Genomic DNA, 86667 nt, shown 5'->3' with positions numbered 1-86667 from the left:
CGTCGACCTTCAACAGTGCCGCCGCCCGTGCCAGAGAGCCACCGCGCACCAACGCGAGAATCAAGGCGAGGTCCGGGTAGTCCAGCTGATAGTGCGTTGATGCATTGAACACTTGGGTAAACGCCACTATTGATTGCGTGAACGCCAATCTATAGTGGGCTCCAGGAATCAACAAGTCTTGGGAGACACCATGCAAACAAGCCCTCAACTGCGTATTGCACTGATCGGTGACTACGACCCAAAGGTCACTGCTCATCAGGCAATTCCCCTGGCGCTGAAAATGGCCGCACAACACGCTGAAGTCGATGTACACCTTGCGTGGCTGGCCACTGACCACATTGACGCAAACACCCGACTGGCTGACTTCGACGGCTTCTGGTGCGTGCCTGCCAGCCCTTACCGCAACATGGACGGCGCGCTGCGGGCGATCCGTTTTGCCCGAGAACAGCAGCGGCCCTTCCTCGGCACCTGCGGTGGTTTTCAACACGCGGTGCTGGAGTACGCGCGCAACGTGCTGGGTTGGACCGATGCCGAGCATGGCGAAACTTCGCCAGACGCCACGCGCGCCGTGCTCACGCCGCTGACCTGCTCGTTGGTCGAGGTCATCGACAGCATCCGGTTGCTTGAAGGCTCCCTGATCGCCAACGCCTACGCGACCACAGAGATTCGCGAAGGCTATCACTGCCGCTATGGGATCAATCCCGCGTTCGAAGAGCAGCTGCTGACACACCGCCTTAAAGCCACTGGCCGCGATTCGGCGGGTGATCTACGGGCCATCGAACTCAGCGACCACCCGTTCTTCGTCGCGACCCTGTTTCAACCCGAGCGCGCGGCACTAGCCGGCACCGTTGCGCCCTTGGTCAACGCCTTTATCCAGGCCTGCGCGAGGAACGCCAGATGATCGCCAACACACCTTCGCCGCCTTACTACGCGGTGATTTTCACGTCACTACGCACCGCCGCCGATCAGGGTTACGAACAAGCAGCACAGCACATGGTCGAACTTGCCCGCAACCAACCAGGGTTTCTCGGCATGGAGTCGGCCCGGGGTGAGGACGGACTCGGCATCACCGTTTCCTACTGGTCCAGCGAAGAAGCAATTCTCGCCTGGAAGCAACACGCCGAGCACAGTACAACCCGCGAACGCGGGCGCTCGACCTGGTATGAAGCGTTTCACACGCGGGTGTGCAAGGTCGAACGCGCCTATGCCTTCGAACGTCAGCCGCTCTGAACCAGACTGCGCAGCGCACTAATCTGCGGTAGATCCTCACGCCGCATATAAGCCCGCAGCGGTTCGGTGATGTTGATCCGGTCATCGATGTTCTGCTCCAGCAGCAAGCGGATCCGGTCGCGCTTGAGGGTCATGGTTTGACCGTCCTCAGGCGTCCAGACGAACTCGCTGGCAGGGATGATCGCGTCGTCTGCGACGTCCATGCCAAAGGCGTCTTCGCTGAAGCGGACGATGTATCGGGCGGTCTTGCGATTGAAACCGACGAAGCCTTTGAGCTGGTCGGCGGCCTGGCAGATCAGTCCGGACGTGATGCGCATGGTAAACCTCACGGGTGCGTCCCGAAGGACGGCTGAACGATGGTTTACACGCAGGGGCGGGATAGCGGATGTTTCGGGATTTCCCTCTGGTGGGGAAATTGCCGGGGTGGATCGTACTGCAAAGGGCTGCACAAAAGCGCGGAAAAAACGCCCCTCACACACGTTAATGTCGGTTTGGCGATAGCGCATCCGGCGCTCAATTGTTAAAAGTAGGTCTTTGCAATCGCTTCTTACGAAAGGACTTCGACAATGCCTGTTACCTATACCAAAAGCGCCCTGTTGCTGAGTCTGATGCTCGGTCTTGGCCAGGCACAGGCTACCAGCCAGCAGAGCCCGACCGCTCTGGCCACTGCCACCGGGATCCCGCACCCGGCAGTGATCGCCCACCGTGGCGCCTCGTTCGATGCGCCGGAATCTACTGCCGCCGCCTACAAACTGGCGCGCGACCTGGGCGCCGATTACCTGGAAATGGACCTGCAACGCAGCAAGGACGGCGTACTGTTCGCCTTGCATGACAACAACCTGCAACGCACCACCGACGTTGCCACCCGGTTTCCTGAACGCAAGGACAGCCCGGCCAACGCGTTCACTATCGCCGAACTTAAAACCCTGGATGCCGGCAGCTGGTTCAACACCGCTCACCCGGATCGCGCACGCGCCAGCTACGCAGGCCTGAAAATCCTGACCCTGGACGAAATCATCGATATCGCCCAAGGCAACCCGCTGCACAAGCCCGGCCTTTACATCGAAACCAAAGAGCCAAAGCAGTTTCCCGGCATCGAGCGCGACCTCAAGGACAAGCTTCAGGACCGTGGCTGGTTGAGCCCGGCCGGTTCCACGCTGGCCAAAAGCGAGCTGACCGTCGGCCAGGGCAAAGGCAAAGTGATCCTGCAAACCTTCGAGAAGAGCAGCCTCGAACTGCTGCAAAAAGAAATGCCGCAAGTGCCGAAGATTCTTCTGCTGTGGGTGGGCGAAGGCAGCATCGAGCCCAAGTCGAAGGTGACCTTCGCCGAATCCGGTGACAAGGATAAAGCCACCTACTACGCCAAACAGGAACCCAAGGACAAAGCCGAATTCGAGCAATGGGTCGACTACGCCAAGGCTCAGGGCGCTATCGGCACGGGGCCTTCGGCAGCGCTGACCAACGGCGGCGATCAAAGCTATTCGGACCTGGTGCAACCGTGGATGAACCAGTACACCCACGACAAAGGCATGCTGGTGCACGTCTACACCATCGACGATGCGGTGGACTACAAGAAGGTCATGGACGCCGGTGTCGATGGCATCTTCACCAACCGCGCCAGCGAACTGCTCAAGTATTACAAGCGCCCGGCAGCGGGCAGCGTTGCGCAGTTGCTTGAGGTCAATGGTTACTAAGTGGTGGCCCGCTATTGATCGCTCCCATGCAGGAGCAGGACCGCCCCACAGGGGAGAGGGAGCAGATCTCCAAGCCTTTCAAAACCCGAGTTCGACTCGGACTTTCAGGTCGATGTAACTCGAAAGAACACCTCGGTCAGTCCCCTCTCCCTCCGGGAGAGGGTTAGGGTGAGGGGTGGTTCTTGAGCCTGGCGACCAGCCCGAAGCATTTCACGGGTGAGAAAGCTCTGCCGTTTCATCAATGACTCGCCCGAATCTGCCGGCCCAATACAGTTAGGGATAACCGAATCATCGACGCGCAACACCCACACTTGAGATCAATCGTGTACCGACACGGTTAGCGTGCCGATACACATTTCAGTGGGCTAGGCGCCAAGACGCGCCGTCACCGCGTTCAATTGCCCCGACAACCCGTGCAGGTTGTTGCTCGCTGCTTCAGTGCGCTGCACGTTGTCCAGATTGGTACTGGCGATGCTGGTGATCTCGGTCAGGTTGCGCGAAATGTCTTCGGCCACCGAGGTCTGTTCTTCAGCGGCCGTGGCGATCTGGCGGTTCATGTCGCGAATCGCTTCCACCGACGCGGTAATGCGCTCGAGCATGGCCCCGGCCTGAGTGACCTGCTCAACGCTCTCCTCGCTGCGCGACTGGCCGCTTTCGATGGCCTGCGCCGCGTCAACCGCGCCGGTCTGCACGCTCTGGATGATCTGGTTGATTTCGATGATCGACGCCGCCGTGCGCTGGGCCAGGCTGCGCACTTCATCGGCCACTACGGCAAACCCACGTCCGGCTTCACCGGCCCGAGCGGCTTCGATGGCAGCATTCAATGCCAGCAAGTTGGTTTGTTCGGCGATACCGCGAATGACCTCCAGCACCTTGCCGATGCGCCCGCTGTCGGTTTCCAGTTGGCGAATGACCGTCGCGGTGTTGGCGATTTCGCCGCGCATCTGGGTGATCGTGTGAATCGTGCCCTGCATGACCTTCTCGCCCTGTTGTGCCGACTGATCGGCATCATCGGCGGCCCGTGCCGCGTCGGCCGCATGACGAGCGACTTGCTGGGCGGTGGCGGACATTTCGTTCATTGCCGTGGCGACTTGATCCGTGCGGTTGAACTGTTCGCTGGTGCCATGGGCCATCAAGGTCGCAATCGAGTTCAACTCACCGCTGGCGCTGTCCAGATCCGAGGCGCTGCGCTGCAAGCGGCTGAAGGTCTCAGCCAGAAAATCGCGCAGCGTATTGGCAGCCACCGCCAGCTTGCCCAGCTCATCCTGACGAGCACTCGCCACCCGTTCGGCAAAGCGCCCCTGGCTCAAGTTTGCGACGTATTCGATCAGCTTGCGGATCGGTTCCACCAGATTGCGGTTGACCAGCCACAGGCTGAGCAAGCCAATCAACAGACTTGAAGCCAGCATCACCAGGATGCCCAGCAACACCGTGCGATCGGCGCTGGCGCTAATCAGCGTCGATTGCTCCCGGCCCTGTTTACGCAACTCGTTGACCAGTTCGCTCATCTGCTCGCTCGTGGCGCGGTCCACGCCTTTGACCGCGTTATCACCTGCCGAAGGATCGGCACCAGCGGCCAGATAAGCCTCCCGCCCTTTTTGATAAGCACTACCGAGCACCCGGTGCGCATCACGCAGGCTTTCAAGGCGGGATTTAAGTGAGGCATCAATGCCCGGTTGACGGGTCAATTCACCGAGAATGTTCTGTACGTCGCCCTGACGGTCCTCGAACTGCTTCCAGTATTTGTCCAGCTCAGCCGGTTGCTTGCCGCGCAACAGGACGTTTTTCCATTCCTGAACCTGAGCCTTGAATTGCAAGTTGGCTTCGTCAATCAGTTGTGAGGTACGTAACGGGCCTTCGATGAGGTTGCGGTAGTCCTGCACCCCGCTGGAGAGTAAGTGAAAACAGGCCAGGGCAATCAGCAATATCGCGATCAGACTGCCGCTCAACAGTGCGAGGATTTGCGCTCTCAGGGATTTTTGCAAAAACATCGAGTGATACTCATGACAGGGATAAGGCTCGCACCGGCAGGGCATGCGAGATGTCCGGACCTCCCTGTCGACAACATGCGGGCCGGACACCAATGTGCCTGAGCCAACGTAGCCGTCATCGGCGCGCGCCGCGGTTTCTTGAAACCGACCCGACCGCCGGTAGAGGCTCTATTACACGGGTCACCAAACCGTCACAAAACCGTCAAACAGCGTTGCCATGATGCCGCTCATGTGAGCCTGTGAAACGTACGACAGGCGCCTCCCCTTCAGCGAGACTCCATGAACCACAGCATCGATCAACGCCACCGCGATTCTGACCTGTTCGGCCTGCTCTACGGTTTCAGTTTTCGCCCCGGCGAACGCGGCCGCGAGATCGATTCGGCCAAGGCGCTGCAGTTGCTGCAACAACCGGGCGCCGAGGACGAGTTCCTCTGGCTGCACCTGAACCTCGCCCACGCCGCGTGCGAGCGCTGGATGAAAGCGCATCTGGAGTTGCCGGAGGAATTTTTCGAAGCCTTGCATGAAGGCTCGCGCTCGACCCGTATCGAGCACGTCGATTCGGCGCTGCTGGCAGTGGTCAACGACGTGGTGTTCAACCTCAGCAGCATGGTGTCGTCAGATGTCTCGACCCTTTGGGTCTGTGCCCGCAGCCGCTTGATCATCAGCGCGCGCCTGCAACCCCTGCACTCGGTGGACAAGCTGCGCTCCTCGGTCAAGGCCGGCGAATGCTTTCGTTCGCCACTGGAACTGCTCGTGCATTTGCTCCGAGACCAGGGCGAAGTGCTGACGCAGATCGTGCGCAAGACCAGCCAAAGTGTCGACCAGATCGAGGATGAGTTGCTGTCATCGCGACTGTCCACCAACCGTGCCGAACTGGGCGCCAATCGCCGAGTGCTGGTGCGCTTGCAACGGCTGCTGGCACTGGAGCCGGGTTCGCTGCTGCGTCTGCTCAACCGTCCACCGCAATGGTTGCAAAAGGACGACGTCAAGGAGCTGCGCAAATCCACCGAGGAGTTCGCGCTGATCATCAACGACCTCACGGCGCTCGGTGAACGGATCAAGCTGTTGCAGGAAGAGATCGCCGCCAACCTCAACGAGCAGAGTAACCGCACACTGTTCACCCTGACTGTGGTCACGGTGCTGGCGCTGCCGATTAACATCATTGCCGGTTTCTTCGGCATGAACGTCGGCGGAATCCCCCTTGCCGGCGACCCGGAAGGGTTCTGGATTCTGGTGGCACTGGTCGCGACATTCACGGTACTGGCCGGGCGCTGGGCGTTTCGCAAACGGGCGGATTATTAAGATCAGCGGCGCGCTCACTCGACAGGCATTTCGTCGAAAAATCAGTGGATCAAGCACTATTTGGTTCAGCGCCCGCAGGATAGGGCTTCAGTTTGTTACCTTGTCCCTCCTCCTCCCTTCAAGTACCAGCAAGCTCGCTCCCACAGGAGGATTTGTCGTTCTTCAGGCTATCGGCTGGATCACCTGTCCCAGCCAGTCCATGAATGCCCGCACGCGCAATGGCAAATGCCGTTGTCGGGCATAGAGCAGCGAAACCTCCATCGACGGTGCGTTGAGCTGCGGCAAGACCGCCACCAGTTCACCGCTGAGCAGGTACGGGCGCATCCCCATCAGCGGCGCCTGGATCAATCCGAAACCACCCAGACACGCAGACTCGTATGCGTCGGTATTATTGACCGTCACACTGCCGCTCATCGGCATTCGACGCAGCGTGCCCTCCTCCTCGTACACAAAACCTTCCGAGCGCGAACCCAGTACGCCGACGTAATGAACCAGCCGATGCTGCGTCAGGTCTTCGAGCCGTTGCGGCACACCATAGCGCTGTAGATAGGCGGGGCTGGCGCAGTTGACCATGGCAAAGTCGCACAGGTGACGAGCGACCACCGATTGATCCGGTTGCGCGCCGACCCGCAACACGCAATCAAACCCTTCGCCAAGCAAATCGACCCGGCGGTCGGTGCTGCTGATTTCCAGTTCCAGATGAGGGTGCCGGGCCATGAATTCGGGCAGGCGCGGCATCACCACCTGACGGGCCAGGATGTTCGGCATATCGATGCGAATCCGCCCGGTCAGCGAGGCCTCGTCCTGGCGAAACAGCCCTTCGATTTCATCCATGTACGACAGCAAATCCTTGCTGCGCTCGTACAACACCAGCCCGTCCTGGGTCGCCTGAACCTTGCGCGTGGTGCGTTGCAGCAGGCGTGTACCGAGCAGGGCTTCCAGGGCCTGGACGTGTTCGGAAACAGTGGAACGGGGCAAGCCGAGGCTTTCGCCCGCGAGGGTGAAACTCGACATTTCGCTGACCCGGACGAAGGTGCGCAACAGTTCCAGCTTGTTCATGGGGCAAACTCTTTATTGTTCGGTAATTCCGACCAGTGATTCCGATTTAAGGCTGTTTATCACCTAAAGGCGGATAAATAAACTTTCTCCCATCATCACTTACTGCTCTGGAGAACGTCCCATGAACCGCAAAATTGCATTGATCACCGGCGCCAGCCGTGGCCTCGGCAAAAGCACCGCCCTGCACCTGGTGACTCAGGGCATCGACATTATCGGCACCTACAACAGCCGCGCCGATGAAGCCCAGGCACTGGTCGCGCATATCGAAAGCCTTGGTGGTCGCGCCGTCATGCTGCAACTCGATGTCGGCCGGAGTGAAAGTTTCGGCGCCTTCACCACAGAGGTCGGGAAGGTCCTGAAAAACCACTTCGAGCGCCAGCACTTCGACTTTCTGATCAACAACGCCGGGGTCGGCGTGCATGCGAACTTCGCCGACACCACCGTCGAGCAGTTCGATCTGCTGATGAACATTCATCTGAAGGGGCCGTTTTTCCTGACCCAGAACCTGCTGCCGCTGCTGAAAGACGGTGGCCGGATCATCAATATTTCCAGCGGCCTGACTCGCTTCAGCCTGCCGGGTTACGGGGCTTATGCGGCGATGAAAGGGGCGATGGAAGTGCTGACGCGCTACCAGGCCAAGGAACTTGGGGCGCGCAACATTGCGGTAAACATCCTGGCACCGGGTGCCATCGAAACCGACTTCGGCGGCGGTGCGGTACGCGATAACGCGGATATCAATCAACTGGTGGCCAGCAATACGGCACTGGGTCGCGCCGGCAAACCCGACGACATTGGTGCCGCCATTGCACTGCTGCTGACGCCGGGCAGTCAGTGGATCAATGGACAGCGGGTCGAAGCTTCGGGCGGGATGTTTTTGTAATCAGGATCAAAAGATCGTCCGAAGGCTCGGCTCGCGTTCGGACGATCTTTGCGTTTACCCCTCACAAGACTGGCGCATCAACAACCGCTCACGCACCCCGTCATACGCCCAGTGGTAGAGGTAGGTGTATGGCAAAAAGAACAGCAACACACCGATGTCCAGAATCAACGCCTGCAACAGGCTGACGTTCAGCCACCAGGCAATCAGCGGCACACTGACCGCTACCAGCCCCCCTTCGAACAGCAAGGCGTGCACGACGCGGGTTGCGGCGCTGGGGGTAAGCGCCAGGCGCTTGAGCAGACGGTCGAACAGACCGTTGAACAACACGTTCCAGGCCAAGGCGATCAGACCGATGGCAATGGTCACGGCGCCCATCTCGACCATCGGTTTGTCCATCAGCCACGCCAGCAACGGTGTACACAACATGACCGCCAGCAGCTCGAAAGCAATGGCCTGAAAAACACGTTCGATAAAGGATTTGTTGGTGCTCATCATCAAACTCCCTGGGTGAATGTGGTTGCCATCATCGACCACCACACCGATACTTCATAACCAGTAACCATCGATCAAGGCGATAGTTCATGGCCTCACATGAAGTGCTGCTGGCGTTCGTCCAGGCAGCGACCCAAGGCTCGTTTTCTGCAGCGGCGCGCAAACTCGGCAAGAGCCAGTCGACCATCAGCGCGGCCGTTGCCAGCCTGGAAATTGACCTGAACGTGACACTGTTCGATCGCAGCAGCCGCAAGCCTGGCCTGACCTCCGCCGGGCATGTCATGCTGCAACGCGCCGAAGACATTCTGGCCGCCACCAGCCGCCTGGAAATGACCGCCGCGCAACTGTCCCGAGGCGTTGAGGCGAAGCTGACGGTGGCGATTTCCGACACCTACCAGTCCGATCGTTTTGAAGCGGCATTGAGTGACTTCGATCAGCGCTACCCGGACCTCGAACTCGAATGCCTGATTGCCGAGTGCGACGATCTGATCGCTCTGGTGCAACGCGGGCGCGCGCATATTGCCTTCGCCGAAATGCAGTCCGACTACCCGGCCGACCTGAACAGTGCGACGGTCGACGAGCGCACGGAAATTGCCTTGTTCGTGTCGACCGAACATCCGCTGGCGGCGCTGCAAAACGTCGACAAGGAAACGTTGCAGCAACACCGCGAATTGCGCCTGGCGACCATCATCAATCCCTACGAAACCCGTGCCCAAGGCCGAGTCTGGTCGGCGCCCAGTTACCTGATGCTGCTGGAAATGGCCCAAGGCGGTTTTGGTTGGGCGCCCTTGCCGCGCTGGCTGGTCGGGCGTTTTGGTGCGGGCTCGTTGCAAGAACTCAAGGTCCGCGGCTGGCCAAAACCGGTGTCGGTCGACGCGCTCTGGTCACGGCTGCATCCGCCGGGGCCGGCGGGAAGCTGGTTGTTGGCGAAGATGCTGGAGTGAAACACGACGTTGAGCACCCCTCGTATCCTCATCCATATACGGATACGGATACGGATACGGATACGGATACGGATACGGATATGGTATGAGGTGCGACCATCATTTGAGCTCAGTCAACCGCCGCTCGATAAACCGTCGCTCAGGCTCTTGCCGAGTCAGTTCAAGGGCGCGCAAATAAGCCGCCCTCGCCTCTTCAACACGTCCCAGCTGCCGACAGAACTCGGCGCGCGCCGAATGAGCCAGGTGATAGTCGAGCAGTTCGCCACGGGCAAGAATCCCTTCAACGACCGTCAACCCGGCCAGCGGCCCGTCGCGCCGGGACAGTGCCGCCGCACGATTGAGTTCAATCACCGGCGAAGGCTGCACCCGCAGCAACACGTCATACAGCCCGACAATTTGCGGCCAGTCGGTTTGCTCCGCCGTTGCAGCTTCGGCATGCACCGCCGAGATCGCTGCTTGCAGACAATAAGGTCCAAAGCCACGCGTGCTCAACGCGCGTTCGATCAAGGCAGAGCCTTCGGCAATCATCTGGGTATTCCACAGCGAACGATCCTGCTCATCGAGCACGATCAATTCACCCGACGCCGAGGTTCTGGCCGGGCGTCGCGATTCATTGAGCAGCATCAGCGCCAACAGCCCCCTCACTTCGGCCTCCGGCAACAGCTCCATCAGCAAGCGCCCAAGCCGGATCGCTTCGCGGGTCAGGTCTTCGCGGGTCAGCTCGCTGCCGACCGATGCCGAATACCCTTCGTTGAATACCAGGTAAATCACCCGTAACACGCTGTCGAGGCGCTCGGGCAACTCGGCAACGGAAGGCACTTGATAGGGGATTTTTGCGTCGCGGATTTTGCTCTTGGCGCGCACGATGCGCTGAGCAATGGTGGACGGTGCAACAAGAAAGGCCCGGGCGATTTCCTCTGTGGTCAGGTCGCAGACTTCGCGCAACGTCAACGGCACCTGCGCATCCGCCGCCAGGGCCGGGTGGCAGCAGGTGAAGATCAGCCGCAAGCGATCGTCTTCCACATCTTCAGCACTCCAATCGGCCTCTTCGAATGCTTCCAGCTGTGCCACCAACGCCGCTTGGGAAGCGGCAAATCGCGCCCGACGGCGCAAACCGTCAATGGCCTTGAAACGCCCGGTCGACACCAGCCACGCGCGCGGATTATCGGGCACGCCGTCACGCTGCCAGCGTTCGACCGCGACAAAGAAGGCTTCATGCAAAGCCTCTTCGGCGAGGTCGAAATCCCCCAGCAAGCGAATCAACGTGGCGAGGATGCGCCGCGATTCATTGCGATAAACCGTCTCGACCAGCGCCTTGACCGACTCGCCCGGCATCAACCCGACAGACCTGTGGTCATCAACGATTCAACTCACGGACGGGGCGCACTTCAACGCTGCCGACCCGGGCCGCCGGGATGTTGCCGGCGACCTGAATGGCCTCGTTCAGGTCCTTTGCATCGATCAGGTAGAAGCCGGCCAGTTGCTCCTTGGTTTCGGCGAACGGACCGTCGGTGATCGACAACTTGCCGCCGCGCATACGCACCGTGGTGGCGGTCTGAACGGATTCCAGCGCCTCGGCGGCGAGCATCCGGCCGCTGCCCTGAACCGACTCGGCGTAGGCCACGCATTCAGCGTCCTGGGGGCTGTCGGGCGAGGTATGCAGGCGCTGTTCGTCGCTGTAGACCAGACATAGGTATTTCATAAGACTCTCCATCATCAGGCTGATCAACTATGGCTGCAGAGTGAGCATTTGGCGAAAATCCCGACGATCAGGATTACCGCTGGAACAGCGTCTGAATATCAGTGGGCTTTTTGTGTGAAGACACCCTTAGTCGTTTGGCGACAGGCCAAATCGACCGCTCAAATAAAATAAATGTCGAACAGGCAAACTGGCTAAAATCCGCAGTCCACCTTTGTCGGAATACGGACACCGCCAGTGACGACCCAACTCGTTCCCTACGAACAGCTGACACCCGCTCAATGCCAGCAACTGGAAGCCATTGAGATCCTTGACCGGCAGAAGCAATTCTCCGGCGATATCGACATGGCCTTGCACACCTTGTTGTCAGCACCGCGTGACGGCATCAAGGGCTTCGCCCTGCTCGTCGACGAGATTCCCGTAGCGTTCCTGCTGCTCAAGCGTCCGCCGTTCCTGCCGCACTGGGCTGACGAAGACACCGCAACCCTGCACGCGCTACAGGTCGATCACCGCCACCAGGGCAAGGGTTATGGCAGCGCCCTCCTGCAAGCCCTGCCACTCGCTGCGCGTCAGGCCTGGCCAGACATCAAGGGGCTGGAACTGTCGGTGGATGCACACAACGAATCGGCGCTCGGGCTCTACCTCAAGCAAGGCTGGGTCGACAGCGGCAACGCCTACAAAGGCCGGATCGGTTATGAGCGGCGCATGGCCCTGGCTTTCTGAACTCTCGATAACCCTTCATGGATGAAGTGAACAATGCTGACCACTATCGAGCAACTTGAAGCGATTGACGCAGCCTCGCAGGCTCGACAGCTGCTACGAGAGTAGTCGTACATCGCATTTCGACGTTGGGTGGCCGTTACAGATCCAGCGCCATTTCATGCCAGGCCATGCCGCCGTGGTCGGACGCGGATGCGTTGAGGTAGGCAAACCCAAACCCGGCATACAGCGGTATGTGCCGCTCCTTGCACATCAGGTTGATACGGACTTTGCCCAAATCGCGCATGCGGACAATGAACTCGCTCATCAAGCGCTTCGCCAGGCCCTGCCCCTGAAAGTCCGGGTGTACCACCACCGACATGATCACCACCTGCGGGCCATCCGGGTCATGGCCGATCATTTCCTTGAAAGCCTCATCCGCCATTTCTACCTGATACGCCGCCCCTGAATTGATAAACCCGGCGACGACACCCTCGACCTCGGCCACGATAAAACCTTGCGGCCAGGTGGCGATGCGCGTGGCGATTTTCTCGCGAGTGGCCGCTTCATCACCTTCATACGCCTGGGTTTCGATGGCAAAGCAGCGATCAAGATCAGCCGGCGTGACCTGGCGAATGACGGTTTCGAGGGAGTTCATGGCGTGACCCGGTCAGCGAAAAAGAGGGAGCGAATCATAAATTAATAAGGACGGCATATCGATCATCTGCACGCCCGTAAAGCCTTCGTATAACGGCTTTCTTTCGCACAAGGTTCGGGCTATTGCTTGTCCCTGTCCCTGACCTAAAGAGGGAAACTCGCCATGAGTAGCGTTCAGATCGGCCTTCTTATGCTGTTCACCATCAGTGCTTTTGGCTTTATCACGCTGTTGATCGACGTGCTGCGAGCGCGGCGAATCAGCACAGACAAATAGTGCAGATACCGAGTGGCGGCGGCGCTTGAGTGCGCCGCCTCTCAACCCGTTCAGGCCGTTTTGAGCGGCACCCAGATTTCCAGCACACCGGTATTGAGTTTCGGGTTGAAGTCGTCGCTGTAGCGTTCGAACTCCGGGGCATCGGCGGCCTCGTAACCCGACTTTGGCAACCAGGTTTTCCAGATGTACTGAAAGGTTTGCGGCAGGGTGTCCAGCGCACCATCGTGCTTGAACACCGCATAGTGCTGAGGCTGTATTTCGATCCAGCGGTAGAGTTCTGGCAAGTCATCGAGCTTGCTGATTTCGACACCCGCGATGTACTCAAAACCACCTTTACCGTCCGGGTTGCAGCAGACGCCATAGGTAACCTCCCCGATCTGCCCTGGAACGTTACCGATGTGCGGTACGAATTTCTCCCAGAGCTTGGGAATGCCTTCGGTGGTGTCCGCGCCAAACCGCCCACCAAGTCCTGCGACCAGCAGAAAATGCCCCGTTTCGAAGCGCGGCTCGGCGAGTTCGCCATTTTTTGGGTCATCCATGAATCAACTCCTGCAACTGAAGGTGGGTTCGGCTGCAAGTATAGAAGCCAAACCGGATTCCCCCAGTCAAAGGCCCGGAAGTTCTGCAACCGCCGCTGGGAGTATAAACTCCTGATAACCAGAAACGATCACGTAGACCGCGAAATAGCAGAAGATCGCTGCAGATGCGAGGTAAGAGTAGCGCAGCAGCTTGTCACCCAGGAGCTTGCCGCCCTGGGTCGCCGCCAGGCACAGGGCAACACACCACAGCAGCCCGGCGCAAAAGAACCCTGCCAGAAACAGTGCGGCATTGGTCAGGCTACCGCCCCCGGAACGGGCAATCAGCGTACCGCCGACGGCGGCGAACCAGAGAATCGCGCTAGGCGACGACATTGCCAGAAAAATCCCACGGAAAAACTCCCGCCGATGAGAACCGGCACTGACCTCACCTGCCTGCGCCAACACGGCGCTGTGATGAATCGCCGAGTAAATCATCTTCGCCGCGAAGTACAGCAGCAACGCCGAACCACCGACCCACAACACCCAGCGCACCGCCGAGTACTGCAACAGCACCGTCATGCCGGCCAGCGCCAGCACCGCGTATACGAGGTCGCCGACGCAGGTGCCGAGCCCCAGTGCAAAACCTTGAAAATACCCGCGTTGCATGGCCAGTGTGATCATCGCAATGTTGGCCACGCCGATGTCCAGGCACAGCGAAAGGCTCAGTAAAAAGCCGCTGGAAAACTCCATTTTTCATCTCGTTTAAAGGTGGTAGTCGAGTAAGTGCCAACGTCTGCAAGAAGCGTGCGCCCGCTGGCTGATAGCAAAAATTTGCGCGTGCGATCAACCGGCCCATGGAAAATAGTTGAACCTCGCCACTAGACAATCGGCCATCAGCGCCCTTATCTTCCGCCACAGGCCACCGCAGTGGCCAGCGTCGCTCGGACGGTTCCGGGCGCTTACGTTATTCGAGGCAACAATGGCCGAACACGGTTCGCCGCGCCGCTTTGCGCGCATAGATCGACTCCCCCCTTACGTATTCAACATCACTGCCGAGCTGAAGATGGCCGCCCGTCGTCGTGGCGAAGACATCATCGACTTGAGTATGGGTAATCCCGACGGCGCCACTCCGCCACACATCGTGGAGAAACTGGTGACCGTTGCCCAGCGCGAAGACACCCACGGCTACTCCACCTCCAAGGGTATTCCGCGTCTGCGCCGGGCGATTTCCAACTGGTACAAGGATCGTTACCAGGTCGACATCGATCCGGAAAACGAAGCCATCGTCACTATCGGTTCCAAGGAAGGCCTGGCGCACTTGATGCTCGCCACCCTCGACCAGGGCGACACCGTGCTGGTACCGAACCCGAGCTACCCGATCCACATCTACGGCGCAGTGATTGCCGGCGCGCAAGTGCGCTCGGTGCCGCTGATCCCCGGTGTGGACTTTTTCGCCGAGCTGGAACGGGCCATTCGCGGCTCGATCCCGAAGCCGAAAATGATGATTCTCGGTTTTCCGTCCAACCCGACCGCGCAGTGCGTCGAACTGGATTTTTTCGAGCGGGTAATCGCTCTCGCCAAACAATACGACGTGCTGGTGGTGCATGACCTCGCCTACGCCGACATTGTCTACGACGGCTGGAAAGCACCGTCGATCATGCAGGTACCGGGCGCCAAGGACATCGCGGTGGAGTTTTTCACCCTGTCCAAGAGCTACAACATGGCCGGCTGGCGGATCGGTTTCATGGTCGGCAACCCGGAACTGGTCAACGCCCTGGCACGGATCAAGAGCTACCACGACTACGGCACCTTCACTCCGCTGCAAGTGGCCGCCATCGCCGCGCTGGAAGGTGATCAGCAGTGTGTCAAAGACATCGCCGAGCAGTACCGGCAGCGTCGTAACGTGCTGGTCAAAGGTTTGCATGAACTGGGCTGGATGGTCGAAAACCCGAAAGCCTCGATGTACGTCTGGGCCAAGATTCCTGAAGCCTACGCACACCTGGGCTCGCTGGAGTTCGCCAAGAAACTGCTGGCCGAAGCCAAGGTCTGTGTGTCGCCGGGGGTTGGGTTTGGTGAATACGGTGACGACCATGTGCGCTTCGCGCTGATCGAAAACCAGGACCGGATTCGCCAGGCAGTACGCGGGATTCGCGGGATGTTCCGGGCGGATGGGCTGGTCGCCAAATCTAACGCCTGACACATAACAATGTGGGAGCGAGCCTGCTCGCGAAAGCGGTCTGACAGTCAACATCATCGTTGAATGTCAGGTCCTCTTCGCGAGCAGGCTCGCTCCCACATTTGTTTTTGCGGTGTACGTTAGACGAACAACGACAACAGCAGGATGAAGCCCAGGGCCACGACGGACAGGATGGTTTCCATCGCGGTCCAGGTCTTGAAGGTTTCGGCTACGGTCATGTTGAAGTACTGCTTGACCAGCCAGAAGCCTGCGTCGTTGACGTGCGACAGAATCAATGACCCTGCGCCGGTGGCCAGCACCAGCAATTCGCGGTTCACGCCCGGAATCATCCCCACCACGGGCACCACAATGCCCGCTCCGGTAATGGTCGCCACGGTCGCGGAACCGGTCGCCACGCGGATCACCGCCGCAACCAGCCAGGCCAGCAGGATCGGCGAAATTTGCGCGCTCACCGCCATGTGACCAATCACATCGCCCACACCGCTGGTCACCAGCATCTGTTTGAAGCCACCGCCGGCACCGATGATCAGAATGATCGCGGCGGTCGGCGCCAGGCTGGCGTCGAGCAGTTTCAGAATCTGCTTGGAGCCAATGCCCTGACGATGCCCGAAGGTGTACAGCGACAGCAGCAGCGCCAGCAGCAAGGCCGAGATCGGGTGACCGATCATGTCCATCCAGGTACGGAAGAAATGCCCGTCCGGCAACGCAATGTCGGCAAAGGTTTTCAGCAGCATCAGGAACACCGGCAACAGCACGGTAACCAGCGTGATGCTGAAACTTGGCAAGGTGCTGGAGTGAGGCTCGCGAGCCAGTTGATCCACCAGTTCCTGGTTAGGATGGCCAGGGATGTACTTGGAAATGAACGTGCCATAGATCGGGCCGGCAATAATAGCGGTCGGCAGGGCAACGATCAGACCGTAGAGAATGGTTTTACCGATGTCTGCACCGAACACCCCGATGGCCAGCAATGGACCCGGGTGCGGCGGAACCAGACCGTGCACGGCAGAAAGGCCGGCCAGCAACGGGATACCGATCTTGATGATTGAAATACCGGTGCGCCGGGCAACGATGAACACCAGCGGAATCAGCAGCACAAAGCCGATTTCGAAGAACAGCGGAATGCCGACCAGGAAGGCCGCAAACATCATGGCCCATTGCACGCGTTCTTTGCCGAACGCGCGAATCAGGGTCTGGGCGATCTGATCCGCCCCACCCGACTCGGCCATCATCTTGCCAAGCATGGTGCCCAGCGCGAGGATGATCCCGACAAATCCGAGTACCCCGCCGAAGCCGTCCTGGAACGCCTTGATGATGGTGCCAATCGGCATGCCCGAGGTCAGCCCGAGAAAAGCTGCGGCGATGATTAATGCAATGAAGGGATGTAGCTTGAACTTGGTGATCAGGACGATTAATCCAATCACGGTGATCACTGCATCAAGCAGCAAAAACGACTCGTGGGACATGCCAAACATGGGGGTATCTCCTGTTTGTTCTTGTTATTGAAGCGGGTTATTCAGAAGCCGTCAGGACAGCGCTATCTCTTGAGGCAACACTCAGCCGGCGAGTTTCAAACCATGACTGAGCCACCAGGCGTGGGCCTGCCGGGCGAGCTCATCGACACTATGCTTGGAGGCATCGAGCGCCAGGGTCAGTGGCTCGCCAATGGGGGATTCGAGGGTCGCGAACTGGCTGGCGATCAAGGTCGACGGCATGAAATGCCCCGGACGATGGGCCACACGATCGGCGGCGACTTCAGGGGTCAACTCAAGGAACACGAAACCCAGGCCCGGCAAGGCGCTGCGCAAGCGTTCACGGTAACTGTGCTTGAGCGCCGAGCAGGTCAGCACCGGGCGTGCGCCCGAGGCATCGACACGACGCAACTCCTCGCACAGGCTGTCGAGCCAGCCGGCCCGGTCGTCGTCGTTGAGGGGAATGCCCGCGCTCATCTTTTCGATATTGGCGGCAGGGTGAAAGGTATCGCCTTCAATGCCGGTTGCGCCGCTGAGCAGGCACAGGGCTTCGCTGACGCTGGACTTGCCGCAGCCGGCTACGCCCATGATGACCAGGGCGGTGATGGGTTGACTCATGTAACACCTCAGCGCGCAGACAGCGCTACCTTTGCTACGTGAAACTCTAGTGCAAAAGCAGGCATTGCCGACGCCTTCTTGTCATTTTTATGGGTTGCAGCACGTTCTTTCCCAACGCCAAAAAGCAGGGATCAGGCAAACCCTGCTCAAGCATTTGCAGCCGCATCGAGACAGCGCTACCTTAGTGCCTTGAATTTTGTTTGGCAAGCTGCCCGATGACCTCCACTAAAAACGATAAAAATACCCGCACCACCGGCCGCCCTACCCTCAACGAAGTTGCCCGTCTGGCAGGTGTGAGCCCGATCACCGCGTCCAGGGCCTTGCGCGGTATCAGCACCGTCGCCACCGAACTGGTGGAAAAGGTCCAGCAGGCCGCGCTCGAACTGAACTACGTGGTCAACCCTGCCGCCCGCGCCCTGGCCTCGGCCCAGAGCCATTCGGTGGTGGTGCTGGTGCCGTCGCTGTCGAACCTGCTGTTCATCGAAACCCTTGAAGCCATCCATCAGGTGCTGCGCCCCAAAGGCTTCGAAGTGCTGATCGGCAACTATCACTATTCCCGTGATGAAGAAGAAAACCTGCTGCGCAACTACATGGCCTATCAGCCAAGAGGGTTGCTGCTGACCGGTTTCGATCGCACCGAAAGTGCCCGCCGGATGATCGAGACCAGCAATATCCCCTGCGTCTACATGATGGACCTGGACCCGGGCGCCGGCCTGAACTGCGTCGGCTTCTCGCAATTGAGAGCCGGTGAAACCGCCGCACAACACTTGATCTCTCGCGGGCGTCGGCACCTGGCCTACATCGGCGCACAACTCGACCAACGCACCTTGCTGCGCGGCGAAGGCTTCCGGCGTGCATTACAGCAAGCAGGCCTGTACGACCCGGACCTTGAATTGCTGACACCACGTCCCTCTTCGGTGGGCCTTGGCGGCGAATTATTCCTGCAGATGATGGCCACTCACCCACAGGTCGACGCCATTTTCTTCGGCAACGACGACCTGGCCCAGGGCGCCCTGCTCGAAGCCATGCGCCACGGGATCAAGATCCCCGAACAAGTCGCCGTCCTCGGCTTCAACGACTTGCCAGCCTCGGCACACATGGTGCCGCGCCTGAGCAGCATCAGCACCCCGCGTGAAGCCATCGGCCGCCGTGCAGCCGAGCACATGCTGATCTTGATGGCCGGCAACTCAGTGGCCAACCCGGTGCTGGACATGGGTTTCGAGTTGAAGGTTCGCGAGAGCACATAGGTGTTGGTGCAGGCTGCGGTAGCGTCAAGGAACAAAGGTCGCAGCCTGGTAAATCCCCCCTGAAAACCTGCTCTCGGACATTCCCGCCAACACCCTGGGATGCGTCTTACAGATTTGCCGGAAATGCTTGCCATCGATTTTTTTGCGCTTGTCATAGCCTGTTTGGAGCTGCTTTTAATCGCCCCAAGGAGTCTTATGTCATGCACACGGACCCGCAAAAACAGCAAGGGTTACTCTCACGCTGGAGCGAAGCCCTGGCGACCGAGGCATTCACGTCTCGCCGGATAAACCTTGGCCATCTGGCCGATACGCTCGAACCCAGCACCCGCGCAAGCTTTCAGCGTTTGTTGCAAGCGCTGCTGCGCGAAGGCCTGCTCAATCCCCAAGCCCTGCAAGCCAAGGGCTCGATGCACTGGCTCACGCTGCTCGATGGCGCCCGGCTGTGCTTCGAAGGACTGATCCCCGCGCGGATGAACAGCTGGGACCTGCAAGGCAGCATTACTGTGCATCGCTCTGAATGCCCGGTACAAAAGCTGTTGTTTCCTTCACAGTTGCTGAGCCTGCTCAGTGCGCAACTTGACCCATTGCCGTCGCCCGAAGTGCTCGTTCGCCTGGCCGAGGAGCTCGACGACAGCTTCTGCAACGCCACCTTGAGTCAGGCCTTTCACCACGGCTGGAGCCGACAGCTTCGCGAGCAGTTCAAGCATGCCGATGACACCAACTTACTGGCCTGGCTCCGAGGCCCACCCACCCACCCGAACCCGACATCAATGCTTGAGCAATGGGGCTCGTTGGGTCATCCCTGGCACCCGAACTACAAGACCAAGCTTGGCTTGAGCCCCTCCGAGGTCATTGCGCTTTCACCGGAATTCGAAGCCTGCGTGCCCGTCGTCCTGTGCGCTTTGCATCGGCAATGGGCTCACGTCGAATCATTGAGCGAACCCGAGCATTACCGCGACTGGTGGCAAGGGCATTTCCCGCTTGCGGCCGAGCAATTGATCGGGTGTCTGCGGGCCAGCGGTCTGGACCCGGATGACTACCTGCCCCTCCCCGTCCATCCGTGGCAAGCCGCAGAGGAGCTACCGCGCTCGTTTGCTCGCGAGATGGCCGACCGCGTACTGGTCGTGACCACCATCATTGCGTTCACCGGTCAGCCGACCATGTCGTTTCGCACCCTGGCGCCCAATGCAAACCGCAGTTCACCGATGGTCAAGCTTCCGGTGGCGCTGCGACTGACCAGCGTGCAACGCACCCTCTCACCACGCTCCGCACGCATGGGGCCAAGGGTCAGCGGATTGTTGCTGCGAATACTCGAGCAGGAGCCGCAGATTCGAGCCGTGTTGAACATCGTGCCGGAACGTATCGGCGTGCATTACGCGCAGCAACCGGCGGATGACCAACGCTCCCGGCACCTGGCGGTGCTTTACCGGGACAACCCATTGAACTTGTTGCAGCCGGGTGAAATGGCCGTGCCCGTTGGCAGCCTGTTCGCCCTGGATGAACATGGACAACCATTACTGCGCCAGTGGGTCAGGTTGGCCCAAGAAGGCGACGGCAGACCGGAACTGCTGCGTTTTTTCCGTGACTACCTATCGATCGCCGTTCCCGGATTGCTCGGTCTGTACCTGATCTACGGGGTCGCGTTCGAGGCGCACCAGCAGAACAGCTTCATGGTCATGAGCGCCGAGGGACAGTTGAGCCGACTGATGGTGCGTGACTTCGGCGACATTCGGATTCACCGCCAGACCTTGCACCGGCAAGGCCTCGACCTTCAGTTGCATGACCCGCAAATGACGCTGTATGACGATGCGGACTTCGTGCGCGACAAACTCCTGCACACCACCTTCATGTGCCATCTCGGGGAGCTGGTTCTACTCTGCACCCGGCATTGGAAGATGCCGGAAGATGCACTTTGGAATGAGTTGGCCATTCAGGTCGGTGACTGCTTTGACCACCTGCGCGAACGGGTCGAGCCACAGCGCTGGACAATCGAGCGTCTGGCCTTGTTGAAACAGGACTGGCCGGCCAAATCGTTCATGCGTATGCGCTTGCTCGACAGCGCGCTCGATATCGTGGGTCGTCTGAGCAACCCGCTTCGTGTGCACTCGTAAATAGTCGCTAGAACGACAAAAAGGATTCTCGATCAAGTAATAACACTCGATCGAAGATCCTTTCAGTTGCATGACGTTTTAACCCAGTTGCAATGTCGAGTTGAACTGACTGATGGCGTCTACCACATGCCGTGAACCCTGCTGAATTTCCAGGATCACCTCGCCCGCTTCATTGGCCAGTTCCACGCCAAGTCCAGTACGACTCAAACTTGATTGCATGCTCGACACTGCACTCAAGGACAAGTCGTGGTTCTTGCGTACCACTTCTACAATTTCCACGGTTGCATGGCTGGTACGTGCCGCCAGGCTACGCACCTCATCGGCAACCACCGCAAAACCTCGCCCATGTTCGCCAGCCCGCGCAGCCTCGATAGCGGCGTTGAGTGCCAGTAGATTGGTCTGATCGGCGATACCGCGAATGGTCTGAACAATGCTGCCGATGACGTCGGACTGTTTGCTCACGGCATCAATGCTGAGGGCGGCCTCGTTGAGATCCCTGGAGATCTCTTCGATGATCTGCACCGTCTGCTGCACCACCTGCGATCCTTTCTGGGCACACGCATCGTTTTGCACCGAGGTTGAATGGGCCGACTCGGCTGCGGTCTGCAACGTGGTCATTTGCCGAGTGATGTCGCTGGCGAACTTGACCACTTTGTACAAGCGACCCTTGGCATCGAAGATCGGGTTGTATGAAGCTTCAAGAAAGACCATGCGACCGTGTTTGTCGACCCGTTCAAACCGACGCGAATGGAATTCGCCACGGTTGAGCGAAGCCCAGAACGCCTTGTAGGCCGCAGACTCGCTCTCCGATCGATGACAGAACAGGCTGTGGTGCTGACCCACTACTTCGCTAAGCGAATAGTGCATGGTCTTCAAGAAATTATCGTTGGCGGTAATCACCCTGCCGTCGGGGGAGAATTCGATCACCGCCATGGCACGCCCCAAGGCATTCACTACGCTCTGGTTTTCATGCTCTTTATTGATTCGGGCCGTAATATCTGCCGCCACCTTGATCACGCTTCGTACCTGCCGGTCAGTTCCGATCACCGGCATATAACTGGCCTCAAGCCAGACTTCCTTGCCGCTCTTGTTCAAGCGCAAAAAGGTGCCGCTGCTGTATTCGCCACGACCCAGCTCGCGCCAGAAGCGCTGGTAATCTTCGCTCTTGGCGTATTCTTCTTCACAAAAAATCCGGTGATGCTTGCCGCGCAGCTCCTCAATGGAATAGCCGACAGCCTTACAAAAGTTCTCGTTGGCCTCGAGGATCACACCCGTGGGATCAAACTCGATTATTGCCATGGAGCGGCTGATCGCCGCCAACTTGGCATTGGCCTCGGTCAACGCGCAGCTAAATCGCTCTATCTCAAGCAGGTCAGACTTGCGGTGTCGATTGAACATGGTGGTATCACCTTCAGCGCTGTCTTTTGATGAATGGAAGTTCCTAGGGTCTGTTGACGTTTGGTGGCGGCCGCGACGGATGCCCGCTTGGTGCAGGGCAAGGCGCGAGGAACGCGGTTTGGTTGTTCCAAATAAGTTCCGAGTAACGCAGCCCTGCACCAAGCGGGCCCCGTCCCTTCGGGTTGCGTGCCAACGTGCGCGAGGCTGCGTTGCAGGATTTGCCAAGGGAACAACCATTAGCGGCATCCCGCGCCTTGCCTCGCACACGTTGGCCCAGCAACGCGGCTCGCCACCAAACGTCAACAGACCCTAGTCTTTCACTGGACTTACGACGACTTTCCACAGAACAGGCAAACGCATCCTCACACGAAGGATAAGAGTCAGGTGATCAATGATGATTAATCGGAGTGTCCATAACGCAACGCTCTTATCAAGCCATCCTTTTCTTGACGACCCGCATACGGGTCAACCCAACGTCCACAAGTAACTCCCTCTAAGAAACCTTCCTATTCACCGCAGTGCCTTGCGTTGCGCACTCTTATCGATCATTCAATTTACAGCCGGCCGCAAAACGCTGATTCAAGCACAATCAGGCTGAGGTATTGAGACTTCGACGCTTTATAATTTGACCGGCATCAGTAGTTACGATGTGAGCATAGACAGCAACGCCACGGATGCAAGGCCATCAATAGGCCATCTTTTTGTCGATGATCAGAGCGCCGCAGGATGGAGCATCGCCAGCAGCGCCTGGACCGCCGCAGAGGGTTCCCTGAGCGGTGTGGCGACCAGCGCAAACTCTCGATGAATGGGCACCGCCAACGGCAACACACGCAACCCCTTGCGATTGGCTGGCAAGGTCATTTCCGGAACCAGCGTCACTCCGACGTTTTCCCGAACCAGCGTGAACGCACTGCCCCACTCTCGAACTTCAACCCGGACATCAAGCAGCGCAAGACCTGCATCCGCTGCCAGGCTGCGGGCATTGACGCTGCAACCGCCGGTGGCCAGCACGAACGGCTGCCCGACCAACGCCTCCAACCTCAATCCGTATTCGTGCTTTCCTCGGGCCAATGGATGCGCCATTGGCAGCACCGCGACCCAGGTATCGCGTCCCAATATTCCGGCGTTACGTTCAAGTGGAGGATTGAGCACCACGCCCAGATCAACCAGACCTGCACCGAGCAATGCTTCGACTTCGTTGTCGCTGACCTCCAGCGCCACCACCTCAATACCGGGATAAAGCTGATTGAACTGGCGCAACAGCGGCGGCAGCAACGTTGCGAGCACCATCGGAAAACTGGCCAGGCGGATCGTGCCACGCTGAATGTCCTGCGCCGCGTCGGCAGTGGCCCGGATGGTCTCATGGGCCTGGAGCATCACCCGCGCCTGTTCGATCACGCGTACTCCGACCGCCGTTGGCAAGGTCTGACGGTTTTCCCGGACAAACAGTTGGATACCGAGCATGTCCTCAAGCAAGGCCAACGCTTGACTGGCACCTGACTGAGTCATGCCCACATGTTCGGCAGCGCGAGTAATGTTGCCCGTGTCGGCGATAGCCACCAGCATCCGCCAATGCATCAGGTTCATCATCGTAGTAGCTGTCCTTATGGCTGTTGTCTGAAAGATTAATTTTACGAAGTGCGTGGGCGACTATGACACTGATCAAAATCCTCACCTGGAGCCCTGATCATGAAGTTGTATTTTTCGCCTCAAGCCTGTTCCCTTGCACCGCACATTGTTCTACGTGAGCTGAAGTTACCATTCGAGCTGGTCCGCGTTGACAACCGCACGAAGAGGACCGGCGACGGTGCCGACTTTCTTGCGATCAACCCGAAAGGCTATGTCGCGGCGCTGCAACTGGCTGACGGCAATGTGCTGACCGAGGGACCGGCAATCCTCCAATACCTTGCTGATCTTCGCCCGCTTGCCGACCTTGCACCGGCGTGCGGATCCTGGGAAAGAGTGCGTTTGCAGGAAGTCCTGAACTTTATTTCGAGTGAGGTTCACGGCGCTCTGGGACTGCTGTTCAATGCGCAGTTCCCTGATCAGGTGAAAGCGCTTTTCAAGGAGAAACTGTTCAAGCGGTTTGCCGTGCTGACCCAGACACTGGAACAACAGGATTATCTGCTGGGCGAACGCTTCAGCATCGCTGATGCCTATCTGTTTACCGTGCTGCGGTGGACGTCCTTGTTTGATATCGACCTGAAGCAATGGCCGCCGCTGGAGCGTTTTCAGGCGCGGATTGGCTCACGGCCTGCCGTAAGCGAGGCGCTGGCGGCGGAAGTGGCACACGCTTGAAGATTGATCACCGGTGAATGACGCACCTGGAAACCGCTACTGACTTTCGTCGCGACCTGAGCTGGAAGGCTTGCGCGACTTCGCGCGGTTTTTGGTGTTTTTCGCCCATCTGGCCGAGGGTCGGGTTCAGCAGATCGATGGGTTAGTAACCTGGTAGTGAACGCGGAGCCCGATTGCCGGGCTCCGTCAAAGCGGGCTCAGTGCCCGAACACACCGACCTTTTTGGCCTTTTTGTCAGCGCGTTTTTCAACGGCGGTCTTGGTCGGTTTCTTTTTCGCCGCTTTCTTCGAATCCATGCCTTTGCTCATGATGCACGCTCCACCAACTGGGAAATATGAGATCAGGTATACACCTATCTCGCAGCGTTGGTTCTTTTATAATAGGCCCATTTTTCGCAGTGACCCTCTCGCACATGCCCAATACCCAGTACACCCAGCTTGCCGAGCCGCTGTGGCCGTTGCTGAACAAGTTTTACCGCACTCACCAGTCATCGATGAAAGCGGTTCGCGACGCTCAACTGTGGGTTGGCAAGCGTGGCGAGATCATCGCCGGGCTCTGTTTGCGGCCGATGGCGGAGGGGTTTTGGCTGACGGGGTTATTTGTCGACCCAGCCCTGCGGGGACAAGGTATCGCGGGCGCGTTGATGGCCCAGGCGCTGTTGCAGATCAAGGCACCCGTGTGGCTGTTCTGCCACCCGGACTTGCGCGAATTTTATGAGCGAAATGGTTTTACTGCCGACCCGTTGTTGCCCTATGCACTGGCCGAGCGTCTGGCTCGCTATAAACGCAACAAGCCGATGATCGCCATGGGTTTTCAAACGGTGGGAGCGGGTTGAGGTGAAATTTCGGGTCAATCATCAGCCGCCGGATCAAGATCCGGGAACATCACCTCGGTAAACCCGAACTTGCGAAAGTCGGTGATCCGCGACGGGTACAACCGACCGATCAGGTGATCGCATTCGTGCTGCACCACACGGGCGTGAAACCCCGAAGCGATGCGCACAATCGGCTCACCCTTGGGGTCGACACCTTCATAGCGAATATGCTGATAACGCTCCACCGCCCCCCGCAGCCCCGGCACCGACAGGCAACCTTCGAAGCCCTCTTCCAGCGTCGGATCAAGTGGTGTAATCAACGGGTTGATCAGGATCGTCTGCGGTACGGCGTCAGCGTCCGGGTAACGTTCGCTGTGCTCGAAGCCGAAGATCACCAGTTGCAGGTCGACACCAATTTGCGGGGCTGCCAGGCCGACGCCACCGACACTTTCCATGGTCTGGAACATGTCATCGATCAACTGCCACAGTTCGGGGCTGTCGAACATTTCGGCCGGCACCGGCGCAGCAATACGCAGCAGGCGCTCATCGCCCATTTTCAGAATTTCACGGATCATCGTCAGGCTTCGTCAGTGGTCGGGTTGAGCGAGTGGTCCCGGCCCAGTCCCGAAACGTGTTGTTTTTCGTCGTGTTCGCCAAAGCCCTTTGCGCCGGGATGTTTGCCTTCGGTCGACATGTGATCGATCACCGCATTCATTTCCGCGCCGAGCAACAGCACCGCAGCGGAAATATAAAAGTACAGCAACAACACGATGATCGCGCCGATACTGCCATACATGGCATTGTAGTTGGCGAAGGTCTTGACGTAATAACCAAAGCCCAGCGAAGCGATGATCCACACCACCACCGCCAGCACCGAGCCCGGCGTGATGAAGCGAAACCGCTGCTTCACATCGGGCATCACGTAGTACATCAATGCGACCGCGACCATCAGCAAAATGACGATCACCGGCCAGCGCAGTATCGTCCACAGCGTGACGATGAACTCTTCCATGCCGATCTGCGACGCAATCCATTCCATCACTTGCGGGCCGAGCACCATCAAGGCGGCAGCGATCAGCAGCATGCCGGCGATACCCACGGTATAGAAGACCGACAGCGGAAAGCGCTTCCATATCGGCCGGCCTTCGACCACATCGTAGGCTGCGTTCATCGCGCTCATCATCAGCCGCACACCCGCCGAGGCGGTCCACAGGGCGATGACGATACCCACCGAGAGCAATCCACCCTTGGATTGCTGGAGCTGGTCGATCACCGGGTTCACTTGTTCAAGCGCTTGCGGCGGCAATACCAATTCCGATTGCAGACGCAGCCAGGAAAAGAAGTCCGGCAGATGCAGAAAACCGATCAGGGCAATCAGAAACAGAATGAAGGGAAACAGCGAAAACAGCATCTGATAGGCCAGTGCCGAGGCATACGTCGACATCTCGTCATTGATGAACTCGGTGACGGTGCGCATCATCACGCGGTGCAAGGGCAAGCCTTTCAACTCCGGGAACATCATAGCGTCTCCTTTCGCCGCAAAAAGGTTGAAGTCGGGGGCGACTCAGGGGCCGTTTCCTACACCAAAGTAACCTACTTGGTGACGTTGGAACAATTTCGGGAGGAGTGGATATCAATAGCTGACATAAAAACGTCCATTCGTGGATGGCCGTCACCCTGCGCTGACAGGGGTTGACCGGCGAGCGTTGCACAGCGTTTCATTTATTTTCACTGTGTCATTTCATCCGCACATGCAGGTTGGGCTTTATGTTTGCAGGCTTTGCCCCGAGAATGCGCAACGTATTCAGGCCGTGGCGCTGAAGATCCAATCCCGTAGGAACGTTATGAAACTTGATAAAAAGCAGGCCATTGCCCGCAGAAACCAGGAACTCGGCGGTGCAGTGCTTGGCGTCAACAACTGCCATTTCACCGAATTGAACCGCAACCGCAATATCTGGTGGTTTGATATCCCGGTTGCGCGCCTGGCCATTGGTCAGTACGAATGGGTTCACCTGCTGATGTACACGCCCGCCACCGACGAACTGCTGCACCTGAAAGTACCGACGGTGTTCCTGCGCGAGAAGCTCGAAGGCCTGGTGGTGCGCAACGAAGGCAAGCGCAAGGCGGCCCTGAGCCTGGAACTGAGCGCCGACAAGGACTCGTACCTTCAGGACATGCGCCCGGCCGGCACCAACGTCAACTTCGCGCCGTTCCGCCTGTAACGACTCCCTGTGGCGAGGGAGCTTGCTCCCGCCGGCCGGTCCGCGTTCGGGCGAAGCAGTCGTCATACAGATACTGGATAGACGCCGTCTGGTTTTGGGGTCGCTTCGCGCCCCAGCGGGAGCAAGCTCCCTCGCCACAAAAAACGATCCAGTATCGCTGAAAACAAAAGCCCCGCATCTGCGGGGCTTTTTGTTTTATGCGCTGACCTTCTTCAAGCCGAGTTTCTTCAGCTCTTCGTCACGCAGTTCGCGACGCAGGATCTTGCCGACGTTGGTGGTCGGCAGCGCATCGCGGAACTCGATGGCTTTCGGTACTTTGTAGCCGGTGACGTTGGCGCGCATGTGCGTCATCACCTGCTCTTTGGTCAGGGTTACGCCCGGTTTGGCGACGATGAAAATCTTGATCGCCTCGCCCGACTTCTCGTCCGGTACACCAATGGCTGCACATTGCAGCACGCCAGGCAAGGTCGCCAGTACGTCTTCGAGCTCGTTCGGGTAGACGTTGAAACCGGAGACCAGAATCATGTCTTTCTTGCGATCGACAATGCGCATGTAGCCATCTGGCTGGATCAGCGCGATATCACCGGTCTTCAACCAGCCTTCGCTGTCGAGGATTTCATCGGTGGCTTCCTGGCGCAGCCAGTAGCCCTTCATCACTTGCGGACCTTTCACGCACAGCTCACCGATTTCGCCCAGCGCCTGTTCAACGCCGGCGTCATCGATGACTTTGCACAGGGTCGACGGAACCGGAATACCGATCGTGCCCACCTGAATGTTCTGGCTTGGATTGACGCTGGCCACCGGGCTGGTTTCGGTCATGCCGTAACCTTCGCAGATGGCGCAACCGGTGACGGCTTTCCAGCGTTCGGCAGCGGCCAGTTGCAGGGCCATGCCACCGGACAAGGTGATTTTCAGGCCTGAGAAGTCCAGTTTGCGGAACGCTTCGTTGTTGCACAGCACCACAAACAAGGTGTTCAGGCCGACGAAACCGCTGAATTTCCATTTCGACAGTTCCTTGACCATCGCCGGCAGGTCACGCGGGTTGCTGATCAGGATGTTGTGGTTGCCAATCAGCATCATTGCCATGCAATGAAAGGTGAAGGCATAGATGTGGTACAGCGGCAGCGGCGTGATGAGGATTTCGCAACCTTCATTCAGGTTGGACCCCATCAGCGCCCTGCACTGCATCATGTTCGCCACCAGATTGCGGTGGGTCAGCATTGCACCCTTGGCCACGCCGGTAGTGCCGCCGGTGTATTGCAGCACGGCAACGTCGCTGCTGGCAGGGTTGGCTTCGGTCACGGGCTGACCGTGGCCTTTGCTCAACACGTCATTGAACTTGACGGCCTTGGGCAGGTGATAGGCCGGGACCATCTTCTTCAGGTACTTGATGACGCTGTTGATCAGCAGGCGCTTGAGCGGTGGCAGCAGGTCGGCCACTTCGGTGACGATGACGTGCTTGACGCCCGTCTTGGGCACCACGGCCTCGGCCAGGTGCGCCATGTTCGCCAGACACACCAGCGCCTTGGCGCCGGAATCGTTGAATTGGTGTTCCATTTCCCGCGCGGTGTACAGCGGGTTGGTGTTGACCACGATCAAGCCGGCGCGGATGGCACCAAACACGGCGATCGGGTATTGCAGCAGGTTTGGCAGTTGTACGGCAATTCGATCGCCCGGCTGCAAATCGGTATGCTGTTGCAGGTAAGCGGCAAAAGCACCGGACAATTCGTACAGCTCACCGTAGGTGAGTGTCTTGCCGAGGTTACTAAAGGCCGGTTTGTTGGCGAAGCGTTGGCAGGATTGCTTTAACACTGCCTGAATATTCGGATACTCGTCTGGATTGATCTCGGCAGCAATTCCAGCTGGGTACTTATCCTTCCAAAAGTCTTCGATCATGGAAGCCCACTCCTCAGCAACGCGAATTCTTCACCGCATTTGATGCGATTATTATTGGTGTGTGTTTTTTATTGGTGTCTTTTTTGGGTGAATCCGGCTTTTACCCAGGCCGGGAAGTCACAAAGCGCGCCGAGAGTAGCAGCTTTGCCAAGGCCCTACTAGAGCCAAAAGAAGCCCCTACAGTCACTTTAATGACTCAAGACCTGTAAATAGTCTGTTTTAGAGCAAAAAATCTATACCCCCTTGAAACGCTCTGAAATTGGCGTTTTACCCCACTGAAAAGCATCGCGGGCAAGCCTTGCTCCTACGGATTTGTGTCGTGCCACAATTGGCTGATCGACACTAAACCTGTAGGAGCACGGCTTACCCGCGATCGCGCGAAGCGCGGCCTTTAACGATTACGCGATATCGCGCAGCTCCCGTCGCAGGATCTTGCCCACTGGCGTCATCGGCAGCGACTCGCGCAGCACGATGTGCTTGGGCACCTTGTAGGCGGTGAAGTTTTCCTTGCAGTAGGCCTTCAGCTCTTCAAGGCTGATCCCCGCCTCACGCGCTACCACGAAGAGCTTCACCGCTTCCCCGGAACGTTCGTCCGGCACACCGATCACCGCGCAGTTGGCGACTTTCGGGTGCGCCATGACCACATCCTCGATCTCGTTCGGGTACACGTTGAAACCCGAGACGATGATCATGTCTTTCTTGCGATCGACAATCCGTACGAACCCGTCCGGGTCGATTACTGCGATGTCACCGGATTTGAACCAGCCGTCGGCATCCAGCACTTCGGCGGTGGCTTCGGGCTTCTGCCAGTAGCCTTTCATGATCTGCGGGCCCTTGATGCACAGCTCGCCGCGCTCGCCCATGGGTTGTTCGACACCGTCATCATTGATGACTTTCAATGTGGTGCCCGGCACTGGCAGGCCGACCGTGCCAATGCGTGACTTGTCGCCATACGGATTGGTGCAGGCCACTGGCGAGGTTTCGGTCAAGCCGTAGCCTTCGGTGATCCGGCAACCGGTTATCTGCTCCCAACGTTCGGCGGTGGCCTTGACCAGTGCGGTGCCGCCGGAGTTGGTGAGTTTGAGGCTGGAGAAATCCAGGGTCTTGAAGTCTGGATGATCCATCAGCGCGACAAACAGCGTGTTGAGCCCCAATAGCGCCGAGAACCGCCAGTTTTTCAGCTCTTTTATGAAGCCGGCGATGTCCCGTGGATTGGTGATCAACACATTGTGATTGCCGGTGACCATCATGCACATGCAGTTCGCCGTGAAGGCATAGATGTGATACAGCGGCAGCGGCGCAATCATCACCTCCTGGCCTTCACGCAGCAGCGGCTTGCCATCGCTGCCGAACTGGCCGAGGCAGGCTCGGGCCTGCTGCATGTTGGCGACCAGATTGCCGTGGGTCAGCATCGCGCCCTTGGCCAACCCCGTAGTGCCGCCGGTGTATTGCAGCACGGCGACATCGTCGAGGCTGACCTTCAACGGCTTGATGCTTTGACCGCGACCCAGGCGCAACGCGCTCTTGAAGGAAATCGCCTGCGGCAGATCGTAGGTCGGGACCATCTTCTTGACCTTGTCGACCACGGTGTTGATCAGCCAACCCTTGGCGGTCGGCATCAGGTCGCCCATCTTCGCTTCGATCAGGTACTGAATCTCGGTGTCGGGCAGTACTTCCTGGACCTTCTGCCCGAACATGTTCAGGTACACCAGCGCCCGGGCACCGGAGTCCTTGAACTGGTGACGCATCTCCCGTGCGGTGTACAGCGGGTTGGTGTTGACCACAATCAGCCCGGCACGCAACGCGCCGAACACGGCAATCGGGTAATGCAGGACATTGGGCATCTGCACCGCGATGCGATCACCGGGCAACAGGTCGGTCTGTGTTTGCAGGTAGCCAGCGAACGCCGTGCTGTAGCGCTCAAGCTCGGCGTAGGTGAGCGTCACGCTCATGTTGCTGAAGGCCGGACGGTCAGCGAATTTCTTGCAGGAACGCTCGAACACCTCGATCACCGACTTGTAGGCACCCGGTTCGATATCATTGGGTACGCCGGCCGGGCGTTTGTCATTCCAGAAATCAGGTTGCATTGTAATTGTCCTCTTTACCTGAGCAAATCCGGGCCGCCTCTGTGTGACGCTGAAAAGCGGGGCTTCTGGGACACTAGCAGCTATGGTGATTCAGGCAAATATACGCAGCGGTTTCATTGATAGCGTGAATCTTGCTGCTGGGGGACACCCATATCGCACGCCCTGCCGTTGATGAGCTATACAATGCAACGACGCCGCGTCTAAACAAAACCGTGCAAAGGAATCGCCATGATCCACGAGACATTCTGGTTGACCGCGAGCGATCACAGTCGACTCTTCGTCAACCAGTGGCTGCCTGAAGGCCCGCTGAAGGCGGTGATTCTGCTATCCCACGGTATGGCTGAACACAGCGGTCGTTATGCGCGGCTGGCGCAGGCTTTATGTGCCGAGGGTTACGGCGTCTATGCGCTCGACCAGCGCGGCCATGGTAAAACCGCCGAAAACGGCGTGCTCGGGCATTTCGCGGACAAGGGTGGTTGGCACAAAGTGGTCGGAGACCTGGCCAGCCTTAACCAACACATCGGCCAACACCATCCGGGCGTCCCTATCGTGCTGTTGGGTCACAGCATGGGCAGCTACATCGCCCAGGCGTACCTGCTGCATCACAGCGCCAGCCTGTACGGCGCCGTACTCAGTGGCTCGAACTTCCAGCCAGTTGCGCTCTATCGCGTAGCGCGCCTGATTGCGCGTTTCGAACGCTGGCGTCAGGGAGCTACCGGTCGCAGTGCATTGATCGAGTGGTTGTCGTTCGGTTCATTCAACAAGCCCTTCAAGCCCCATCGCACCCGGTTCGACTGGCTCAGCCGCGACCCGGACGAAGTCAACAAGTACGTCCACGACCCGCTCTGCGGCTACCGTTGCACCAACCAGCTATGGATCGACCTGCTCGGCGGCTTGCAGCAAATCAGCAAAGCGTCCAATCTCGCGGAGATCGACCCGGGCCTGCCGTTGCTGGTGATCGGTGGCGAATGTGATCCGGTGAGCGAAGGCAAACGTCTCAAGTCTCTGGCCGACGCACTGCGCAGTGCCGGCAACCAGTGCATGCAGCTGAATATCTACCCGCAAGCCCGGCACGAACTGTTCAACGAGAGCAACCGCGATGAAGTGACCGCGGACCTGCTCAAATGGCTGGCTGAGACACTGAGCCATCGCCGGCCACCCCGAACCGAATAATGTCTGGCTATTACACTTAACTCGTCACAGGATTCAAGACACATGACCCAGGTTACCAATATCCCATACGAAGCCCTTGAAGTCGGCCAGACCGCCAGCTACAGCAAGACCGTCGAGGAACGCGACATTCAGCTGTTCGCGGCGATGTCCGGAGACCACAACCCGGTGCACCTGGACGCCGAGTTTGCGGCAGCGAGCATGTTCAAGGAGCGCATCGCCCACGGCATGTTCAGCGGGGCGCTGATCAGCGCCGCCGTCGCCTGCGAGCTGCCTGGACCGGGGACTATTTATATCGGTCAGCAAATGAGCTTTCAGAAGCCGGTAAAAATCGGCGACACCCTGACCGTACGCCTGGAAATCCTCGAGAAACTGCCAAAATTCCGCGTGCGCATTGCCACTCGGGTATTCAACCAGCGCGATGAGCTGGTCGTGGACGGCGAAGCCGAGATCCTCGCACCGCGCAAGCAACAGACCGTGACCTTGCCGACACTGCCCGCGATCAGCATCGGCTGATGCCCATCGCTCCCCTCTATGATCGTTAAGATCGTTCCCACGCTCGCGTGGGAACGATCTTTTGATTCAGGCGTTTTTGACCGACTTACGAGCGGGCGCGAGCCTGGTGACGCAAGGCTTTGACCTGATCGTGATTGCGTTGCGCACCGTGATACTGACGTTCGACCAGATCACGAATCCCCAGCAGATTGTCTTCGTTGATCTTCTCGAGCGCTGCTTTGTAAGCCTTCAGGGCATGGTCCTCGCCACGCTCGGCTTCGTTGAGCACCACTTCTTCGCTCTTGCCGGTGACCAATGATTTGAGGCCGACCCAACGACGATGCCTATCCCCGCCGACACGGGTTCTGGTCTCAGGATTGCCGCCTATCGAACGCACGGTATGTTGAAGTTCGGCAGCGGCGGTAGCGCACTCGGCAGCGCGTTTGACAAACAGCGCCTTGAGTTCAGGATGCTGGATGTCCTGGGCACAGGTCTTGAAACCCTCCTGACCGTCCTTGCTGATCTCGATCAGGTCGTTCAGGACTGAAATCACTTCTTTATTGATGTCAGTCATTTTTCAATTCCTCGCAGGCTGAGAGAACTGCATAAAACGCTGCATCTCGTGTGCCAGCTCTTGAGTTTATTTTTTACCTTATATTTCAATAAGTTAAATTTTTACCAAACATCTGTACCCGAGTTATTTGCATGATCTGTCAATTGGCCTGCATGCAGAATGCCTGTATTTTCCACGCTGTTTGAATCAAGACGACCGATCGATGAATCCCGAAAAGCTCGAACTGCTGGTCACCCGCGAAATGCCCTTTGGCAAATACAAGGGTCGCATCATTGCCGACCTGCCCGGTCAATACCTGAACTGGTTCGCCCGCGAAGGTTTCCCCCACGGTGAGCTGGGCGGCTTGCTGGCCCTGATGCAGGAAATCGATCACAACGGCCTGTCCGACTTGCTCGACCCGCTGCGCGCCAAACATGGCAAACCCAAACCACGCCACTGAACCACTGAACGAGTCGCCCCATGCCAGAAAACACTCGCCGCGCCCTTGATGAAGCTTTTTGGCAGATATTCGCCGACCGCTATGAGGTCCAGCCAGGTCCGATCAATCTGGAGAATGGTTACTTCGGCCGCATGTCGCGCACCGTGGTCGAGGAGTACCAGCGCAACATCGAGCTCATCAACCGCAGCAACTCGGTGCATGTGCGCCAGCGTTTCGAAAAACTCGAAAGCGTGGAAATACGCGGGCAACTAGCCGGGCTCCTGCAGGTGCCCGCCGAGGCAGTGGCCCTGACACGCAGCGCCTCAGACGCGCTGCAATCGCTGATTCGCAACTACAACGGCTTGCAGCCGGGCGATCAGGTGCTGCTGTGCGATCTGGAATACGACACGGTCAAAAGTGCGATGCGCTGGCTGGCACGCCATCGCGGCGTCGAAGTGATCGAAATCGAGCATGCTCATCCCGCCAGCTTCGAGACACTGGTGGCGAGCTACCGCGAGGCGTTCGTGCGTCATCCACGGCTCAAGCTGATGGCGCTGACCCACGTCACCCATCGCACCGGCCTGGTGATGCCGGTCAAGGCAATTGCCGCGGCGGCCAAAGAGCACGGGATCGACGTGATCCTCGACGGCGCCCACGCCCTCGGTCAGATCGAATTCAACCTTGATGACCTGGGCATCTCTTTTGCCGGCTACAACCTGCACAAATGGATCGGTGCACCGTTGACCCTGGGGTTCATCTACATCGCACCACAACGTCTGGCCGATATTGATCCGGACATGGGCGAGTTTCACTTTCCGCTCACCGACATCCGCTCGCGCACGCCTTACAGCACGCCAAACATTGCGGCGTTACTGACCTTGCCGCTGGTGTTCGAAGAACATCGTTCCATCGGTGGCGCAGCCGCCAAGGGTGCACGGATTAACTACTTGCGCAATCTGTGGGTCAAGGCTGTTCGCGATGTGCAGGGCATTGAAGTCATGACCCCGGATGATCCGCGCCTGTATTGCGGTATCACTTCGATGCGTTTCACCCGGCATGCCGACCAGCAAGCGATGGTCGACCGCCTGCTCAACGACTACAACCTGTTCACCGTGGCCCGCAACGGTTCGGCGTGCGGCAGCTGTATTCGCATTACACCGGGCCTGACCAGTACCGCACAGGAAATGCAGCGGCTGGCTCAGGCCCTGATCGAACTGAGTTGAGGCGACGAACACCGGGTGGTGACCACGCCCGGCGTTCACACGGTGTAGATATCGAAGTCTTCGGGTTTGATCTGAGCGGACATCGCACGCTTGTCGATCCCGATGGTCAACTGCCCGAAATAGCCGTCTTCCCAGGAATCACGGGCAATGGTGTGAACGTTCAGGATCGAGTCTTCCCCACGCATCCGGGTAAAAAGCTCGTCCTGATCGTTGCGCAGCGGCGAGACGCCTCGCCCGGTGTAGTCTTTGGCGCTCAGTACCGAACGTGACGTCACCTCGGGAAGGTACAGTTGACCGACCCAGGCAACATGCCGCGCGTCCAGATGATTGCTGTCGGTTACGATTCGAACGGCAACGTGGATGTGCACGCTGCGCCCCGCATAAAACCCCGGATAAACCGTGGTAAACCTGACGACACCTTTGCGATCGGTAAATTGTCCACCGCGCAAATACGTGTCGTCATCGGTACGTGGGACTGAGCCGATATTGCCGACATCGACCTCTTTATCCGGATTGATCTTGCTCCAGCCCGAATAGGCCCCTCGCGCATTGCATTGCCAGATGTCCACCAGGGCGTCCGTCACCGGCTCGCAACTGCTGACATCGACAAGGTTCAGCTTGAGCAGCAAGGGAATACCGCTGGCACCTTCACTGATGTTTCTTCGGATCAACCTGGGGTTTCTGAAGTACGGACCGGCAATCTGTTCGGGGGCCAATAAACAGACTGGCCCTGTTGCCAGGGTTGTTGCGTGTTCTTCCATGAGTCGCTTTCCTCCATAAGTTGCTCGAAGGATAGAGAGATCTCCGGGGTGGGTTGCGGTAACTATGTATGCTTCTGAAGGGCAGCCACTTTTCTACAGGCAAAAAAAACGGCGCACTGACCAAGTGCGCCGTAAAGCCGTAGAACACAACTACAACGATTCTGCGTAAAAAACTGTCGCTAAACCCATCAGTCCAGCAGAGCCAACGCTTCGGCGGTGCACTCCTGGATACGTGCCCAGTCACCGTTCTTGATCCACTCTGGATCAAGCATCCAGCTACCGCCAACGCACATCACGTTTTTCAGCGCCATGTAACTCTTGATGTTGGCGGGGCCAACACCACCCGTCGGGCAGAAACGCACTTCGCCGAACGGGCCGCCAAGGGCCTTGATCGCCGCGACGCCACCGCTGACTTCCGCCGGGAACAACTTGAAGCGGCGATAGCCCAGGGCGTAGCCCTCCATGATCCCGGAGGCGTTGCTGATGCCCGGCAACAGCGGAATCGGGCTGGCGACGCTGGCTTCCAGCAGGTCGCGGGTAATACCCGGGGTCACGATGAACTGCGAACCGGCGGCTTCAGCGGCGGCCAGCATGTTGCGATCGAGCACGGTGCCGGCACCGGTGACCAGCTCCGGACGCTGCTCACGCAGAACCTGGATGGCCTTGAGGCCGAACTGCGAACGCAGGGTCACTTCCAGGGCCGTCAACCCACCCGCGGCCAGGGCATCGGCCAGTGGCAGAATGTCTTGCTCGCGGGCAATGGTGATCACCGGCAGAATCCGCGCCTTGACGCAGAGGCTGTCGATCAGGGCAACTTTGTCCGCCATGGAAACGGTCGGTTGAGTGTTTGTCATAGCGGCTGATCCTTGGTTCATGGGCACCAGTAAATCTCTAACGTGGGTTGCAGAAACGCGCGAATCGGCATTGCGGCGACATCGTCACCGGCCAGTGCGGCACCCAGGGTGGTCAGCTTGGACTGACCGCAAATCGATAGCACGGTGAACCGTGCCGAGGCCAGCAGCGCTCGACTCATGGTCAGGCGCTGATGTGGCACGGTCGGCGCCAGCATCGGCCAGCAACGGCGCGTGCCGTCGGGCTGCAAGGCTTCGGCCAGGTTCGGACTGTTGGGAAACAGCGACGCGGTGTGACCGTCATCGCCCATCCCCAGCACCAGCGCGTCGATTGCCGGCAACTCGGCGAGCAAGCGGTCAGCCTGTTCGGCAGCTTGTTCAAGGCTGGCAGTGGCGCTGTAGAGGCTGAGAAACTTCGCCTTGGCCGCCGGGCCTTGCAACAGGTAGCGCTTGAGCAGACCGGCATTGCTGTCGGCGTGTTCCACCGGCACCCAGCGCTCGTCGGCCAGGGTCACCACAACCTTGGACCAGTCCAGTGCCTGTTTGGCCAGATGCTGGAAAAACGCCACCGGGCTGCGTCCGCCGGACACTACCAGCGTTGCGGTGCCTCGGGCATCGATAGCGTCGCTGAGGTGCTTGGCCACGGTCAGTGCCAGGCCTTCGGCCAGCAACACCGGGCTGCGAAACTCATGAGCGTGGACGCCCTGAGGCAGTTTGAATTCAGATATCGCCATACCACGACCTCCCGTCCCGCGTGATCAGTGCAATGGAACTCATCGGTCCCCAGGAGCCCGCCGCATACGGCTTGGGCGCATCACCGGACTTCTTCCACCCGGCGATCAGCTGGTCACACCACTTCCACGCGGCTTCGATTTCATCTTTACGGACAAACAGGTTCTGATTGCCGCGCATCACTTCCAGCAACAACCGCTCGTAGGCATCGGGGATCCGCGCGCTGCGATAGGTATCGGAAAAATTCAGCTGCAACGGACCGCTGCGCAGCTGCATGCCCTTGTCCAGGCCTTGTTCTTTGGTCATCACACGCAAGGAAATACCTTCATCCGGTTGCAGGCGGATAATCAGCTTGTTGCTGATCTGCAAGCGCTGCTCGGGAGCGAAGATGTAGTGAGACGGTTCCTTGAAGTGGATGACGATCTGCGACAGTTTCTGCGGCATGCGTTTACCGGTACGCAGGTAAAACGGCACGCCCGCCCAACGCCAGTTGCGGATGTCGGCACGCAGGGCGACGAAGGTTTCGGTGTCGCTCTGGGTGTTGGAGTTCTCCTCCTCCAGGTAACCCGGCACCGACTTGCCTTCGCTGTGACCGGCGATGTACTGGCCGCGCACCACCTGGGTGGTCAGGCCTTCCGGACTGATCGGCGCCAGCGCCTTGAGCACTTTGACTTTCTCGTCACGGATGCTGTCGGCCGAAAGATCCGCTGGCGGGTCCATGGCGATCAGGCACAGCAACTGCAACAGGTGGTTCTGAATCATGTCGCGCAGTTGACCGGCCTTGTCGAAGTAGCCCCAACGGCCCTCGATCCCGACCTTCTCGGCGACGGTGATTTCCACATGGGAAATGTAGTTCTGGTTCCACTGGGTTTCGAACAGGCTGTTGGCGAAACGCAGGGCGATCAGGTTCTGGACCGTCTCTTTGCCCAGGTAGTGGTCGATGCGGTACGTGCGGTTTTCCGGGAAGTACCGCGCCACGGCGTCGTTGACCTTGCGCGACGATTCGAGGTCCGAACCGATCGGCTTTTCCAGCACCACACGGGTGTTTTCGCTCAGGCCGACCTTCGCCAGGTTCTCGCAAATCGCGCCGTACACCGCAGCGGGCGTCGCGAAGTAGGCAATCATCCGCTGCGCCGAACCGGCCAGCTCGGCCAGGGCGACGTAGTCGTCAGACTTGAGGAAGTCGACATGCAGGTACGTCAGGCGTGCCAGGAAGCGCTCGACCACGGCTTCGTCGAGTTCCTTGGCATCAACGTAATGGCGCAGTTCACTGGCAATAAAGGCCAGATGCTCTTGCTCGCTGCCCGGCTCACGGGCCAGTGCGATAATGCGCGTGTCCTCGTGCAGCAGGCCAGCGCCATCGAGTTGGTACAAGGCAGGAAACAGCTTGCGCAGGGCCAGATCGCCCAAGGCGCCGAACAAGGCAAAGGTGCACGGTTCAACCGTAATCGAAGGCATGATGTTTGTTCTTTTATCAAGTTAAGCTACAAATACCTTTTTTTAAGGCATCGCTCAAGGAAAAATGTAGTAATAACCACAACATTTTTCCAAAATACAGATTCCGAGTGGTGGTCGGTCGGGGCCATCAGTAGGATAGGCCACCATTATGGGCCGCTTCACAGGCCCTATCTGCATAGCCGACCTAAGGAACATAAATGGACCGCGTGCGAAATTTACTGGAACAAATCCAGAATCGCCTTGCAGACCTGAACAAGGCCGAACGCAAGGTCGCCGAAGTGATCCTGCTCAACCCGCAGCAGGCCACTCGCTTCAGTATTGCCGCCCTCGCCCAGGCCGCCTCGGTCAGCGAGCCGACGGTCAACCGTTTCTGCCGTTCGTTCGGCGTCAGCGGCTACCCGGAGCTCAAACTGCAACTGGCCCAAAGCCTGGCCAGCGGCGCGGCGTATGTCAGCCGCGCAGTGGAAGCCGACGACAATCCTGAAGCTTACACCCAGAAAATCTTTGGCAGCGCCATCGCATCGCTGGACAGCGCCTGTCAGGCACTGGACCCGAATCTGATCAGCCGCGCCGTGGATTTGCTGATCCAGGCCCGGCAGATCCACTTCTTCGGCCTCGGCGCGTCAGCCCCGGTAGCGCTGGATGCGCAGCACAAGTTCTTCCGCTTCAACCTGGCGGTCACCGCCCACGCCGACGTGCTGATGCAGCGGATGATTGCGTCGGTGGCCCACACGGGCGAACTGTTCGTGATCATCTCCTACACCGGGCGCACCCGCGAACTGGTTGAGGTGGCGCGCATCGCCCGCGAGAACGGTGCCTCGGTGCTGGGTCTGACGGCCGAGGGTTCGCCACTGGCCAAGGCCAGCACCTTGAGCCTGAACATCCCGCTGCCGGAAGACACCGACATCTACATGCCGATGACGTCGCGAATCATCCAGCTGACAGTGCTCGACGTACTCGCTACCGGCATGACCCTGCGCCGCGGCGTCGACTTCCAGCCGCACCTGCGCAAGATCAAGGAAAGCCTCAACGCCAGCCGGTATCCGATCGGGGATGAGTTCAGCTGACGTCTGTCCAAGCCGAGTGCCCACTTGTGGCGAGGGGGCTTGCCCCCGTTGGGCTGCAAAGCAGCCCCAAAACCAGCCAACTCGGTAGTTCAGGTAAACCGTATCTACCGGTTTACGACTGCTGCGCAGCCGAACGGGGCGGTGCGGCGTTCCGACAAGCCCCCTCGCCACAGGGTTTGTGTGCCACCTCTACCCTCCCATCCGCGCCTGCAAACTCAAATGCGCCCGCTCCCCCGGTGCCAGCCTCAGGCTATCGGTGCCTCCGCAGGCTGCCTCTACGCAGACAAACTCCGAAACCTCATTCCAGCTCACTCCCAGCAGCGGCCGTGACCCGGGATGCCAGACCACGGTGTCAGCGCTGTCGCCGGTATCGATGCACAACTGGCGCTGCCAGGCATGGTCCTTGAGCTGTAACTCGCCCTCGTGCTGGAACACCCGCTGACAGCCACCTTCTACCCGCAACTCGCCTTTTTGCTCGCAGAATTCGCGCTTGAGCTGGTCATAGCCTTGCGCACCATCGAGCCCAGACAGCGCTATCTCAGCAACGTCGCCAATACGCCAATAGGCGTGCAACGCATGGCTCAGCTGGCACGGCAGACTGTCCTGATGCTCGGTGCTCAGGCGCAAATCCATGCGCTCACCCAAGTGCGCGTACAGGTCCACCTGCCAGTCACACAGCTGCAATTGCCAATGCAGGTGCACGCCGTCGTCATCGGTGCTGCTGTCGATCAGTTTCCAGTCGATCAGCCGCGCCCAACCATGGGAGGGCCAGGCATTTTCGCTTGGATGACGGCCATACCACGGCCAGCACACCGGCACACCACCGCGAATCGCCCCGACCTGCGGCCACTTCGCCGCGCACCAGAGCCAGGGCTTCTGGCCTGTGGGCTGAAAATGCAGCAACTGCGCACCCTGACGACTGAACACCGCCTGACACAGCGGATGGTCGATCACCAGCACCTCGCGCTGCTGATAACGCTCCCAGGCAAACACCGGGCGCTCGCGCAGGGATTTGAAGAAGCGTTGTAGCGGATGCTCAAGCATGTGCCGCGGTCCCGAAAATCATGGATGTACTCATCACCATTGTGACAACAGCGCTTTTGTGGCGAGGGAGCTTGCTCCCGCTGGGCTGCGAAGCGGCCCCAAAACCAGTCATCGCGCTGCTTCAGCTAAACCACATTTACCGGATTTACGACTGCTGCGCCCGAGCGCGGACCGACCGGCGGGAGCAAGCTCCCTCGCCACAGAAAACAGTCGTGTGCACCACCCCCAAAAAAAAGCGGACAGCCTTGGCCGTCCGCAAAAATGCGCACATGGAGAGGAGCTTATCGCAACAGCGTTAGAACACCGACTGAATTTTCAAACCGGCCACCAGCGCGTTGTCGACTTGATCAACACCGCCCGGGTGAGTGATGTATTGCAGGTTAGGACGCACAGTCAGCCAGTTGGTAACGTGGAAACCGTAGTTGATCTCGTAGTTGTACTCGGTGGAACGCAGTGGCGAGAACAGCGGATTGTCGTAGTCGCTGACACCATTGGCGGCGTTGACCAACTCGGCGTTTTTCTTCACGTCATCGTTGACATGGATACGGGCAAAACCGATCCCGACGTCATCTTTTGGACGTGCGTCGAATGGACCCTTGTACACAAACATCAGCGACTGGTAGTTGTCGACGACGTTGGTGTCCTTGTCGTGGAAAGTGGCGTTGGCCGCGACGTTCAGACCGCGAGAAGCATCACCGTTGTGGCTGGTGAGTTGTTGCTGCGCCACAAACCAGTAGCCGTGCTTGCTGTCGTGGCTGCGGAAGGCGTTGCCTGTGGTCGCCGCATCATTGCCATTGTCGTCTTTACGGACGTCATTGGCGTCGGCAGTGCTCTTGTAGTAACCGACACGGTATTCGCCCGGCAGGTTGTTGACCTTCGGCGACCAGACCAGTTCGACCGGCAAGACGGTGCCCTTGGTACCACTGCCGCTGAGCTTGAAGCCGTTACCGTGCTCCAGTTGCGATGGGTTCTGGTTGTACGCGCCGATCTGCGCATAGAACTCAGGCGTGATGTTGTACTTCACGCGAACCGCCGCCTGCATGACTGGCCAGTTGAACCAGATACCAGTCGCCCAGTTACCCGCTTGGGAGCCGCAGAACGCCAGGTTCTGGAACTCGCAAGGGAAGGTGTTGAAGTCTTCGCCTTCGCCGAAGTAACCGGCTTTGACGTCCAGTTTATTGTCGAGGAACTGGTGCTGGACCCACAATTGAGTCAGACGGACCATATGGCCACGGCCATAGACTTCCTGGGAGGAACTCAAGGTGCCGGCACGCGGGTCGCCGACACGGTCATTGGAGATGTTCTGACCGTTACGATTGGTGAGCTGGATCTTGGCCTGGGTGTTGTCCCAGCCCCACAGCTTTTGCAGGTCCAGCGCCACGCCCAGGCCAAACTGGTCGGCGTAACGCGCAGTCTTGTCGTGGTTGTAGCCGCCGTGGAGGTTGGCGCCCACTTCACCGACGTAATCGGCCTTGATGTCGATCCCTTGCTCGATCAGCTTGGTTCGCTCGCCACCCCAGTCACCCGTCATCCACTTGGAGTCGGCGCTGAACGCGTCAGCCGCGTGTGCGTTACCGGCCATGATCATCACCGCAACAGCTGACAATTGGCAGATAAGCTGAGCGTTGTTCTTCTTCTTCATCCCTACATCCTCGTCTTTATTGTTATTAACTGTTTTTATCTAACGCGGTTTACAGCGGTTGCGACGGATGTCCCCATCCGCCGCGAATCCCCCACAACCTGATCTTCAGCGCCCTTTGAATTGAGCGACGTTGTCGCTGTGAGTCCCGGTTTTCGCTTGACCGGCCGTCCCCAGACGCTCGCCAGTTTTGGCATCGAACAGCAGCACTTTCGATGGATCGAATTGCAGGGTCAGGGTCTCGCCCACAGCCGGCGCAACGTCCGGCGCCAGACGGCAGCAGACTTTGGTTTCGTTCAAATTGACGAACACCAACGTATCGGGACCGGTCGGCTCGGTAACCTGGACTTCGGCGCGAATGGTCGGCAAACCATTGGCCTCGCCGTTCGCCAGAACGATCTGCTCCGGGCGCATGCCGAGGATCACTTCGCGGTCCTCAAGACCGGCATCCTGCATGCCCAATGGCAACTCGCAACGCGCCTGGCCGCTGTCGAGCAACGCCAGCAGACGACCGTCCTTGCGTTGCAAACGCAGCGGGATGAAGTTCATCGGTGGCGAGCCGATGAAGCTGGCGACGAACAGGTTGGCCGGATCGTTGTAGATCTGCTTCGGCGTGCCGAACTGCTGAATGATCCCGTCCTTCATCACCGCCACTTTGTCGCCCAGGGTCATGGCTTCGATCTGGTCGTGAGTCACGTAGACCGTTGTGGTTTTCAGGCGCTGGTGCATCAGTTTCATTTCGGTGCGCATCTCGACCCGCAGCTTGGCGTCGAGGTTGGACAGCGGTTCGTCGAACAGATAAATCTTCGGCCGCCGAGCCAGCGCACGGCCCATGGCCACCCGCTGTTGCTGACCACCAGAGAGCTGGCCGGGCTTGCGGCTGAGCAGGTGTTCGATTTGCAGCAGCTTGGCCACCCGCGCCACTTCTTCGTCGATTTCGGCGGCCGGCATTTTGCGGATCTTCAGGCCGAACGCGATGTTGTCGCGCACGCTCATGGTCGGGTACAGCGCGTAGGACTGGAACACCATGGCGATGTCGCGATCCTTGGGGCTCATGCCGCTGATGTCAGCGTCGTCCACCAGAATCGCCCCGCCGCTGATGTTTTCAAGGCCCGCGATGCAGTTCATCAAGGTCGACTTGCCGCAACCGGACGGGCCGACGAGGATCAGGAACTCACCGTCATCGATCTTCAGTTCGATGTTCTTCAGGGTGTCCGGCAAGCCGCTGCCGTAGGTTTTGTTGACGTTGCGTAATTCGAGAGTTGCCATGTTCTACCCCTTGACCGCGCCGGACGTCAGCCCACGCAGGAAATACTTGCCAGCGAATATGTAGACCAGCAGTGTCGGCAGCCCGGCGATCATCGCCGCCGCCATATCAACGTTGTATTCCTTGACCCCGGTGCTGGTGTTGACCAGGTTGTTCAGGGCCACGGTGATTGGTTGGGCATCGCCACTGGCGAAGACCACGCCGAACAGGAAGTCATTCCAGATTTGAGTGAACTGCCAGATCAGGCAGACCATCACGATCGGGATCGACATCGGCAGCAGGATCTTTCCGAAGATCGTGAAGAAGCCCGCGCCATCCAGCCGCGCCGCCTTGACCAGCGCATCCGGAATGCTCACGTAGTAGTTACGGAAGAACAGTGTGGTGAACGCCAGCCCGTAGACGATGTGCACCAGCACCAGGCCCGTGGTGGTGTTGGCCAGGCCGAGTTTGCCGACGGTGAACGAAGCTGGCAGCAGCACGGTCTGGAACGGCAGGAAGCAACCGAACAACAGCAGGCCGAAGAACAACTGCGAACCACGAAAGCGCCACATCGACAGCACGTAGCCGTTCATTGCACCGATGAAGGTCGAGATCAGCACTGCCGGGACGGTGATTTTCACCGAGTTCCAGAAGTAGCCGCCCACGACATCCCAGGCCTTGATCCAGCCAATGCCGTCAATCACTTGCGGCCAGCTCAAGAGGTTGCCGGTGCGGATGTCTTCCGGGGACTTGAAGCTGGTCAGCAGCATCACCACCAGCGGAATCAGGTACACCGCAGCGGCCAGCAACAAGGTCGCGTAGATCGCAATGCGGCTAAAGCTGATGGCAGGTTTGCCAAGCTGATTACTCATGGCGTTTGCCTCGCAATTCGGAGTACAGGTACGGCACCAGAATCGCCAGGATCGCGCCGAGCATCATCATCGCGCTCGCCGAACCGATGCCCATCTGGCCACGGCTGAAGGTGAAGGAATACATGAACATCGCCGGCAAGTCGGAGGAGTAACCCGGACCGCCCGCCGTCATCGCCGCCACCAGGTCGAAGCTCTTGATCGCGATATGCGCGAGGATCATGAAGGCGCTGAAAAACACCGGACGCAGGCTCGGCAGGACGATCTTCAAATAGATGGTCGGCAGGCTCGCACCGTCGACTTGAGCGGCACGGATGATCGACTGATCGACACCGCGCAGGCCGGCCAGGAACATCGCCATCACAAACCCGGAGGCTTGCCAGACGGCGGCGATTACCAGGCAGTAAACCACGCGATCCTGATCCACCAGCCAGTCCAGCCGAAAGCCTTCCCAGCCCCAGTCACGCAGCATCTTGTCCAGGCCCAGGCCTGGGTTGAGCAGCCATTTCCAGGCAGTACCGGTGACGATCATCGACAGCGCCATCGGGTACAGGTAGATGGTGCGGATGAAGCCTTCCTTGCGAATGCGCTGATCGAGCAGCACCGCCAGAAACACCCCGAGCACCAGGCTGATACCGATGAACATACCGCCGAAGACCGCGAGGTTCTTGCTCGCGACCCACCAGCGGTCGTTCTCCATCAACCGGACGTATTGCTGCAGGCCGACCCATTTGTAGCTCGGCATGAAGCTGGAGTTGGTGAAGGACAAAACGAATGTCCAGATGATGTAACCGTAAAAGCCAACCAGGACGATCAGCATGCTCGGCGCCAAAACCAGTTTGGGGAGCCAGCGCTGCAGTGCATCGAACGGTGAGGCTTTGCTGAAAACCGCCACAGAGCTCATCGGGATAATCCAGTTGAAGAAGTGAAATCCGGACCGAGCGTCCCCACTACACGAGCCATGGCCCATGCAGGGAGACGAAGATCTGGGGTTGGCCGCAGGTCAGGCCCGCAGCGGTCCTCGTGTTACTGGGCGGCTTTGATGGCCGATGCCAGTTGGGCGCTGGCCTTGGCCGGGTCAGCGCTCTTGTCGTTCATGAAGTTGGTCACCACATCGAAGATCGCGCCTTGCACCGCCAGGGAGGTGGCCATGTTGTGCGCCATGCTCGGTTGCAGGCCGCCGGTCTTCTCGTCAGCCAGGAAGTCCTTGGCCGACGCCTGGGCGCAGGAGTCGAAGCCCGACGCGCTCATGTCATTGAGCATGTCGGTGCGCACCGGGATCGAACCTTTGTTGATGCTGAAGACCTTCTGGAAGTCTTTACCCAGCGCGACCTTGGCCAGGTCCTGCTGAGCGGCGATATCGCCGGTGCGATCAGCCTTGAGCTTGAACACCGCCAGGGAGTCGATGTTGTAGGTGAAGGCTTTTTCAGTGCCAGGGAACGGCACGCACTGATAGTCCTTGCCCGCTACCTTGTGGGCGGCGGTCCATTCGCTCTTGGCCCAGTCACCCATCATCTGCATGCCAGCCTTGCCGTTGATCACGTCGGCGGCAGCGATGTTCCAGTCACGACCCGCGCGGTTGGGGTCCATGTAGCCGGTGAGTTTTTTCAGCTCGGTGAAGGACTTGACCATTTCCGCGCCGGACAGGGTTTTCTGGTCCAGGTCGACCAGGGCTTTCTTGTAGCCCTCAGGGCCCATGACCGAGAGCACCACGTCTTCAAACACGGTGCTGTCCTGCCACGGCTGACCACCGTGGGCCAGGGCGATGAAGCCGGCAGCTTTCAGTTTGTCGCCGGCAGCATAGAATTCTTCGAGGGTGGTCGGGGCTTTTTCGATACCGGCTTTCTTGAAGACCGCCGGGTTGATCCACAGCCAGTTGACGCGGTGAATATTCACCGGCACGGCGACGTAATCACCTTCGTATTTGACGGTGTCGGAGACTTTCTTGGAGAGCAGGCCATCCCAGTTTTCAGCTTTTGAAACGCCTTTCAGCGCATCGGTGCTGAGCAGGCCAGTGCTGCCCCACTCCTGGATATCCGGACCTTTGATTTGCGCGACACCTGGCGGGTTACCCGCTACGGCACGGCTTTTGAGTACGGTCATGGCCGTAGCGCCACCGCCGCCGGCGACCGCACCGTCCTTCCAGGTGAAGCCGTCTTTTTCGACTTGAGCCTTGAGGACATCGACCGCTGCTTTTTCACCGCCCGAAGTCCACCAGTGCACGACTTCCACGGAACCTTTGGAATCGGCGGCAAGGGTGCTGAGAGGAAATGCAGTCAGGGGAAACAGCGTGGCAAGAGAAACGACAGTGGCGAGGCGAGAAATCGCATTCATCTAGCGGTACCTTTCTTGTTGTTATGCATGCAAGTCTGGTGCTTGCGCTGCAATCGAGTTTAAACAGCGTAGATCGCTTGGCAGGTAACGAAGCGACGGCAAAATGTCACTGCATGGTTACATAAGTGCCGAGACAGAGCCTTGAGCCAATGCGCTGGCCATGCTCGGTGCCAGCGGCAAGCGTGGAATCAACACCGCCTGCCAGGCGTGATAGAGGTCTGGCTTGCCGCCCCAGATCTGCGCGCCCGGGCGGTTTTGCGGGTCGAGTTCGTGGTGCCAGCTGCCGTGGATTCGGTCGATCAGACAGCGGTCACTGAACTCCCAGAAACCTCGGTACCAGGTTTCGTATTGCGCCTCACCGGTGCGTTTGAGCAAGGCACTGGCGGCGGCACTGGCTTCGCAGTGAACCCAGTGCAAACGCTGGCGCACGACCGGGCGATTGTCCCAATCGAGGGTGTAGACAATGCCGGGCGCACCATCGACGTTCCAAGCGTGAAGGCAGTTGTTGGCGAAGAGTTGCTGCGCATCGATCACCAGCCAACCGGGGGTCAACATGCCGGCCTGCACGCGTGCAGCCTCCAGATGCAGCAACAGCCGCGACCATTCGAAACCATGGCCCGGCGTGGTGCCGTAAGGACGAAAACCATCGGCGGGGTTGTCGTGGTTGTACTCGCGCTGCGGCTGCCAGTCTCGATCGAAATGCTCGACGACCAGGTACTGGTTCGCCGCCGCATGCCGGTGAATCACCCGCTCGACAATCCGCAGGGCGCGATTCAGCCAACGGCTGTCCTGCGTGACATCGGCCAGTGCGAGAAAGGCTTCGGTGGCGTGCATGTTGCTGTTGGCACCGCGATAGGGCTCTTCTTCGCTCCAGTCGCGATTAAAGGATTCGTGCAGCGCGCCCTCCTCCTCGCTCCAGAAATGCCGCTCGATAATCGCGATGGCATCGTTGAGCAAGGCGTCTGCACCGGGCCTTTGGGCAACCACCGCAGAACTGGCAGCGAGTGCTACGAAAGCATGCAGATACGCAGCCTTGCCGGTATTGCCATCACGGTGATCGGGCGCCGCAAACCAGCCGCCGAATTCGGCGTCACGCAGTGGCCCATTGAGGGCATTGATGCCGTGATCCACCAGCTCGGCGAATCCCGGCAAGCCCTGAATGTGCGCCAGGGCGAAGCTGTGGGTCATGCGGGCGGTGTTCATGGTGTGGGCCTGGGCGTCAGCCGCTAATTGGCCGTGTTCGCCCAGATTGCCGAAGCCTTCAGGCAGCTTCGATGCCTTGGCGAACGCCAGCAGGCGCAGGCCTTCGTCGGCCAGCCATTGCTGATGGGCAGGTGCGTTCAGCCAACTGCTGAAGGCAGGAGGGGTGGTGTTCATGGGGTGCCTTTTTTTGTTGTTATGACTGGGAAGAGTCTAAACAACGGTGAAGGTGAAACGGGTAACGAAGGGGGCGGGTTATGTCACTGACTTGTGACAAATGCTCAGAGCTTTTGTGGCGAGGGAGCTTGCTCCCGCTGGAGTGCGAAGCGCTCCCAAAACCTGCCACCGGAGTTTATCTGACGTACTGAGGTGCAGATTTTACGACTGCTGCGCAGCCGAGCGGGAGCAAGCTCCCTCGCCACAGGATCGGTTCCGGTCAGTCAAGGGAACGGGGCAACTGCAACGTCACCCGCAGCCCGCCCTCGCGCAAATTCTGCAGGCTCACTTCCCCACCATGGCTATGGGCGATATTGCGTGCGATGCCCAGCCCCAGCCCATAACCCTGCTGCTGGCCGGCCAAACGGAAGTGCGGTTCGAACACCTGCTCCAGTCGCTGCTCAGGCACTCCCGGCCCTTCGTCGTCGACGTGCAGGATGAACGCAGCATCATCGTCGTCGATGTGCAGATGGGCGTTCTGCCCGTACTTGAGGGCGTTGTCGATCAGGTTGCCGATGCAGCGCTTGAGCGCCAGCGGCTTACCGGGATACGGCGCCAGCGCCCGACCTTGCTGGGTCACACGGCCATTGCCATTGGGTGCCAGGTAAGGTTCGACCAAACAATCGAGCACATGGTTGAGGTCCACCGGCTCGATGTTTTCGTGGATGTCGGTGTCCTTGACGCATTGCAGCGCGCCTTTGACCAGCAGCTCCAATTCATCCAGATCACGCCCGAACTTGGCTTGCAGCCGCTCATCTTCCAGCAACTCGACCCGCAGGCGCAGACGCGTGATGGGGGTGCGCAAATCATGGGAAATGGCGCTGAACAATTGGCTGCGCTCCGTCAGGTAGCGGCTGATGCGCTCGCGCATGGCGTTGAAGGCGCGGCCGACTTCGACCACTTCACTGCCACCGCCCTCGGCCACCGGCTCCACTTCGGCGCCCAGCGACATGTCCCGCGCCGCCCGCGCCAGACGCTTGAGTGGCCGGCTCTGCCAATGCACCAACAACCCGATGAACAACAACAGAAAACCGCTGGTGAGCACGATAAACCAGACCTGCTGCGACGGCAGGCCCTGCTCTTCCAGACTGGTATAGGGCTCGGGCAACAGCGAAGCGATGTACAGCCATTCACCTTGCGCCAGTTTGATTTGGGTGACCAGCACCGGCGGGTTGACCGGTTCCAGGGTCAGCGCGTAGTGCGCCCAGGACCGTGGCAATTCATCAAGCTTCAAACCGCCATTAAAGATCCGCAGATCGTCCGGGCTGACGAATTGCACCGAGATGTCGGTGTCCGCGCCCAGCGATTGCCGCAACACGTCATCCACTGCCGCCAGCACCGCTTCTTTGCGCGGGGTCGGCGGCAACAGCTGCATTTCCAGCGGTTTATCGTTGAGCGTCACCACAAAACGGGTGCCGCCCATGCTGCGCAACTGGTCGAGAACCAGCGGTCGGTACGCCACCGGAAGAGAACGAAAGTAACTGACGCTGGCGGTCATCGAATGGGCCAGGCTGCGGGCCGCGGTGACCAGCCCTTCCAGCTGCGTGGCACGCAATTGCGAAACCCAGATCACGCTCGACAGCGTCTGCGCAAACAACACCGCCAGCAGGGTCAGCAGCAACATCCGCCCAAGCAGTGAACGTGGCACCGGCACCCGCCGTATCAGGCGCCTGAAGAACTCAGTGGCCATTGCTGGCGACTACATTGGCGGCCAGTTGATAACCACTGCCGCGCACGGTGCGGATCAGGCGCGGAGGTTTTTCGGTATCGCGCAGACGCTGGCGCAAGCGGCTGACGGCCATGTCGACGATGCGATCGAGCGGCATCAGGTCGCGTCCACGGGTGGCATTGCCGATGGTGTCGCGGTCGAGGATTTCCTGCGGGTGATCGAGGAAGAGTTTCAGCAGCGCGAAATCGGCACCGGAGAGGATCACCTCTTCGCCATCAGTGTGGAACAGTCGGTGGCTGACCATGTCCAGTCGCCATTCATCGAAGGCCAACACCTCGCCGCCAGAGCGCTCCTGACCGAACTGGGCACGGCGCAACAAGGCTTTGATTCGCGCCTGCAATTCACGGGGGCTGAAGGGTTTGCCCAGGTAATCGTCGGCGCCGAGCTCCAGGCCAATGACCCGGTCGGCCTCGTCGGAACTGGCCGTGAGCATGATGATCGGCACCTGGGCCTGACGCGGGTGCTGGCGAATCCAGCGACATAAACTGAAGCCGTCTTCGTCCGGCAACATCACATCAAGGATCACCAGATCACTCGGTGCCTCGTTCAGCGCCTGGCGAAAACCGGCGCCGTCGGGCGTGGTCCGCACCTGAAACCCTGCGCGACTGAGGTAGGTGTCCAGCAACTCGCGTATCTCTTGATCGTCATCGACCAACAAAATCGACTTGTTGACTGAGCTCACTTCGAAGGCATCCTTGTTGTTAGTGTTGGGGCGGATTATGCCTGATCAAAAATGCATCGCGAACGAGCTTTTGTGGCGAGGGAGCTTGCTCCCGCTGGAGTGCGAAGCGCTCCAGAACCCGGCGAACGCGGATTATCCGAGAACCGCAGTGTCAGGTTCTGCGACTGCTTCGCAGCCGAGCGGGAGCAAGCTCCCTCGCCACAGGTATCAAGCCTGGTCGAGTGCCACTCCCGCGCCGGTCAAACCGGAATACGGGGCGGTCACCAGCCAGACCGGAATGCCCTTGAAGTACTCGCTCATGCAGCCCTTGTCGGCGAAGCAGCGGGTAAAACCGCTCTTGAGAAAGAAATCGGCAAACCGTGGAATCACCCCGCCGACGATGTAGACACCGCCGCGCGCACCGGTGGTCAGCACGTTGTTGCCGGCCACTCGACCGAGCCAGCAGCAGAACTGCTCGAGCACTTCCACGGCAATCGGGTCGCCCGCAAGGCCGGCGGCGGTGATATCTTGCGGGGTATCGAGCATAGGTTCATGCCCGTCGACAGCACAGATCGCCCGATAGACGCGCGGCAAACCGCTGCCGCTCAACGCTGTTTCAGCGCTGACGTGACCGATCTCGTTGTAGATGTGCTGCCACAGTTGGGTTTCTCGCGGACTGCTCAGCGGCAAGTCGACATGCCCGCCCTCCCCCGGCAATGCGGCCCAACGGCCTTCGCCAAGATCCAGCAAAGTGCCGACCCCGAGGCCAGTGCCGGGACCGATCACCACGGCCGGGCGCAGCGGCTCCGGCGTACCTTCGCAGACCACCCGGAACTCACCCGGTTGCAGGCGCGTCATGCCCAGCGCCATGGCCGAGAAGTCGTTGACCAGCAACAACCGATTGACCTGCAAGGTCTGGCAAAAGGCCTTGCGGCTCAGCCGCCAGTGGTTGTTGGTAAAACGAAACTCGTCGCCGCTGACCGGGCCGGCCACCGACAGGCACACCGCACCAATCGAACCGGGCGCCAGGCCGAGGCCGCTCAGGTAGACGCCGATGGCGTCTTCCGGGCAGGCATAGTCGGCTGTCGCCAGCACCCGGATCGACTCCAGTTGCTGGTCTTTCCACAACGCAAAACGCGCATTGGTTCCACCAATGTCACCGACCAGCGCTAGTTTCACTTAAGGGTCTCCAGGGCAGAGGTAAAGGCGCTGGCGCCCTGCTCTGCCGAGCTGAAGGCCATGCGCATGAAGCCAAACAACTCGCGACCGCAACCAATGCCGTTGTCCAGCAGGCCTTTGGCCGGTGTGCGAGCGGCAAATTCATCGGCGTCCACCATAAGCTGCAAGGTGCCTTTGACGCCATCGACGCGGATGATATCGCCCTCGTGCACACGTGCCAAAGGGCCACCGACATAAGCTTCCGGGCAGACATGAATCGCCGCCGGGATTTTCCCCGAGGCGCCGGACATCCGCCCGTCAGTGACCAGCGCAACCTTGAAGCCGCGGTCCTGCAGCACGCCAAGGAACGGCGTCATCTTGTGCAGTTCCGGCATGCCGTTGGAGCGCGGGCCCTGGAAGCGCATCACCGCGACAAAGTCCTTTTCCAGCAGACCGGCCTTGAACGCATCGGCCAGGTCTTGCTGGTCCTGGAAGACCATCGCCGGTGCCTCGACCACTTGATGCTCCGGCGCCACGGCCGAGACTTTCATCACCCCGCGACCGAGGTTGCCCTCCATCACCCGCAGACCGCCTTCTGGCGAGAACGCACGGGCAACGGGGCGCAGGATGTTTTCATCGAGGCTTTCGATCGGGCCTTCACGCCATACCAACTCACCGTTTTCCAGGAACGGTTCCTGGGTGTAGCGGCTCAGGCCATGGCCGGCCACGGTGTTGACGTTTTCGTGGAGCAGGCCCGCTTCCAGCAGTTCGCGGATCAGGAACGACATGCCGCCCGCTGCCTGGAAGTGGTTGATGTCGGCCTTGCCGTTCGGGTAGACGTGGCTCAGGGTCGGCACCACCTCGGAGAGGTCGGCCATGTCCTGCCAGGTCAGTTGAATACCGGCCGCCATGGCGATGGCCGGCATGTGCAGGGTGTGGTTGGTCGAGCCGCCGGTGGCGTGCAGCGCAACAATCGAGTTGACCAGCGAACGCTCGTCAACGATTTCGCCGATGGGCATGAAGTTGCCGCTTTGCTTGGTCAGGCGGGTGATCTGGTGCGCCGCTTCGCGGGTCAGGGCATCACGCAACGGCGTGTTCGGGTTGACGAAGGACGCGCCCGGCAAGTGCAGGCCCATGACTTCCATCAGCAACTGGTTGGTGTTGGCGGTGCCGTAGAAGGTGCAGGTGCCGGGACTGTGGTAGGACTTCATTTCCGACTCCAGCAGCTCTTCGCGGCTGGCCTTGCCTTCGGCGTAGCGCTGCCGCACGTCGGCTTTTTCCTTGTTGGAAATCCCCGACACCATCGGCCCGCCCGGAACGAAAATCGTCGGCAGATGACCGAAGCGCAGCGCGCCCATCATCAGCCCCGGCACGATCTTGTCGCAGATGCCGAGCATCATCGCCGCGTCGAACATGTTGTGAGACAGCGCGACAGCGGTCGACATCGCGATCACTTCGCGGCTGGCAATGCCCAGCTCCATGCCCGGCTCGCCTTGGGTCACACCGTCACACATGGCCGGCACGCCGCCGGCAAACTGACCGACCGAACCGATCTCGCGCAATGCGTGTTTGATTTGTTCCGGGTAGTGCTCGTACGGCTGATGCGCCGAGAGCATGTCGTTATAAGACGAAACAATCGCCACGTTGGCGGCGTTCATCATCCGCAAGCTTTGCTTGTCTTCGGTGCCACACCCGGCCACGCCGTGGGCGAAGTTGGCGCATTGCAGCTTGCCGCGCATCGGGCCATCGCTGGCGGCGCCGCGAATCAGTGCAAGGTAGGCCTCACGGGTAGCGCGGCTACGGGTGACAAGCCGTTCAGTGACCTCAAGTACGCGGGGATGCATGTGTAGAACTCCAGGTTAACGGATGTGGCGACCTGTTCGTGTCTATGCTGATCAAGAGGCATCGACGCGTGACGCGCTGACGGTTTTCTTGACCACTCGGACCAGTTGATTCAGGTCACTCGTTGTAGATAAAACAAAATATTGCCACTAAAAAGGCTTGTTTTCTATTTTTTTGCGAATAATCTTGTAATTCCAACAACAAATATGACGAAGGCGCTTTTCAGATGACTCTACGAATTGCAATCAATGGTTTTGGCCGCATTGGCCGCAATGTCCTTCGCGCACTGTATACCCAAGGCTACCGTCAGGATTTGCAGATCGTCGCCATCAACGATTTGGGCGATAGCTCGATAAATGCCCACCTGCTCAAGTACGACACCGTGCACGGCACCTTCGATGCCGATGTGCAGCACGATCAGGAAAGCCTGACCGTCAACGGCGACCGGATTTCGGTCAGCGCGATTCGCAACCCGGCCGATTTGCCGTGGGCTGCCGAGAAGGTCGACGTCGTGTTCGAATGCACCGGTCTGTTCACCGACCGTGCCAAAGCCGCCGCCCATATTAGCGCCGGCGCGCGCAAAGTGATTATCTCGGCCCCGGCCAAAGGCGCCGACGCCACCGTGGTGTACGGGGTCAACCACGACATCCTGCGCCAATCGCACCAGATCATTTCCAATGCGTCGTGCACCACCAACTGCCTGGCCCCGGTGGCTCAGGTGTTGCACCGCGAGCTGGGCATCGAGAGCGGTCTGATGACCACCATCCACGCCTACACCAACGACCAGCATCTGACCGATGTCTACCACGTCGACCCGTACCGTGCCCGTTCGGCTACCCAGAACATGATCCCGAGCAAGACCGGCGCCGCCGAAGCGGTGGGCCTGGTGCTGCCGGAACTGGCCGGCAAACTGACCGGTATGTCGGTGCGCGTGCCGGTGATCAACGTGTCGCTGGTGGACCTGACCGTGCAGCTCAAGCGCGAAGCCAGTGCTGACGAGGTCAACGCATTGCTCAAAGAAGCCAGCCAGCACTCGAAGATCCTCGGCTACAACACCCTGCCGCTGGTTTCCAGCGACTTCAATCACAACCCGTTGTCGTCGATTTTCGATGCCAACCACACCAAGTCCAGCGGCAAGCTGCTCAAGGTGCTGGCCTGGTACGACAACGAATGGGGTTTCTCCAACCGCATGCTCGATAACTGCCTCGCCCTGTGCAACGCCGAATAAGGCCGATTGCCCCTACATTAACGTCGGAGCAGTCGCCGATGATCGGTATCAGCTTTACCCAAAAAACCATGGCGGCGCACAAACGCATCGCCCTGGTTGCCCATGACCACTGCAAAGTGTTCTTGCTGGACTGGGCCGAGCGGCAGAAGGACAAGCTCGCCCAACACGAGCTTGTGGCCACCGGCACCACCGGGATGCTGTTGAGCAAACGCCTGGGTCTGCCCGTTGAAAGCATGATCAGCGGCCCGCTGGGCGGCGATCAACAGCTCGGCGCGCGAATCGCCGAGCAGCGGGTCGACATGCTGGTGTTCTTCTGGGACCCGTTCGAGCCGCAACCTCACGATCCGGACATCAAGGCGTTGCTACGGGTCGCGGCGGTCTGGAACATTCCGGTCGCGTGTAATGAATGCAGCGCCGACTACCTGCTCAGCAGCCCGCTGATGGATCAGCCGCACGCGTACCGGATCCCCGATTACCCGGCGTACCTGCAAGGCCGCCAATAATTCTCACCGGTAGCGCTTGACCTTTCGCGTAGATGATAAGCATTATCATTTGCTTGAAATGGATCAGGTCCTACTGTGAGTCAATCGCGCTTCAACCATGTCTTCCTCGCGCAGCGGGTCTCGCTGCTGCGGACCCTGGAGCGGATGGTCAACAACCACAGCACCGCCGAGGACCTCTTGCAGGAAACCTACCTGCGAGTGGCCCGCGCGTTAAGTGAACGGGCCATCGACCACCTCGAACCTTTCGTGTTTCAAACCGCCCGCAACCTGGCGCTGGACCATCTGCGCGCACGGCGCATTCAGTCCCGAACGATGCTCGAAGGCGTTCCGCTGGACGTCATGCAAAGCATCGCCGCGCCGCTCAGCAGTGCCGAGGACGCCGCCCACGCCGAACAGTTGCTCGAACGCTTGAACATCAGCCTCAGCCAACTTACCCCGCGCCAACAGCAAGTCTTCATCCTCAGCCGCCTGCACGGGCACAGCTATCTGGAAATCGCCGAACAGCTCAGCGTGTCCTTGAGCACCGTGCAAAAAGACCTGAAGCTGATCATGGCGATCTGCGTTGGTGTCGCTGATCGCCTCAACGAGCACTGAGTCTGCCAGCCATTATTTCGCACAACGGCGTCATGACTCAGGCTTTGCTACCCTTAGCCGACGTTTGCACGCTCCCTATCAAAAATCAGCCGCGCGCAGACGCGGCCGAGGAACACCCGTGACGGACAGCCCACCTTCCCACCCGCCAACCCCGGCGCGGGATTCAGTCAGCAGCAGCGCCATGGATCAGACGCTGGACTGGCTGATCATGCTGGACAGTCCGAGCGAACAACGAACCCGCGAATTCCACCATTGGCTCGCCGCCGCCCCGCAGAACGCTGAGGCATTCGCCAAGGCTCAGGCGATCTGGAACGGGCCGCAGGTCGCGCAAGCCGCGCTGGGTTTGAGCACGACCAAACGCAAGGTCGCAAAAGCTGGTCGACTGCGCCCACACTGGAAACCACTGGCCATGGCGGCGGTGTTGATCCTCGGGCTGTTCAGTTTCAGCAACCTGCCGATGCGGATTCAGGCGGATCATCTGACCGCGGTTGGCGAGCGTCAGCGCCTGCAACTGAAGGACGGTTCAAAGGTTCTGCTGAACACCGATTCGGCGTTTTCCAGCACCATCAACGACCAGCAACGCATCGCCCGCCTGTATCAGGGCGAGGCCTATTTCGAGGTCGCGGCCAATCGCGGCTTGCCGCTGGAAATCGACGCCGGTCCGGTCACGGCCAGCGTGCAGGACACTACTTTTGCCGTGCGTTACCTGGACGGCATCGCGCAGGTTCGCGTGCAACGCGGCGACGTCGACTTGCGCACCACCCACAGCAACGCCCGCGTGCGCTTGAGCGCGGGCGAAAGCATTCGTATCGGCCCCAATGGTTTCGATCAACCGGCCAGACTCGACCCGGCGACCGATCTGGCCTGGGTGCAGGGCCGACTGGTGTTCGAAAACTGCCCATTGAGCCAGGTGCTGGCGGAACTTCGTCGCTACTACCCGGGCTGGATCATCAACACCAATGAACAGTTGGCCAACGTCGCAGTGACCGGTAATTACCGTCTCGACCAACCGCTGGACGTGGTTCGCTCGCTGGCCCACATCACCTCGGCCAGGCTCGAGGAATTTCCGGCGCTGATGATCCTGAACTAAATGAGAATTATTTTTACTCGATAACGTTTCATCGCTCGTCTCGTTATAGCTAATGCAATTGATTCGCATCTCTGATGCAAATCTGCACCTATAAGATTCGTGCGACACGGAGCGCTATCGATGTCCTCTCGCCTTACCCGCCGGTCCTCTTCACCTTCCTGCGTGCTGTCCCTGCTGACTGCCGCCATTCTGTTGGCCGGCACTGCACAGGTCATGGCCGCCACCGCCGAACAACCGAGTCGTAACATGGGCGACTACTCGTTCGCGATTGCCCAGCAGCCACTGGTGTCGGCACTAAATGCCTTTACCGCCGTAACCGGCTGGCAGGTCGGCTTGCCGGCCGAACTGGCTGAAGGCGTCGCCTCGCCGGGCGTACACGGCTCGCTGCCCCCGGAAAAAGCCCTCGATCGCCTGTTGGTGGGGACCAACCTGAACTATCGCAAACTGGGCAATCACAACATCGTGCTGGAAAAACGCAGTGCCGGCGGGCCCCTCTCCCTGCAACAAATGACCATCAGCGCCACCCGTCAGGAGCAGAGCGTCGACAGTGTGCCGAGCACCGTCACCGTGCACACTCGTGAAGAGCTGGACCGCAACAACGTCAACACCATCAAGGAACTGGTGCGCTACGAACCGGGTGTTTCGGTCGGCGGCACCGGCACCCGTGGTGGCATCAGCGGGTACAACATTCGCGGTATCGACGGTAACCGGATCCTGACGCAGGTCGATGGCGTCGAAGTGCCCAACGGTTTCTTCAACGGTCCGTACGCCAAGACCCAGCGCAACTATGTCGACCCGGAAATCATCAAACGCGTGGAAATCCTCCGCGGCCCGGCGTCGGTGCTCTACGGCAGCAACGCCATCGGCGGTGCGGTCAGCTACTTCACCCTCGACCCGGACGACATCATCAAGCCCGGCAAAGACGTCGGCGCCCGCCTGAAAACCGGCTACAACTCTGCCGACGACAGCTGGCTGAAATCCGCCACCGTCGCAGGGCGCGCCGAGCAGTTCGACGGCTTGCTGCATTTCAGCCAGCGCGACGGTCATGAAACCGAATCCTTCGGCAGCCACAACGGCACGGGACTGAATCGCACCGCCGCCAACCCTGAGGACGTACGCACCACCAACCTGTTGGCCAAAGCCGGCTGGAATTACGCCGATGACGCGCGCCTGGGCCTGACCTACGAGAAGTACAAGGACGACCGCGACACCGACCAGCGAAGTGCCGTCGGTGGCCCGTTCAACAATGGCCAGCCAATGGGCATGTACCGCTCGCGCACCGGTAACGACACCATCACCCGCGAACGCTTCGGCCTGGAAAACAGCTTCGCCCTCGACTCCTTGCTGGTCGATCACCTCAAGTGGAGCCTGAACTACCAGATCGCCAAGACCGATCAGAGCACCCTGGAAAACTACTACGTTCCACTCAGTGCCCGCTCTCCAGGCCGCAATGTGATGCGCTCACGCGATACGCTCTATGAAGAGCGGCAGTGGGTATTCGACGCACAGCTGGACAAGGCCTTCAGCCTCGGTGAAACCGGCCACCTGCTGACGTACGGCACCACCATCAAGCAAGAGAAAGTCACCGGTTCGCGCAGCGGCAGCGGAACGTGCCTGACGGTGTTCGGCAGTTGCCGACAAATCGGCGCCATCAGCCCCACCGACGTACTGAAAAAATCCAGCGACTTCCCGGACCCGACCATCAACACCTACAGCCTGTTCGCCCAGGATCAGATCAGTTGGGACAAATGGACCTTCCTGCCGGGCCTGCGCTACGACTACACCCAGCTCAAGCCGCACATCACCCAGGAGTTCCTCAACACTGTGGCCGCCGACGGCAAAGGCACGGTCAGCGACGAGAACAAGACCTGGCATCGCGTATCGCCCAAGTTCGGCCTGACCTACGCCCTGACCGACCACTACACCGGGTACGGTCAGTACGCCGAAGGTTTCCGTACCCCGACCGCCAAGGCGCTGTACGGCCGTTTCGAAAACACCACCACCGGCTACCGCGTGAAACCGAACCCGAATCTGGGGCCGGAAAAAAGCCAGAGCTACGAGACCGGCCTGCGTGGCAACTTCGAGTCCGGCCACTTCGATGTGGCGGTGTTCTATAACAAATATCGCGACTTCATCAACGAAGACGCCGTCACCCCGGGCTATAACGAGCTGACGTTCCAGAGCAACAACATCAAGCACGCGACCATCAAGGGCGTCGAACTCAAAGGCCGCCTGAACCTCGACACCTTTGGCGCGCCGCAAGGTCTCTACACCCGGGGCTCGGTGGCTTATGCCCACGGTCGCAACAACGACACCGGCGAGCCGCTCAACGCGGTCAACCCGCTGACCGGCGTGTTCGGCCTGGGTTACGACCAGGACAACTACGGTGCCTTGCTCAGCTGGACCCTGGTGCAGAAGAAAAACCTTGTCGACAGCAGCAGCTTCAAATCGCCGGACGGCGTCAGCAGCCAGTTCAAGACACCGGGCTATGGCGTCGTCGACATGAGCGGTTTCTACAAAGTGAGCGACGACGTCACCGTCAGCGCTGGCGTGTACAACCTGGCCGACAAGAAATACTGGCAGTGGGACAACGTGCGCGGTTACGACAGTGTCGGCGAAGCCGCCGTGCTCAGCCCGGCCAACCTTGATCGCCTCACCGAGCCGGGCCGCAACTTCGCGATCAACCTGATCTGGGATATCTGATTCATCGAGCCTTGCTGCGTTTTTGGATAGAAGCGCACCGAGGACTTTTACGCTGCCGCCTCGTCTGGTTCGTCTGGTGACAACGCGCCTTTCATTCTCAAGGACTTCTTCATGACCGCTGCCCAAACCTCTGAACGCCCGAGCCTGCGCTCGCAACGCTTGAACCAGATCACCCACTTGCCGCACAGCAAACTCGACGCCCTGGTGAAAGCTCACGCACCGTTCGAAACCCAAGCCGCCTTCGCCCGCTTCGTGGTTGCCCAGTACCTGTTCCAGTCGGAACTGGTGTCGCTGTACAACGATGCCGAACTGATCGTCATCGTCCCGGACCTGCCGCAGCGTTGCCGCGCCGACGCCGCCAGGGCTGACCTCGCCGACCTGGAAACCGACGTCCCCGCCCCAGTGGCAGGCGCCGTGAACAGCCCGAGCAAGGCCGAGGCCCTGGGCTGGATCTTTGTCTCCGAAGGGTCGAAACTCGGTGCTGCGTTCCTGATCAAGCGCGCCGTGGGCCTGGGCCTGAGCGAAACCTTCGGTGCCCGTCACCTGGCAGAGCCAGCCGGTGGTCGCGCCGAAGGCTGGAAACGCTTCGTCAAAACCCTCGACGGTCTTGAGTTCAGTGCCGAAGAAGAAGCCGCAATCGAGAAAGGCGCCATCGACGCCTTCAACCGCTTCACCGTGCTGCTGGAACAGGCTTACGCCAGATCTCCCGAACTGGCCTGACGGAACACCATCCCTTGTGGGAGCGAGCCTGCTCGCGATAGCGATGGGTCAGTCGACATTGATATTGAATGTACTACCGTCATCGCGAGCAGGCTCGCTCCCACACGGGGATTTCATCCGGGCTGACAGTTTTTTGAACTATGCTCGTGCTCTCTTCCGGAGGGCCTTCGATGACTGATTTCCTGACGTCCATTCAAGCCGCGCTCGGCTTGCCCGCTACCGCGATCACCGTTACCTCGAACGGCGCCCTGCCCTCGGCGTTTGCCGTAACGGACCTCGCCAGCGCCAGCATCGCGGCTGCCGGCCAGGCCGCCAGCGAATTGCTCCGGCAACAGACCGGTCGTTTACCGGCCCTTGAAGTCGACCGTCGTCTTGCCTCCTTCTGGTTCGCTACCTCGATCCGCCCGCAGGGCTGGAGCGTGCCCCCCTTGTGGGACTCCATCGCAGGTGACTACGCAACCAACGATGGCTGGATTCGCCTGCACACCAATGCCCCCCATCACCGCAGCGCCGCCGAGCAGGTGCTGGGACACTGCTTTGATCGCAGTGCGATGGCCGCCAAGGTCGCTCAATGGGCCAAAAGAGATCTGGAACACGCGGTAGTCGAGGCCGGCGGTTGCGCTGCGCAAATGCGCTCATGGCCACAATGGCAGTCCCACCCTCAAGGGTTGGCGGTCAACGCCGAGCCGCTGATTGATTTTTCCGCCGGCAGCAGCGAGCGCTCGAAAGTCTGGCAAGGTTCGGTCGCGCAACCGCTGGCGGGCATCAAGGTGCTGGACCTGACCCGTGTCCTCGCCGGCCCCGTGGCCAGCCGTTTCCTCGCGGGGTTGGGTGCCGATGTGCTGCGCATTGATCCACCGCAGTGGAACGAACCGGGAGTGATTCCGGAAGTCACCCTGGGCAAACGCTGCGCCCGCCTGGACCTGCACAACAGCAGCGATCGCGGGGTATTTGAAAGCCTGCTCAAGGACGCCGACATTCTGCTCCACGGTTATCGCGCCAATGCCCTCGAACGCCTCGGCTACGGCGCCGCCGAACGGCAAAAGCTCTCCCCCGGTCTGATCGACGTTTGCCTCAATGCGTACGGCTGGAGCGGCCCCTGGCAAAACCGCCGGGGCTTCGACAGCCTGGTGCAAATGAGCAGCGGCATCGCCGAGGCGGGGATGGTATGGAAGCAGGCGGACAAACCCACGCCGTTGCCGGTTCAGGCGCTGGACCACGCCACGGGTTATCTGATGGCGGCCAGTGCGATCAAGTTGTTGGCTGAGCGATTGAGTAGCGGACGCAGTGGCTCGGCACGATTGTCACTGGCGCGCACGGCAAAGTTGCTGGTTGAACAGGGGCCGGGGACAGATGAGGCGTTGCGGGCCGAAGACGACAACGATCAGGGAATGTTGATTGAGCAGACCTCCTGGGGTCCGGCGCATCGGTTGCACGTACCGCTGAAGATCACTGGCACACCGTTGCAGTGGGCGATCCCGGCCGGGGAATTGGGTTCCCATCGGGCGCAGTGGTGGTGAATGTTCGACCGCCTTCGCGAGCAGGCTCGCTCCCACAAGAAATCGCGGTGTACGCGCAAACGTATGCCTGAAACAAATCCAGTGTGGGAGCGAGCCTGCTCGCGATAACGAGCAAACAGTCAGCGCAACTATCGAAACAATTTCAGTCAGCCCGAACCAACGACGTCCACAGCACCTGCGCCGCATACGCCCGACACGGTCGCCAAGCCTCGGCACGGGCCAACAATTCTCGCGGTGTCACCGGCCCGCCTTCCAGCGCCGCCAGGGCGTTGATCAATCCCACATCCCCTGACGGAAACGCATCCATCTCGCGCATCTGTCGCAACGCGATGTACTGCGCCGTCCAGTCGCCAATCCCCCACAATGCCAGCAATCGCGCAACGCCGTCGTCGCGACCCGGATCAAACAACAAGGGATCGTCAAGCAATGCCTGCGCGACACCAGACAGCGTCCGCCCACGGCTTTTCGGCATTCCCAACGTTGCCAGATCCGCTGCCGCCAACACCGCCGCTTCAGGGAACACATGAGTCAATCCAGATAATGGAGAAGGCAACGGTTTGCCATACTGAGCCACCAGTTTCCCCGCCAGCTTAATCGCCGCACTCACCGTAATCTGCTGGCCCAATACCGCACGAATCGCCAGTTCCAACCCGTCCCACGCCCCCGGTACTCGTAGACCGGGACGCTCGGCAATCAACCTTGCCATCAACGGATCAACTGCCAGTTGCTGGTGGACACGCGGCAGATCCGCGTCCAGATCGAACATCCGACGCAACCGCGTCACAATCTCGGGCACGACTGACGCATCAGGGAAGCACAGCCTCACGTCCAGCGTATCATCAGCCGCTGGCGTAATCGAAAACGTGCCGTGCACACCGTTCAGGCTGATGCTGCGCGAGTACACACCATCGACCACCGACTCCATCCCGGCAATCGCCCGCGCCGACAAAAAGCCGAGCATCGCCGGCCAGTCATAAGGCGGCTGATAGTCAAGCAACAGCCTCACCACAACAGCCCGCCGAGTCGAAGCGTTAGCGCCGGTTGCGACATCCTTGCCTCCCCTCTCACATCGATTGTTCGTCATGTTTTTAAACCATAACAAGCGTTCATTCCATTAAATAGGCAACGTGGAATGACGTTTGTCAGTTAACGGCAAAAAACAACTGTTATTCAGAACGCTCTTATCGATTCCATGAAGGCACTTTGCCGGTTTTATGGGTCATTCCAGACATATAAATTCTGTACTGAAAAACAGACGCGCAGAATTTGCATATCCTGAAAAAACAACTAGTTTCAAGGCTCGCAGCCATTCTTGGTTAATTTATGAAAAGCCCTCTGGAATAAGCTTCTTGTGGCACATCCGCACTATTCAGGAAGTCTTCACACATCAGTCATCAACAATGGAATGTGGCCATGAACTGATCCAGATCAGCTGTCCTGTCAGCGAGCGGATTTAGAGTGTGGCCTCTCTTCTCCGGCAATGGAGTCATGCATGTCTGAATCGTCCGGAAAACTACGACTCGGCGCCTTAGTCGCCCTGGTAGTGGGTTCCATGATTGGGGGCGGGATATTCTCTTTGCCGCAAAACATGGCCGCCAGTGCGGATGTCGGCGCAGTGCTGATAGGTTGGGCCATTACGGCCGTGGGCATGTTGACCCTGGCGTTCGTCTTCCAGACCCTCGCCAACCGCAAGCCTGACCTCGATGGCGGCGTCTACGCCTACGCCAAGGCCGGATTCGGCGACTACATGGGTTTCTCGTCCGCCTGGGGTTACTGGATCAGTGCCTGGCTGGGTAACGTCGGCTACTTTGTTCTGCTGTTCAGCACCTTGGGCTACTTCTTCCCGATCTTCGGCGAAGGCAACACCGTAGCGGCGGTAATCGGCGCTTCGCTGCTGCTGTGGGCCGTGCATTTTCTGGTACTGCGCGGGATCAAGGAAGCGGCGTTCATCAACCTGGTGACCACCGTCGCCAAAGTCGTGCCGCTGCTGTTGTTCGTCTTGATCGCGATCTTCGCCTTCAAACTCGACATCTTCAGCGCCGACATCTGGGGCCTGAAAAACCCGGACCTGGGCAGCGTGATGAACCAGGTGCGCAACATGATGCTGGTCACCGTCTGGGTGTTCATCGGCATCGAAGGCGCAAGCATCTTTTCGGCCCGGGCGGAGAAACGTTCGGACGTCGGTAAAGCCACCGTCATCGGCTTCATCACCGTGCTGTTGTTCCTGGTACTGGTGAACGTGCTGTCACTGGGCATCATGACTCAACCGGCGTTGGCCAAACTGCAAAACCCGTCGATGGCCGCCGTACTTGAACACGTCGTCGGTCACTGGGGCGCTGTGTTGATCAGCGTCGGCCTGGTCATCTCGTTGCTCGGTGCATTGTTGTCGTGGGTGCTGCTGTGTGCGGAGATCATGTTCGCCGCCGCCAAGGACCACACCATGCCGGAGTTCCTGCGTAAGGAAAACTCCAAACAGGTGCCGGTCAATGCCTTATGGCTGACCAACGCCATGGTGCAGATTTTCCTGATCATCACCCTGTTCTCGGCCAGCACTTACCTGTCGCTGATCTACCTCGCCACCTCGATGATTCTGGTGCCTTACCTGTGGTCGGCGGCCTATGCCCTGCTGCTGGCGGTACGCGGCGAGAGCTACGAAAACGCCCTGGCCGAACGCCAGAAAGACCTGATCATCGGCGCCATCGCGCTGATCTACGCGATCTGGCTGCTGTACGCAGGCGGCATCAAATACCTGCTGCTGTCCGCCCTGCTCTATGCCCCCGGCGCGATCCTGTTCGCCAAGGCCAAGCGCGAGTTGGGTAAAGCGGTGTTCACCCGCGTCGAGGCGCTGATTTTCACCGCGGTCGTCATTGGTGCCCTGGTGGCGGCCTATGGACTCTATGACGGCTTCCTGACCCTGTAGCACTTGTACCACTCGACTGTTTTGTTATCTGGAGGATCTGAAATGACCACGGAAAAAGTTAAGTACGGCGTACATTCCGAAGCCGGCAAACTGCGCAAAGTCATGGTGTGCTCCCCCGGCCTGGCCCACCAGCGGCTGACCCCGAACAACTGCGACGAACTGCTTTTCGATGATGTGCTGTGGGTCGCCCAGGCCAAGCGTGACCATTTCGACTTCGTCACCAAGATGCGTGAGCGCGATATCGACGTGCTGGAAATGCACAACCTGCTGACCGACATCGTCGCCAACCCGCAAGCGCTGGACTGGATCCTGGAGCGCAAGATCACCGCCAACTCGGTGGGTGTCGGCCTGGTCCACGAAGTTAACGCCTGGTTGCGCAGCCTGGAACCGCGCAAGATCGCCGAATTCCTGATCGGCGGCGTGTCGGCCGATGACCTGCCCAACAGCTTCGGCGGCAAGACCATCGAAATGTTCCGCGACTTCCTTGGCCATTCCAGCTTCATTCTGCCGCCACTGCCGAACACCCAGTTCACCCGCGACACCACCTGCTGGATCTATGGCGGCGTCACGCTGAACCCGATGCACTGGCCGGCGCGCCGTCAGGAAACCCTGCTGGCCAGCGCCATCTACAAGTTCCACCCGGAGTTCACCAACGCCGACTTCCAGGTCTGGTACGGCGACCCGGATCAGGAGCACGGCAACGCCACGCTGGAAGGCGGCGACGTGATGCCCATCGGTAATGGCGTGGTGTTGATCGGCATGGGCGAACGCTCGTCCCGTCAGGCCATCGGTCAACTGGCGCTGAACCTGTTCAAGCACAAGGCGGTCGAGCGCGTGATCGTTGCCGGCCTGCCGAAATCCCGTGCGGCCATGCACCTGGACACCGTGTTCAGCTTCTGCGACCGCGACCTGGTGACGATCTTCCCGGAAGTGGTGAGCCAGATCGTCGCCTTCACCCTGCGCCCTGACGAAAGCAAACCGGGCGGCATCGACATCCGTCGCGAAGAAACCAGCTTCCTCGACACCGTGGCCGCCGCGCTCAACCTCAAGGCCCTGCGCGTCGTCGAAACCGGCGGCAACAGCTTCGCCGCCGAACGCGAACAGTGGGACGACGGCAACAATGTGGTGGCCGTGGAACCCGGCGTGGTGATCGGTTACGACCGCAACACCTACACCAACACCCTGCTGCGCAAGGCCGGGGTCGAGGTCATCACCATCAGCGCCAGTGAACTCGGCCGTGGCCGTGGCGGTGGCCACTGCATGACCTGCCCGATCATCCGCGACCCGATCGACTATTGATTTCATTTTTTAATTTATTACGACCCGACGCTGTGAAAGCGTAGCGAGCGTAGGAAAGACAAGGCAAAAACAGGCGAGGAAGCGGAGTCTACTGCTTGTAAATGAGCATTCCGAGCCTGTTTTTTACGCAGTATTTCCAAGCGCAGTAGCTTTCACAGTGTCGGGCAAGGAGATCCACATCATGGCTTTTAATATGCGTAATCGCAGCCTGCTGAGTTTGATGCACCACACCAATCGCGAGCTGCACTACCTGCTGGACCTGTCCCGCGACCTGAAACGCGCCAAGTACACCGGCACCGAACAGCCACACCTCAAAGGCAAGAACATCGCGCTGATCTTCGAAAAAACCTCGACCCGCACCCGCTGCGCCTTCGAAGTCGCGGCGCATGACCAGGGCGCTCACGTCACCTACATCGACCCGGTGTCGTCGCAAATTGGCCATAAGGAAAGCATGAAAGACACCGCCCGCGTTCTCGGGCGGATGTTCGATGCGATCGAATACCGAGGCTTCGAACAGGAAATCGTCGAAGAGCTGGCCACGTTCGCTGGGGTACCGGTGTTCAACGGCCTGACCGCCGAATTCCACCCGACCCAAATGATCGCCGACACCCTGACCATGCGCGAGCACAGCGACAAGCCGCTGCATGACATCAGCTACGCCTACCTCGGTGACGCGCGCTACAACATGGGCAACTCGCTGCTGATGATCGGCGCCAAACTCGGCATGGACGTGCGCATCGGCGCGCCGAAAGCACTGTGGCCCCATCAGGACTTCATCGATCAGTGCAAAGCTTTCGCCATCGAAAGCGGTGCACGCATCACCATCACCGAAGACCCTGCCGAGGCGGTCAAGGGCGTGGACTTCATCCACACCGACATCTGGGTGTCGATGGGTGAACCGGTCGAAGCGTGGGACGAGCGTATCGAGCAACTGCTGCCGTACCAGGTCAACGCTAAAATGATGAAAGCTTCGGGCAATCCCCGGGTGAAATTCATGCATTGCCTGCCGGCGTTCCACAACAGCGAAACCAAGGTCGGCAAGGATATCGCGGCGCGCTACCCGCACCTGGCCAACGGCGTTGAGGTGACTGAAGAAGTCTTCGAATCGCCCGCCAACATCGCCTTCGAGCAAGCGGAAAACCGCATGCACACCATCAAGGCGATCCTGGTCTCGGCGCTGGCGGATATCTAACAGGCTGACGCTTCCTTCTTGTGGAAGCAGTTTTTGTGGCGAGGGAGCTTGCTCCCGCTCGGCTGCGCAGCAGTCGTAAAGGCTTCAATCGTGTCGCACCAGTTGCGCCGTATTCTGCCTGATTGCGACCGCTGCGCGCTCGAGCGCGAGCAAGCTCGCTCGCCACAAAAGCAGCTCCTACGGGATCACCGAATTTCAGAAGGATTGCATTATGCGTATCGTCATTGCACTGGGCGGTAACGCCCTGCTCCGCCGTGGTGAACCCATGACCGCGGACAATCAACGCGTCAATATCCGCATCGCCACGGAACAGATCGCCAAGATCCATCCCGGCAATCAACTGGTGATCGCCCACGGCAATGGCCCGCAAATCGGTCTGCTGTCGTTGCAAGCGGCCGCCTACACCTCTGTCAGCCCTTATCCGCTGGACGTGCTGGGTGCTGAAACCGATGGCATGATCGGCTACATCATCGAACAGGAACTGGGCAACCTGCTGGACTTCGAAGTGCCCTTCGCGACCCTGCTGACCCAAGTCGAAGTCGACCCCAATGACCCGGCGTTCCAACACCCGAGCAAGCCCATCGGCCCGGTCTACTCCAAGGCCGAAGCAGAAAAACTCGCCGCCGAAAAAGGTTGGGCCATCGCCCCGGATGGCGACAAATTCCGTCGCGTGGTGGCCAGCCCGAAACCCAAGCGCATTTTTGAAATCCGCCCGGTCAAGTGGCTGCTGGAAAAAGGCAGCATCGTGATCTGCGCAGGCGGTGGCGGCATTCCAACGATGTACGACGAGCACCGCCAGCTCAAGGGCGTGGAAGCGGTGATCGACAAGGACCTGTGTTCGGCGCTGCTGGCCGAACAGCTTGAAAGTGACTTGCTGGTGATCGCCACCGACGTCAACGCCGCGTTTATCGACTTTGGCAAACCGACTCAGAGAGCCATCGCCCGGGCCCACCCGGACGACATCGAAAAACTCGGCTTCGCGGCCGGCTCCATGGGGCCGAAAGTCCAGGCTGCCTGCGAGTTCGCCCGCCACACTGGCAAAGTCGCGGTGATCGGTTCACTCTCGGACATCGAAGCGATCGTCCAGGGCAACGCCGGCACCCGTATCAGCACGGCCAAACCTGGTATCACCTACCTATGAAAACAGCCGGGCAGGCCTTGAACCTGCCCCGTTTCAATGCCTTTGAAGGAGACGCCCATGGCCACGTTTGAGCCCGGTCACTTGCACATCGAGCGCCATGCGCTGAACAAGGACGACTTCAGCTACAACCTGTGCATTGACTATGAGGTCACCACAGATCCCAAGGAAGGCAAAGGCATGCTCTTCACGGTGCATGGCTCGGTCGAGGGCAAGGACCTGAAGGAAGACTTCTTCCTGGCCAAAGACCAGGCCTTCGACTTTGCCCGACATGCCACGCGCATCGCACAGAAGTACGGCATGCCCAAGACGGCCAGCATCGGCTCGATGCATAAGTATTACGACGAGATGTTCGAAGATGTGCGTGCGCAACTGGATGTGAAATCCGGTGATCCGATGAAGCCTGAACATCTGGAATAACCCATAACCTGTAGGAGCAAAGCTTGCTCGCGATGCAGGCACCGTGGTGTAACTGATACACCGCGTTATCGTTCATCGCGAGCAAGCTTTGCTCCTACAATTTGATTACGAATTTCACCTGACACCCCGCTCCAAGGCATACTTGCCACCCTCCGCACTCCAGAACACTGAACCTCCCCATGCGTATCCACGTCAGCTTCATCGACCGCGTCGGCATTACCCAGGAAGTCCTGGCCTTGCTCGGTGGGCGCAATCTCAATCTGGATGCGGTGGAAATGGTTCCGCCGAACGTTTACATCGATGCGCCGACCCTCAGCCCGCAAGTGCTCGAAGAGCTGCGTGATGCGCTGTTCAGCGTGCGCGGCGTACAAGCGGTGACGGTGGTCGACATTCTTCCCGGACAGCGTCGGCACCTGCAACTCGATGCGCTGCTGGCGGCGATGACCGACCCGGTGCTGGCCCTCGATAGCGTCGGCAACGTGTTGCTGGCCAACCCGGCGCTGATCGCCTTGTACGGCCGTGAACCGGCGGGGGAAAGCGTCGCCGAGCTGTTCGCCGATCCGGCGTTGCTCGAAACGCTGCTTGAACATGGCTTCCGTCTGCCTTTGCGCGAGATCACCGTCAACGGCCAGACCTTGCTGCTGGACGCAACGCCCATCACCGATGCCGGCGCCCTGCTGACCTTGTATCAACCCAATCGCATCGGTGAACAACTCTCGGCGTTGCACCACGATCACGCCGAAGGTTTCGATGCGCTGCTCGGTGAGTCCCCGGCGATCCGCACCCTCAAGGCTCGTGCGCAACGGGTGGCGGCGCTCGATGCTCCGCTGCTGATCCAGGGTGAAACCGGCACCGGCAAAGAGCTGGTGGCCCGCGCCTGCCATGCGACCAGCGCCCGACACGGTGCGCCGTTTCTGGCGTTGAACTGCGCGGCGCTCCCGGAGAACCTCGCCGAAAGCGAGCTGTTCGGCTACGCCCCCGGCGCCTTCACCGGCGCTCAGCGTGGCGGCAAGCCAGGCCTGATGGAACTGGCCAACCAGGGCACGGTGTTCCTCGACGAGATCGGCGAAATGTCACCGTACTTGCAGGCCAAACTGTTGCGTTTCCTCAACGATGGCAGCTTCCGTCGGGTCGGTGGCGATCGCGAGGTCAAGGTCAACGTGCGGATTCTCAGCGCCACTCACCGTGACCTGGAAAAAATGGTCAGCGAAGGCGCGTTCCGTGAAGACCTGTTCTACCGCCTCAACGTGCTCAACGTCGAAGTCCCGCCGCTGCGTGAGCGCGGTCAGGACATCCTGTTGCTGGCGCGCTACTTCATGCAGCAGGCCTGCGCACAGATCCAGCGCCCGGTCTGTCGCCTGGCGCCCGGCACCTACCCGGCCCTGCTCGGCAACCGCTGGCCGGGTAATGTGCGGCAATTGCAAAACGTGATCTTCCGCGCCGCGGCCATTTGCGAAAGCAGCCTGGTGGACATCGGCGACCTGGACATCGCCGGCACCTCGGTGGCGCGCGAAAGCGACGTGGATGTCGACAGCCTTGAGCAGGCCGTGGAAGCGTTCGAGAAAACCCTGCTGGAAAAACTCTACGTCAACTACCCCTCGACCCGCCAACTGGCGAGCCGCCTGCAAACCTCCCACACCGCCATCGCCCATCGATTGCGCAAGTACGGGATTCCGGGCAAGGCTTGAATGCCTCATCGCGAGCCTGCTCGCGATGAGGTCAGTTGCCCCACCATCAAACTCGCCTGAAAACGACCTCCATCTGTACTGAATGCGCTACAGCGGAACGATTTCGCTACACCCTCGATTAAACTACGCTACACAAGGCTTTGATCCCCATAAGCTTTTTTACACGCCTAAAACTGTAGCGATTTCGCTACAGTCGTGTTTTTCACCTCGCCCACAATAAGCTTCAACTTATTGATTTATAACGAATAAAAAACATTGGCCGCTTTCTTGCTAAGTATCTAGCCATTCAGCTCTGCCCTGCACGAGCATTCAATCGCGTCCACCAGACGAGTCTGGCCCTGAGGAGTTTCCATGAGCGAGTTGCGTTTTACTGAAGATCACGAATGGCTGCGCACCGAAGCTGACGGCACTGTCACTGTCGGCATCACCGCTTTCGCACAGAACGCCCTGGGCGATGTGGTTTTCGTACAACTGCCTGAGCTGCAGTCCTACGACAAAGGCGCTGAAGCGGCCACCGTGGAATCGGTAAAAGCCGCCAGCGGCGTCTACATGCCACTGGACGGTGAAGTCCTGGAAGTGAACCCGGCGCTGGACAGCAGCCCTGAGCTGGTCAACGAAGATCCGCTGGGCGAAGGCTGGTTCTTCCGCTTCAAGCCAATCGACGCCTCGGCTGTCGCCAAACTGCTGGATCAGGACGCTTACGACCGTCTGATCAAAGCCAGCGCCGAAGCCTGAGGAGCCACCATGACTCAAGTAAATCTAAGCACTGCCAACGAATTCATCGCGCGCCACATCGGCCCGCGTTCGGGCGATGAGCAAGCCATGCTCAACAGCCTCGGTTTTGATTCGCTGGAAGCCCTGAGCGCCAGCGTCATCCCCGACAGCATCAAAGGCACCAGCGTCCTCGGACTGGAAGACGGCTTGAGCGAAGCCGAGGCCCTGGCCTCGATCAAAGCCATCGCCGCCAAGAACCAACTGTTCAAGACCTACATCGGCCAGGGCTACTACAACTGCCACACGCCGTCGCCGATCCTGCGCAACCTGCTGGAAAACCCGGCCTGGTACACCGCCTACACCCCCTACCAGCCGGAAATTTCCCAAGGTCGCCTGGAAGCGCTGCTGAACTTCCAGACCCTGATCAGCGACCTGACCGGCCTGCCGATCGCCAACGCCTCCTTGCTCGACGAAGCCACCGCCGCTGCCGAAGCCATGACCTTCTGCAAACGCCTGAGCAAGAACAAGGGCAGCCACGCCTTCTTCGCCTCGATCCACAGCCACCCGCAAACCCTCGACGTGCTGCGCACCCGTGCCGAGCCGTTGGGCATTGACGTGGTGGTCGGCGACGAACGCGAACTGACGGATGTCAGCGCGTTCTTCGGCGCTCTGCTGCAATACCCGGCGAGCAACGGCGACCTGTTCGACTACCGCGAACTGACCGAACGCTTCCACGCCGCTAATGCGCTGGTCGCGGTCGCCGCCGACCTGCTGGCCCTGACCGTGCTGACCCCGCCGGGCGAGTTCGGCGCCGACGTGGCCATCGGTAGCGCCCAACGCTTCGGCGTACCGCTGGGCTTCGGTGGCCCGCACGCGGCCTACTTCTCCACCAAGGATGCGTTCAAGCGCGACATGCCGGGCCGTCTGGTCGGCGTCTCCGTAGACCGTTTCGGCAAGCCGGCCCTGCGCCTGGCCATGCAGACCCGCGAGCAACATATCCGCCGCGAGAAAGCCACCAGCAACATCTGCACCGCCCAGGTGCTGCTGGCCAACATCGCCAGCATGTACGCCGTGTATCACGGTCCTAAAGGCCTGACGCAGATCGCCAACCGCATCCATCACCTGACCGCGATCCTCGCCAAAGGCTTGAGCGCACTGGGCTTGAAGTCGAGCAAGAACACTTCTTCGACACCCTGACCCTGGCCACCGGCGCCCACACCGCCGCCCTGCACGACAAGGCCCGCGCCCAGCGCATCAACCTGCGGGTCGTCGATGGCGAGCGCCTGGGTCTGTCCCTCGATGAAACCACCGGTCAGGCCGACATCGAAAGCCTGTGGAGCGTGCTGGCTGACGGCAAAGCCCTGCCGGACTTCGCCGCGCTGGCCGCCTCGGTGCAAAGCCGCATCCCGGCGGAACTGGTGCGTCAATCGCCGATCCTCAGCCACCCGGTGTTCAACCGTTACCACTCGGAAACCGAGCTGATGCGCTACCTGCGCAAGCTCGCCGACAAGGACCTGGCGCTGGATCGCACCATGATCCCGCTGGGGTCGTGCACCATGAAACTCAACGCGGCCAGCGAAATGATCCCGGTGACCTGGGCCGAATTCGGCGCCCTGCACCCGTTCGCTCCGCCTGCGCAAAGCGCCGGCTACCAGCAACTGACTGACGAACTGGAAGCGATGCTCTGCGCCGCGACCGGTTACGACGCGATTTCGCTGCAACCGAACGCCGGTTCCCAAGGTGAATACGCAGGACTCCTGGCCATTCGCGCCTACCACCAGAGCCGTGGCGAAGAGCGCCGCGACATCTGCCTGATCCCGTCGTCGGCCCACGGCACCAACCCGGCCACCGCCAACATGGCTGGCATGCGCGTCGTGGTGACGGCCTGTGATGCCCGCGGCAACGTCGACATCGAAGACCTGCGCGCCAAAGCCATCGAGCACCGCGAGCACCTCGCCGCGCTGATGATCACCTACCCGTCGACCCACGGCGTGTTCGAAGAAGGCATCCGTGAAATCTGCGGGATCATTCATGACAATGGCGGCCAGGTGTACATCGACGGCGCCAACATGAACGCCATGGTCGGCCTCTGCGCACCGGGCAAGTTCGGCGGCGACGTGTCGCACCTGAACCTGCACAAAACCTTCTGCATCCCGCACGGCGGTGGCGGCCCGGGCGTCGGCCCGATTGGTGTGAAATCGCACCTGACGCCGTTCCTGCCGGGGCACGCGGCCATGGCACGCAAGAAAGGCGCGGTCTGCGCGGCACCGTTCGGCAGCGCGAGCATCCTGCCGATCACCTGGATGTACATCCGCATGATGGGCGGCGCCGGCCTCAAGCGCGCTTCGCAATTGGCGATCCTCAACGCCAACTACATTTCCCGTCGCCTCGAAGAGCACTACCCGGTGCTCTACACCGGCAGCAACGGTCTGGTCGCCCACGAATGCATCCTCGACCTGCGCCCGTTGAAAGACAGCAGCGGCATCAGCGTCGATGACGTCGCCAAGCGCCTGATCGACTTCGGCTTCCATGCGCCAACCATGTCGTTCCCGGTGGCCGGCACGTTGATGATCGAGCCGACCGAAAGCGAATCCAGAGAAGAACTGGACCGCTTCTGCGACGCCATGATCCGCATCCGCGAAGAAATCCGCGCAGTGGAAAACGGCACCCTGGACAAGGACGACAACCCGCTGAAAAACGCTCCGCACACGGCCGCGGAAATCGTTGGCGAGTGGACGCACCCGTACAGCCGTGAGCAAGCGGCGTATCCGGTGGCGTCGTTGATCGAAGGCAAGTACTGGCCACCGGTCGGCCGGGTCGACAACGTGTTCGGCGACCGCAACCTGATCTGCGCCTGCCCGTCGATCGAAAGCTACGCTTAAACCTGTGTGGGAGTGGATTCGTCCACTCCCCTCAAAGCACACCACATCCCCTGTGGGAGCGAGCCTGCTCGCGATAGCGGTCTATCAGTCGACATCTTTGCTGAATGTCAGTCCGCCATCGCGAGCAGGCTCGCTCCCACAGGGATCAGTGCCCACCGTCATGATCGGTCAATTCCTATAACAAGAAACCGGAGAACAACCATGTCGTTAAGCGTGTTCGACCTGTTCAAGATTGGCATCGGCCCCTCCAGCTCCCACACCGTCGGTCCGATGCGCGCCGCTGCGCGCTTCGTTGAAGGTCTGCGTCGCGAAAACCTGCTGGCAGCCACCACCTGCGTCAAAGTCGAGCTCTACGGCTCGCTCGGCGCCACTGGCAAAGGCCACGGCAGCGACAAGGCCGTGCTGCTGGGGCTGGAAGGTGAACACCCGGACACCGTGAACACCGAGAACATCGCCGCCCGCCTGCTCGAGATTCGCAGCAGCGGTCGCTTGAACCTGCTCGGTGAGCACGTCATTGAATTCAACGAAAAACTGCACCTGGCAATGATTCGCAAGCCATTGGCCTATCACCCCAATGGCATGATCTTTCGTGCCTTCGATGCGGCCGGCATCCAGATCCGCAGCCGCGAGTATTACTCGGTCGGTGGCGGTTTTGTGGTCGACGAAGACGCCGCCGGTGCCGACCGTATCGTCGAAGACGCAACGCCGCTGACCTTCCCGTTCAAAAGCGCCAAGGACCTGCTCGGCCATTGCGCCACTTACGGGCTGTCCATCAGCCAGGTGATGCTGACCAACGAAAGCGCCTGGCGCCCGGAGGCAGAAACCCGCGCCGGCCTGCTGAAAATCTGGCAAGTGATGCAGGACTGCGTGGCCGCAGGTTGCCGTAACGAAGGGATTCTGCCCGGAGGCTTGAAGGTCAAGCGTCGTGCGGCGGCGCTGCATCGACAACTGTGCAAGAACCCGGAATCGTCGTTGCGCGATCCGCTGTCGGTGCTCGACTGGGTCAACCTGTATGCGCTCGCGGTAAACGAAGAAAACGCCAACGGCGGGCGCGTGGTCACGGCGCCCACCAACGGTGCAGCCGGGATCATCCCTGCGGTGTTGCATTACTACATGCGCTTCATCCCAGGCGCCAACGAAGACGGCGTGGTGCGATTCCTGCTCACCGCCGCCGCCATCGGCATCCTGTACAAGGAAAACGCGTCGATCTCTGGCGCCGAAGTCGGTTGCCAGGGTGAAGTCGGCGTGGCCTGCTCAATGGCTGCCGGCGCGCTCTGCGAAGTGCTCGGCGGCACGGTGCAGCAAGTGGAAAACGCGGCAGAGATCGGCATGGAACACAACCTCGGCCTGACCTGCGACCCGATTGGCGGGCTGGTGCAAGTGCCGTGCATCGAGCGCAACGCCATGGGCTCGGTCAAAGCCATCAATGCGGTGCGCATGGCCTTGCGAGGTGACGGTCAACACTTCGTCTCTCTCGACAAGGTCATCCGCACCATGCGCCAGACCGGCGCCGACATGAAAAGCAAATACAAGGAAACCGCCCGTGGCGGTTTGGCGGTCAACATTATCGAGTGCTGATGCCAACGCATCTGCCTCAGTGCAATTTACAGGAGCTGCATATGTCCACCGAACACCTGTTGAAAACCCCGTTGCACGCGCTGCACATCGAACTCGGTGCGCGCATGGTGCCATTCGCCGGCTACGACATGCCGGTGCAGTACCCACTCGGCGTGATGAAAGAACACCAGCACACCCGTGATCAAGTCGGGTTGTTCGATGTCTCGCACATGGGCCAGATCCGCCTGACCGGCGCCAATGCCGCCAAGGCCCTGGAAACCCTGGTGCCGGTGGACATCATCGACCTGCCGGTGGGCATGCAGCGCTATGCGATGTTCACCAACGAGAACGGTGGCATCCTCGACGACCTGATGGTCGCCAACCTCGGTAACGACGAGTTGTTCCTGGTGGTCAACGCCGCCTGCAAGGACCAGGACCTGGCGCACCTGCGCCAACACATCGGCGATCAGTGCAGCATCGAGCCATTGTTCGAAGAACGCGCCCTGCTCGCCCTGCAAGGCCCGGCTGCGGTGACCGTGCTCGCGCGTCTGGCCCCTGAAGTGGCGAAGATGACGTTCATGCAGTTCACCCGTGTGACCTTGCTCGGCGTCGACTGCTTTGTCAGCCGCTCGGGCTATACCGGTGAAGACGGTTTCGAAATCTCCGTGCCGGCCGCCAATGCCGAGGCCCTCGCTCGGGCCTTGCTGGCCGAGCCGGAAGTCGCGGCCATCGGCCTCGGCGCCCGTGACTCGCTGCGCCTGGAAGCCGGCCTGTGCCTCTATGGCCACGACATGAACACCGAAACCACACCGATCGAAGCCAGCCTGCTGTGGGCCATCTCCAAGCCACGGCGTGCCGACGGTGCGCGTGCCGGTGGTTTCCCGGGCGCCGAGACCGTATTTGCCCAGCAACAAAACGGTGTCAGCCGTAAACGCGTCGGCCTGCTGCCTCAGGAACGCACTCCGGTGCGCGAAGGTGCGGAAATCGTCAACGAAGCGGGCGAAATCATCGGCAACGTGTGCAGCGGCGGCTTCGGGCCGACCTTGGGTGGTCCTTTGGCCATGGGTTACCTCGACAGTGCTTACATCGCACTCGATACCCAGGTTTGGGCGATTGTACGTGGGAAAAAGGTGCCTTTGCTTGTAAGCAAAATGCCATTTGTTCCACAACGCTACTATCGCGGTTGATTGACTGTTCCTATAAGTAACGCGGTTGCGTAACAGTGCACTAATCTGTAACGCAACCGCCATAAAACAGTGCATAGCTGGATCAGGCACTTCGATTGTGAACTTGACTTATAACAATCGAAAACAATTGAACAACGCTATCGAATAAGCTGCACTATCCATCCTGCGAAACAGCCATCAAGCCAAGCAATACGCGGCTTCCACGGGGCTTGTTTTTTCTCCCGTAGTTGGCGTAGAGTTTGTTCACTGTGTTTGCATGGGTCGCTTGGAATCGTGACCTGGGCAGTAGCCTACAAGTTAGCTACATCCCGTTCGACGCCTCTTACTCTCCTGCAACCAGCTCCAGTACTCTTTCATGAGAAAGAGGCTGTCATCAATTTTTGCGTCAAAGGAAATAAGAAATGTCCCAACGTCAGAGCGGCACCGTCAAGTGGTTTAACGACGAGAAAGGTTTTGGTTTTATCACTCCAGAAAGCGGTCCGGATCTGTTCGTGCATTTCCGCGCCATTCAAGGTAGCGGCTTCAAGAGCCTGAAAGAAGGCCAGAAAGTCACTTTCATTGCTGTGCAGGGCCAGAAAGGCATGCAAGCTGACGAAGTACAAGCAGAAGGCTGATCTTCTGTAACGAAAAAGCCCCTGATGCTGACATCAGGGGCTTTTTTGTGCGCGCAATTCCGTAAAATAGCTTCTTTTTTCCGCCGAGAGCCACTCCATGTCGAAACACCTGCTAAGCCCCCAGGGTGAATTCCCCATCGCCGGCCTGGGCCGTCGCCTGGCAGCGATGTTCTACGACTTCCTGCTGTGCACCGCCCTGCTGATCGTCACGGGCGGCATCTACAAGATGGTGCAAATGGCAATCATCGGCGAAGAGAAAATGCGCGCCCTGACCGAGGCCGGCGCACTGGATGGCGATCCGCTGTTCTCGACCATCCTGCTGTTCGTGCTGTTTGGCTTCTTCGCCAAGTTCTGGACCTGGTCCGGTCAGACCCTCGGCATGCAGGTCTGGTGCATCCGCGTACAGAACGCTGACGGCTCGGCGATCAGCCTGTGGCAGGCGCTGTTGCGTTTTGTAGTGTCGATCGCATCCTTGCTGTGCGCAGGCCTGGGGTTCTTCTGGGTGCTCTTCGACAAACAACAGCGCAGCTGGCACGACATGTACTCCAACAGCCAGCTGGTGCGGATCCCGAAGAAGAAAAAATAATCTGTCAGGACGCCGAACGGTGTGCGCTTCAGCAACATGATTCTGCCTGAACCGTCCCTCCTTTTCTGACCTCCCTCACGGCATGGCTGACCCACCGTCATGGGTCTGATGAACAATGATCTTTTGTCAGTCGGCAGCCCCGGTAGTTAACTCGCGCCTCGCACAGTCCCGTGACGAGTCCCGAAACAAAACTATAAGAGGGTGGGCCGATGGTGAGCAGTACTTCGTTGCTGTGGGTGTTATTAGCTGCGATTGTCATGATCGTGGTGCTGATCGTCAGGTTCAAGGTGCATGCGTTTCTGACACTGATCGCCGCATGCGCGGTGGTGGGTGTCGGTTCGGGCATGCCGTTGACCGCCATGCTGACTTCGTTCCAGAAAGGCATGGGCGATACACTGGGGTTTCTGGCAGCCATCATTGGCTTGGGCAGCATCCTTGGCAAAATGCTTGAGGAATCCGGGGGCGCAGAACGCATCGCGCAGACCCTGTTAACCACGCTGGGCAAACAACGGGCCTCATGGGTCATGATGCTGGTCGGCTTCATTGCCGGGATCCCGGTGTTCTTTGAGGTCGGTTATATTTTGCTGATCCCGCTGGTCTATGTCGTGGCCAAGGAAACCAGGATCAATCTGTTGTACCTGGGCGTGCCGCTTGGCGTTTCGCTGATGTGCGTGCATTGCATGCTCCCGCCCCACCCGGCGGCCATGGCCATCACCAATATGCTGGGTGCCGACGTTGGCAAGGTGATCCTATACGGCCTGTTGGTGGGCCTGCCGACCGCCATCATAGCGGGCCCGTTATGGATTCGGCTGGTGGCGCGCATCGACGCACCGGCCACGCAAGAGGCCTTCCTGCAGGAGCGTTGCGAGGCACGCAATAACCGCGTCTTGCCAAGCTTCTGGTTGACGTTGCTCACCATCCTCCTACCGCTGGTCCTGATGGTCGGCAAAACCTTTGCCGTAGCCCTGCCAAAAGACTCGACAGCGTTTGCACTGATTTCGTTTTTGGGCCATCCACTGGTTGCGCTGGTGATCGCCGTGGTCTTTGCCTATTGGTCACTGGGAATGCGTCGGGGCCTTTCGATGCTGGATTTGCTGGGGCATACCCAAAAAAGCCTGCCGCCCCTGGCCAGTATTCTGCTGATCATCGGTGCAGGGGGTGCCTTCAACGGCATCCTTATCGACAGTGGCATTGGCAAGGTTCTGGCCGACGCTCTGACTCAGCTGGATATCAACCCGGTGGTCCTGGCCTGGCTGGTGGCGGGTCTCATGCACTTCGCGGTGGGCTCCGCGACCGTGGCCATGATGAGCGCCGCCGCAATTGTGATGCCGACGCTGGCGGCGCATTCGGCCTACAGCAAGGAAATCATCGTGATCGCCATCGGAGCCGGGGCTATCGGCTGGACCCATGTCACTGACTCGGCGTTCTGGGTAGTGAAGGAATACCTGGGCGTCTCGCTGGCAGACGCACTCAAGACCTTCACCTCCTCCACAGTGCTGGCGTCCGTGATTGCCTTGCTGCTGACATTGACCCTTTTTCACTTCATTTAAGTCTTTCGCAGCCCTTTTACTGAATGCAGGAGTCACCATTAATGATTGCAGGCAAAATGCTGGATGACTGGAAAACCAGCCACCCACTGATCCACGACCTGGTGGAGTTGCGTGAAACCACTTGGTTCACACCGGTGCGCGCACCGACCGCCGAGGCCTTGAAAGACCTCCCGTTGAATGCCAACGATGTGGCGGATGCCAGCGCCCGGTTGAATCGCTTCGCGGCGTACTTTCAATCTGCCTTCCCCGAAACACTGCCAACTCACGGCATCATCGAATCGGACATCCAGCCGCTGCCTTCGCTGCGCGGCGTTTTGGACGCAAGGTATAGCCAGGTACTGCCTGGGGCGCTGTGGATCAAGAAAGACAGCCATTTGCCCATCTCAGGATCGGTTAAGGCCCGAGGCGGCATCTATGAAGTGCTCAAGCATGCCGAAGGACTCGCCCTTGAGGCCGGACTGCTCACGCTGGATGGCAACTATGAGGTGCTCGACACACCGCAGGCTCGAGAGTTTTTCAGTCAATACCGAATTGCCGTGGGCTCCACGGGCAACCTGGGTTTATCCATCGGGCTTATGGGGGCCCGACTGGGCTTTCAGGTCACGGTGCACATGTCCGCCGATGCACGCCAATGGAAGAAGGACAAACTGCGCACCCATGGTGTGACCGTCATGGAATATGCCAGTGACTACAGCATTGCGGTAGCACAGGGGCGCCAGCAAGCGAAGGAAGATCCAGGCTGTCATTTCGTCGATGACGAAAACTCCACCGACCTGTTCCTTGGCTACGCGGTGGCGGCTGAACGCCTGAATCAGCAATTGAGCCTGGCGGGCCTGAGGGTCGATGCCGAGCATCCGCTGTTTGTCTACCTGCCCTGTGGTGTCGGTGGGGGCCCTGGCGGAGTGGCGTTTGGCTTGAAGTTGGTCTTCGGTGATGCGGTTCACTGTATATTTGCCGAACCTACTCATTCGCCCTGCATGTTTCTCGGTGTCTACACCGGGCTGCATGACGAGGTGTCGGTGCAGGATTTCGGTATCGATAACATCACCGCCGCCGATGGGCTTGCCGTGGGGCGGGCCTCGGGTTTTGTCGGCCGGACCATGCAACGTTTGATCGACGGTTATTACACAGTCAGCGATGACGAATTGCATGCCTTGCTCTGGCTGACCGCTGATAGCGAAGGTCTGAATCTGGAGCCGTCGGCCCTGGCTGGCGTCCCAGGTATCGCCCGGCTCCATGCCCATCGCGCCGAGTACTTGCAGCGCAGTGGCCTGAGCGTCGAGGCTTACAGCCGTGCCACCCATTTGATCTGGGCCACGGGTGGCAGCATGGTTCCCGAGCCTGAGATGCAAGCTTACCTGGCGCAAGGCGCGCAAGTGCTTCAAGACTGAAAGCGAGTGTCTGACCCGGACACATGATCGGTGTCCGGGTCACGAAAAGTGGCGACGATACATTGAAAGGAGAAGTGCCTACTTGTTCAACCTACCGCCTCGACTGGACGCAAAGCTCAACAGCAGCCAGTTCTCGAATCTGTTCACCTTTCAGGTCGCTGCGCGTCATCTCAGCTTCACCAAGGCCGCCGACGAGTTGTGCCTGACTGCCAGTGCCGTCAGCCATCGCATCGCCCGACTGGAAGCGGAGCTGTCGATTCAGCTGTTCAAACGGTTGACTCGCCGGGTGCAGTTGACGGAAGCCGGGGAACGCATCTTCGAAATTTTGCAGCGAACGCTGGGCGACCTGTCCGAGGTCCTCGCCCAGCCGGTCGACGCCGATCTGGCCGGGCCGCTGACCCTCTACGCCCATCCCTCTATCGCACACGCCTGGCTGGTGCCGCGCCTGGCGGAGTTCGGTGCACGATTCCCCGGGGTAACGCTGGACCTTCGCGTTGGCAATGACAGCATCGACTTTCGATCTCGAAAGATTGATCTGGCGTTGTATTACGGCAATGGAGAATTCCATGGCCTGATTTCACACCGGCTGATGCAAGAGCGGGTCGCGCCGGTCTGTAGCCCCGAATACGCTAATCGCTACCGGCTATTCGACTCGGTACAACATCTGGAGCATTGCACATTGCTGCATGATTCATTGGCCTGGGACCATGCGGCCTTTGATTCCGAATGGACGATGTGGATCAGATACCATGGCGCTGGTGTCCCCATGCCAAAACGGGGGGTGACCTTCGATCGTTCGGATTTGTGCGTGACAGCCGCCATCAATCACGCAGGACTGGCGATCGGGCGGGAGCAACTAATCAGCGGACCGATCCAGCAAGGCAAACTGGTCTTGCCATTTGGCGGCTTTGCGCGGCGTGGCGATTACGATTACTACATCGTGCACCCGGCACTTGAGCCGCTACCCCGACGCGTGTCCGCATTCATCGAATGGCTGCATGAGTGTGCGGCCCAGACTCCGGAAGCCTGAAACGCCTCGAACCATCACCCTGATCGTTCACGGGTTGCGTTGGCCACACCCGAATTGCTTTCTGCGCGCAGGGAAACCGGGTCAAGACGCCCTCCTCTCCTGGAGCTGGAGTCCACGGCTGACACAGCAAATCAGCGGGTTTAGGGACGCTCCGCACCCCAGCGGGAGCAAGCGCCCTTCCCCCAGAGAACCTTAGGCGTTGCCGGCCAGCTTCATCCGCGCCGCCGCGGTGAAGTCGAGCATGCGCTTGAGCGGGCGAATCGCCTGAGGGATCAGCGCCGGCTCGACAAATATCTCGCCTGAGCCCTCACGCAGGCACTGTAACGTGCGCTCAAGGGTGTTCATCGCCATCCACGGGCAATGCGCGCAACTGCGGCATGCCGCGCCGTTACCGGCCGTAGGCGCCTCAATGAAGACCTTGTCCGGGCACAGCTGCTGCATCTTGTAGAAAATGCCGCGGTCGGTCGCAACGATCAGCGTCTTGTTTGGCAGGCGTTGCGCAGCGGCGATCAACTGGCTGGTGGAACCCACCGCGTCGGCCAACTCGATCACCGCTGTCGGCGACTCCGGGTGCACCAGAATGGCGGCGTCCGGATACAGGGCTTTCATGTCTTCCAGCTGCTTGGCCTTGAACTCTTCGTGAACGATGCAGGCACCGTCCCAGAGCAGCATGTCGGCGCCGGTCTTGCGCTGGATGTAGGTACCCAGGTGCTTGTCCGGGCCCCAGATGATCGTTTCGCCGTTATCCATCAGGCTCTCGACAATCTCCAGCGCGCAGCTGGAGGTCACTACCCAGTCCGCCCGCGCCTTCACCGCTGCCGAGGTGTTGGCATACACCACCACCGTGCGTTCCGGGTGCTGATCGCAAAACGCCGAGAACTCGTCGACCGGGCAACCCAGGTCCAGCGAGCAGGTCGCTTCCAGGGTCGGCATCAGTACGCGTTTTTCCGGGTTGAGGATTTTTGCGGTCTCGCCCATGAACTTCACACCGGCAACCACGACGGTCTTGGCCGGGTGCGCATTGCCGAAGCGGGCCATTTCCAGGGAGTCGGAAACGCAGCCACCGGTTTCTTCGGCCAGGGCCTGAATGATCGGATCGCAATAGAAGTGGGCAACCAGCACCGCGTCCTGAGCCTTGAGCTCGGCGGCGATGGCAGCGCGGTAATAGGCTTGCTCTTCGGCGCTCAGCGGTTTGGGCTGTTTGGCGTCGAGGTGGGCTTGTACCAGAAGGCGTTCGGAAATTTGCGTCATGATCGCAAGACCTGCGGGCGCTTTCGCGCGAAAGTCGAGTATACACCCGGCTCCGGACCACAGAAGGTACCGCCGGGAGAGTGAGTATTCATCAGGCACGGACAGCGTTGAAGCTGCGCAAGGCTACAGAATATCCCCGAGATGCAAAAGACCATTCTGACCTGCGTCACGCGGTACTGCACCCGGATTGAGCCAGGCTCAAATCGCGGGCAAAAAAAACCCGGAAATCCACACTTACGTGGGCCTTCCAGATTTTTTAAAGTGGTGGGTCGTGTGGGATTCGAACCTACGACCAATTGGTTAAAAGCCAACTGCTCTACCAACTGAGCTAACGACCCGCTGTGTGGTGGCGCGTATAATACTGATTTTTAAGGACTATTCAACACCTAATTTGAAATAAATCAAAAATAAGCGGTTGGGTCACTGATTCCGGCCGCCAGGAAGCCTTCTGCACGCAGACGGCAGCTGTCGCATTTGCCGCATGCACGGCCGTTATCGTCCGCCTGATAGCAGGAAACCGTCAGTGCATAGTCGACGCCGAGCTTCACCCCTGCCTGGACAATTTGCGCCTTGCTGAGGTTTTGCAGCGGCGCCTGAATACGGAAGCCGTTCCCCTCTACCCCGGCCTTGGTCGCCAAATTGGCCATGCGCTCGAAGGCTTCGATGAACTCGGGACGGCAATCCGGGTAACCGGAATAGTCCACCGCATTCACGCCGATGAAAATGTCGCGCGCCCCGAGCACTTCCGCCCAGCCCAACGCCAGGGACAGGAACACCGTATTGCGGGCCGGCACGTAAGTGATCGGGATACCTTCGCTCGGCGCCTCAGGCACATCGATGGAGCTGTCGGTCAGTGCCGAGCCACCAATGCCGTTCAGGTTCAGGCCAATCACCTTATGCTCGACCACGCCCAGATCACGCGCTACGCGCTCGGCCGCGTGCAACTCGGCGCGGTGACGCTGGCCGTAGTCGAAACTCATGGTGTAGCAGCTGTAGCCGTCAGCACGAGCCATCGCCACGACCGTTGCCGAGTCCAGACCGCCGGACAGCAGAATGACTGCGCGTTTTTCTGCCTTGTTCAGTTGTTCAGTCATTTCAGCGCCCCGGCTCGTCGTTCCAAAGATATTTATGCAACTGCAATTGCAGGCGCACTGGCAGGTTGTCCGCAACAATCCAGTCAGCCAGGTCGCGTGCGCTCAAGTCATGGTGACTCGGCGAGAACAGGACTTCGCCGGCACGCTGGTCGAGACCGTACTGAATCAGTTTGGACACCGCCCAGTCGTAGTCTTCGCGAGAGCAGATCACGAACTTGACCTGATCGTTGGCCGTCAGCAGCGCGATGTTCTCGTAGAGGTTGCGATGCGCCTCTTTCGACCCCGGTGTTTTCAGGTCGAGCACTCGACTGACCCGAGGATCGACCGCTGAAATATCCAGGGCGCCACTGGTTTCCAGCGACACCTCGTAACCGGCGTCACACAGCTGCTTGAGCAAAGGGATGGCATTAGGTTGTGCCAGGGGCTCACCACCGGTGACACAGACGTAGCGCGGACGAAAGCCGGCCACTTGCTCGAGGATATCGTCGAGCGGGCGAACGGTGCCGCCAGTGAAGGCGTAGGCGCTGTCGCAGTATTGGCAACGCAATGGGCAACCGGTCAGGCGTACAAATACAGTGGGCAGCCCGGCAGTCCGCGTTTCACCCTGCAACGAGTAAAAAACTTCGGTAATTCTCAATGTGTCTTGCATAGTCGCCACGGGCGTAACAGCTAAACAGGCTGTCCGCCTCCGTCAGGCACTTAAAGGAACCCCGCCAACGCGCAGATCCCTAAAAGCGGTGTTTCATAAAAAAGGGGGGTGAATTCTAACGAAAAAACCCGCGGCAAGCGCGGGTTTCTTGTAAACGGGTCAAACAGCCTTACATGCGCTGTAGATCGCGTTGGGCCAGCTGAGCGGCGGAAGTACCCGGGTATTGGGAAACCACCTGCTGCAGAATGCCTTTGACCTTGTCGGTATGACCCAGGCGGCGCTCTACATCAGCGAGCTTGTACAGCGAGTCAGGCACTTTGGCGTGCTTGGGGTACAGCTGCGAAACCTTGGCAAAAGCCTGACCCGCACCTTGCAGGTCGCCCTTGGCCAGGTTCACTTCGCCCAACCAGTATTGGGCATTGCCCGCGTACTGACTGTTCGGGTATTTGCGCAGGAATGCCGCAAACGCCTGGCTGGCCTTGTCGAAATCCTTGGCTTTGATCAGGTCGAAGGCCGCATCGTAATAGAGCTTTTCCTTCGCCGGATCACCCGGTTCGCTGCTGGCCGCAGGGGCTTGAGTAGCAGCACTCGCACCTGCAGCTGCACCGGCGGCATTATTCATATCGCCACCGGCTGGAGAATTTTGAGGAGCCGCAGCGGGTGC

Annotated in this window: 76 protein-coding genes, 1 tRNA gene and 4 pseudogenes (1 of these 81 running past the window's edge); 40 read left to right on the top strand and 41 right to left on the bottom strand. The window is 59.5% G+C overall.

The genetic code is table 11. The features are described 5' to 3' along the window. Positions 1–175, bottom strand: a pseudogene (locus HK44_RS29725) (LysR family transcriptional regulator); the annotation flags it as partial. A gap of 15 nt (positions 176–190) precedes the next feature. Between HK44_RS29725 and HK44_RS12735 the strand changes: the two are divergent. Beyond that, positions 191–901, top strand: a complete 711-nt coding sequence (locus tag HK44_RS12735) for a CTP synthase C-terminal region-related (seleno)protein (RefSeq protein ID WP_019693173.1) — start codon at positions 191–193, stop codon at positions 899–901. After that, complete coding sequence (locus tag HK44_RS12730) at positions 898–1230, top strand: antibiotic biosynthesis monooxygenase family protein (RefSeq protein ID WP_019693174.1); 333 nt, start codon at positions 898–900, stop codon at positions 1228–1230. The genes HK44_RS12735 and HK44_RS12730 overlap by 4 nt, the downstream gene beginning before the upstream one ends. Here the strand turns inward: HK44_RS12730 and HK44_RS12725 are convergent. Then, on the bottom strand, positions 1218–1547 hold the full coding sequence (locus HK44_RS12725) for a DUF2025 family protein (RefSeq protein WP_019693175.1): 330 nt from the start codon (positions 1545–1547) through the stop codon (positions 1218–1220). The genes HK44_RS12730 and HK44_RS12725 overlap by 13 nt on opposite strands. Before the next feature lie 249 nt (positions 1548–1796). On the opposite strand from HK44_RS12725, the gene HK44_RS12720 reads away from it, so the two are divergent. After that, positions 1797–2924, top strand: a complete 1128-nt coding sequence (locus tag HK44_RS12720) for a glycerophosphodiester phosphodiesterase (protein WP_019693176.1) — start codon at positions 1797–1799, stop codon at positions 2922–2924. 365 nt (positions 2925–3289) lie between these two features. Here HK44_RS12720 and HK44_RS12715 read toward each other — a convergent pair whose 3' ends face one another. Further along, a complete protein-coding gene (locus tag HK44_RS12715) occupies positions 3290–4915 on the bottom strand; it encodes a methyl-accepting chemotaxis protein (protein ID WP_019693177.1) in 1626 nt (541 codons plus the stop codon). Between the two features lie 279 nt (positions 4916–5194). Between HK44_RS12715 and HK44_RS12710 the strand changes: the two genes are divergently transcribed. Next, the gene (locus HK44_RS12710; protein ID WP_019693178.1) at positions 5195–6217 is read left to right on the top strand and encodes a transporter; all 1023 of its coding nucleotides are present in this window, start codon (positions 5195–5197) and stop codon (positions 6215–6217) included. A gap of 162 nt (positions 6218–6379) precedes the next feature. Here HK44_RS12710 and HK44_RS12705 read toward each other — a convergent pair whose 3' ends face one another. Continuing rightward, positions 6380–7276 carry a LysR family transcriptional regulator gene (locus HK44_RS12705; RefSeq protein ID WP_019693179.1) on the bottom strand — a complete coding sequence of 299 codons (897 nt, stop codon included), beginning with the start codon at positions 7274–7276 and terminating at the stop codon, positions 6380–6382. 121 nt (positions 7277–7397) lie between these two features. Here HK44_RS12705 and HK44_RS12700 point away from each other — a divergent pair, with 121 nt between their 5' ends. Further along, on the top strand, positions 7398–8156 hold the full coding sequence (locus HK44_RS12700) for an SDR family NAD(P)-dependent oxidoreductase (protein WP_019693180.1): 759 nt from the start codon (positions 7398–7400) through the stop codon (positions 8154–8156). Between the two features lie 54 nt (positions 8157–8210). Here the strand turns inward: HK44_RS12700 and HK44_RS12695 are convergent, their stop codons facing one another. Further along, on the bottom strand, positions 8211–8648 hold the full coding sequence (locus HK44_RS12695) for a multidrug/biocide efflux PACE transporter (RefSeq protein ID WP_024264890.1): 438 nt from the start codon (positions 8646–8648) through the stop codon (positions 8211–8213). Positions 8649–8737: 89 nt separating this feature from the next. Between HK44_RS12695 and HK44_RS12690 the strand changes: the two genes are divergently transcribed. Then, positions 8738–9592, top strand: a complete 855-nt coding sequence (locus HK44_RS12690) for a LysR family transcriptional regulator (protein ID WP_019693182.1) — start codon at positions 8738–8740, stop codon at positions 9590–9592. A gap of 99 nt (positions 9593–9691) precedes the next feature. Here the strand turns inward: HK44_RS12690 and HK44_RS12685 are convergent, their stop codons facing one another. Together HK44_RS12685 and HK44_RS12680 are read right to left on the bottom strand one after the other, a co-directional pair. Then, on the bottom strand, positions 9692–10927 hold the full coding sequence (locus HK44_RS12685; RefSeq protein ID WP_019693183.1) for an RNA polymerase sigma factor: 1236 nt from the start codon (positions 10925–10927) through the stop codon (positions 9692–9694). 22 nt (positions 10928–10949) lie between these two features. Beyond that, positions 10950–11294 carry a YciI family protein gene (locus HK44_RS12680; protein ID WP_019693184.1) on the bottom strand — a complete coding sequence of 115 codons (345 nt, stop codon included), beginning with the start codon at positions 11292–11294 and terminating at the stop codon, positions 10950–10952. Positions 11295–11528: 234 nt separating this feature from the next. On the opposite strand from HK44_RS12680, the gene HK44_RS12675 reads away from it, so the two are divergent. After that, a complete protein-coding gene (locus HK44_RS12675) occupies positions 11529–12014 on the top strand; it encodes a GNAT family N-acetyltransferase (protein ID WP_019693185.1) in 486 nt (161 codons plus the stop codon). Between the two features lie 136 nt (positions 12015–12150). On the opposite strand, the gene HK44_RS12670 is transcribed toward HK44_RS12675, so the two are convergent. From HK44_RS12670 to HK44_RS12660, 3 genes are all read right to left on the bottom strand, one after another. Next, positions 12151–12648, bottom strand: coding sequence for a GNAT family N-acetyltransferase (locus HK44_RS12670; RefSeq protein WP_019693186.1), 498 nt, complete (start codon positions 12646–12648; stop codon positions 12151–12153). Between the two features lie 323 nt (positions 12649–12971). Continuing rightward, positions 12972–13460 (bottom strand): GyrI-like domain-containing protein, encoded by a 489-nt coding sequence (locus HK44_RS12665; protein WP_019693188.1) that lies wholly within the window; start codon positions 13458–13460, stop codon positions 12972–12974. 66 nt (positions 13461–13526) lie between these two features. Further along, positions 13527–14189: a LysE family translocator gene (locus HK44_RS12660; RefSeq protein ID WP_019693189.1), complete on the bottom strand. Its 663-nt coding sequence runs from the start codon at positions 14187–14189 to the stop codon at positions 13527–13529. Positions 14190–14418: 229 nt separating this feature from the next. Here HK44_RS12660 and alaC point away from each other — a divergent pair, with 229 nt between their 5' ends. Further along, on the top strand, positions 14419–15636 hold the full coding sequence (alaC, locus tag HK44_RS12655; protein WP_019693190.1) for an alanine transaminase: 1218 nt from the start codon (positions 14419–14421) through the stop codon (positions 15634–15636). Positions 15637–15755: 119 nt separating this feature from the next. On the opposite strand, the gene HK44_RS12650 is transcribed toward alaC, so the two are convergent. Next, positions 15756–17108 (bottom strand): GntP family permease, encoded by a 1353-nt coding sequence (locus tag HK44_RS12650; protein WP_019693191.1) that lies wholly within the window; start codon positions 17106–17108, stop codon positions 15756–15758. 81 nt (positions 17109–17189) lie between these two features. Beyond that, entirely contained in the window at positions 17190–17723 is a 534-nt protein-coding gene (locus HK44_RS12645) for a gluconokinase (protein WP_019693192.1), read from the bottom strand. A gap of 215 nt (positions 17724–17938) precedes the next feature. On the opposite strand from HK44_RS12645, the gene HK44_RS12640 reads away from it, so the two are divergent. Next, positions 17939–18970: a LacI family DNA-binding transcriptional regulator gene (locus HK44_RS12640; protein WP_019693193.1), complete on the top strand. Its 1032-nt coding sequence runs from the start codon at positions 17939–17941 to the stop codon at positions 18968–18970. Between the two features lie 200 nt (positions 18971–19170). After that, positions 19171–21081, top strand: a complete 1911-nt coding sequence (locus HK44_RS12635) for an IucA/IucC family protein (RefSeq protein ID WP_019693194.1) — start codon at positions 19171–19173, stop codon at positions 21079–21081. A gap of 78 nt (positions 21082–21159) precedes the next feature. On the opposite strand, the pseudogene HK44_RS30510 reads toward HK44_RS12635, so the two are convergent. From HK44_RS30510 to HK44_RS12625, 3 genes and pseudogenes are all read right to left on the bottom strand, one after another. Next, a pseudogene (locus tag HK44_RS30510) lies at positions 21160–21591 on the bottom strand (methyl-accepting chemotaxis protein); the annotation flags it as partial. Between the two features lie 117 nt (positions 21592–21708). After that, positions 21709–22479, bottom strand: a pseudogene (locus HK44_RS30505) (PAS domain-containing protein); the annotation flags it as partial. 711 nt (positions 22480–23190) lie between these two features. After that, entirely contained in the window at positions 23191–24069 is an 879-nt protein-coding gene (locus tag HK44_RS12625) for a LysR family transcriptional regulator (RefSeq protein ID WP_019693196.1), read from the bottom strand. Positions 24070–24168: 99 nt separating this feature from the next. On the opposite strand from HK44_RS12625, the gene gstA reads away from it, so the two are divergent. Next, positions 24169–24777 carry a glutathione transferase GstA gene (gstA, locus tag HK44_RS12620; RefSeq protein WP_019693197.1) on the top strand — a complete coding sequence of 203 codons (609 nt, stop codon included), beginning with the start codon at positions 24169–24171 and terminating at the stop codon, positions 24775–24777. A gap of 412 nt (positions 24778–25189) precedes the next feature. Continuing rightward, positions 25190–25612, top strand: a complete 423-nt coding sequence (locus HK44_RS12615) for a GNAT family N-acetyltransferase (RefSeq protein ID WP_019693199.1) — start codon at positions 25190–25192, stop codon at positions 25610–25612. Positions 25613–25626: 14 nt separating this feature from the next. Here the strand turns inward: HK44_RS12615 and def are convergent, their stop codons facing one another. Further along, on the bottom strand, positions 25627–26166 hold the full coding sequence (def, locus tag HK44_RS12610; protein ID WP_019693200.1) for a peptide deformylase: 540 nt from the start codon (positions 26164–26166) through the stop codon (positions 25627–25629). Between the two features lie 2 nt (positions 26167–26168). Then, positions 26169–27113: a YihY/virulence factor BrkB family protein gene (locus HK44_RS12605; protein WP_019693201.1), complete on the bottom strand. Its 945-nt coding sequence runs from the start codon at positions 27111–27113 to the stop codon at positions 26169–26171. 322 nt (positions 27114–27435) lie between these two features. On the opposite strand from HK44_RS12605, the gene HK44_RS12600 reads away from it, so the two are divergent. Beyond that, complete coding sequence (locus tag HK44_RS12600; protein WP_019693202.1) at positions 27436–27813, top strand: hypothetical protein; 378 nt, start codon at positions 27436–27438, stop codon at positions 27811–27813. Positions 27814–28008: 195 nt separating this feature from the next. Here the strand turns inward: HK44_RS12600 and fadD1 are convergent, their stop codons facing one another. Both fadD1 and fadD2 read right to left on the bottom strand, forming a co-directional pair. Beyond that, on the bottom strand, positions 28009–29709 hold the full coding sequence (fadD1, locus tag HK44_RS12595) for a long-chain-fatty-acid--CoA ligase FadD1 (protein ID WP_019693203.1): 1701 nt from the start codon (positions 29707–29709) through the stop codon (positions 28009–28011). A gap of 398 nt (positions 29710–30107) precedes the next feature. After that, a complete protein-coding gene (gene fadD2 / locus HK44_RS12590) occupies positions 30108–31796 on the bottom strand; it encodes a long-chain-fatty-acid--CoA ligase FadD2 (RefSeq protein WP_019693204.1) in 1689 nt (562 codons plus the stop codon). 228 nt (positions 31797–32024) lie between these two features. Here fadD2 and HK44_RS12585 point away from each other — a divergent pair, with 228 nt between their 5' ends. Both HK44_RS12585 and HK44_RS12580 read left to right on the top strand, forming a co-directional pair. After that, on the top strand, positions 32025–32969 hold the full coding sequence (locus tag HK44_RS12585; protein WP_019693205.1) for an alpha/beta hydrolase: 945 nt from the start codon (positions 32025–32027) through the stop codon (positions 32967–32969). A 42-nt stretch (positions 32970–33011) separates the two neighbouring features. After that, complete coding sequence (locus tag HK44_RS12580; RefSeq protein ID WP_003227420.1) at positions 33012–33482, top strand: MaoC family dehydratase; 471 nt, start codon at positions 33012–33014, stop codon at positions 33480–33482. Positions 33483–33567: 85 nt separating this feature from the next. Here HK44_RS12580 and HK44_RS12575 read toward each other — a convergent pair whose 3' ends face one another. Next, positions 33568–34035 (bottom strand): PA2169 family four-helix-bundle protein, encoded by a 468-nt coding sequence (locus HK44_RS12575; RefSeq protein WP_019693206.1) that lies wholly within the window; start codon positions 34033–34035, stop codon positions 33568–33570. A 202-nt stretch (positions 34036–34237) separates the two neighbouring features. On the opposite strand from HK44_RS12575, the gene HK44_RS12570 reads away from it, so the two are divergent. Next, positions 34238–34474 carry a DUF3820 family protein gene (locus HK44_RS12570; protein ID WP_019693207.1) on the top strand — a complete coding sequence of 79 codons (237 nt, stop codon included), beginning with the start codon at positions 34238–34240 and terminating at the stop codon, positions 34472–34474. A gap of 20 nt (positions 34475–34494) precedes the next feature. Further along, entirely contained in the window at positions 34495–35676 is a 1182-nt protein-coding gene (locus tag HK44_RS12565) for an aminotransferase class V-fold PLP-dependent enzyme (RefSeq protein ID WP_019693208.1), read from the top strand. A 35-nt stretch (positions 35677–35711) separates the two neighbouring features. On the opposite strand, the gene HK44_RS12560 is transcribed toward HK44_RS12565, so the two are convergent. The 4 genes from HK44_RS12560 to zwf form a co-directional block, all read right to left on the bottom strand. Then, positions 35712–36437 (bottom strand): intradiol ring-cleavage dioxygenase, encoded by a 726-nt coding sequence (locus HK44_RS12560; RefSeq protein WP_019693209.1) that lies wholly within the window; start codon positions 36435–36437, stop codon positions 35712–35714. A gap of 188 nt (positions 36438–36625) precedes the next feature. Further along, positions 36626–37291: a bifunctional 4-hydroxy-2-oxoglutarate aldolase/2-dehydro-3-deoxy-phosphogluconate aldolase gene (locus HK44_RS12555; RefSeq protein WP_024264889.1), complete on the bottom strand. Its 666-nt coding sequence runs from the start codon at positions 37289–37291 to the stop codon at positions 36626–36628. A 17-nt stretch (positions 37292–37308) separates the two neighbouring features. Next, positions 37309–38022, bottom strand: a complete 714-nt coding sequence (gene pgl / locus HK44_RS12550; RefSeq protein ID WP_019693211.1) for a 6-phosphogluconolactonase — start codon at positions 38020–38022, stop codon at positions 37309–37311. Then, the gene (zwf, locus tag HK44_RS12545; protein WP_019693212.1) at positions 38009–39478 is read right to left on the bottom strand and encodes a glucose-6-phosphate dehydrogenase; all 1470 of its coding nucleotides are present in this window, start codon (positions 39476–39478) and stop codon (positions 38009–38011) included. Before zwf ends, pgl begins: the two co-directional genes overlap by 14 nt. 206 nt (positions 39479–39684) lie before the next feature. On the opposite strand from zwf, the gene HK44_RS12540 reads away from it, so the two are divergent. Beyond that, the gene (locus tag HK44_RS12540) at positions 39685–40545 is read left to right on the top strand and encodes a MurR/RpiR family transcriptional regulator (RefSeq protein ID WP_173859948.1); all 861 of its coding nucleotides are present in this window, start codon (positions 39685–39687) and stop codon (positions 40543–40545) included. A gap of 189 nt (positions 40546–40734) precedes the next feature. Here the strand turns inward: HK44_RS12540 and HK44_RS12535 are convergent, their stop codons facing one another. The 11 genes from HK44_RS12535 to edd all read right to left on the bottom strand — a co-directional run bounded on the left by HK44_RS12535 (position 40735) and on the right by edd (position 54485). Then, positions 40735–41589, bottom strand: coding sequence for a D-hexose-6-phosphate mutarotase (locus HK44_RS12535; RefSeq protein ID WP_019693214.1), 855 nt, complete (start codon positions 41587–41589; stop codon positions 40735–40737). A gap of 295 nt (positions 41590–41884) precedes the next feature. Continuing rightward, positions 41885–43231, bottom strand: a complete 1347-nt coding sequence (locus tag HK44_RS12530; RefSeq protein ID WP_019693215.1) for a carbohydrate porin — start codon at positions 43229–43231, stop codon at positions 41885–41887. Positions 43232–43336: 105 nt separating this feature from the next. Further along, entirely contained in the window at positions 43337–44497 is a 1161-nt protein-coding gene (locus HK44_RS12525; RefSeq protein WP_019693216.1) for an ABC transporter ATP-binding protein, read from the bottom strand. 3 nt (positions 44498–44500) lie between these two features. Next, the gene (locus tag HK44_RS12520) at positions 44501–45346 is read right to left on the bottom strand and encodes a carbohydrate ABC transporter permease (RefSeq protein WP_019693217.1); all 846 of its coding nucleotides are present in this window, start codon (positions 45344–45346) and stop codon (positions 44501–44503) included. Then, positions 45339–46247 carry a carbohydrate ABC transporter permease gene (locus tag HK44_RS12515; protein ID WP_019693218.1) on the bottom strand — a complete coding sequence of 303 codons (909 nt, stop codon included), beginning with the start codon at positions 46245–46247 and terminating at the stop codon, positions 45339–45341. The genes HK44_RS12520 and HK44_RS12515 overlap by 8 nt, the downstream gene beginning before the upstream one ends. 122 nt (positions 46248–46369) lie before the next feature. Continuing rightward, positions 46370–47677 (bottom strand): ABC transporter substrate-binding protein, encoded by a 1308-nt coding sequence (locus HK44_RS12510; RefSeq protein ID WP_019693219.1) that lies wholly within the window; start codon positions 47675–47677, stop codon positions 46370–46372. Positions 47678–47794: 117 nt separating this feature from the next. Continuing rightward, complete coding sequence (locus HK44_RS12505; protein ID WP_019693220.1) at positions 47795–49054, bottom strand: AGE family epimerase/isomerase; 1260 nt, start codon at positions 49052–49054, stop codon at positions 47795–47797. 259 nt (positions 49055–49313) lie between these two features. After that, positions 49314–50741, bottom strand: coding sequence for an ATP-binding protein (locus HK44_RS12500; protein ID WP_162174767.1), 1428 nt, complete (start codon positions 50739–50741; stop codon positions 49314–49316). Positions 50742–50772: 31 nt separating this feature from the next. Further along, positions 50773–51504, bottom strand: a complete 732-nt coding sequence (locus HK44_RS12495; protein WP_019693222.1) for a response regulator — start codon at positions 51502–51504, stop codon at positions 50773–50775. Between the two features lie 207 nt (positions 51505–51711). After that, entirely contained in the window at positions 51712–52662 is a 951-nt protein-coding gene (locus HK44_RS12490; protein ID WP_019693223.1) for a glucokinase, read from the bottom strand. Then, a complete protein-coding gene (edd, locus tag HK44_RS12485; RefSeq protein ID WP_019693224.1) occupies positions 52659–54485 on the bottom strand; it encodes a phosphogluconate dehydratase in 1827 nt (608 codons plus the stop codon). The genes HK44_RS12490 and edd overlap by 4 nt, the downstream gene beginning before the upstream one ends. Positions 54486–54709: 224 nt before the next feature. On the opposite strand from edd, the gene gap reads away from it, so the two are divergent. The 7 genes from gap to HK44_RS12450 all read left to right on the top strand — a co-directional run bounded on the left by gap (position 54710) and on the right by HK44_RS12450 (position 62841). Continuing rightward, the gene (gap, locus tag HK44_RS12480) at positions 54710–55711 is read left to right on the top strand and encodes a type I glyceraldehyde-3-phosphate dehydrogenase (protein WP_019693225.1); all 1002 of its coding nucleotides are present in this window, start codon (positions 54710–54712) and stop codon (positions 55709–55711) included. A 38-nt stretch (positions 55712–55749) separates the two neighbouring features. Next, a complete protein-coding gene (locus HK44_RS12475) occupies positions 55750–56214 on the top strand; it encodes a methylglyoxal synthase (RefSeq protein ID WP_019693226.1) in 465 nt (154 codons plus the stop codon). Positions 56215–56289: 75 nt separating this feature from the next. After that, positions 56290–56808: an RNA polymerase sigma factor gene (locus tag HK44_RS12470; protein ID WP_019693227.1), complete on the top strand. Its 519-nt coding sequence runs from the start codon at positions 56290–56292 to the stop codon at positions 56806–56808. Positions 56809–56926: 118 nt separating this feature from the next. Then, entirely contained in the window at positions 56927–57898 is a 972-nt protein-coding gene (locus HK44_RS12465) for a FecR family protein (protein WP_019693228.1), read from the top strand. A gap of 120 nt (positions 57899–58018) precedes the next feature. After that, complete coding sequence (locus HK44_RS12460) at positions 58019–60601, top strand: TonB-dependent receptor (RefSeq protein ID WP_019693229.1); 2583 nt, start codon at positions 58019–58021, stop codon at positions 60599–60601. Positions 60602–60712: 111 nt separating this feature from the next. Further along, entirely contained in the window at positions 60713–61321 is a 609-nt protein-coding gene (locus tag HK44_RS12455) for a biliverdin-producing heme oxygenase (RefSeq protein WP_019693230.1), read from the top strand. Positions 61322–61491: 170 nt separating this feature from the next. After that, complete coding sequence (locus HK44_RS12450; RefSeq protein ID WP_019693231.1) at positions 61492–62841, top strand: CoA transferase; 1350 nt, start codon at positions 61492–61494, stop codon at positions 62839–62841. A 142-nt stretch (positions 62842–62983) separates the two neighbouring features. On the opposite strand, the gene HK44_RS12445 is transcribed toward HK44_RS12450, so the two are convergent. Further along, entirely contained in the window at positions 62984–63847 is an 864-nt protein-coding gene (locus HK44_RS12445; RefSeq protein WP_024264888.1) for a DNA-3-methyladenine glycosylase family protein, read from the bottom strand. 486 nt (positions 63848–64333) lie between these two features. On the opposite strand from HK44_RS12445, the gene arcD reads away from it, so the two are divergent. From arcD to dsdC, 15 genes and pseudogenes are all read left to right on the top strand, one after another. Then, positions 64334–65761 (top strand): arginine-ornithine antiporter, encoded by a 1428-nt coding sequence (gene arcD / locus HK44_RS12440; RefSeq protein WP_019693233.1) that lies wholly within the window; start codon positions 64334–64336, stop codon positions 65759–65761. Between the two features lie 42 nt (positions 65762–65803). Beyond that, positions 65804–67060 carry an arginine deiminase gene (gene arcA / locus HK44_RS12435; protein ID WP_019693234.1) on the top strand — a complete coding sequence of 419 codons (1257 nt, stop codon included), beginning with the start codon at positions 65804–65806 and terminating at the stop codon, positions 67058–67060. 181 nt (positions 67061–67241) lie between these two features. Further along, entirely contained in the window at positions 67242–68252 is a 1011-nt protein-coding gene (locus tag HK44_RS12430; RefSeq protein ID WP_019693235.1) for an ornithine carbamoyltransferase, read from the top strand. A 211-nt stretch (positions 68253–68463) separates the two neighbouring features. Beyond that, positions 68464–69393 carry a carbamate kinase gene (gene arcC / locus HK44_RS12425; RefSeq protein ID WP_019693236.1) on the top strand — a complete coding sequence of 310 codons (930 nt, stop codon included), beginning with the start codon at positions 68464–68466 and terminating at the stop codon, positions 69391–69393. A gap of 57 nt (positions 69394–69450) precedes the next feature. Continuing rightward, on the top strand, positions 69451–69810 hold the full coding sequence (locus tag HK44_RS12420) for a DUF5064 family protein (protein ID WP_019693237.1): 360 nt from the start codon (positions 69451–69453) through the stop codon (positions 69808–69810). Between the two features lie 179 nt (positions 69811–69989). Next, positions 69990–71498, top strand: a complete 1509-nt coding sequence (locus HK44_RS12415) for a sigma-54-dependent transcriptional regulator (RefSeq protein WP_019693238.1) — start codon at positions 69990–69992, stop codon at positions 71496–71498. A 351-nt stretch (positions 71499–71849) separates the two neighbouring features. Continuing rightward, positions 71850–72233 carry a glycine cleavage system protein GcvH gene (gene gcvH / locus HK44_RS12410; RefSeq protein WP_019693239.1) on the top strand — a complete coding sequence of 128 codons (384 nt, stop codon included), beginning with the start codon at positions 71850–71852 and terminating at the stop codon, positions 72231–72233. Positions 72234–72242: 9 nt separating this feature from the next. Then, positions 72243–75094, top strand: a pseudogene (gene gcvP, locus HK44_RS12405) (aminomethyl-transferring glycine dehydrogenase). Between the two features lie 201 nt (positions 75095–75295). Continuing rightward, the gene (locus tag HK44_RS12400) at positions 75296–76672 is read left to right on the top strand and encodes an L-serine ammonia-lyase (RefSeq protein WP_019693241.1); all 1377 of its coding nucleotides are present in this window, start codon (positions 75296–75298) and stop codon (positions 76670–76672) included. 41 nt (positions 76673–76713) lie between these two features. Beyond that, complete coding sequence (gene gcvT / locus HK44_RS12395) at positions 76714–77838, top strand: glycine cleavage system aminomethyltransferase GcvT (RefSeq protein WP_019693242.1); 1125 nt, start codon at positions 76714–76716, stop codon at positions 77836–77838. Between the two features lie 401 nt (positions 77839–78239). Then, positions 78240–78452 carry a cold-shock protein gene (locus HK44_RS12390; protein WP_019693243.1) on the top strand — a complete coding sequence of 71 codons (213 nt, stop codon included), beginning with the start codon at positions 78240–78242 and terminating at the stop codon, positions 78450–78452. Between the two features lie 97 nt (positions 78453–78549). After that, positions 78550–79038 (top strand): RDD family protein, encoded by a 489-nt coding sequence (locus HK44_RS12385; RefSeq protein ID WP_019693244.1) that lies wholly within the window; start codon positions 78550–78552, stop codon positions 79036–79038. 209 nt (positions 79039–79247) lie between these two features. After that, positions 79248–80588 (top strand): gluconate:H+ symporter, encoded by a 1341-nt coding sequence (locus tag HK44_RS12380; RefSeq protein ID WP_019693245.1) that lies wholly within the window; start codon positions 79248–79250, stop codon positions 80586–80588. A gap of 41 nt (positions 80589–80629) precedes the next feature. Continuing rightward, positions 80630–81979, top strand: a complete 1350-nt coding sequence (gene dsdA / locus HK44_RS12375) for a D-serine ammonia-lyase (protein WP_019693246.1) — start codon at positions 80630–80632, stop codon at positions 81977–81979. Between the two features lie 82 nt (positions 81980–82061). Next, the gene (dsdC, locus tag HK44_RS12370) at positions 82062–83009 is read left to right on the top strand and encodes a DNA-binding transcriptional regulator DsdC (protein WP_019693247.1); all 948 of its coding nucleotides are present in this window, start codon (positions 82062–82064) and stop codon (positions 83007–83009) included. 192 nt (positions 83010–83201) lie between these two features. On the opposite strand, the gene nadA is transcribed toward dsdC, so the two are convergent. From nadA to ybgF, 5 genes are all read right to left on the bottom strand, one after another. Then, entirely contained in the window at positions 83202–84260 is a 1059-nt protein-coding gene (nadA, locus tag HK44_RS12365; protein WP_019693248.1) for a quinolinate synthase NadA, read from the bottom strand. 262 nt (positions 84261–84522) lie between these two features. Then, positions 84523–84598: transfer RNA gene (locus HK44_RS12360), tRNA-Lys, on the bottom strand. 63 nt (positions 84599–84661) lie between these two features. Further along, positions 84662–85354, bottom strand: a complete 693-nt coding sequence (gene queC / locus HK44_RS12355) for a 7-cyano-7-deazaguanine synthase QueC (RefSeq protein WP_019693249.1) — start codon at positions 85352–85354, stop codon at positions 84662–84664. 1 nt (position 85355) lies between these two features. Beyond that, entirely contained in the window at positions 85356–86003 is a 648-nt protein-coding gene (gene queE, locus HK44_RS12350) for a 7-carboxy-7-deazaguanine synthase QueE (protein WP_019693250.1), read from the bottom strand. Between the two features lie 169 nt (positions 86004–86172). Then, positions 86173–86667, bottom strand: the 3' portion of a protein-coding gene (ybgF, locus tag HK44_RS12345; protein WP_019693251.1) for a tol-pal system protein YbgF. The gene runs 339 nt beyond the window's last position; 495 of the gene's 834 nt are visible here — the last part of the coding sequence; its start codon lies off the right edge, out of view — the gene reads right to left on this strand; it ends in the stop codon at positions 86173–86175.

Source organism: Pseudomonas fluorescens HK44 (assembly GCF_000217955.3).
Taxonomy (GTDB): domain Bacteria; phylum Pseudomonadota; class Gammaproteobacteria; order Pseudomonadales; family Pseudomonadaceae; genus Aquipseudomonas; species Aquipseudomonas fluorescens_AQ.
This window is presented reverse-complemented; position numbering and strand designations above follow the sequence as displayed.

Coding starts and splice junctions, on each gene's coding strand:
- HK44_RS12420 (WP_019693237.1), top strand. CDS start 69,451: ATGGCCACGTTTGAGCCCGGTCACTTGCACATCGAGCGCCATGCGCTG.
- HK44_RS12535 (WP_019693214.1), bottom strand. CDS start 41,589: ATGCTTGAGCATCCGCTACAACGCTTCTTCAAATCCCTGCGCGAGCGC.
- HK44_RS12560 (WP_019693209.1), bottom strand. CDS start 36,437: ATGGAAGAACACGCAACAACCCTGGCAACAGGGCCAGTCTGTTTATTG.
- HK44_RS12710 (WP_019693178.1), top strand. CDS start 5,195: ATGAACCACAGCATCGATCAACGCCACCGCGATTCTGACCTGTTCGGC.
- HK44_RS12650 (WP_019693191.1), bottom strand. CDS start 17,108: ATGTTTGGCATGTCCCACGAGTCGTTTTTGCTGCTTGATGCAGTGATC.
- HK44_RS12575 (WP_019693206.1), bottom strand. CDS start 34,035: ATGACTGACATCAATAAAGAAGTGATTTCAGTCCTGAACGACCTGATC.
- HK44_RS12515 (WP_019693218.1), bottom strand. CDS start 46,247: ATGAGCTCTGTGGCGGTTTTCAGCAAAGCCTCACCGTTCGATGCACTG.
- HK44_RS12640 (WP_019693193.1), top strand. CDS start 17,939: ATGACCTCCACTAAAAACGATAAAAATACCCGCACCACCGGCCGCCCT.
- HK44_RS12625 (WP_019693196.1), bottom strand. CDS start 24,069: ATGATGAACCTGATGCATTGGCGGATGCTGGTGGCTATCGCCGACACG.
- queE (WP_019693250.1), bottom strand. CDS start 86,003: ATGCAAGACACATTGAGAATTACCGAAGTTTTTTACTCGTTGCAGGGT.
- HK44_RS12685 (WP_019693183.1), bottom strand. CDS start 10,927: ATGCCGGGCGAGTCGGTCAAGGCGCTGGTCGAGACGGTTTATCGCAAT.
- HK44_RS12555 (WP_024264889.1), bottom strand. CDS start 37,291: ATGACAAACACTCAACCGACCGTTTCCATGGCGGACAAAGTTGCCCTG.
- edd (WP_019693224.1), bottom strand. CDS start 54,485: ATGCATCCCCGCGTACTTGAGGTCACTGAACGGCTTGTCACCCGTAGC.
- gcvH (WP_019693239.1), top strand. CDS start 71,850: ATGAGCGAGTTGCGTTTTACTGAAGATCACGAATGGCTGCGCACCGAA.
- gap (WP_019693225.1), top strand. CDS start 54,710: ATGACTCTACGAATTGCAATCAATGGTTTTGGCCGCATTGGCCGCAAT.
- HK44_RS12415 (WP_019693238.1), top strand. CDS start 69,990: ATGCGTATCCACGTCAGCTTCATCGACCGCGTCGGCATTACCCAGGAA.
- HK44_RS12525 (WP_019693216.1), bottom strand. CDS start 44,497: ATGGCAACTCTCGAATTACGCAACGTCAACAAAACCTACGGCAGCGGC.
- HK44_RS12730 (WP_019693174.1), top strand. CDS start 898: ATGATCGCCAACACACCTTCGCCGCCTTACTACGCGGTGATTTTCACG.
- HK44_RS12665 (WP_019693188.1), bottom strand. CDS start 13,460: ATGGATGACCCAAAAAATGGCGAACTCGCCGAGCCGCGCTTCGAAACG.
- dsdA (WP_019693246.1), top strand. CDS start 80,630: ATGATTGCAGGCAAAATGCTGGATGACTGGAAAACCAGCCACCCACTG.
- HK44_RS12600 (WP_019693202.1), top strand. CDS start 27,436: ATGAAACTTGATAAAAAGCAGGCCATTGCCCGCAGAAACCAGGAACTC.
- gcvT (WP_019693242.1), top strand. CDS start 76,714: ATGTCCACCGAACACCTGTTGAAAACCCCGTTGCACGCGCTGCACATC.
- def (WP_019693200.1), bottom strand. CDS start 26,166: ATGATCCGTGAAATTCTGAAAATGGGCGATGAGCGCCTGCTGCGTATT.
- arcA (WP_019693234.1), top strand. CDS start 65,804: ATGACCACGGAAAAAGTTAAGTACGGCGTACATTCCGAAGCCGGCAAA.
- HK44_RS12725 (WP_019693175.1), bottom strand. CDS start 1,547: ATGCGCATCACGTCCGGACTGATCTGCCAGGCCGCCGACCAGCTCAAA.
- HK44_RS12390 (WP_019693243.1), top strand. CDS start 78,240: ATGTCCCAACGTCAGAGCGGCACCGTCAAGTGGTTTAACGACGAGAAA.
- HK44_RS12565 (WP_019693208.1), top strand. CDS start 34,495: ATGCCAGAAAACACTCGCCGCGCCCTTGATGAAGCTTTTTGGCAGATA.
- HK44_RS12705 (WP_019693179.1), bottom strand. CDS start 7,276: ATGAACAAGCTGGAACTGTTGCGCACCTTCGTCCGGGTCAGCGAAATG.
- arcD (WP_019693233.1), top strand. CDS start 64,334: ATGTCTGAATCGTCCGGAAAACTACGACTCGGCGCCTTAGTCGCCCTG.
- HK44_RS12720 (WP_019693176.1), top strand. CDS start 1,797: ATGCCTGTTACCTATACCAAAAGCGCCCTGTTGCTGAGTCTGATGCTC.
- HK44_RS12455 (WP_019693230.1), top strand. CDS start 60,713: ATGACCGCTGCCCAAACCTCTGAACGCCCGAGCCTGCGCTCGCAACGC.
- HK44_RS12680 (WP_019693184.1), bottom strand. CDS start 11,294: ATGAAATACCTATGTCTGGTCTACAGCGACGAACAGCGCCTGCATACC.
- HK44_RS12735 (WP_019693173.1), top strand. CDS start 191: ATGCAAACAAGCCCTCAACTGCGTATTGCACTGATCGGTGACTACGAC.
- HK44_RS12580 (WP_003227420.1), top strand. CDS start 33,012: ATGACCCAGGTTACCAATATCCCATACGAAGCCCTTGAAGTCGGCCAG.
- HK44_RS12530 (WP_019693215.1), bottom strand. CDS start 43,231: ATGAAGAAGAAGAACAACGCTCAGCTTATCTGCCAATTGTCAGCTGTT.
- HK44_RS12695 (WP_024264890.1), bottom strand. CDS start 8,648: ATGAGCACCAACAAATCCTTTATCGAACGTGTTTTTCAGGCCATTGCT.
- HK44_RS12520 (WP_019693217.1), bottom strand. CDS start 45,346: ATGAGTAATCAGCTTGGCAAACCTGCCATCAGCTTTAGCCGCATTGCG.
- HK44_RS12715 (WP_019693177.1), bottom strand. CDS start 4,915: ATGTTTTTGCAAAAATCCCTGAGAGCGCAAATCCTCGCACTGTTGAGC.
- nadA (WP_019693248.1), bottom strand. CDS start 84,260: ATGACGCAAATTTCCGAACGCCTTCTGGTACAAGCCCACCTCGACGCC.
- queC (WP_019693249.1), bottom strand. CDS start 85,354: ATGACTGAACAACTGAACAAGGCAGAAAAACGCGCAGTCATTCTGCTG.
- HK44_RS12660 (WP_019693189.1), bottom strand. CDS start 14,189: ATGGAGTTTTCCAGCGGCTTTTTACTGAGCCTTTCGCTGTGCCTGGAC.
- fadD1 (WP_019693203.1), bottom strand. CDS start 29,709: ATGATCGAAGACTTTTGGAAGGATAAGTACCCAGCTGGAATTGCTGCC.
- HK44_RS12505 (WP_019693220.1), bottom strand. CDS start 49,054: ATGAACACCACCCCTCCTGCCTTCAGCAGTTGGCTGAACGCACCTGCC.
- HK44_RS12430 (WP_019693235.1), top strand. CDS start 67,242: ATGGCTTTTAATATGCGTAATCGCAGCCTGCTGAGTTTGATGCACCAC.
- HK44_RS12690 (WP_019693182.1), top strand. CDS start 8,738: ATGGCCTCACATGAAGTGCTGCTGGCGTTCGTCCAGGCAGCGACCCAA.
- HK44_RS12700 (WP_019693180.1), top strand. CDS start 7,398: ATGAACCGCAAAATTGCATTGATCACCGGCGCCAGCCGTGGCCTCGGC.
- fadD2 (WP_019693204.1), bottom strand. CDS start 31,796: ATGCAACCTGATTTCTGGAATGACAAACGCCCGGCCGGCGTACCCAAT.
- HK44_RS12380 (WP_019693245.1), top strand. CDS start 79,248: ATGGTGAGCAGTACTTCGTTGCTGTGGGTGTTATTAGCTGCGATTGTC.
- HK44_RS12645 (WP_019693192.1), bottom strand. CDS start 17,723: ATGAGTCAACCCATCACCGCCCTGGTCATCATGGGCGTAGCCGGCTGC.
- HK44_RS12635 (WP_019693194.1), top strand. CDS start 19,171: ATGCACACGGACCCGCAAAAACAGCAAGGGTTACTCTCACGCTGGAGC.
- HK44_RS12475 (WP_019693226.1), top strand. CDS start 55,750: ATGATCGGTATCAGCTTTACCCAAAAAACCATGGCGGCGCACAAACGC.
- gstA (WP_019693197.1), top strand. CDS start 24,169: ATGAAGTTGTATTTTTCGCCTCAAGCCTGTTCCCTTGCACCGCACATT.
- HK44_RS12570 (WP_019693207.1), top strand. CDS start 34,238: ATGAATCCCGAAAAGCTCGAACTGCTGGTCACCCGCGAAATGCCCTTT.
- HK44_RS12450 (WP_019693231.1), top strand. CDS start 61,492: ATGACTGATTTCCTGACGTCCATTCAAGCCGCGCTCGGCTTGCCCGCT.
- HK44_RS12385 (WP_019693244.1), top strand. CDS start 78,550: ATGTCGAAACACCTGCTAAGCCCCCAGGGTGAATTCCCCATCGCCGGC.
- HK44_RS12510 (WP_019693219.1), bottom strand. CDS start 47,677: ATGAATGCGATTTCTCGCCTCGCCACTGTCGTTTCTCTTGCCACGCTG.
- HK44_RS12400 (WP_019693241.1), top strand. CDS start 75,296: ATGTCGTTAAGCGTGTTCGACCTGTTCAAGATTGGCATCGGCCCCTCC.
- pgl (WP_019693211.1), bottom strand. CDS start 38,022: ATGGCGATATCTGAATTCAAACTGCCTCAGGGCGTCCACGCTCATGAG.
- HK44_RS12460 (WP_019693229.1), top strand. CDS start 58,019: ATGTCCTCTCGCCTTACCCGCCGGTCCTCTTCACCTTCCTGCGTGCTG.
- alaC (WP_019693190.1), top strand. CDS start 14,419: ATGGCCGAACACGGTTCGCCGCGCCGCTTTGCGCGCATAGATCGACTC.
- arcC (WP_019693236.1), top strand. CDS start 68,464: ATGCGTATCGTCATTGCACTGGGCGGTAACGCCCTGCTCCGCCGTGGT.
- HK44_RS12585 (WP_019693205.1), top strand. CDS start 32,025: ATGATCCACGAGACATTCTGGTTGACCGCGAGCGATCACAGTCGACTC.
- HK44_RS12615 (WP_019693199.1), top strand. CDS start 25,190: ATGCCCAATACCCAGTACACCCAGCTTGCCGAGCCGCTGTGGCCGTTG.
- zwf (WP_019693212.1), bottom strand. CDS start 39,478: ATGCCTTCGATTACGGTTGAACCGTGCACCTTTGCCTTGTTCGGCGCC.
- HK44_RS12670 (WP_019693186.1), bottom strand. CDS start 12,648: ATGAACTCCCTCGAAACCGTCATTCGCCAGGTCACGCCGGCTGATCTT.
- HK44_RS12605 (WP_019693201.1), bottom strand. CDS start 27,113: ATGATGTTCCCGGAGTTGAAAGGCTTGCCCTTGCACCGCGTGATGATG.